Source organism: Mesorhizobium sp. Z1-4 (assembly GCF_004000235.1).
In the GTDB taxonomy this organism is placed as follows: Bacteria; Pseudomonadota; Alphaproteobacteria; order Rhizobiales; family Rhizobiaceae; genus RCIO01.
Genome location: NZ_RCIO01000006.1, coordinates 1 through 111,408, shown reverse-complemented (window position 1 = coordinate 111,408; position 111,408 = coordinate 1). Strand labels below are relative to the sequence as shown.

124 protein-coding genes (1 of these 124 only partly in view) are annotated in these 111,408 nt (G+C 61.0%); 50 read left to right on the top strand and 74 right to left on the bottom strand.

Translation table 11 applies throughout. The features are described 5' to 3' along the window. Positions 1–343, top strand: partial view of a hypothetical protein gene (locus tag EP165_RS17650; protein ID WP_127524164.1) — the 3' portion only. The gene continues 206 nt to the left of window position 1, outside the view; only the last 343 of its 549 coding nucleotides appear in the window; its start codon lies off the left edge, out of view; the stop codon is at positions 341–343. A 9-nt stretch (positions 344–352) separates the two neighbouring features. Here the strand turns inward: EP165_RS17650 and EP165_RS17645 are convergent, their stop codons facing one another. After that, positions 353–3,739 (bottom strand): AsmA-like C-terminal region-containing protein, encoded by a 3,387-nt coding sequence (locus tag EP165_RS17645; protein ID WP_127524163.1) that lies wholly within the window; start codon positions 3,737–3,739, stop codon positions 353–355. Positions 3,740–3,836: 97 nt separating this feature from the next. On the opposite strand from EP165_RS17645, the gene EP165_RS17640 reads away from it, so the two are divergent. Continuing rightward, a complete protein-coding gene (locus EP165_RS17640) occupies positions 3,837–4,313 on the top strand; it encodes a peroxiredoxin (RefSeq protein WP_127524162.1) in 477 nt (158 codons plus the stop codon). Positions 4,314–4,435: 122 nt separating this feature from the next. Continuing rightward, entirely contained in the window at positions 4,436–5,731 is a 1,296-nt protein-coding gene (locus EP165_RS17635; protein WP_127524161.1) for a M23 family metallopeptidase, read from the top strand. Positions 5,732–5,735: 4 nt separating this feature from the next. On the opposite strand, the gene prfB is transcribed toward EP165_RS17635, so the two are convergent. From prfB to EP165_RS17620, 3 genes are all read right to left on the bottom strand, one after another. Beyond that, positions 5,736–6,867, bottom strand: a protein-coding gene (gene prfB, locus EP165_RS17630) for a peptide chain release factor 2 (RefSeq protein ID WP_127524160.1) whose coding sequence is annotated in 2 segments (ribosomal slippage) — positions 5,736–6,800 and positions 6,802–6,867 — 1,131 coding nt in all. Because the reading frame shifts where the segments join, the coding sequence is not laid out codon by codon here. A 112-nt stretch (positions 6,868–6,979) separates the two neighbouring features. Continuing rightward, the gene (locus EP165_RS17625) at positions 6,980–9,436 is read right to left on the bottom strand and encodes a penicillin-binding protein 1A (RefSeq protein ID WP_127524159.1); all 2,457 of its coding nucleotides are present in this window, start codon (positions 9,434–9,436) and stop codon (positions 6,980–6,982) included. A gap of 183 nt (positions 9,437–9,619) precedes the next feature. Beyond that, positions 9,620–10,858: an N-acetylmuramoyl-L-alanine amidase gene (locus EP165_RS17620; RefSeq protein WP_127524158.1), complete on the bottom strand. Its 1,239-nt coding sequence runs from the start codon at positions 10,856–10,858 to the stop codon at positions 9,620–9,622. A 610-nt stretch (positions 10,859–11,468) separates the two neighbouring features. On the opposite strand from EP165_RS17620, the gene EP165_RS17615 reads away from it, so the two are divergent. Then, positions 11,469–14,261: an Rne/Rng family ribonuclease gene (locus EP165_RS17615; protein WP_127524157.1), complete on the top strand. Its 2,793-nt coding sequence runs from the start codon at positions 11,469–11,471 to the stop codon at positions 14,259–14,261. Between the two features lie 64 nt (positions 14,262–14,325). Here the strand turns inward: EP165_RS17615 and EP165_RS17610 are convergent, their stop codons facing one another. Beyond that, positions 14,326–15,474: a pyridoxal phosphate-dependent aminotransferase gene (locus EP165_RS17610; RefSeq protein ID WP_127524156.1), complete on the bottom strand. Its 1,149-nt coding sequence runs from the start codon at positions 15,472–15,474 to the stop codon at positions 14,326–14,328. A 120-nt stretch (positions 15,475–15,594) separates the two neighbouring features. On the opposite strand from EP165_RS17610, the gene EP165_RS17605 reads away from it, so the two are divergent. From EP165_RS17605 to aat, 6 genes are all read left to right on the top strand, one after another. After that, on the top strand, positions 15,595–16,986 hold the full coding sequence (locus EP165_RS17605) for a M48 family metalloprotease (protein ID WP_127524155.1): 1,392 nt from the start codon (positions 15,595–15,597) through the stop codon (positions 16,984–16,986). Between the two features lie 57 nt (positions 16,987–17,043). Next, positions 17,044–17,853, top strand: a complete 810-nt coding sequence (locus EP165_RS17600) for a DsbA family protein (protein ID WP_127524154.1) — start codon at positions 17,044–17,046, stop codon at positions 17,851–17,853. Between the two features lie 116 nt (positions 17,854–17,969). Continuing rightward, positions 17,970–18,407: a type II 3-dehydroquinate dehydratase gene (aroQ, locus tag EP165_RS17595; protein WP_127524153.1), complete on the top strand. Its 438-nt coding sequence runs from the start codon at positions 17,970–17,972 to the stop codon at positions 18,405–18,407. Positions 18,408–18,437: 30 nt separating this feature from the next. Further along, positions 18,438–18,914, top strand: a complete 477-nt coding sequence (accB, locus tag EP165_RS17590; protein WP_127524152.1) for an acetyl-CoA carboxylase biotin carboxyl carrier protein — start codon at positions 18,438–18,440, stop codon at positions 18,912–18,914. A 9-nt stretch (positions 18,915–18,923) separates the two neighbouring features. Further along, entirely contained in the window at positions 18,924–20,270 is a 1,347-nt protein-coding gene (accC, locus tag EP165_RS17585; protein WP_127524151.1) for an acetyl-CoA carboxylase biotin carboxylase subunit, read from the top strand. A gap of 78 nt (positions 20,271–20,348) precedes the next feature. Beyond that, a complete protein-coding gene (gene aat, locus EP165_RS17580; RefSeq protein ID WP_127524150.1) occupies positions 20,349–20,960 on the top strand; it encodes a leucyl/phenylalanyl-tRNA--protein transferase in 612 nt (203 codons plus the stop codon). Between the two features lie 3 nt (positions 20,961–20,963). On the opposite strand, the gene pyrG is transcribed toward aat, so the two are convergent. Beyond that, entirely contained in the window at positions 20,964–22,601 is a 1,638-nt protein-coding gene (gene pyrG / locus EP165_RS17575; RefSeq protein ID WP_127524149.1) for a CTP synthase, read from the bottom strand. Between the two features lie 158 nt (positions 22,602–22,759). On the opposite strand from pyrG, the gene EP165_RS17570 reads away from it, so the two are divergent. Then, positions 22,760–24,145 (top strand): MATE family efflux transporter, encoded by a 1,386-nt coding sequence (locus EP165_RS17570; protein WP_501981686.1) that lies wholly within the window; start codon positions 22,760–22,762, stop codon positions 24,143–24,145. Here the strand turns inward: EP165_RS17570 and EP165_RS17565 are convergent. Next, positions 24,142–24,624: a hypothetical protein gene (locus EP165_RS17565; protein ID WP_164743082.1), complete on the bottom strand. Its 483-nt coding sequence runs from the start codon at positions 24,622–24,624 to the stop codon at positions 24,142–24,144. The two genes, EP165_RS17570 and EP165_RS17565, sit on opposite strands and share 4 nt — an antisense overlap. 229 nt (positions 24,625–24,853) lie before the next feature. Here EP165_RS17565 and EP165_RS17560 point away from each other — a divergent pair, with 229 nt between their 5' ends. Next, positions 24,854–25,888 (top strand): DUF1176 domain-containing protein, encoded by a 1,035-nt coding sequence (locus EP165_RS17560; protein WP_127524148.1) that lies wholly within the window; start codon positions 24,854–24,856, stop codon positions 25,886–25,888. A gap of 3 nt (positions 25,889–25,891) precedes the next feature. Here EP165_RS17560 and EP165_RS17555 read toward each other — a convergent pair whose 3' ends face one another. Genes EP165_RS17555 through EP165_RS17520 form a run of 8 tightly spaced genes read right to left on the bottom strand, consistent with a single transcriptional unit; the run spans position 25,892 to position 32,572 of the window. Beyond that, a complete protein-coding gene (locus EP165_RS17555) occupies positions 25,892–26,305 on the bottom strand; it encodes a DUF1330 domain-containing protein (RefSeq protein WP_127524147.1) in 414 nt (137 codons plus the stop codon). A gap of 10 nt (positions 26,306–26,315) precedes the next feature. Continuing rightward, a complete protein-coding gene (locus EP165_RS17550) occupies positions 26,316–27,182 on the bottom strand; it encodes an alpha/beta hydrolase (protein WP_127524146.1) in 867 nt (288 codons plus the stop codon). 34 nt (positions 27,183–27,216) lie between these two features. Next, a complete protein-coding gene (locus EP165_RS17545) occupies positions 27,217–28,824 on the bottom strand; it encodes an NTP transferase domain-containing protein (protein ID WP_127524145.1) in 1,608 nt (535 codons plus the stop codon). Further along, positions 28,821–29,531, bottom strand: a complete 711-nt coding sequence (locus tag EP165_RS17540; RefSeq protein WP_127524144.1) for an XdhC family protein — start codon at positions 29,529–29,531, stop codon at positions 28,821–28,823. The genes EP165_RS17545 and EP165_RS17540 overlap by 4 nt, the downstream gene beginning before the upstream one ends. A 5-nt stretch (positions 29,532–29,536) precedes the next feature. Then, a complete protein-coding gene (locus EP165_RS17535) occupies positions 29,537–29,875 on the bottom strand; it encodes an XdhC family protein (RefSeq protein WP_127524143.1) in 339 nt (112 codons plus the stop codon). 17 nt (positions 29,876–29,892) lie between these two features. Further along, positions 29,893–31,143, bottom strand: a complete 1,251-nt coding sequence (locus tag EP165_RS17530) for a vWA domain-containing protein (protein WP_127524142.1) — start codon at positions 31,141–31,143, stop codon at positions 29,893–29,895. An 8-nt stretch (positions 31,144–31,151) separates the two neighbouring features. Continuing rightward, positions 31,152–32,069 (bottom strand): AAA family ATPase, encoded by a 918-nt coding sequence (locus tag EP165_RS17525; RefSeq protein WP_127524141.1) that lies wholly within the window; start codon positions 32,067–32,069, stop codon positions 31,152–31,154. 8 nt (positions 32,070–32,077) lie between these two features. Next, positions 32,078–32,572, bottom strand: a complete 495-nt coding sequence (locus EP165_RS17520) for a flavin reductase (RefSeq protein WP_127524140.1) — start codon at positions 32,570–32,572, stop codon at positions 32,078–32,080. Between the two features lie 178 nt (positions 32,573–32,750). Here EP165_RS17520 and EP165_RS17515 point away from each other — a divergent pair, with 178 nt between their 5' ends. The 7 genes from EP165_RS17515 to EP165_RS17485 are packed head-to-tail and all read left to right on the top strand — an operon-like array spanning position 32,751 to position 38,225. Further along, the gene (locus tag EP165_RS17515) at positions 32,751–33,821 is read left to right on the top strand and encodes a branched-chain amino acid ABC transporter substrate-binding protein (RefSeq protein WP_127524139.1); all 1,071 of its coding nucleotides are present in this window, start codon (positions 32,751–32,753) and stop codon (positions 33,819–33,821) included. 3 nt (positions 33,822–33,824) lie between these two features. Further along, on the top strand, positions 33,825–34,847 hold the full coding sequence (locus EP165_RS17510; protein WP_127524138.1) for a P1 family peptidase: 1,023 nt from the start codon (positions 33,825–33,827) through the stop codon (positions 34,845–34,847). Between the two features lie 25 nt (positions 34,848–34,872). Then, positions 34,873–35,604: a DUF2259 domain-containing protein gene (locus EP165_RS17505; protein ID WP_127524137.1), complete on the top strand. Its 732-nt coding sequence runs from the start codon at positions 34,873–34,875 to the stop codon at positions 35,602–35,604. Between the two features lie 6 nt (positions 35,605–35,610). Further along, complete coding sequence (locus EP165_RS17500; protein WP_245440206.1) at positions 35,611–36,126, top strand: hypothetical protein; 516 nt, start codon at positions 35,611–35,613, stop codon at positions 36,124–36,126. Between the two features lie 57 nt (positions 36,127–36,183). Continuing rightward, positions 36,184–37,491 (top strand): adenylosuccinate lyase, encoded by a 1,308-nt coding sequence (gene purB / locus EP165_RS17495; protein WP_127524135.1) that lies wholly within the window; start codon positions 36,184–36,186, stop codon positions 37,489–37,491. An 8-nt stretch (positions 37,492–37,499) separates the two neighbouring features. Then, positions 37,500–37,814, top strand: a complete 315-nt coding sequence (locus tag EP165_RS17490) for a type II toxin-antitoxin system Phd/YefM family antitoxin (protein ID WP_348629566.1) — start codon at positions 37,500–37,502, stop codon at positions 37,812–37,814. A 3-nt stretch (positions 37,815–37,817) separates the two neighbouring features. Beyond that, positions 37,818–38,225: a type II toxin-antitoxin system VapC family toxin gene (locus tag EP165_RS17485; protein ID WP_127524133.1), complete on the top strand. Its 408-nt coding sequence runs from the start codon at positions 37,818–37,820 to the stop codon at positions 38,223–38,225. 3 nt (positions 38,226–38,228) lie between these two features. Here the strand turns inward: EP165_RS17485 and EP165_RS17480 are convergent, their stop codons facing one another. Next, positions 38,229–39,035 (bottom strand): VOC family protein, encoded by an 807-nt coding sequence (locus EP165_RS17480; RefSeq protein ID WP_127524132.1) that lies wholly within the window; start codon positions 39,033–39,035, stop codon positions 38,229–38,231. Between the two features lie 159 nt (positions 39,036–39,194). Between EP165_RS17480 and EP165_RS17475 the strand changes: the two genes are divergently transcribed. After that, a complete protein-coding gene (locus EP165_RS17475) occupies positions 39,195–39,707 on the top strand; it encodes an RBBP9/YdeN family alpha/beta hydrolase (RefSeq protein ID WP_127524246.1) in 513 nt (170 codons plus the stop codon). Here the strand turns inward: EP165_RS17475 and EP165_RS17470 are convergent. Together EP165_RS17470 and EP165_RS17465 are read right to left on the bottom strand one after the other, a co-directional pair. Continuing rightward, positions 39,704–40,498: an HpcH/HpaI aldolase family protein gene (locus EP165_RS17470; RefSeq protein ID WP_127524131.1), complete on the bottom strand. Its 795-nt coding sequence runs from the start codon at positions 40,496–40,498 to the stop codon at positions 39,704–39,706. The two genes, EP165_RS17475 and EP165_RS17470, sit on opposite strands and share 4 nt — an antisense overlap. Before the next feature lie 23 nt (positions 40,499–40,521). After that, complete coding sequence (locus EP165_RS17465) at positions 40,522–40,842, bottom strand: DUF1476 domain-containing protein (protein WP_127524130.1); 321 nt, start codon at positions 40,840–40,842, stop codon at positions 40,522–40,524. A gap of 275 nt (positions 40,843–41,117) precedes the next feature. On the opposite strand from EP165_RS17465, the gene purC reads away from it, so the two are divergent. The 10 genes from purC (at position 41,118) to EP165_RS17415 (ending at position 48,421) form a co-directional block, all read left to right on the top strand. Continuing rightward, positions 41,118–41,912 (top strand): phosphoribosylaminoimidazolesuccinocarboxamide synthase, encoded by a 795-nt coding sequence (gene purC / locus EP165_RS17460; RefSeq protein ID WP_127524129.1) that lies wholly within the window; start codon positions 41,118–41,120, stop codon positions 41,910–41,912. A 22-nt stretch (positions 41,913–41,934) separates the two neighbouring features. Next, on the top strand, positions 41,935–42,177 hold the full coding sequence (gene purS, locus EP165_RS17455) for a phosphoribosylformylglycinamidine synthase subunit PurS (protein WP_127524245.1): 243 nt from the start codon (positions 41,935–41,937) through the stop codon (positions 42,175–42,177). Further along, positions 42,174–42,842 (top strand): phosphoribosylformylglycinamidine synthase subunit PurQ, encoded by a 669-nt coding sequence (gene purQ, locus EP165_RS17450; protein ID WP_127524128.1) that lies wholly within the window; start codon positions 42,174–42,176, stop codon positions 42,840–42,842. Before purS ends, purQ begins: the two co-directional genes overlap by 4 nt. 44 nt (positions 42,843–42,886) lie before the next feature. Continuing rightward, a complete protein-coding gene (locus EP165_RS17445) occupies positions 42,887–43,255 on the top strand; it encodes a hypothetical protein (RefSeq protein ID WP_127524244.1) in 369 nt (122 codons plus the stop codon). Beyond that, positions 43,252–43,893 carry a Pr6Pr family membrane protein gene (locus EP165_RS17440; protein ID WP_127524127.1) on the top strand — a complete coding sequence of 214 codons (642 nt, stop codon included), beginning with the start codon at positions 43,252–43,254 and terminating at the stop codon, positions 43,891–43,893. The genes EP165_RS17445 and EP165_RS17440 overlap by 4 nt, the downstream gene beginning before the upstream one ends. Next, complete coding sequence (purL, locus tag EP165_RS17435; RefSeq protein ID WP_127524126.1) at positions 43,890–46,100, top strand: phosphoribosylformylglycinamidine synthase subunit PurL; 2,211 nt, start codon at positions 43,890–43,892, stop codon at positions 46,098–46,100. Before EP165_RS17440 ends, purL begins: the two co-directional genes overlap by 4 nt. A 16-nt stretch (positions 46,101–46,116) precedes the next feature. After that, positions 46,117–46,350 carry a BolA/IbaG family iron-sulfur metabolism protein gene (locus EP165_RS17430; protein ID WP_127524125.1) on the top strand — a complete coding sequence of 78 codons (234 nt, stop codon included), beginning with the start codon at positions 46,117–46,119 and terminating at the stop codon, positions 46,348–46,350. Continuing rightward, positions 46,347–46,613 carry a hypothetical protein gene (locus tag EP165_RS17425; protein ID WP_127524124.1) on the top strand — a complete coding sequence of 89 codons (267 nt, stop codon included), beginning with the start codon at positions 46,347–46,349 and terminating at the stop codon, positions 46,611–46,613. Before EP165_RS17430 ends, EP165_RS17425 begins: the two co-directional genes overlap by 4 nt. 121 nt (positions 46,614–46,734) lie before the next feature. Then, on the top strand, positions 46,735–47,070 hold the full coding sequence (gene grxD / locus EP165_RS17420; RefSeq protein ID WP_127524123.1) for a Grx4 family monothiol glutaredoxin: 336 nt from the start codon (positions 46,735–46,737) through the stop codon (positions 47,068–47,070). A 100-nt stretch (positions 47,071–47,170) separates the two neighbouring features. Beyond that, the gene (locus EP165_RS17415; RefSeq protein WP_127524122.1) at positions 47,171–48,421 is read left to right on the top strand and encodes a multidrug effflux MFS transporter; all 1,251 of its coding nucleotides are present in this window, start codon (positions 47,171–47,173) and stop codon (positions 48,419–48,421) included. On the opposite strand, the gene ttcA is transcribed toward EP165_RS17415, so the two are convergent. The 6 genes from ttcA to EP165_RS17385 all read right to left on the bottom strand — a co-directional run bounded on the left by ttcA (position 48,418) and on the right by EP165_RS17385 (position 53,993). Further along, positions 48,418–49,275 (bottom strand): tRNA 2-thiocytidine(32) synthetase TtcA, encoded by an 858-nt coding sequence (ttcA, locus tag EP165_RS17410; protein WP_127524121.1) that lies wholly within the window; start codon positions 49,273–49,275, stop codon positions 48,418–48,420. The two genes, EP165_RS17415 and ttcA, sit on opposite strands and share 4 nt — an antisense overlap. Before the next feature lie 79 nt (positions 49,276–49,354). Next, entirely contained in the window at positions 49,355–49,972 is a 618-nt protein-coding gene (rpsD, locus tag EP165_RS17405; RefSeq protein WP_127524120.1) for a 30S ribosomal protein S4, read from the bottom strand. A 204-nt stretch (positions 49,973–50,176) separates the two neighbouring features. Then, positions 50,177–50,656 (bottom strand): GNAT family N-acetyltransferase, encoded by a 480-nt coding sequence (locus tag EP165_RS17400; protein WP_127524119.1) that lies wholly within the window; start codon positions 50,654–50,656, stop codon positions 50,177–50,179. Further along, positions 50,640–52,235 (bottom strand): ankyrin repeat domain-containing protein, encoded by a 1,596-nt coding sequence (locus tag EP165_RS17395; RefSeq protein WP_127524118.1) that lies wholly within the window; start codon positions 52,233–52,235, stop codon positions 50,640–50,642. The genes EP165_RS17400 and EP165_RS17395 overlap by 17 nt, the downstream gene beginning before the upstream one ends. A 167-nt stretch (positions 52,236–52,402) precedes the next feature. Then, positions 52,403–53,191, bottom strand: coding sequence for a glutamate racemase (murI, locus tag EP165_RS17390; protein WP_127524117.1), 789 nt, complete (start codon positions 53,189–53,191; stop codon positions 52,403–52,405). A 1-nt stretch (position 53,192) separates the two neighbouring features. Then, a complete protein-coding gene (locus EP165_RS17385) occupies positions 53,193–53,993 on the bottom strand; it encodes an RNA methyltransferase (protein WP_127524116.1) in 801 nt (266 codons plus the stop codon). 77 nt (positions 53,994–54,070) lie between these two features. Between EP165_RS17385 and EP165_RS17380 the strand changes: the two genes are divergently transcribed. Further along, positions 54,071–54,415, top strand: a complete 345-nt coding sequence (locus EP165_RS17380) for a TfoX/Sxy family protein (protein ID WP_127524115.1) — start codon at positions 54,071–54,073, stop codon at positions 54,413–54,415. On the opposite strand, the gene EP165_RS17375 is transcribed toward EP165_RS17380, so the two are convergent. Then, positions 54,412–55,323, bottom strand: coding sequence for an alpha/beta fold hydrolase (locus tag EP165_RS17375; RefSeq protein WP_127524114.1), 912 nt, complete (start codon positions 55,321–55,323; stop codon positions 54,412–54,414). The two genes, EP165_RS17380 and EP165_RS17375, sit on opposite strands and share 4 nt — an antisense overlap. Positions 55,324–55,445: 122 nt before the next feature. On the opposite strand from EP165_RS17375, the gene EP165_RS17370 reads away from it, so the two are divergent. From EP165_RS17370 to EP165_RS17345, 6 genes are all read left to right on the top strand, one after another. Then, a complete protein-coding gene (locus tag EP165_RS17370; protein WP_127524113.1) occupies positions 55,446–56,657 on the top strand; it encodes an NADP-dependent isocitrate dehydrogenase in 1,212 nt (403 codons plus the stop codon). An 8-nt stretch (positions 56,658–56,665) separates the two neighbouring features. Further along, positions 56,666–57,310: a glutathione S-transferase family protein gene (locus EP165_RS17365; protein WP_127524112.1), complete on the top strand. Its 645-nt coding sequence runs from the start codon at positions 56,666–56,668 to the stop codon at positions 57,308–57,310. A gap of 477 nt (positions 57,311–57,787) precedes the next feature. Next, positions 57,788–59,308: a DUF3422 family protein gene (locus EP165_RS17360; protein WP_164743080.1), complete on the top strand. Its 1,521-nt coding sequence runs from the start codon at positions 57,788–57,790 to the stop codon at positions 59,306–59,308. 142 nt (positions 59,309–59,450) lie between these two features. After that, complete coding sequence (locus EP165_RS17355; RefSeq protein WP_127524110.1) at positions 59,451–60,878, top strand: MFS transporter; 1,428 nt, start codon at positions 59,451–59,453, stop codon at positions 60,876–60,878. Next, a complete protein-coding gene (locus EP165_RS17350; protein ID WP_127524109.1) occupies positions 60,875–61,231 on the top strand; it encodes a hypothetical protein in 357 nt (118 codons plus the stop codon). Before EP165_RS17355 ends, EP165_RS17350 begins: the two co-directional genes overlap by 4 nt. Then, positions 61,228–61,833 (top strand): DedA family protein, encoded by a 606-nt coding sequence (locus EP165_RS17345; RefSeq protein ID WP_127524108.1) that lies wholly within the window; start codon positions 61,228–61,230, stop codon positions 61,831–61,833. The genes EP165_RS17350 and EP165_RS17345 overlap by 4 nt, the downstream gene beginning before the upstream one ends. On the opposite strand, the gene alaS is transcribed toward EP165_RS17345, so the two are convergent. Both alaS and recA read right to left on the bottom strand, forming a co-directional pair. Further along, the gene (gene alaS, locus EP165_RS17340) at positions 61,830–64,496 is read right to left on the bottom strand and encodes an alanine--tRNA ligase (protein ID WP_127524107.1); all 2,667 of its coding nucleotides are present in this window, start codon (positions 64,494–64,496) and stop codon (positions 61,830–61,832) included. The genes EP165_RS17345 and alaS overlap by 4 nt on opposite strands. Positions 64,497–64,721: 225 nt before the next feature. Further along, entirely contained in the window at positions 64,722–65,813 is a 1,092-nt protein-coding gene (recA, locus tag EP165_RS17335) for a recombinase RecA (protein ID WP_127524106.1), read from the bottom strand. Between the two features lie 199 nt (positions 65,814–66,012). On the opposite strand from recA, the gene EP165_RS17330 reads away from it, so the two are divergent. The 4 genes from EP165_RS17330 (at position 66,013) to EP165_RS17315 (ending at position 69,241) form a co-directional block, all read left to right on the top strand. Beyond that, on the top strand, positions 66,013–66,894 hold the full coding sequence (locus EP165_RS17330; RefSeq protein WP_127524105.1) for an IS1595 family transposase: 882 nt from the start codon (positions 66,013–66,015) through the stop codon (positions 66,892–66,894). A gap of 143 nt (positions 66,895–67,037) precedes the next feature. Then, positions 67,038–67,913 carry a DUF8453 domain-containing protein gene (locus EP165_RS17325; RefSeq protein WP_127524104.1) on the top strand — a complete coding sequence of 292 codons (876 nt, stop codon included), beginning with the start codon at positions 67,038–67,040 and terminating at the stop codon, positions 67,911–67,913. A 254-nt stretch (positions 67,914–68,167) separates the two neighbouring features. After that, the gene (locus EP165_RS17320) at positions 68,168–68,554 is read left to right on the top strand and encodes a MerR family transcriptional regulator (RefSeq protein WP_127524103.1); all 387 of its coding nucleotides are present in this window, start codon (positions 68,168–68,170) and stop codon (positions 68,552–68,554) included. A gap of 153 nt (positions 68,555–68,707) precedes the next feature. After that, positions 68,708–69,241, top strand: a complete 534-nt coding sequence (locus tag EP165_RS17315) for a hypothetical protein (protein ID WP_127524102.1) — start codon at positions 68,708–68,710, stop codon at positions 69,239–69,241. A gap of 21 nt (positions 69,242–69,262) precedes the next feature. Here EP165_RS17315 and EP165_RS17310 read toward each other — a convergent pair whose 3' ends face one another. Both EP165_RS17310 and EP165_RS17305 read right to left on the bottom strand, forming a co-directional pair. Then, positions 69,263–69,739 (bottom strand): methyltransferase family protein, encoded by a 477-nt coding sequence (locus EP165_RS17310; protein WP_127524101.1) that lies wholly within the window; start codon positions 69,737–69,739, stop codon positions 69,263–69,265. Continuing rightward, positions 69,736–70,716, bottom strand: a complete 981-nt coding sequence (locus tag EP165_RS17305; RefSeq protein ID WP_127524100.1) for a heparan-alpha-glucosaminide N-acetyltransferase — start codon at positions 70,714–70,716, stop codon at positions 69,736–69,738. Before EP165_RS17305 ends, EP165_RS17310 begins: the two co-directional genes overlap by 4 nt. Before the next feature lie 79 nt (positions 70,717–70,795). Between EP165_RS17305 and EP165_RS17300 the strand changes: the two genes are divergently transcribed. The 3 genes from EP165_RS17300 (at position 70,796) to EP165_RS17290 (ending at position 73,635) form a co-directional block, all read left to right on the top strand. Beyond that, on the top strand, positions 70,796–71,623 hold the full coding sequence (locus EP165_RS17300; protein ID WP_127524099.1) for an aldo/keto reductase: 828 nt from the start codon (positions 70,796–70,798) through the stop codon (positions 71,621–71,623). Between the two features lie 156 nt (positions 71,624–71,779). After that, positions 71,780–72,853, top strand: coding sequence for a GGDEF domain-containing protein (locus EP165_RS17295; protein WP_127524098.1), 1,074 nt, complete (start codon positions 71,780–71,782; stop codon positions 72,851–72,853). A gap of 128 nt (positions 72,854–72,981) precedes the next feature. Beyond that, positions 72,982–73,635 carry a YiaD family glycine zipper/OmpA-like lipoprotein gene (locus EP165_RS17290; RefSeq protein WP_127524097.1) on the top strand — a complete coding sequence of 218 codons (654 nt, stop codon included), beginning with the start codon at positions 72,982–72,984 and terminating at the stop codon, positions 73,633–73,635. Between the two features lie 3 nt (positions 73,636–73,638). Here the strand turns inward: EP165_RS17290 and mgtE are convergent, their stop codons facing one another. Further along, a complete protein-coding gene (gene mgtE / locus EP165_RS17285) occupies positions 73,639–75,060 on the bottom strand; it encodes a magnesium transporter (RefSeq protein WP_127524096.1) in 1,422 nt (473 codons plus the stop codon). 104 nt (positions 75,061–75,164) lie between these two features. Beyond that, positions 75,165–76,127 (bottom strand): lysylphosphatidylglycerol synthase transmembrane domain-containing protein, encoded by a 963-nt coding sequence (locus EP165_RS17280; RefSeq protein WP_164743079.1) that lies wholly within the window; start codon positions 76,125–76,127, stop codon positions 75,165–75,167. 230 nt (positions 76,128–76,357) lie between these two features. Here EP165_RS17280 and EP165_RS17275 point away from each other — a divergent pair, with 230 nt between their 5' ends. Then, positions 76,358–76,570: a hypothetical protein gene (locus EP165_RS17275; protein ID WP_127524094.1), complete on the top strand. Its 213-nt coding sequence runs from the start codon at positions 76,358–76,360 to the stop codon at positions 76,568–76,570. 514 nt (positions 76,571–77,084) lie between these two features. Here the strand turns inward: EP165_RS17275 and EP165_RS17270 are convergent. From EP165_RS17270 to EP165_RS17055, 43 genes are all read right to left on the bottom strand, one after another. Beyond that, positions 77,085–77,330: a hypothetical protein gene (locus EP165_RS17270; protein ID WP_127524093.1), complete on the bottom strand. Its 246-nt coding sequence runs from the start codon at positions 77,328–77,330 to the stop codon at positions 77,085–77,087. An 82-nt stretch (positions 77,331–77,412) separates the two neighbouring features. Then, positions 77,413–77,880 carry a hypothetical protein gene (locus tag EP165_RS17265; protein WP_127524092.1) on the bottom strand — a complete coding sequence of 156 codons (468 nt, stop codon included), beginning with the start codon at positions 77,878–77,880 and terminating at the stop codon, positions 77,413–77,415. A 2-nt stretch (positions 77,881–77,882) separates the two neighbouring features. Further along, positions 77,883–78,119, bottom strand: a complete 237-nt coding sequence (locus tag EP165_RS17260) for a hypothetical protein (protein WP_127524091.1) — start codon at positions 78,117–78,119, stop codon at positions 77,883–77,885. Between the two features lie 239 nt (positions 78,120–78,358). Further along, positions 78,359–78,643 (bottom strand): hypothetical protein, encoded by a 285-nt coding sequence (locus EP165_RS17255; protein ID WP_127524090.1) that lies wholly within the window; start codon positions 78,641–78,643, stop codon positions 78,359–78,361. Next, a complete protein-coding gene (locus EP165_RS17250) occupies positions 78,640–79,101 on the bottom strand; it encodes a hypothetical protein (protein WP_127524089.1) in 462 nt (153 codons plus the stop codon). The genes EP165_RS17255 and EP165_RS17250 overlap by 4 nt, the downstream gene beginning before the upstream one ends. Continuing rightward, entirely contained in the window at positions 79,101–79,343 is a 243-nt protein-coding gene (locus tag EP165_RS17245; protein ID WP_127524088.1) for a hypothetical protein, read from the bottom strand. Before EP165_RS17245 ends, EP165_RS17250 begins: the two co-directional genes overlap by 1 nt. 4 nt (positions 79,344–79,347) lie before the next feature. Beyond that, positions 79,348–80,169, bottom strand: coding sequence for a glycoside hydrolase family 19 protein (locus EP165_RS17240; RefSeq protein WP_127524087.1), 822 nt, complete (start codon positions 80,167–80,169; stop codon positions 79,348–79,350). Positions 80,170–80,279: 110 nt separating this feature from the next. Beyond that, positions 80,280–81,296, bottom strand: coding sequence for a hypothetical protein (locus tag EP165_RS17235; protein WP_127524086.1), 1,017 nt, complete (start codon positions 81,294–81,296; stop codon positions 80,280–80,282). 3 nt (positions 81,297–81,299) lie between these two features. After that, positions 81,300–81,713 (bottom strand): hypothetical protein, encoded by a 414-nt coding sequence (locus EP165_RS17230; protein ID WP_127524085.1) that lies wholly within the window; start codon positions 81,711–81,713, stop codon positions 81,300–81,302. Between the two features lie 5 nt (positions 81,714–81,718). Next, positions 81,719–82,627 (bottom strand): hypothetical protein, encoded by a 909-nt coding sequence (locus EP165_RS17225; protein WP_127524084.1) that lies wholly within the window; start codon positions 82,625–82,627, stop codon positions 81,719–81,721. 65 nt (positions 82,628–82,692) lie between these two features. After that, complete coding sequence (locus EP165_RS17220; protein WP_206075940.1) at positions 82,693–83,625, bottom strand: hypothetical protein; 933 nt, start codon at positions 83,623–83,625, stop codon at positions 82,693–82,695. A gap of 1,008 nt (positions 83,626–84,633) precedes the next feature. After that, positions 84,634–86,250 (bottom strand): hypothetical protein, encoded by a 1,617-nt coding sequence (locus EP165_RS17215; RefSeq protein ID WP_127524082.1) that lies wholly within the window; start codon positions 86,248–86,250, stop codon positions 84,634–84,636. Next, positions 86,251–87,336: a hypothetical protein gene (locus EP165_RS17210; protein WP_127524081.1), complete on the bottom strand. Its 1,086-nt coding sequence runs from the start codon at positions 87,334–87,336 to the stop codon at positions 86,251–86,253. 14 nt (positions 87,337–87,350) lie between these two features. After that, positions 87,351–88,106, bottom strand: a complete 756-nt coding sequence (locus EP165_RS17205) for a hypothetical protein (protein ID WP_127524080.1) — start codon at positions 88,104–88,106, stop codon at positions 87,351–87,353. After that, positions 88,103–88,495 carry a hypothetical protein gene (locus EP165_RS17200; protein ID WP_127524079.1) on the bottom strand — a complete coding sequence of 131 codons (393 nt, stop codon included), beginning with the start codon at positions 88,493–88,495 and terminating at the stop codon, positions 88,103–88,105. The genes EP165_RS17205 and EP165_RS17200 overlap by 4 nt, the downstream gene beginning before the upstream one ends. Beyond that, positions 88,485–88,862, bottom strand: a complete 378-nt coding sequence (locus EP165_RS17195) for a hypothetical protein (protein WP_127524078.1) — start codon at positions 88,860–88,862, stop codon at positions 88,485–88,487. The genes EP165_RS17200 and EP165_RS17195 overlap by 11 nt, the downstream gene beginning before the upstream one ends. Next, complete coding sequence (locus tag EP165_RS17190; protein ID WP_127524077.1) at positions 88,859–90,382, bottom strand: hypothetical protein; 1,524 nt, start codon at positions 90,380–90,382, stop codon at positions 88,859–88,861. Before EP165_RS17190 ends, EP165_RS17195 begins: the two co-directional genes overlap by 4 nt. Next, the gene (locus tag EP165_RS17185) at positions 90,382–91,020 is read right to left on the bottom strand and encodes a phage adaptor protein (RefSeq protein ID WP_127524076.1); all 639 of its coding nucleotides are present in this window, start codon (positions 91,018–91,020) and stop codon (positions 90,382–90,384) included. Before EP165_RS17185 ends, EP165_RS17190 begins: the two co-directional genes overlap by 1 nt. Continuing rightward, positions 91,020–91,361, bottom strand: a complete 342-nt coding sequence (locus tag EP165_RS20580) for a hypothetical protein (RefSeq protein ID WP_206075939.1) — start codon at positions 91,359–91,361, stop codon at positions 91,020–91,022. Before EP165_RS20580 ends, EP165_RS17185 begins: the two co-directional genes overlap by 1 nt. 3 nt (positions 91,362–91,364) lie before the next feature. After that, positions 91,365–91,703 (bottom strand): hypothetical protein, encoded by a 339-nt coding sequence (locus tag EP165_RS17175; RefSeq protein WP_127524074.1) that lies wholly within the window; start codon positions 91,701–91,703, stop codon positions 91,365–91,367. A gap of 53 nt (positions 91,704–91,756) precedes the next feature. Beyond that, positions 91,757–92,386 (bottom strand): hypothetical protein, encoded by a 630-nt coding sequence (locus EP165_RS17170; protein WP_127524073.1) that lies wholly within the window; start codon positions 92,384–92,386, stop codon positions 91,757–91,759. A gap of 150 nt (positions 92,387–92,536) precedes the next feature. Next, on the bottom strand, positions 92,537–92,968 hold the full coding sequence (locus EP165_RS17165; RefSeq protein ID WP_127524072.1) for a hypothetical protein: 432 nt from the start codon (positions 92,966–92,968) through the stop codon (positions 92,537–92,539). 66 nt (positions 92,969–93,034) lie between these two features. Further along, positions 93,035–94,012 (bottom strand): DUF5309 domain-containing protein, encoded by a 978-nt coding sequence (locus EP165_RS17160; protein ID WP_127524071.1) that lies wholly within the window; start codon positions 94,010–94,012, stop codon positions 93,035–93,037. 5 nt (positions 94,013–94,017) lie between these two features. Continuing rightward, positions 94,018–95,046: a hypothetical protein gene (locus EP165_RS20575; RefSeq protein ID WP_206075938.1), complete on the bottom strand. Its 1,029-nt coding sequence runs from the start codon at positions 95,044–95,046 to the stop codon at positions 94,018–94,020. Between the two features lie 56 nt (positions 95,047–95,102). Further along, entirely contained in the window at positions 95,103–95,348 is a 246-nt protein-coding gene (locus tag EP165_RS17145) for a hypothetical protein (RefSeq protein WP_127524068.1), read from the bottom strand. Then, positions 95,345–95,707: a hypothetical protein gene (locus tag EP165_RS17140; RefSeq protein ID WP_127524067.1), complete on the bottom strand. Its 363-nt coding sequence runs from the start codon at positions 95,705–95,707 to the stop codon at positions 95,345–95,347. Before EP165_RS17140 ends, EP165_RS17145 begins: the two co-directional genes overlap by 4 nt. A 12-nt stretch (positions 95,708–95,719) precedes the next feature. Beyond that, complete coding sequence (locus EP165_RS17135; RefSeq protein WP_127524066.1) at positions 95,720–97,918, bottom strand: portal protein; 2,199 nt, start codon at positions 97,916–97,918, stop codon at positions 95,720–95,722. Then, positions 97,919–99,256 carry a terminase large subunit gene (locus EP165_RS17130; protein WP_245440203.1) on the bottom strand — a complete coding sequence of 446 codons (1,338 nt, stop codon included), beginning with the start codon at positions 99,254–99,256 and terminating at the stop codon, positions 97,919–97,921. Positions 99,257–99,732: 476 nt separating this feature from the next. Beyond that, the gene (locus EP165_RS17120; protein WP_127524064.1) at positions 99,733–99,972 is read right to left on the bottom strand and encodes a hypothetical protein; all 240 of its coding nucleotides are present in this window, start codon (positions 99,970–99,972) and stop codon (positions 99,733–99,735) included. A 311-nt stretch (positions 99,973–100,283) separates the two neighbouring features. After that, positions 100,284–101,600 carry a vWA domain-containing protein gene (locus EP165_RS17115; protein WP_127524063.1) on the bottom strand — a complete coding sequence of 439 codons (1,317 nt, stop codon included), beginning with the start codon at positions 101,598–101,600 and terminating at the stop codon, positions 100,284–100,286. Positions 101,601–101,896: 296 nt separating this feature from the next. Beyond that, positions 101,897–102,415 (bottom strand): hypothetical protein, encoded by a 519-nt coding sequence (locus EP165_RS17110; RefSeq protein WP_127524062.1) that lies wholly within the window; start codon positions 102,413–102,415, stop codon positions 101,897–101,899. Next, positions 102,393–102,707, bottom strand: coding sequence for a hypothetical protein (locus tag EP165_RS17105; protein WP_127524061.1), 315 nt, complete (start codon positions 102,705–102,707; stop codon positions 102,393–102,395). The genes EP165_RS17110 and EP165_RS17105 overlap by 23 nt, the downstream gene beginning before the upstream one ends. Continuing rightward, positions 102,704–102,826, bottom strand: coding sequence for a hypothetical protein (locus EP165_RS20775; RefSeq protein WP_281040022.1), 123 nt, complete (start codon positions 102,824–102,826; stop codon positions 102,704–102,706). The genes EP165_RS17105 and EP165_RS20775 overlap by 4 nt, the downstream gene beginning before the upstream one ends. Continuing rightward, the gene (locus EP165_RS17100) at positions 102,823–103,341 is read right to left on the bottom strand and encodes a helix-turn-helix domain-containing protein (RefSeq protein WP_245440212.1); all 519 of its coding nucleotides are present in this window, start codon (positions 103,339–103,341) and stop codon (positions 102,823–102,825) included. Before EP165_RS17100 ends, EP165_RS20775 begins: the two co-directional genes overlap by 4 nt. A 5-nt stretch (positions 103,342–103,346) precedes the next feature. Continuing rightward, positions 103,347–103,823, bottom strand: coding sequence for a hypothetical protein (locus EP165_RS17095; RefSeq protein WP_127524059.1), 477 nt, complete (start codon positions 103,821–103,823; stop codon positions 103,347–103,349). After that, positions 103,820–104,095: an LvrA C-terminal domain-related protein gene (locus tag EP165_RS17090; protein WP_127524058.1), complete on the bottom strand. Its 276-nt coding sequence runs from the start codon at positions 104,093–104,095 to the stop codon at positions 103,820–103,822. Before EP165_RS17090 ends, EP165_RS17095 begins: the two co-directional genes overlap by 4 nt. Next, positions 104,092–104,457 carry a RusA family crossover junction endodeoxyribonuclease gene (locus EP165_RS17085; protein ID WP_127524057.1) on the bottom strand — a complete coding sequence of 122 codons (366 nt, stop codon included), beginning with the start codon at positions 104,455–104,457 and terminating at the stop codon, positions 104,092–104,094. Before EP165_RS17085 ends, EP165_RS17090 begins: the two co-directional genes overlap by 4 nt. Then, the gene (locus EP165_RS17080; RefSeq protein ID WP_127524056.1) at positions 104,454–104,663 is read right to left on the bottom strand and encodes a hypothetical protein; all 210 of its coding nucleotides are present in this window, start codon (positions 104,661–104,663) and stop codon (positions 104,454–104,456) included. Before EP165_RS17080 ends, EP165_RS17085 begins: the two co-directional genes overlap by 4 nt. Before the next feature lies 1 nt (position 104,664). After that, positions 104,665–105,063, bottom strand: a complete 399-nt coding sequence (locus tag EP165_RS17075; RefSeq protein ID WP_127524055.1) for a hypothetical protein — start codon at positions 105,061–105,063, stop codon at positions 104,665–104,667. A gap of 248 nt (positions 105,064–105,311) precedes the next feature. Further along, a complete protein-coding gene (locus EP165_RS17070) occupies positions 105,312–105,626 on the bottom strand; it encodes a hypothetical protein (protein WP_127524054.1) in 315 nt (104 codons plus the stop codon). A gap of 6 nt (positions 105,627–105,632) precedes the next feature. Beyond that, positions 105,633–105,986, bottom strand: a complete 354-nt coding sequence (locus EP165_RS17065; RefSeq protein ID WP_245440202.1) for a hypothetical protein — start codon at positions 105,984–105,986, stop codon at positions 105,633–105,635. 495 nt (positions 105,987–106,481) lie between these two features. Next, a complete protein-coding gene (locus EP165_RS17060) occupies positions 106,482–106,700 on the bottom strand; it encodes a hypothetical protein (protein WP_127524052.1) in 219 nt (72 codons plus the stop codon). 211 nt (positions 106,701–106,911) lie between these two features. Then, the gene (locus EP165_RS17055) at positions 106,912–107,463 is read right to left on the bottom strand and encodes a protein kinase family protein (protein ID WP_127524051.1); all 552 of its coding nucleotides are present in this window, start codon (positions 107,461–107,463) and stop codon (positions 106,912–106,914) included. Positions 107,464–107,690: 227 nt separating this feature from the next. Here EP165_RS17055 and EP165_RS20570 point away from each other — a divergent pair, with 227 nt between their 5' ends. From EP165_RS20570 to EP165_RS17030, 5 genes are all read left to right on the top strand, one after another. Then, the gene (locus EP165_RS20570; RefSeq protein ID WP_206075937.1) at positions 107,691–108,389 is read left to right on the top strand and encodes a S24 family peptidase; all 699 of its coding nucleotides are present in this window, start codon (positions 107,691–107,693) and stop codon (positions 108,387–108,389) included. Beyond that, complete coding sequence (locus EP165_RS17045; protein ID WP_127524050.1) at positions 108,386–108,733, top strand: hypothetical protein; 348 nt, start codon at positions 108,386–108,388, stop codon at positions 108,731–108,733. Before EP165_RS20570 ends, EP165_RS17045 begins: the two co-directional genes overlap by 4 nt. Before the next feature lie 404 nt (positions 108,734–109,137). Then, positions 109,138–110,562: a DUF6745 domain-containing protein gene (locus tag EP165_RS20710; protein WP_245440201.1), complete on the top strand. Its 1,425-nt coding sequence runs from the start codon at positions 109,138–109,140 to the stop codon at positions 110,560–110,562. A gap of 15 nt (positions 110,563–110,577) precedes the next feature. Beyond that, entirely contained in the window at positions 110,578–110,931 is a 354-nt protein-coding gene (locus EP165_RS17035; RefSeq protein ID WP_127524049.1) for a DUF8820 family protein, read from the top strand. A 58-nt stretch (positions 110,932–110,989) separates the two neighbouring features. Then, a partial coding sequence (locus EP165_RS17030) for a DUF7666 domain-containing protein (protein ID WP_501981685.1) occupies positions 110,990–111,408 on the top strand: 419 nt, incomplete at its 3' end.

The following is a 111,408-nucleotide window of genomic DNA, read 5'->3' as shown; positions in this document are numbered from 1 at the left end:
CGGCAAAGTCGGCATGGCGCTTGACGGCGGTTGCCGTGTGGGGCTGTTCACCCAGAAAATGTCGGCGGCGATCGAGAAATCCGGCCGCAGGGGTTATCGGGGCACGTTCATGGACGGTGCTGCCGGCAAAGGCCTCGATGTCGTCGGCGGCTCGGTGGCATCGAACCGCGTGGTCTTCAAACTCGCTCGCGCGTCGCTGGACGGTGCGATGCAGGCACGAATGGCCGACGAAGACACAATGAATGTGACGGTATCGGTGAAGGTCGAGGAGCAACTTGTTCCGGTTATCGGCATGAGCCTCAAGCGCCTTGACGGCGGGTCCGTGGGCGCGATCAACCAGTAATCCGTCCGGCTAGCGGTACTCGAATATCGACCTGAAAATGCCGGGCGCCACAATCGAAAGCGGATTCACCTGCAGCGTCGGCGCCTTAGCCGGCCCGGACAGCTTGTAGGTGACGCCCAGAAGACCGCCGCCGCGGCCATTGCCCAGCACCTGGCCGAGCAAGGGAATCTCACCGAAAATCCGATTGATGCCGTAAGCGGGCAAGAAGGTCCCGCTTATCGACATATTGCCGTCGGCGTCGAAGACCGTGCCGGCAAAAGTCGAACCGATGCTCGGACCGCTCACCACGCCGTCCTCTATCCGCATATAGTCGCTACCCATCTCGACGCGGGCCGAGCCGCGGCTGAAGCGGGCCCGCGATACGTCGACATCGCGCCGAAGCGCGTCGTTGAGCGAGCGCTCCTGCCCGCCGGGCGCTTCGGCGACCATCGATTGAAGCCTGGCTTCGTCGATGAGCGCAAAGTCCAGCATTTCCAGCCTTCCCTGCAACGGCCCGGAGGCGCCGGCAAGGCTGAGGGCTGCGCGCCCACCATCGAGCTTGTCGTATATGTCGAGAAACCGGAGCACGGCTCCCGCGTCATCCGCCTTCAATTCCACCTTGCGGGAGCCTCCGGCCGAAGCGTCGACCAATGTCGCGCGCGCACCCTGGGGTGTTGCGGCCGAAATGCGTATCCCCGGCACCTGGCCTGACGAATCCGCATAGGCGAAACGGGCTCCGGTCAGGGTCTCGCCATTATAGCCGATCAGCTGAGCGATCTCGGCGTTGATATTTGCCGAGGCCGAGCCGCCAGCCTCCACTGAACCGCCGCCGGGCAGCGCAGAACCAAACTCATCGATCAGAAACCGCGCGTCGAGCCTCTCGCCGGTAACCTTGACATCGTACCGGCCGCGGGACCGGTCCACCGCAACCGAGATATCGTCGCCCTGACCGAAAGCGACACCGTCGAGGCGGGCGCGGGCTAAGCCGTCCTCATCGACCGACAGTGTGCCGGATGCGCCAAAGCCCTTGCCGGCAATCCTGAAATCGTCGAGCTCGGCGTTCGCTTCGTCGCGCGACATGACGAAGTCGGCACTTGCCGCAACGCCGCTGGCTTTCTCCCAGCCGATCCAGGGCAGCTTGAGCGTGGCGCGAGCCAGATCGACATGGACTTTCTCGCGTCCTGGGCCAAGTTGCTCGACCTCAACGGTCATCGGTCCGGCAACAACCTCCGACAATCCAGGGAAGAGCTTTTCGGAATCGCCAGGCTCGAGGAAAAGCCGGGCATGCCGCTGGCGACCGCTCTTGTCATCCCCCATGGGCTCCGAAAGAGTCAGTTCGCCACGAATGCCGTTCAGCATGGTTTCGGCCACGACGTCGGCGCGTTCGCGGTCCGCCACGATCGTGCCCTTGGCATCTTCGATGCGCTGCCCCTCGTAAGGCTGGGCAAGCGTGAGACCCTCGTAGTTCAACTGCAGATGCCATTGGAGATCGCCGACCTCGATGTCGTCCTCCAGGGGAATGCTGGCAAGTATTCGGCCCTTGGCCGAGCCGCTCAGGTCCTCCGGCTCGATCGGAAGATAGTTGGTCAAATTGATGGGATCGTAGCTCGCAATTTCGGCAACGGCCGCCGCCGCGCCGTCAATTTCGATATCCACGTCGCCAATCAGCGGCTGCAGATGCGCGTCGGCAATCTTCAGCGATCCGTTTCGTGCATCGAGGGTGCGGCCGGCCCCGGTGAATACCGTTCCTGAATGGAGCGAAATGTCGACACTGGTGCCCGAAAAATCGATCGAACCGATCGCGTCCCGCATCGGCGGGATCGATCCAGCGACATCGAAACGCGCGCCGACCACTTCGAAATGACCCGATGCCTCTTCCGGCTCGAGGGGAATGCCATCGCCCATGCGGCCAGGGCCGATTTTCAGCAGCAGGCGTGAATTCTCGACCCAGCCGCCAAACACGTTCGAAAGTGCCCAGTTGCGCGCGCCGCCGGCGGCGAAAAACGGCCAGATGTTCTTGGCGTGGCTGACCGGCAACCGCCCCACGGCGATGGCCAACGATAGGCCCGGCGACTTGCCGGGAACGATTTCAACGGCACCTGACCCGAGCACTTCGCCCTGCCCCGTGGCCACATTGATTTCACTGGCGACGATGTTACGCCCGTTCGGCGAGATCCACCCGGCGACACGGGCGATCGCGGCAAGGGCCGGCTCGGGCGAACCGACCGGAGCCAGGTTGATCTTCGGCCCGATCATCTGAAATGCGTAGACGGGCCCATTTTCAGTGCCGGCCTCACCGGGTTGCGGTGTCACCGGACCAGAGAACTTGAAACTGGAGCGGGCAATGTTCAGGTCGAGATTGTCGATCCAGAACGATCCCGCGCCCTGGGTCAGCCGCAATGTCATTCCTGCGTTCGCGGCAAATTCGTCCTCTTCGCCAATCGTGACGTCGGAATTGGCCACCGCCGCGGTGACAACCAATTCCGATGCGGAGCCGCCGGCGCCCTGCCGGCCGTCGATTTCAATGCTGATTTCGCCCAGGCGAAGGGAGCCGCTCTCAGTCGGGTCTTCCCCCCCGAAGCCATGCACGATTCCGCTTTCGGCAACTGTAACCGTTGCGTCGAACTGCTTCTGCATTGCCGTGGTTTCGCCCTCTCCGACTATGTTGACGGCATAGTCGGCCGCAGTGACCTCGGCGCTGAGCCCGATTTCGCCTTTGCCTCCATGAGAGAGCAGAGCACGATCGACCTCAATCGAGATGGCTTCGCCGGAAGCCGCCGGGAGTTGAAGCCTAACATCGCGCAGCCTGATCGTTTCGATGCCGCCTGGAGCGACCCGTTCGCTGAGCAGATCGAACCCGGCGAAAACCGCCTGCAGCACGCTGTCGGGGTCGAGCAGCCCGGTTTCGCCGCTTTCACCCAGCTGTCCACCCGCCACAGGCGCCGTTGCGCTTGCCTCAGCCAGCGTGGCCGATGCAACCTCCACCTCACCGCGCAGCAGGGGCCAGAAGCGCACGCCGAGATCGAGCCTGGCAGCGCTAACGAGCGACACGCCGGTGGCCTTGCCGGTCAGTTCCAGTTCACGGATACCGATGGCGAGGAAGTGGCGCCGGTCCAGCGCCAGGGTCGTGCGTCCGATGCGCGCCTGCACATCCTCTCCGACGAGTTCGTCAACGGCCCGTTCGGCCTGCGCGCGCAGCCACTCGCTTTCGATGCCCGTCGATGGAACGACCGCCACGACGAGCATGGCGGCCAGAACCAGCGCTCCGAAACCAGCTCCCGCCCATTTCACCACCCGCGGCACAAGCCGCCGCCGGCCGGGGAGCGGCTCTCCCGCAGCCGACGGATAGCTGTGCCAGCCGGCAATCTCCTTGCGGCGGAAGCGTATCTTTTCGTGCGTTGGTGCCGGTACTTTCAATCGACTGTCGGGACGCTCGCGGTGGACGAATCTTGTGAAGACATTATATCTGCCTGGACGTTTCGACTGCTCAGTATTTTCCAACCGAGGCAAAGACATGACCAAGCTCGCGCCTGGCGATACCGCGCCGGATTTCACCCTGCCCCGAGACGGTGGCGGAACGCTGAAGCTCGCCGACCTGCGCGGCAAGGCGGTGGTGCTGTTTTTCTATCCGCGCGATGACACCTCCGGTTGCACGGCGGAAGCAATCGCGTTCAGCGGCCTGAAGGACGAATTCGCCAAGGCCGGCGCCGTCATTGTCGGCATGTCGGCCGATAGCCAGAAAAGCCATGACAAGTTCAAGGCCAAACACAATCTCAGCGTCGACCTCGTGGCGGACGAGGAAAAGCAGGCGCTCGAAGCCTATGGCGTGTGGGCGCAAAAAAGCATGTATGGCCGCAAGTTCATGGGCATCGTGCGCACCACGTTTCTGATCGATTCCGGGGGCAAGATCGCCGCGGTCTGGCCAAATGTGAAAGTTCCCAGGCATGCGGAAGCCGTGCTCGAGGCGGTTCGCAGCCTAGCAAAGAGCTGATCGGGCGCCGCGCCAACGAAAATCACCGCAAATACAGGTCAAACCTGCCTGCGTTCAAAGCTTTGTTAACCCTAACAAGGTGTAATCCCACCTGAAATAGCGGTAGCGTCAGGTGGCGTAGTTTGCAGCACAAAACACAGTCAGCCGTCTTCGGAAAACGCCGGGAACCGCACACGGTCATCATCGCGCGCGGAGACGAAATCCGTCACTTCACGATACGGCCATGGATCGCGGCGGCAGTCGGGTCGGTGTTCGTCGCCGTCGCAATCGGCTATCTTCTCGCCACATCCTACCTCGTGCTTCGCGATGACCTGATCGGCGCAAGTGTCGCGCGTCAGGCGAGGCTGCAGCAGTCCTATGAGGACAGGATTTCCGCGCTGCGAACGCAGCTCGATCGTGTCACCAGCCGGCAGTTGCTCGACCAGCGCCTGATGGAGACGAAAGTCTCGGAGCTGTTGCAGCGTCAGACCCAGCTCTATTCGCGCCATGGCCGCCTGCAGCCGATCCTTGACCGCGCCGAAGGCGGCGGCCTTGTGCCGGAGCTCGTTCCGGTACCCCAGCCGCGCCCTGCAGACCGCGCCGAAATCGACCCCGCGACGACGGCCAAAACCGCCCGGATTTCTGCAGCTGCCGCCGATCAAAACGCACCGGACGAGTTCGCACTCTGGAACACGCGGACGAGTTTCGCGCCAACAGCCTCAGCGGCCGACAAAGCCGACATGCTCTTTGCGGCGATCAACAAGTCGCTACGGCGCATCGAGGACGAACAGATCACCCGGCTTTCGGCGCTGGCGCAGGATGCCGACCGGGCCGCGGACCAGATATCCGAGGCGCTTGTCGATGCGGGGTTCGAGATCGACACCGAAGCTGACGATGACGGCGAGGCATCGGGCATTGGCGGACCGCTGGTCGCAATCGACGACAGGCGAGCATTTGAGACCCGGGTCGAAGCCCTCGACGAGGCTCTTACGCGGCTGGAACAGCTGAAGAAAAAGGCAACTCTGCTGCCGATACACAGCCCTGCCCCGGGTTATTCGGTGTCGTCGACCTTCGGCGTTCGGCGCGATCCGATCCTGAAGACGCCGGCCATGCATTCGGGGCTCGACTTCCGCGTGCCGTCGGGACGCAATGTCCGTTCAGCCGGTCAGGGGAAGGTGGTCGCGGCAGGCTGGAACGGTGGTTACGGGCGCATGGTCGAGATCGACCACGGCGACGGACTTACAACCCGCTACGCCCATATGTCGAAGATCCTGGTCAAGGAAGGCGATATCGTCGAGCGCGGCGCCGTGGTCGGCAAGGTGGGTTCGAGCGGTCGCTCCACCGGTGCGCATCTTCACTACGAAATCCGCCGCAACGGAACGGCTATCAATCCGCTGCGTTTCATCAAGGCCGGGCGCAAGATCGCCGAATTGCTCTAACCGGCTAGTCGATATCCTCGACCTCAGCGGCCGCACCGCCTTCGATACGGTGCGCGAGCGACGCTTCCATGAATTCGTCCAGATCCCCATCGAGCACGCCCTGCGGGTTGGTGTTCTCGACACCCGTGCGAAGGTCTTTGACGAGCTGATAGGGCTGCAGGACGTATGAACGTATCTGGTGGCCCCAGCCGATATCCGACTTCGAGGCTTCGGTCTCGCTGGCGGCTTCCTCGCGGCGCTTGAGTTCTTCCTCGTAAAGCCGCGAGCGCAACATCTCCCACGCCTTGGCGCGGTTCTTGTGCTGCGAGCGTTCGGCCTGACACGCCACCGCGATGCCGGTCGGAATATGGGTGATGCGCACCGCGGAGTCGGTCGTGTTGACGTGCTGGCCGCCGGCGCCCGACGAGCGGTAAGTGTCGATGCGCACTTCCGATTCGGGAATGTCGATTTCGATCGTATCGTCGATGACCGGGTAAACCCATGCGCTGGCGAACGACGTATGCCGGCGTGCGTTGCTGTCGTAGGGCGAAATCCGCACCAGGCGGTGCACGCCGGATTCGGTCTTCAGCCAGCCATAGGCGTTTTCACCCTTGATCAGCACCGTGGCCGATTTGATGCCGGCCTCCTCGCCGTCATGTATCTCGAGAACATCCACCTTCATGCCGCGGCGTTCGGCCCAGCGCGTGTACATGCGCAACAGCATCTGAGCCCAGTCCTGGCTCTCGGTGCCGCCTGCGCCGGCATGGATTTCGAGATAGGTGTCGTTGCCGTCGGCCTCGCCGGAAAGCAGCGTTTGTATCTGCCTTGCACGGATTTCGCCGGACAGCGAACGTATCGCCGCTTCAGCATCCTGAACGACGGACTGGTCTCCCTCTTCCTCACCCAGCGCAATGAGCTCTACATTGTCGTCAAGCGCCTGACCGAGGCCCTTGATGGCAACGATGTTGTCGTCGAGCATCTGACGCTCGCGCATCAGCTTCTGTGCTTCCTGAGGACTGTCCCACAGCGAGGGATCCTCAGCGCGACTGTTCAGGTAATCGAGCCTCTTGAGCGCCTGATCCCAGTCAAAGATGCCTCCTCAGCAGGTCGATCGCCTGCTTGATTTCGTCGACCATGGTCTCGGTGTCTGCGCGCATTGTCTCTCTTGCCGGAATGGGGATTCGGCGCGGAACATATGGACCGCACCCGATGCTGTAAAGCGCCCGGTGACGCTATACCGCCGAATGGCGTGGATGCCGGGCCGGCGATCTAATACAGACCGCCGCCGCCGGAGTTGATTGCCTGATTGGCTTGCGGCGAAATGGCGTTGGCGCGTTCTTCGCCTTCGAGCTCATCCATGCCGATTACCCAGTAGCTGTCGGCCGGCCCTGTGCCCGGCTTGAAATATTCGACGATGGCGCCGCCCTGCCCCGCCTCGGCGCGCATTCCGGTCTTGCGGTCGACCGCGATGCGCTTCATGCCGGCCGGCACCTCGAAATCGACGGGATTGGTGCCTTCGAGAGCGGCGGCCATGAACTCCTTGAAGATCGGCGCTGCAAGCCCGCCACCGGTCGCGCCGCGACCCATCGGCTTGGGCTGGTCGTAGCCCATATAGACGCCGACCACGAGGTTGGGCGTATAGCCGATGAACCAGGCGTCTTTTTCGTCGTTGGTGGTGCCGGTCTTGCCGGCGATGGGGAAACCAAGTTCGGAGACGGTAACGGCCGTGCCGCGCTGGACCACGCCCTGCATCATGGACGTGATCTGATAGGCGGTCATGGGATCGAGGACCTGCTCGGCATTGTCGACCAGCTCCGGCTCGGACTGGCTGTTCCATTCTTCAGCGACACAGCCCTCGCAGCTGCGCTCGTCATGTTTGAAGACGGTCTTGCCGTAGCGGTCCTGAATGCGATCGATCAGCGACGGCTTTATCTGCTTACCGCCATTGGCCATGACCGCATAGGCCGACACCATCCGCATCACGGTCGTTTCGCCGGAGCCAAGCGACATTGCGAGGACCGGGCTCATATCCTCGTAGATGCCGAACCGTTCGGCATATTCGGCGACAAGCGGCATGCCCATGTCGTTTGCCAGCCGCACGGTCATCAGATTGCGGGAGCGCTCGATACCGGCGCGCAGGGTGGAAGGCCCGGCAAACTGACCGCCGTAGTTCTTCGGCTCCCAGACCCGACCGCCCGAGACAATCCGGATCGGCCCGTCAAGCACCACGGATGCCGGCGTATAACCATTGTCGAGGGCAGCCGAATAAACGATCGGTTTGAAGGACGACCCGGGCTGGCGGTAAGCCTGCGTGGCACGGTTGAATTCCGAAGCGGCATAAGAAAATCCGCCAACCAGCGCCAGTACGCGGCCGGTATGGGGATCCATCGCCACCATGCCGCCGCCGATTTCGGGAACCTGGCGAAGGGCGTATGCGCCCTCCTCGCCCTCGACTGCTTCCACATAAACGACCTCACCCGGCTTCAACACATCCGCGGGCGAATTCGCTTTCACGCGCTTGCCGTCAACGACGTGGCGCATTGCCCAATCCATGTTGCCGAGCGACACGCGACCAATCCTGCGGTCGTCGCCAACTTCGCCGGATACCTGGGCTGCCGGCTTCAGACCGATATCGAGCCCCTCGTCGCCAGCAGCCAGGACGACAGCGACCTCCCATTCGGGAACATCGCCGAGCGACGGCACCTCGAAGAGTGCCGGACCCCAATCGTCGCCCGGGGCGATTGTCGTGATGGAGCCACGATATCCACGCAGCGTGTCGTATTTCATGAGGCCGTTCTGAAGCGATTTGCGGGCAATCAGCTGCAGTTCGGGATCAAGCGTCGTGCGTACCGAGAGGCCGCCTTCATAGAGCGCGTCCTCGCCGTAGCGCGCGATCAGCTGACGGCGCACTTCCTCGGTGAAATATTCGCCAGCGAACAGATAGGTGCCGCCGCGACGGGGCTGCACGCCTAGCGGCAGCGCCTTGGCCTTCTCGCCTTCGGCCGGGTCGACATAACCGTTTTCGACCATCTGGCCGATCACCCAGTTGCGGCGCTCGATGGCGCGGTCGGTGTTGCGGAAGGGATGGTAGTTCGAGGGGCCGCGCGGAAGCGCTGCCAGATACGCCGATTCGGCGACCGTCAGCTCGTTGACCGATTTGTCGAAATAGGTCAGCGCGGCGCCGGCGATGCCGTAGGCACCGAGCCCGAAGAAAATCTCGTTGAGATAGAGTTCGAGAATGCGGTCCTTGGAATAAGCCTGTTCGATGCGGAACGAGAGTATCATCTCGCGCACCTTGCGCTCGATGGTCTGGTCGCGGGTGAGCAGGAAGTTTTTCGCCACCTGCTGGGTGATGGTCGACGCGCCTACCGGCCGGCGCCCGCTGCCCATGTTCTGGACATTGGTGATGACGGCGCGCGCAAGGCCGGTCATATCGATACCCGGATGGGTGTAGAAATTCTTGTCCTCGGCCGACAGAAAGGCCGCCTTCACGCGGTCGGGCACTGCCTGGATCGGGAGGTAAAGGCGCCGCTCGCGCGCGAACTCGGCCATGAGCGCGCCATCGGAGGCGTGGACACGGGTCGTTACCGGCGGTTCATATTTTGCCAGCACCTCATAGTCGGGCAGGTCTTTGGAGACATCGCCGATATAGAGCGCAATGCCCGCAGCGACGAGCAGCGCCATCACAACGCCAATGCCAAAAAAGTAGCCTAACAGTCTAACCATGCCCGCTCCGGACCATCGGTGGCAACGCCCGCTTCACTTAGCGTGCAACCGCTTCATTGCAATCGGGAAACATCCCTTTACCGCGGTTGTGGGCAAATTGCGGCAGATTCGAAACTGGGCCGCGACTCGCCATGGATAATCAACGAATTGTGCTCTCGTTGCAACGCAACCGGGAGCGTGTCCCTACCCGCCGGATGCAGCCGTAGCGCCCGCAAAACTGCGTATCGCGCCCATCACGCTGGCGATCGCCCTGGCGCGCCACTCGGGGTCCAAGAGCTGCTTCTCGTCGTCCTTGTTGGACAAATATCCCAGTTCAAGCAGTACGGAAGGCACATCCGGCGCGCGCAACACCCTGAAGCCGGCATAGCGGTGCGGGTTCTTGATCAGTTCGACCTCATTGGACAGCGATCCAACGAGCGTTCGGGCAAAACGAACCGAGAAGGACTGGGTTTCACGCCGGATCAGGTCCATGAGGATGTCGGAAACCTCGTGATTTTCGTCCTCGATCGACAGGCCCGCCAGTTCATCGGACAGGTTTTCGCGGGCAGCAAGGGCCGCGGCCTCGGCGTCGGAGGCCTGGTCGGAAACGGTGTAGACCGTCGCGCCGCGCACGCCCTTGTAGCGGATCGTGTCCGCGTGCACCGAAATGAACAGGTTCGCACCATGCTGGCGGGCGACGCGGACGCGTTCGTCGAGGCGCAGGAAACTGTCATCGTCGCGCGTCATGCGCACGCGATAGATATCGAGGCCTTCGAGCGCTTCCTTCAGCTCTTTTGCGAAAGTCAGCGTCACATCCTTTTCGACGGCACCGCTTACGCCGCGCGCACCGCTGTCGATGCCGCCATGACCGGGGTCGATGACAATCGTGAACCGCCGATCCGCAATTTCGTTGCCTTTGACCACGCGGTCGCCTTTGGGGGTCGACCGGGTCGAGCCGGTGGTGGTCACCTGATCCGCCAGCGCCGCCTCGAACGCAGCCGCGCTCGTCGCGACTAGGTCAGCCACCATGCGGTATCCGGCGGAAGATGAATTTTCCAGAATATCGAATGCCTCGACGGCGAAGGGGCCGTTGAGCGACAGGATGAGGCGTCCCCGGCCGTCGGAGACGCCGCCGTAGCGGACATCCGTCACCAGCCCTCTGGCCGCGGCTGCCTCCGCGTCGATCGCGAACCTGGCGCCGGCGACGTCGATCACCAGGCGGTGCGGGCCGCGTAGCAGAAACCAGTTGGCGTCGGGCTCGCGGTCGAATTGCATAACCAGACGCACGCGGGTGTCGTCACCTGCCATCTTGAAGCCATGAGCAACGACGTCTCCCGCATGGGCCGCGCGCGCCAGACAGGCGAACAGAACCAACCAGAAAACGATAAGCCGCCCGGCTATGCCTGACGGTTGCATTGTCCGCTTCAGCGTTCGAATCGTCATGAAATCCGGCCCGGCCCGCGGTTTCGTGCGTCTGCGTGCTCTTTAACAGCAAGTAACCGGCTATGGTTAACCAAAACTTTCGCGGCCGAAGGTTTCGCTTTTGATTTCATTTGCGGAATCGGCCTTACTCATTTGAGGGTTGCCTTCACCCTTCCCAAATCATAAAAGCGGCACGGGACAACAGCAATGTCCTGTTCCTGTGCCGTAGACGGCTTCAGACATGAGTACATCATCGCGAAGCCCCACCTCGCGATGCAGGTCAGGACAGGTGTTCCACAGATTTCTTCGGGTGTAACCGCCTCAGCGGAACCCATGTGTGAGGAAAACGGCCGGGACGAGTAGCCCGCGCCGGCTCGTAAAGAGCAAAAAAGGTTGGTCCGGTTATCCGGGCTTGGTTCAGAAAAGGTTGTGCGCGGTCGGTTCATGGACAGCTCTAGTTCCATAGCGAATGCCGGTGGATACCGCCCAAGGGCGGGCACCGGAGCGCTTTTGCCGCTGGCCCTTCGACATACGCACCAAAAATTGTCCGGCAGGCCCGATTTCGCCCTGTCGGCCAGGCGCATTCGCGTCCGGCCGGCCCTGGCGCGCGCCGCCGGGGAGAAAATTTACAATGCCCAACAAAATGCTGATAGACGCCTCCCACCAGGAGGAGACACGCGTTGTCGTGGTTCGCGGCAACCGGATTGAAGAATTCGATTTCGAATCCCAGGACAAGAAGCAGCTCAAAGGAAATATCTATCTCGCCCGTGTGACGCGGGTTGAGCCTTCGCTGCAGGCAGCTTTCATCGAATATGGCGGCAATCGCCACGGCTTCCTGGCCTTCAACGAAATCCATCCCGACTACTACCAGATCCCGGTCGCCGACCGGCAGGAGCTCATCCGCGCCGAAGCCGAAGCCGCCGAGGCCGAAGGTGAGGACGAAGACGAGCAGCCGCAGGAAAAGCGCGGCCGCCGGCGCCGCAGAGGCCGCGGACGCGGCCGGGCCGACACACCGCTGGAGGCCGAGGCAGAAGCGGCCGAGCAGGAAGGCAGCCCGGCCAATGCCGACGAGGCAGAAGGCGCTCAGCAGACGATCGACACTGCAGCCGAAGACGAGAATTCGGAGGCTGCTGACGGCGACGAAAGCGGCAACGCGCCGGACGATGAAAAGGCAAGCCCGGCCGTTATTGCCGAGCAGGTAGCCGCCGACGTCATTTCGGAACCTGTCGAACAGGACAATGAAAGCGACGAGAGCAACGGTTCGGCCGCCGCCGGAGGCGACGTTGAATCAGTCGGCGCCGACGACGCGCTTGACGAGGTGCGCAGCCGCCGCAAGCCGCTGCGCCGCAATTACAAAATCCAGGAAGTCATCAAACGCCGCCAGATCCTGCTGGTTCAGGTGGTCAAGGAAGAGCGCGGCAACAAAGGCGCTGCTCTCACGACCTATCTGTCGCTGGCCGGCCGCTATTCCGTGCTCATGCCCAACACGGCGCGCGGCGGAGGCATCTCCCGCAAGATCACCAATGTTCAGGACCGCAAGCGCCTGAAGGACATGGTGAAGGAGCTCGAAGTTCCGACCGGCATGGGCGTGATCCTGCGCACTGCCGGCGAAAGCCGCACCAAGGCCGAGATCAAGCGCGACTACGAGTATCTGCTCAGACTGTGGGAGAATGTGCGCACCCTGACGCTGGAATCCAGCGCACCGGCCCTGGTCTATGAGGAAGGCTCTCTGATCAAGCGTTCCGTGCGCGATCTCTACAACAAGGACATCGACGAAATTCTGGTTGCCGGCGACGATGGCTATCGCGAGGCAAAAGATTTCATGCGCATGCTCATGCCGAGCCATGCGAAATCGGTACAGCCTTACAAGGATGCCGTGCCGCTTTTTGCGCGCTACGGCGTCGAGGCGCAGCTCGACCGCATGCTGCAGCCGCAAGTGACGCTGAAATCCGGCGGTTACATCATCATAAACCAGACCGAAGCCCTGGTTGCGATCGACGTGAATTCGGGCCGCTCCACAAAGGAACACTCGATCGAGGACACGGCGCTCCAGACCAATCTGGAGGCGGCGGAGGAAGTGGCGCGCCAGTTGAGACTGCGCGACCTTGCGGGCCTTATCGTCATCGACTTCATTGATATGGAGGAGAACCGCAACAACCGCTCCGTTGAAAAGCGGCTCAAAGAGTGCCTGAAGAACGACCGGGCGCGCATCCAGGTCGGCCGGATATCGCATTTCGGCCTGCTTGAGATGTCGCGGCAGCGCATTCGCGCTTCAGTACTGGAATCGACCACGCAGCCCTGCCCGCAATGCGGCGGAACCGGCCATATCCGCTCCGAATCGTCGGTTGCGCTGCTGGTCATCCGGGCGATCGAGGAAGCGCTTCTGAAGGATAATCGTCACCACATCACGGTGAAGACACCCTTCAACACCGCACTCTACATCCTCAATCACAAGCGTCAGAACCTTGCCGATCTCGAGGCACAGTTCGGGCTGACGATCACAGTCGAGGCCGACGACAGCGTCTCGGCACAGCATTATGCGATCGTCAAAGGCGCCCTTTCGGAACGCCCGGCCTCAGTTCCCGAGCTCGCGGCGATCGAGCCGCCGGCGCTGAGCGCTGACGAGGACGACGAAGACGGCGGCGAGAGACAGTACCAGTCGAGCGGCGATACCGACGACGGCGACGGCGACGGCCAGCGCAAACGCCGCAGGCGCCGCCGCAGGCGGGGCGGACGTGGACGCGGCAGCGACCAGAACCAGAATGGCGACGGCCAGCAGGACGGCAGCGCGCAACAGTCGCAGGGCGGCGATGAGACGGCGGACGCCCGGCCCGCTGATGCTGATGCGGATGCGGATGCAGGTTCCGACGATGACGCCGACCAGCCGCAGCGCAAGCGCCGGCGCGGCAAACGCGGCGGCCGGCGCAGCCGCGAGGGCGGCGAGGCACAGCTGGCCGAAGCCGAAGCAGAGGCCGTACATGACGCCGTAGCCGACGAAATCCCGGCAGAAACGCCTCCAGCGGAGGAAAGCACGCCAGAAGCGCATGCAGCCGAGGAGAGCCCGTCCGAAGCACAGCCGCAGGCGGCGGAAGTCGACGCAGAGGCAGAGGCAGAGGCAGAAGAAAAGCCGAAGCCGAAGCGCCGGCGTAAAGCCGCGGCCAAAAAGGACAGCGGCGACGCGGACGCGAAAGCCGAAGCCACCGAAGCCGCCGACACGGCGGAAGAAAAGCCGGAGAAGCCGAAGAAAGCCCGCAAACCCCGCGCTCCGCGCGGCAAGGCTGCGGCCGCAACCACCGAGCCCGTCATCAGCGTTGTTTCGGAAGGCACCGAAGAAACCGCTGAGAAAGCAGACGCGCCGGAAGCTGCAAACCAAGACGATCAGCCGCGGCGCAGCGGCTGGTGGCAGCGCAAAGGCTTCTTCTAACTGGTAGCGCACTTCTAAAATGAAAAACCGGGGCTTGCCCCGGTTTTTTAATGCTCAAGGCGAACTAGCGCAGCCAGCGTGCTATTCGGGCCAGTGCTTCTTCCATGTCAGCGCTGGAGCCGGCATAGGACAGTCTGACCGTGCGGTGACCCTCGGCCGGGTCGAAATCGCGACCCGGCGTGATCGCCACATGGCATTCGGCGAGCATGCGCCGGGCAAAATCCATGCTGTCGTTGCTGTGCCGCGAGACATCGCAATAGGCGTAAAACGCGCCATCAAGGGGTGCCTCGATCCGGAAACCAAGCTCCGGAAGCCCCTTCACCAGCAGCGCCCGATTGGCGCGGTAGCGCGCTTTCACCTTTTCGAGCTCCACATTTGCCGCAAATGCCTCGACTGCTGCGACCTGCGAAAGCGCGGGCGCGGAAATGTACAGGCTCTGCTGGAGGCATTCGACCCGACGAACCAGGCTCTCGGGCAGTACCATCCATCCGATGCGCCAGCCGGTCATGCAGTAATATTTCGAGAACGAATTGATCACCACCACGTGGGGATCGACTGCCAGCGCGGTGTGATCGGGGCCAACGAACGAAAGCCCGTGATAAATCTCGTCCGAAATCACCGAAATGCCGAGTTCCGAAGCAGTCTCGACCAATTCGCGCAATTCGTTTTCGGGAATGGCAGCCCCGGTCGGGTTTGCCGGACTGGCGAAAAGAACGCCATTAAGCGGTTTTTCGCGATGCGCCGCCTCCAGCTGCGCCGCCGTCAGGTAACCGGCCCCCTCATGGGCGATCTCGACCACGTCGAGACCGAGCGCTTTCATGATGTTGCGATAGGCCGGATATCCCGGAAGCACAGTGGCGACACGATCCCCGGCATCGAACATCGCCAGAAATGCCAGGTTGAATCCGGCAGACGAACCAGTGGTGACCGCGATCCGCGCTTCGGGAATTTCGATGTTGTACTTCGTACCGTAATGCCTGGAAATTGCGGCCCGCAGCGGCGCAATGCCCATCGCGTCGGTATACCCAATGACGCCCCTCTCCAACGCCACGCGCGCCGCGTCGCGGACAGGCTGCGGCGCCGGGTCCGCGGGCTGCCCCACGGCCAGCGACACGACGGGGTGCCCCTTCCCCGCAAGACGGTTCGCCTCGGCCAGCACGTCCATTGCGTGGAACGGTTCGGCTGCACCGCGGCGCGAAAGCGAAATCGGCATGGAATCTCCGGTCTCAGGCAGATGATGCCGCACAAATGCCCGAATGAAGTGAGCTTCACAAGTTGGCGAGGATCGCGGCTGCCGCTTTCCATCGAATCCGCCTTCAAGTACGGAAACCGCATGTTCGGGACCCCAGCCATTCGACCTGCCTCATGCACCGCGGCGATACGGAAGCTGGCCACGGTCCTGCTGGCCGGTCTGGTCGGGCTTGCCGTCCCGATTTCGGCGAAGGCGCAGCAGCGCTCCGTACCGATCGTAAGAGATGCCGAAATCGAAGCGCTCATGCGCGACTACGCCGAGCCAATCCTCGAGGTTGCGGGACTGGGCAAAAGCGGTATCGAGATCGTGCTGGTCAACGACAACCGCTTCAACGCCTTTGTCGCTGGCCGGCGAATCTTCTTTAACACCGGCGCCCTGGCGATCGCAGAGACACCCGGCGAGATCATTGGCGTGCTTGCACATGAGGCCGGGCATATTGCGGGCGGCCACCAGGAACGGCTCAGGCGCGAACTCGACCGCGCCAAGACGGTTGCGATCGTTGGTGCGCTCGTCGGACTGGGTGCCGGCATTGCCGGCGCCACCACCGGAGCGAAAGGACTGGCGCAGCTCGGAGCGGGCGTTGCGATGGGCGCACCTGAAATCGCGCGGCGCGGCATCCTCAGCTATCAGCGCGGCGAAGAAGCGATCGCCGACCAGCTCGGTGTGGAATATCTGGAAAAGACCGGCCAGTCGGCGCTCGGAATGCTACGGACCTTCGAACGATTTGCACAATCGGCGTCGCTGGCCGGAATTGCCGCAGACCCCTATCAGAGCAGCCACCCTGCGCCGCGCGACCGCATTGCCGCCCTCGAGCGCGTTGCCCGCGAAAGCCCGTATTTCGGCAAGGAGGCCGCCCCCCAGCAGCAACGGCGGCACGACATGATGCGGGCCAAAATCGCCGCTTACACGATGGGGAGCAGCGCCTTGAAACGCATGTTCCGCAAAGACCCGAACGGAATCGGCGCGCGGTATGGCGATGCGATCGCAACCTATCTGACCGGCAGCCCAGGCACCGCACTGAAGAAAACCGACGCGCTGCTGAAGAACCAGCCGAACAACCCGTATCTGCACGAGCTGCGCGGCGAAATACTGATCAAGGCCAACCGCCCGGACGACGCGGCCCGCGCATTCGCGCAAGCAGTAAAGCTCGAGCCCGGTCGCGGCGGCATATTGCGGGTTCTGCGCGGTCAGGCGCTGCTTGCGGCCGGCGCCGTAAACGACGCCATTTCGGAGCTCAAGCTCGGGCTCAGCCGTGATCCCGAATTCGTTACCGGCTACCGCCACCTCGCACAGGCCTATGGCCAGAAGGGTGAAATCGGGCTTGCCGAACTGGCGACGGCGGAAGGCCATTACCGGGCCGGCAACTACAAGGACGCCAAGATCTTTGCCGCCCGTGCGCAGCAGAAAATCAAGCGCGGCACACCTTCCTGGCTGCAAGCGCAAGACATCATCAACTTCAAACCGCCAAAATAAAGCCACGCAACCCGGCAAGACCGGGCAACGGCACTGAACGCCCAGCAGGAAAAACCAATGAACAAAGCAATCGTCGTCGGCTCACTCGGGATCGCACTGTCTTTCGCCATGCTGGCGTTCGGCTATCTGTCGGGCACCACCCCGGCAATCGGCGCGCGCGATCAGTCACCGCTGAGCGCATCAGCGGAGATGGACAGGGAGACGGTCGAGACGATTGTCCGCAACTACCTGCTCACCAATCCGGAAATCATGATCGAGGTTCAGGCGGCCCTGGAAGAAAAGCAGGACGCCGAGCGGCAGTTTGCCCAGACCGAGGCGATCAGAAGTTCCTCCGACCTCATCTTCAATGCCGATTATGACGGCCTTGTCGGCAACCCGGCCGGAACAACGACCATCGTCGAGTTCTTCGACTACAATTGCGGTTACTGCCGGCGCGCGCTTTCAGACATGCAGGAGCTGGTTGCGGCAGACCCGGAACTGCGCTTCGTCCTGAAGGAATTTCCGATCCTCGGACCGGATTCGCGCAAGGCACATGTGGTTTCCATGGCATTCCGGGCGCTCGCACCGGAACAATATGGCGAGTTCCATGAGGCGCTCCTCAATTTCCCCGGACGGGCGAACGAAGATACTGCAATGAAGATTGCCCTGTCGTTCGGTATCGGGGAAGAAGCGCTTCGCGACGCGATGAACGACACCGGCATCGAGGCCGCTTTCAACGAAACCTACGCTCTTGCCAGTGAGCTGGCGATCACCGGCACGCCCTCTTATGTGGTCGGGCAGGAAGTCATATTCGGGGCACAGGGGCGCGAACTTCTGGCCGAAAAGATCGAGAGCGCCCGCTCCTGCGCCGAGAGCGCCAGCTGTTGATCGGGCAAAGTGCGCCTGTGGACAGGCGCACTTGCTCCTTGCGCACTTTTCGCGGCACTCTATGCCCTCTATAGAAGGCGCCGAAGCGCCCGGTTGCTGCGCGCGAAAGAGTATCGATGACCAAAACAGTCTACGTCCTCAACGGGCCGAACCTGAATATGCTGGGCATGCGCGAGCCTGGCATTTACGGCGAAAAGACGCTCGAGGAAATCGGCGAGGACTGCCGCAACACCGCGAAGCCGCTCGGCCTCGCAGTGGATTTCCGGCAGTCCAATCACGAGGGCGAGCTTGTCGACTGGATTCAGGAGGCAGGCTCGAAGGCCGTTGGCATCATACTCAATCCGGGTGCATACGGGCATACTTCAATAGCAATGCACGACGCGATACGGGCGATTGCGCCGCTTCCGGTGGCGGAAGTGCATCTTTCCAATATTCATGCACGGGAACCATTTCGTCACCATTCAAAGATAGCTCCGGTGGCGACGGGAATGATCTGCGGGTTTGGGCCTCAGGGCTATATTATGGCGCTGCACGCGCTGGCCGCGCGGGTCTGACCTGATAATCCGGGCAAAGGCAGGGGTGGAATGTCGACCAGGAAGTCCGAAATAGACCAGCAGATGATCCGCGATCTCGCGGGCATCCTCAACGAAACCAAACTGACCGAGATCGAAGTCGAAATCGGCGACATGAAGGTGCGCGTATCGCGCCAGGCAGCAGGCGTGCAGGCGACCTATCAGGTACCAGCCGCACATGCAGAGGCGCCCGCACCCGCCGCTCAGGAGCAGAAGGCCGCGGAGCCGGCGCCGGGAGGCAAACCGTCGCCGTCCAAGAATGCCGTTACGTCGCCGATGGTCGGAACCGCCTATATGGCGCCCTCGCCCGGCGCCAAGGCGTTCATCGAGGTCGGCCAGTCGGTTCGCGAGGGACAGACGCTGCTCATCATCGAAGCGATGAAGACGATGAACCAGATACCGGCGCCCAGAGCCGGTACGGTGAGGGAAATTCTCTTTGAGGATATGCAGCCCGTCGAATTCGGCGAGCCGCTTGTCGTGATCGAATAGGCCGCCGGGATGTTCCACAAAATCCTGATCGCCAACCGCGGTGAGATCGCGCTGCGCGTTCTGCGCGCGGCGAAGGAGCTCGGCATCCAGACCGTCGCGGTGCATTCTACCGCCGACGCCGAGGCCATGCATGTGCGGCTTGCGGACGAAAGCGTTTGCATCGGGCCGCCGCCCTCGCGCGACAGCTATCTGAACATTCACCAGATCGTCGCCGCCTGCGAGATCACCGGCGCAGACGCAGTGCATCCGGGTTACGGATTTCTGTCGGAGAATGCCAAGTTCGCCGACATTCTGGACGCGCACAACATCACCTTCATCGGCCCGCGGGCGGATCATATCCGTGTCATGGGCGACAAGATCGAGGCCAAACGCACTGCCAAGCGGCTGGGCATTCCGGTCGTTCCGGGCTCGGACGGCGCGGTGACGGAGGATGCGGAGGCAAAGCGCATCGCAGCCGAGATCGGTTATCCCGTCATCATCAAGGCCTCGGCCGGCGGCGGCGGACGCGGCATGAAGGTCGCGCGCAACGAAGACGATATCGACGTCGCGCTGGCAACCGCGCGCTCCGAAGCCGGCGCCGCATTCGGCGATGACGCCGTCTACATCGAAAAATACCTCGAAAAGCCGCGCCACATCGAGGTTCAGGTGGTGGGCGATGGCGACGGCAGGGCTGTTCACCTGGGCGAACGCGACTGCTCGCTGCAGCGGCGCCACCAGAAAGTCTGGGAAGAGGCCAACTCTCCCGCACTTAACGCGGCCGACCGCTCGCGTATCGGCATGACGGTGGCCAACGCCATGGCGGACCTGAAATATGCCGGTGCTGGCACGATCGAGTTCCTCTACGAAAACGGCGAGTTCTATTTCATCGAAATGAACACGCGCCTGCAGGTCGAACACCCGGTGACGGAAGCGATCACGGGTATCGACCTTGTGCATGAGCAGATCAGAGTTGCATCGGGCGCCGGCCTTTCGGTCGAACAGAAAGACGTCCAGTTCAACGGACATGCGATCGAGTGCCGCATCAATGCCGAAGACCCGAAGACGTTTGCCCCTTCGCCGGGAACCGTCTCGCATTTCCACACGCCGGGCGGGCTCGGTGTCAGGGTCGATTCAGCCGTGTTCTCGGGCTACAAGATCCCGCCCTATTACGACAGCCTCATCGGCAAGCTGATCGTGCACGGCTCCAACCGGGTCGAGTGCATGATGCGGCTGAGGCGCGCGCTGGGCGAATTCGTGGTCGACGGCATCAAGACGACGCTGCCGCTGTTCCAGGACCTGGTGAACAGCCGCGACATCGCCAATGGCGACTATGACATTCACTGGCTGGAGAAATATCTCGCCAAGGCCGATACCTGACCTGCCGCCATTGTTGTCATTGAAAGTCTGCCGCGGCAGCGCGCATAATATCGCGATGCGACCTGGACAGTTTCACCGGTGAGCCGGCCTTTTGCGCCCGGACTGCGCATCCCGCCCGACCTGCTGCTTCGGGCCTATGCCACCGGCGTGTTTCCGATGGCCGAAGGAGCCGACGACCCGGAGGTATTCTGGGTACGTCCGGAGACGCGTGGAATTCTGCCTCTCGATGCGTTTCACGTGCCCAAGAGCCTCGCAAAACTCCTGCGGCAGGACCGGTTTGAGATCAGGCGCGACAGCGATTTCAGGGGCGTTATTGCAGGATGTGCGGAATCACGCCCCGGCAGGCAAAGCACCTGGATCAACAAACCTATCAGGGAAGCCTATTCCGCACTTTTCGAACAGGGGCACTGCCACACGGTGGAGGCGTGGCTCGAGGGCAAACTGGTCGGAGGCCTTTACGGCGTTACGCTCGGCGCGGCGTTTTTCGGCGAGAGCATGTTTTCACGTCAGCGAGATGCCTCAAAGGTCTGCCTGGCGCATCTGGTCGAGCATTTGCGCGTACGCGGCTTTCGGCTGCTCGACACGCAGTTCACGACTGAGCACCTGAAGCGCTTCGGCGCGCGCGACGTACCGCGCGCCGCCTATGAGCGTATGCTGGAGAACGCACTCAAAGCCGAGGCGACGTTCTAACCCTCAGACCAGCCGGCTCTGTTCCACAGCGGCGCCGATGAAGCTGGCGAAGAGCGGGTGCGGCTCGAAGGGCCGGCTCTTCAGTTCGGGGTGATACTGGACGCCGATGAACCAGGGATGATCGGGGTATTCGACCGTCTCGGGCAACACGCCGTCGGGCGACATGCCGGCGAAGACCAGCCCGCACTCTTCCAGCTTGGCCTTGTAGTCGACATTGACCTCGTATCGGTGGCGATGGCGCTCGGAAATCTGCGTACCGCCATAGATTTCGGCGATGCGGGTGCCCTCGCCCAGCGCCGCGGGATAGGCGCCAAGCCGCATCGTTCCGCCGAGATCGCCTGCCGCCTTGCGCTTCTCGAGCATGTTGCCGCGCAGCCATTCGGTCATCAGGCCGACCACCGGCTCCTTCGTGGAGCCGAACTCGGTCGAAGAGGCACCTTCGATGCCGGCCAGCGATCGCGCCGCCTCGATGCAGGCCATTTGCATGCCGAAGCAGATGCCGAAATAGGGAACCCTGCGCTCGCGCGCGAATTTTGCGGCCAGTATCTTGCCTTCCGAGCCACGCTCGCCGAAGCCGCCCGGAACAAGAATGCCGTGAACCTTTTCGAGCCAGGGTGACGGATCTTCCTTCTCGAATACTTCCGACTCGATCCAGTCGAGCTTGACCCGCACGCGGTTCGCCATGCCGCCATGCACCAGCGCTTCGCTCAGCGACTTATAGGCGTCCTTCAGGCCCGTATATTTGCCGACAATGGCGATTGTGACCTCGCCCTCGGGATTGTGAAGGCGTTCCGATACCTCCTGCCAGCGCTCCATGCGTGGCTTGGGCGCAGGGTCGATGCCGAAGGCGGAAAGCACTTCCTCATCGAGGCCTTCATTGTGGTAGGCCACAGGAACGTCATAGATGTTGGCGACATCCAGCGCCTGGATGACGGCGGATTCACGCACATTGCAAAATAGCGAAAGCTTCCTGCGCTCCTCGGCCGGGATTTCCCGGTCGGCGCGCACCAGCAGGATGTCTGGCGCGATACCGATCGAACGCAGTTCCTTGACCGAGTGCTGGGTCGGCTTGGTCTTCAGTTCGCCGGCCGCCGGAATCCAGGGCATCAGGGTCAGGTGAATGAACACGCACTGGCCGCGCGGCAGATCGTTGCCGAGCTGGCGGATCGCCTCCAGGAACGGCATCGCCTCGATGTCGCCGACCGTGCCGCCGATCTCGCAAAGCACGAAATCGACGTCGTCATTGCCGTCCAGAACGAAGTTCTTGATCTCGTCCGTGACGTGCGGAATGACCTGAACGGTGGCGCCGAGATAGTCGCCGCGCCGCTCCCGGTCGATGATGTTCTGATAGATGCGCCCGGTGGTGATGTTGTCGGCCTGCACGGCCGAACGCCCGGTGAAACGTTCATAGTGGCCGAGATCCAGATCGGTCTCGGCTCCATCGTCGGTCACGAAGACCTCACCGTGCTGGTAAGGCGACATCGTGCCCGGATCGACATTGAGATACGGATCGAGTTTCCGCAACCGGACCCGGTATCCGCGCGCCTGGAGCAGTGCGCCCAGAGCCGCCGATGCGATGCCTTTTCCGAGGGAGGAAACCACGCCGCCTGTGATGAATACATATCGCGCCATGGGATTCATGGCTTACCGGCGGCGAACTGATTCCGCCAGCAGAAATGTCGTTTGCAGCCATCTTTTTCGCGGCAGGCGGCAAACACCGCGAGAGCTGGACCAAATCAAGGTGCTTGAAAAGACGGTCCACATGGATAGAAGCCGATTCCTTGCAGGAGCAGATTCTCATGACCACCGCGGCGCCACATGCTGCACCATCAAGCAGCGGCTGGCTTGCGGAAGTGCGGGCCATGGCGGCGCTCGCCTTGCCGATGATCCTGACAAATCTCGCCCAGATGAGCATGACCACGACGGACGTGATCATGATGGGGCGGCTGGGCCCGCAATCGCTCGCGGCCGGCGCGCTGGGCGGCAACCTCTATTTCGGTCCCATGATGCTGGGGCTGGGGCTCATGCTTGCCACCTCGCCCATGATCGCCTCGGAGCTTGGCCGCAACCGGCACTCGGTGCGCGACGTGCGCCGAACGGTGCGCCAAGGGCTCTGGCTGGCTGTAGCCGCGTCGATACCGCTGTGGTTTTTCCTCTGGCATGGCGGCGCCGTGCTTGCCTGGATGGGGCAAGACCCGCAGCTTTCCGTTATGGCCGGTGCCTATATTCGCGCCATGTTGTGGGCGACCCTGCCGTTCTACGGCTACATCGTTCTGAGAAATTTCATCTCGGCACTGGAGCGCCCTGGCTGGGCCCTCGCAATCGTGCTTGTGGCGGTGTCGTTCAACGTGTTTGCCAACTGGTGCCTGATGTTCGGCAATCTCGGCTTTCCACGGCTGGAGCTGGTTGGCGCCGGCATTGCCACAACTACGTCGAACATCTTGATGTTCGCCGGCATGGCGCTGGTGGTCAGCCTGGAAAAGCAATTTCGGCGCTACCGCCTGTTCGGCCGCTTCTGGCGCCCGGACTGGCCGCGTTTCGTCCAGCTGTTCAAGCTCGGCGCGCCGATTGCCGGCATTCTCGCCTTCGAGGTGTCGATCTTCAATGCTGCCACCTTCCTGATGGGATTGATCGGGCCGGTGGCGCTTGCCGCGCATGCGATTGCCATTCAGATCGCATCGGTTTCCTTCATGGTGCCGATGAGTATCGGCCAGGCGGTGACGGTACGCGTCGGACGGGCCTATGGCGCGCGCAACCCAGATGCAGTGAGCCTCGCCGGCTGGACCGCATTTGTCATCGGCGTCAGCTTCATGGCACTGACCGCGCTGGTTATGCTGTTGCTGCCAAGGCTGCTGATCGCTGCCTTCATCGATACCGACGACGCAGCCAATGCGGCCGTTGTGGCAACGGCTGTGACCTTCCTTTCGCTGGCGGCACTTTTCCAGATCGTCGACGGCGCGCAAGCCGTGACGTCAGGCATGTTGCGCGGCTTGCACGACACGGCGAAACCCATGGTTCTGGCGGCGATCGGCTATTGGGGTCTTGGGCTGCCGCTCAGCTACATTCTTGCATTTCCTGCCGGGATGAACGGCGTCGGTGTCTGGCTGGGTCTGTTCTTCGGGCTGGCCGCTGTTGCGGTCATGCTGGTCGTGCGCTGGATGCGGCGCGACAGGCTGCTCAACTAGGAGCGTGCAAAAAAGCCGCCCTTGCGCTTCTTCTTCGCCTCGTCGATCAGCATGTTTGCCGTCTGCATGCGCACCATGGCCGCGTCGCGCAAATGCGGCGCCACCAGATCGGGGTGGTTGCGGGATGCGAACCGGCGACGCAGGCCGTCGAGATCAGGCGGAATGCGCCGTCCGTCGAGCCCAAGCTCGCGGGCGATCGATTCGCGATCGGTATTCAGGGCTTTAGGCGCAGGATCCAGCGGTGGTGCATCGACCACCGGCCGGCCGCCGGCGGCAGGTTTGCCCGCCGCGTTGTGCATGTCGTCCGCATAGCGCGCGGTCAGTTCCTCGGGCGAGAAGACAATCCTGCCCGAACACAGCTCATCCGCGATCGACAGCGGATCGAGCCGTACAGCCCGGGCCGGCGCATCATTTTCGTCCGCGGCGGCCTGAGCCATCAACTGATCAAGAACTGACGCAAAATCGCGGTTCTTGTGCATTCCAGATATGTCTCCCGCAGGATAGACTTACTCGCAATTGAGCCTAGCCGAAGCGGCTTAAGGATTTGCCCCACGGATATTCGGCATTTTAGCGAGCTGCGCCCGGAGGCCGCCGATGCCCGTGCCAAGGCGGCGCGAAGCAGCGGAAACGCTTGCGCTCACCAGGTCAAAAGCGCAGTCTCGCCGCATTTCCCGGCATGATCCGGTATTGAAGCGGCGGAGGAGAATCATGCGGCTTGCTCTGGTGATCACTTGCGGCATGGCGGTGGCGTGCAGCAGCGCGCTGGCCGAGGAAGCCTATCTCGACGACCGGTCAGACGCGGCATCGCTGGTCAAATCGCTCTACAACGCGGTCAACCGCAAGGAATATGCGCGCGCCTGGAGCTACTTCTCGGAACCGCCGGCGTCGTCACTGGAAGACTACGCCGAAGGCTTTTCAGGCACCGAAAGCGTGAAAGTCCGCACCGGCCGGGTGGCCGAGGAAGGTGCTGCGGGAAGCATCATGTTGCAGCTGCCGCTAGCCATCGAAGCGCATGCGAGCGATGGCAGTGTGCGGGTATTTTCCGGCTGCTACAGCCTGCGCATGGCAAATCCGGAAATCGCGACGGATGCCTTCACGCCGCTCAGCATTTCCAGCGGCCGGTTTTCAGCCTCCAGCGCCAAGCTGGATGAATCGGTGCCGGCGAATTGCGATGGCGGCGCGCCCCTGCCCGCGGCCGACCTGCTGCGCGACCGGGCAATCGCGCTTTGGGAAGACGCCTTCGCTCAGAGCTGCCAGCGCATGGAGGAATTGACGGCGGAAGAACGCACACCGGAGACCTACGATCTCAGCTTCCGCTACGCATATGAGACCGCCAGCGACCCGGAACACACAGCGAAGCTCTTCCGCTTCCCCTGCAATCGCGGCGCCTATAACGAATCCGAGGTCTACATTTACGGCGACGAGTTCAACGAGCTGCGCCTGCTTTCATTCGCCACGCCGCACCTGGACATCCGCTACCAGGACGACGACTTCGACAAGCCGGTCGATGCGATCTACGTGATCGGCTTCAAATCGGTTGGCGAACTCGTCAATTCCGAGTTCGATCCGGCTACAAACACGCTTCATTCATGGTCGAAATGGCGCGGCGTGGGCGACGCCTCTTCCCGCGGCGAATGGCTGTTTCGCAGTGGCGAATTCTCGCTGGTGCGTTTCGATGTCGATGCGTCCTATGACGGCGAAATCAACCCTCGCACAGTGGTGGACTACGCCTCGGGACCCTGAAGCCTACTCTCCGAAGCCAGAACCGGAATTGCGCGGCGCAAGCCTGATGAGGCGCGAATCCAGCACCGCCGCCTGCCGGTGGCGTACGGCCTTCTGGTAGTCGGGATCCTTGACCATTTCCACGAAAGCGGCGCCGCTCGGGTATTCCGCGATGAAGCACAAATCCCACCGCTCATCTTCCGGCCCGATCAGCATCAGCCTGAAATCGCCGGACCAGGCGATGCGGCCGCCGACGCGGCGGAAGATCGGCCCGCTCTCACGCCCGTAGGCCGCATAGGCCTCCGCGCCGGTGGCGGCGGTACCGTCCTCATACTCGGCTTTGTCGCGCAGGCGCACAAGATTGAGCATGTGGATCAGGCCCTCCTCGGAAAGCCCCCGGAACCTGCCGAACATTTCGCGTGTCGGGTCAACGAACATGAGAGCCTCCTTACTGCGCCAGCATCCAGTTGATGGTCTCGCGCCAGTCGGTCATGCGGATCGGCGTGCCATGGCTGCCCGTCTCAAACCGGACCATGCGGATGGGATAACCCGGCTTTGCTTTCCTCACCGAGCGGTAGAACGCCTCCATCTTCTCGATCGGAAATACGCTGTCGCGGCTGCCATGGCCGAGGAATACCGGCACCGAACCACGGAAAGCAGCGCTGCTCATGAATTCGCTGTCCCACAGCGAACCCAAAAGCATGAGCCCTCCCAGCCGCGGCGCGATGTCGGCGTCGCGGGCGAGGCGCCAGCACAGTGCGCCGCCCATCGAACCACAGGCAAAGACAACTTCCGCCTCGGGCGAGGCACGCAAGTAGATCGACAGCAGCGCCTTGATTTCGGCCGCACCCTTTTCGCCGAAATCGCTGAAATCGGGCGAGATATATAGCCCACGCGCATTGTGCACGAGGTTCTTGATGCGGTTGAAATTGCCGCCGAAGGTAAAGTCGTCGGCGCCCTGGCGGCGGCTGCCGCCCTGCCCGTGCAGATAGACGACGATCACGCTGGCGCGTCGCGAGGTGCCGACCGCGATGTGGCGCACCTTGCCGGCCGAGGTTTCGGCAATCAGATCATGTTGCTCTCGGCGCACGCCGGTCGAGACGTACTTGTTGTGTACCCGGCGCTCCGGCGTCTGGTCGCGGCCGTTGATGTCGCGCATTTCGTCGTAATCGACAACGCGGTAGCCGCCATCATCGTCCGCCGAAAGCAGGCCGGGATAAGCAAAGAGGTTGTCCTTGTGCGGCGGCAGCAGCTGCGCTGCCGCCAGGCCGGTCGAAAGGAGCAGGAACAGCGCTGGAAGGAACGTACGATTCATCGGCGCAAGGGTAAGCACTTCACCGTGCCGACGGCTAGTCCTCAATCACGCCACCGGCTGCCTTCAACGCATCGGGTGTATCCACGTCGATCCGCGCTGCCTCGCCAAGTTCGACGTCGATCACTTCAAGATCGCTGTTTTCGATGATGTGGCGCGCGCCGGTGTCACCCTGCAGCGCCTCGATCTCGGCAAACAGCGCACGCGGCAGAATGACCGGGTTGCCGCGCTGGCCCGACGCCGTCGCGCGGATGATGGCCTTGCCGCCATGAGCGCGAAACGCGTCGACAAGACTGCCGATATCATCCGATGACACCGCCGGCATATCAGCCAATACGATAATCGCCGCATCGACCTTGGCGCTCAGAGCACGGATGCCCGTTGCCAGCGAACTTGCGATGCCTGAGGCAAATTGCGGGTTTTCGACTGTGCGGATGCCGATGTCGGAAAGTGCTGCGCCGACCTCGCCCGCCTGATGGCCGAGCACAGCAACAACGTCACGCAGCCCGGCCTCAACCAGCGTGCGCGCGCTGCGATGGACCAGCGCCTCGCCATCGAAACGCGCCAGCAGTTTGTTATGCGCACCCATGCGGCTCGAGCGGCCCGCCGCGAGCAGAACGCCACCGATCTCGATTCGGCGCGCACCACGCGCCTCGCGCGGCTGAGGGCGGGATGGGATTTCGGCGAGAAGACCGCCCACCCCCATGCCGGCAATTTCGTCCGATGTCACATTCAACCCGGCCGCGATACGGTCCAGTACCCAGTCGAAACCGTTCTCCTTCGGGCTGCGGGCGCAGCCCGGCGCGCCGAGCACCGGTTTGCCGGCGAGTTCGCCGACGACCAGCAGATTTCCCGGATCGACCGGCATGCCGGTGCGTTCCACACGCCCGCCCGCCAGCCGGATCGCGGCGGGTATGACGTCATCCTCGTCGCTGACCGCGGATGCGCCAAATGCGATCAGCAGATCGTTTTCGCCGGCGAGCGGTTTGAGCGCTTCGGCAAGGGCTGCGGCCTCATGCGCGGTCCGCCGCTCGGATGTTATGCGGCTGCCCGAGCGTGCCAGCCGTGCGGCTGTCAGTTCGGCAGATTTCGCAAGCACCGACGCCTTGGATCCCGCCAGCTGGGTCTGCGCAAGCCCCACCCTGAGGCTCCGGAACTGGTGAACCGCAAGTGCCGCCCCCTCTCCTGCTTTCGCTTCCGCCGCCGCAACCAGTTCGCCGCCGACGGCATATGGAATGATCTTCACTGTCGCGACCATCTGGCCGGCCTCGACCGCCGAATAGTTGGCAAGGGTTGCAACCGTGATCGCAGGGTCGATTGCATTCAGCGCGTCGATCCGCGTCTTTTCGACGGTCAACAGACCAGCCGTGGCTGCATGGAGATTGATGCGGCCGGTCGACGCAGTGCGGATGTCCACGCCGTCGACGCGCATCGCCCGCGCGATACGGTCGGCGGCCTCGTTTTCCGCGACATCGCCCGCGTCGAGCCGGGCGACAGTGACAGTTGTCACACCGGCCGCGCCGAGCGTCTCGATGTCTTCACGCGTGAGCAGATGCGCCTTGCGCAGGCGTTTGCCGCCTAGCTGGATGGAATGCGCGAGGATCGTTCCTTCCGCGTCGGCGACCGGGCAAGGCCCGAATTTCATGCCGCCCTCATGCTGAGCCCGCCGGCAAGTTCACGCTTGCGCAGCGCCTCGATGATCTGCGCCAGCGTTGCGACGGCGATCTCAGCCGGGCTTGCCGCGGCGATGTCGAGGCCGATCGGGGCGTGGATGAGATCCAGCTCGGCGTCCGACAGGCCGCCTTCCTTCAACCGGTCAACGCGCTTGGCATGCGTCCTTCTGCTGCCCAGTGCGCCAACGTAGAAGCAGCCGGCTCTTAGCGCCGCCGCAAGCGGGTAATCGTCGATCTTGGGGTCGTGGGTAAGAGCTGCGAGCGCCGTGTAAGCGTCGAGCGGCTGGTTCTTCAGCACATCCTCCGGCCATTCGGCATGCAATGCGACCTCGGCAAACCGTTCCTCGGTGGCAAAGGCGGTGCGCGGGTCGATGACCATCATGTCGAAGCCGGCGATCTTTGCCATCGGCGCCAGCGCCTGGCTGATATGCACCGCACCGATGACCACCAGGCGCGGCGGCGGTACATGAACATTCAAGAATAGCTCGCGGCCCTCGATCTCGGCGAGGCCTGATTTGCCCGACCGGAACGCGCGGCCGATCGCTTCGCCGAGTGCGCCGGACATTTCGTCGCCCTCGCGCACCAGTTGGCCAGCACCATCCGCGGTGTCGGTGATGAGAATGGCGGCGCGGCGCGCAGCACGCTCGGCATTCAGTTCCTTGAGAAGCACAAGGTCCATCGCAATCAGCCCAGGCGCTCGACAAAAACCTTGATGCGGCCGCCGCAGGACAGACCAACGCGCCATGCCGTCTCGTCGGCGACGCCGAATTCAAGCATGCGCGGCTCGCCGGTTTCGATCACATCGACGGCTTCAGTGATCACCGCGCCTTCCACGCACCCGCCCGAGACCGAACCGTGGAAGTTGCCTGCGCTGTCGATGACGAGTTGGCTGCCGGTCGGTCGGGGCGCCGAGCCCCATGTTTCCATGACGGTGGCAATGGCGACATCGCGTCCGCCACTCTTCCATGTCTCGGCGACCTGCAGCGGGTCGAGATTGTCGGTGGTGGCTGAGCTGGCGTCCATGGCGTTCTCCCGAAACCTCAATATGGAGTGGCGGCCGCCCGGTTGCCAAGCCCCCGCCAGCGGCTCGGATCGGCGGAGCCATGCGCGTCCGACAGCGAGGCGCACAGGTCCGACAGCGCATCGAGCGAATGAACCGCCCGCAACTCGTCGACATGCGGCAGCATGGCCTGCACGCCGCGCGCACGCGGTTCGAAGCCGTCGAAACGCAGCAGCGGGTTCAGCCACACCAGCCGGCGGCAGGATTTGTGAAGCCGTTCCATTTCGGCATCCAGCCCTTCGGGATCATCGCGCTCCAGGCCGTCGGTGATGAGCAGCACCACCGCGCCTTGCGATAGAACGCGGCGCGACCAGACCCGGTTGAACTCGTGCAGCGTGTCGCCGATGCGCGTACCGCCCGACCAGTCCTCGACGGCGGCCGAGGCCTGCTCCAGTGCCTCGTCAGGATCACGATGACGAAGCTGGCGGGTCAGATTGGTGAGGCGCGTGCCGAAAACGAATGTGTGCACACGCCGCCGCTTCTCCGAAAGCGCATGCATGAAATGCAGGAAGATGCGGGTGTATTGGCTCATCGAGCCGGAAATATCGGCCAGCACGACCAGTGGCGGCTGCACGCTGCGCACAGAGCGGAACCGCGGAATGATCAGATCGCCACCGGTGCGCAGCGCGGAGCGCATCGTGGCGCGCGGATCGACACGCCTGCCCCGCGGGTCCGGCCGGAAGCGCCGCGTGCGTACCTTGTCGACAGGCAGGCTCAGCTCGGCGATGGCGCGCCGGGCATCTGCAAGTTCGTCCGCCGTCATCTGCGCAAAGTCTTTGCCACGCAGCACTTCTCTGCCCGACACGGTGAAGCGCGCATCGATGTCGATCTGCGGCACCTCGTCTTCGCGTCGGCTCTCCTGGCCGGCGAAAAGCGCATTGGCGACACGCGATTCGGCGGCGCGCTGCTTTTCCCGCTCGCGGGTATCCGGCGCGACCGGCGAAAACATCGCGAGCAGCTTTTCGATCAGTTCGCGCGAGCGCCAGAAGAGCCGGAACGCCTCATCAAAGACCGGGCGGTCCTCGCGGCGCTTCACCAGGACAGCATGCAGCGTCCAGTAGAAATCGTCGCGGGTGCCGATGCCGGCCGTCAAAACGGCATCGATCGCATCGACCACCGACGCGGGACCGACCCGCATACCCGCCTTGCGCAGCGTACGGGCGAAATAGACAATGTTGTCGGCAATGCGCCCATCTGGCTTCGCGGTATCGTGGGCAGCGATATCGGCCATGGCCCTGCCTACTGCGCGGCCGCCAGTTCGGCCTTCACGTCGTCGAGGATGCGGCGACCCTCGCCTTCGGAAATGCGGGCGATATCATCCTGATATTTCAGCAGCACGCCGATCGTGTCCGACACGGTTTCGGGGTCGAGTGCGATCTTGTCGAGTTCGGTGAGCGCGCCGGCCCAGTCGATCGTTTCGGCAACCCCAGGCGCCTTGAAGAGATCGAGTTCGCGCAGCTTCTGCACGAAATGCACCACTTCGCGCGAGAGCCGCTGGTTCGCCTGAGGCACTTTCAACGAGACAATCTCAAGCTCGCGCGCGGCGTCGGGATAATCGACCCAGTGATAGAGGCAACGGCGCTTCAGCGCGTCGTGGATTTCGCGGGTGCGGTTGGTGGTGACGATGACGATCGGCGGCTCCTTGGCCTTGATCGTGCCGAGCTCGGGGATCGTCACCTGAAAGTCGGACAGGATTTCAAGCAGGAAGGCTTCGAATGCCTCGTCGGTGCGGTCGAGCTCATCGATCAGGAACACCGGCGCACGACCGGGTTCGCCTTCAAGCGCTTCGAGCACCGGGCGCCTGATCAGGTATTTCTCCGAGAAGACGTTGCGTTCCATTTCGTTGCGATCAACGCCGCCCGTAGCCTCCTCCATGCGGATTTCGATCATCTGGGCGGCGTAGTTCCACTCATATACGGCGGAAGAGACGTCCAGGCCCTCGTAACATTGCAGGCGGATCAGCGGCCGGTCGAGCGCCGACGACAGAACCTTGGCAATCTCGGTCTTGCCGACACCGGCTTCGCCTTCCAGGAAAAGCGGTCGCGCCATTCGCAATGCCAGAAAGAGCACGGTCGCCAGGGACCGGTCGGCAACGTAGCCCGCGCCCTCCAGCATGGTGAGCGTGTCGTCAATCGTAGCCGGCAGCTGGTTCGCCATTTTGTCCTTCAAAGCAGGCGGTAGGCGCGGTTGTAGTAGATCAGCGGGCTGAGGCTATCACCTATACGGACCGCGCGCACACGGCCGAACAGCACGCGGTGCGTGGCAAGGTCCTTGGCGTCGACCAGTTCGCAGTCGAAAGCCGCTGCGGCATCTCTAAGCACAGGCGCGCCGGTGGAAACCGCGTCCCATGCTCCAACTGCAAACCGACCGTCCTGGGAAAGGCCAGTCAGTCCCGAAAACGCATCCGCTACCGGCTTCTGCGAGTCGGTGAGCGTGTTGAGCGCAAAGACCCCGTTGTCGCGGAAAACATCATTCGCCTCGTTTTCGCGGTTGAGGCAGACCAGAATCGTCGGCGGCGCGTCTGAAACCGAACATGCGGCGATGACCGTCACGCCGCGCCGGCCGGCCGCGCCGTCAGTCGTCACGACATGCACGGCACCGGCGAAGCGGGCCATGGCGTCGCGATAGATGCGCGGCTCGACCGCAGTATCCTTAAGCAATGCAAACCCCTGAAACGTCTAGCCCGCTATATAGTGCCGGCACAACCTGTCACAAGCACAGCTCACGGCAGGGCGGCAAGCCGTTCCGCCGACATTTCGGCATGGAGGGCCGAAATCGCGACAATCTGCGATTGCGTGTTCACTTTTCAGCGCATGCCCGTAGATTGCGGCCATGCGCATGCCCCTGCCCCTCGTTCCGTTTCTTACCCTTTCCGCTGCCGTCTTTGCCGCGCCGGTAGAGGCGCAGACGATTGGTATCGTCGCGCCGGTAACGGAATCGGCCGAACTTCTGGGCAACCAGTTGCGCAACGGGGCGGAAATCGCGGCCGCGGAACGGCGCATAGCGCCGGCCAATCTGCGCTTCGCCGATGACAGCTGCTCAGCCGAGGGCGGTAAACAGGCCGCCGAAGCCATGGTCGCCGGCGGGGTGCGCATCGTTGCCGGGTTCATCTGTACCGAGGCGATCGAGGCAGCATTGCCGATCCTGGACAAGGCAGGCATTCCGGTGATCACTCCCGGCGTGCGCACCAACAGTCTCACCGACCAGCGGCATAAGACCGGCTGGCCGGTCTACCGCATGGCACCTCGCGCCGACGGTGAACGCGAGGCCGTATCTGAAATCCTGGTGGAACAGTGGCAGGACAAGCTCTTTGCCATTGTCGATGATGGCACAATCTATGGCCGTGAACTGGTGGAGAGCTTTCGGCTTTCGGCCGAGCTTGCCGGCCTGCAGCCGATATTCGTCGACACCTACCGGCCGCAGCTGGAAAACCAGATCGGCCTCGTCGCACGGCTGAGACGCGCCGGCGCATCGCATGTTCTGGTCGGCGGCGACCGGGTGGACGTCGCGATCATGGGTCGCGATGCGTCCGAGCTCGGCTTCGACCTGGTGATCGCCGCCGGCGAAACCCTGCGCTCCGCGCCAGGTGATGTGCCGCTGGCAGCGGGCACGCTGATGGTCGGCCTGCCGGAGCCGTCCGACGATGCCGCCGAAGCCGTGCTCGAAGCGTTTCGCGAACGCGAGGTGCTTGCGGAAGGATACGCCATTCCGGGTTTTGCTGCCCTCGAGGTCGCCGTTGAAGCGCTCATCCGCGCCGAGACCAGCGGCCGAACGCTTACCGAGGTCCTGAACGCCGACACATTCGAAACCGCGATGGGACCGGTCAAATTCGACGACAAGGGCGATTTGACGCAAAACCCTTACCGGCTGTTCCGTTATGACGGTATGAAATTTGTCGCCGTGGAGTGAGCCTTGCCGCTGAAACCGGGACCTCTCAATCTTCTGACCGACGTCGCCGGGTTGCGCGTCGGCAATGCCGATGACGCGAAACTGAAATCGGGCGTAACCGCCGTCATTTGCGACGAACCAGCGGTGGCGTCCTTTCACGTGATGGGCGGCGCACCTGGCACGCGCGAGACGGATCTGCTGGAGCCGCACAACTCGGTCGAACGGATCAACGCGCTGGTGCTTTCCGGCGGTTCGGCATTCGGTCTCGATGCGGCGTCCGGCGCGCAGGCCGCGCTGCGAGAAGCCGGCATGGGATTTTCGGTGCGCGGCATCAACATTCCGATCGTGCCGAGCGCTATCCTGTTCGACATGACCAATGGCGGCGACAAGAACTGGGGCGCCTACCCGCCCTACCGCGAGCTCGGTCATGCGGCGGCGCTTGCCGCGAGCACCGAATTCCCGCTCGGCACCCACGGGGCCGGAAAAGGCGCGCTGACGGCCGGCTTGAAGGGCGGGCTCGGCTCGGCATCGGCGGTCCTGCGCAACGGCGTTACGGTGTCGGCCCTGGCGGCGGTCAACGCCGTGGGCTCAACGACCATGGGCGAGAGCCCGCATTTCTGGGCTGCCCCGTTCGAAATAGGCGATGAGTTTGGCGGCCTCGGGCTTCCCGCGGCGCTGCCCGCACGCAGCGCGGACGTGCTGCTCAAGTTCCGCGACCAGAATACGGCCGGCGCCAATACCACGCTCGGCATCATCGCGACCGATGCCGTGCTCACCAAGGCCGATGCCAAGCGGCTCGCGGTCGCCGCCCATGACGGTTTCGCCCGGGCGATCTGGCCGAGCCATACTCCGGCCGACGGCGACCTGGTTTTCTCGCTCGCGACAGGTACAAGCGGTATTACCCCCGGATTCGAAGATGCGATCGATCTCTATGCCGAGGCAGGTTCCGTGATGGCGCGAGCGATCGCACGCGGGGTTCATTCTGCCGTGGCCGAATCCGGTGATATCATGCCGGTGTGGACCGAGCGGCTCGCGGCGAGCCGCTAATGTCCGGCTACGAGGAGGAATGACCATGCTGGCATCGATTATACGAAAGACGGCCGCGGTGGCGGCCGCGCTTTGCATACCCGCAATCGCATATGCGGGCGACGCGGCCGAAGTGAATATTATCGGCTTCAGTGCGGACGGAAGCATATTCGCGTTCGAGGAATACGGCGTCCAGGACGGTTCCGGCTTCCCTTATGCCAATCGCTTCTACATCGACACTGCGACCGACAGTTTCGTTTCCGGCACGCCGATCCGGGTGAGGATCGAGGATGAAACCGCGTCGCTGAACGATGCGCGCGCTCAGGCACAAACGCAGGGCGAAGCGGTAATTGCCGATGCTGTTCTTGCCGAAAACCGCGGCTACACCGCCGGCTGGAACGCCATAACCGAACTTTCCGCCGACTTCTCGCGTATGGCAGTCAATCCGCGGCCGGTATTCGCGCCCATCGATGCGCCGGTCGAATTCCGGCTCGAAGACGTACCGCTCGTTGCGCCTACGATGTGCGAGGGTTTCGGCGCGATCATGGGCTACCGGCTGACGCGCCTCGGCACCACCGACGGCGACACCACAGAGCTCGTTCATGAAGACAACTCGATACCGGCCAGCCGCGGCTGCCCGCTCGGCTACGGCATCGGCGGATTGCAGATATTCTACCCGCCGTCGGGCGATCCGGTCTTCGCATTGATGATCGCAATGCGGCAGATCGGCTTTGAAGGCCCCGATCACCGCTGGCTCGCCGTCGCAGGGCGCCTGTAGGACCGGATGACGATATCTGACGCAAGGTCCGGGCTTCTTCACCGACTTCGCATGGCATTGCCCGGGCCAGCTTTCACCGCGCTTGGCACTGCATTATGGGCTGTGGCGATGGCGGCAAGTGCGGCGGTTTCGCTGCTTGCGGGCGGCCGGATCGAAGCCGCGCACAGCAGCACCGTTATCGTGATCTTCGCGCTGGGCGGGGTGCTATCATTCCCGGTCGCACTCTACCTCACACGCCTCGTTGTTCCCGGCGCGGGTGCGGAGCGCCGCTATGCGGCGGCGTTTCTTGCGCTCGGCATCTGTACCATTCTCGCCACCGCATTCGTGTTTTCAATGCACTACCGGGTCTATTTTGCCCAATGGCACGGCGATTTTCCGAGCGTTCAATGGGTTTTTCAGCTGCTTTTCACAGGTGCCAGCGCCGTCTACCAGTTTGCGGTGCTCGGGACGCGGCTGTTTTTCCCTCTGGGTATCGTGCTTCTTTTCGGCGCTAGCCTGTTGGTAGCCAGGCAGGCGCGTTGAGAAGTGCAGTGTGCTCTGTTAGGAGCACGGCGACTTCGTCGAAATACAGGAAACGCAATGATCCCGCGCTATTCGCGGCCCGAAATGGTCGCAATCTGGTCGCCCGAAACCCGATTCCGGATCTGGTTCGAAATCGAGGCGCATGCCTGCGACGCTCTGGCCGAGATCGGCGTGATCCCGAAAGAGGCCGCAAAGACGATCTGGGACAAGGGCGGCAGCGCGACATTTAACGTCGATCGCATCGACGAGATCGAGCGCGAGACCAAACATGACGTCATCGCCTTCCTGACACACCTTGCAGAGTTTGTCGGGCCGGACTCGCGGTTCATTCATCAGGGCATGACGTCGTCGGACGTGCTCGACACCTGCCTGGCCGTGCAATTGAAGCGGGCGAGCGATCTTCTGATCGCCGATCTCGACGCATTGCTGGCAGCGCTCAAGAAACGGGCATTCGAACACAAGGACACGGTGACAGTCGGCCGCAGCCACGGCATCCATGCCGAACCAACGACCTTCGGTGTCAAGCTGGCCTACGCCTATGCCGAGTTTTCACGGGCGCGCGAACGCCTCGTCGCGGCACGCGCCGAAGTCGCCACCTGCGCGATATCGGGCGCTGTCGGCACGTTCGCCAATGTCGATCCGCGGGTCGAAGCGCATGTGGCCGAAAAACTCGGCCTCACAGCCGAGCCCGTGTCCACGCAGGTGATCCCGCGCGACCGGCACGCCATGTTCTTCGCAACGCTGGGTGTGATCGCGTCGTCCGTCGAGCGGCTGGCGACGGAAATCCGTCACCTCCAGCGCTCCGAAGTTCTGGAAGCGGAGGAGTATTTCTCGCCCGGCCAGAAGGGTTCGTCGGCGATGCCGCACAAACGCAACCCGGTGTTGACGGAAAACCTCACCGGCCTTGCGCGCATGGTCCGCGCCTACGCCATGCCGGCGATGGAGAATGTCGCGCTCTGGCATGAACGCGATATCTCGCACTCTTCGGTCGAGCGCATGATCGGCCCTGACGCCACGGTGACGCTCGATTTCGCGCTGGCGCGGCTGACCGGCGTGATCGAAAAGCTGCTCGTCTACCCGGACAACATGCAGGCCAACATGAACCGCTATCGCGGCCTCATCCATTCACAGCGCGTGCTGCTTGCCCTCACCCAGGCCGGCGTCTCGCGCGAAGACGCCTATCGCCTCGTGCAGCGCAACGCGATGAAAACCTGGGAACACGGCAAGGACTTTCTGGAAGAGCTGCTGGCCGACATGGACGTTACGGCCGCGCTACCTGCCGACGAAATCCGCAGCCGGTTCGACCTCGGCTATCACACCAAACATGTCGAGACGATCTTCGAGCGGGTGTTCGGCAACGAGTAATTTCTTGAATTTCAGGCGAATTCCTCCTAACTAGTCATCAAACTAGTCAGGAGGATGACCCACTGCGCGCGTGGCACATTCAGGATGCGAAGGCCCGGTTCAGCGAGTTCCTCGAGGCCTGCGTGAAGGACGGTCCGCAGTTGGTGACCAAACGTGGCAAGGCACAAGCCGTGCTTGTGCCGTTGTCAGAATGGGCTCGTCTCACAAAAAACGCGCAGCCTTCGCTCAAGGAATTGCTCCTCACCGACCATACACGCGGCGACCTCAACATCCCGCCGCGCGGCAGCGCCCGCCGGCGACCAAATGTATTTGTCGAGCGCTAATCGATGTTTCTTCTCGACACGAATGTGGTTTCGGAGCTGCGCCGGCTACGCCCGCATGGCGCAGTCGTGGAATGGCTGACCGCTACGCCCGACGCCGACCTTGCGATATCGGCAGTCACGCTCGGCGAAATTCAGGCGGGGATCGAAATCACGCGCGAACAGGACGCACCGAAAGCCGCCGAGTTGGAAAGCTGGGCTGATCTTGTGGCTGGCACATACAATGTACTGCCGATGGACGCGCCCTGCTTTCGACTATGGGCGAAACTCATGCATCGAAAATCCGACACCCTCTACGAAGATGCGATGATCGCTGCCACTGCCCTCGTCCACGAACTGACGGTCGCCACACGCAATACCGGAGACTTCGAAGTCTTTGAGGTGAAGACTTTCAACCCGTTCGGTACCGCATGACCGTCAGGCTGCTAGCGTCCTGATCGCATTGCCCCAAGGGTCGGATTTCTCGTCCGTTCCCGTGGCAGTTTTCGAGGTCAATTCCACGAAATTGAGGCCGGTTCGGTCCATTGTGCGCGGGCCGGCGCCGGCGCTTTGCCAGGAGTTGGCGCCGATGTGATGGTGGTAGCCGCCGGTCGAGAGAAAGACGGCACTGTCGCCGTAACGTACGACGGTATCGAAACCCATCTCGCCGTTCCACCACTCCTCGGCAGCCCGGGTATCACCGACGCGCAAGTGAACGTGGCCGACAATGGTGTATTCGGGGATGCCTGACCAGCCGGCGTCGCCCTGCGGCAGCGATGCATGCAGCGCCCGGAGGTCCAGCCTTTCGGTCGCCATCTGCACCTGCCCGTCCCGGCTCGGCCATTCATGCGGCTGGCGGTCGCGGTAGATTTCGATGCCGTTGCCTTCGGGGTCGTAGATATAGATCGCCTCGCTGACCAGATGGTCGGATGCGCCTGAAATGCCGATCCGGTTTTCGGCCGCATGACCGACCCAGCGCGCGAGATCGTCGCGCGAGGGCAGCAGAAAAGCCGTGTGATAAAGGCCGGCGCTGCGCTCGTCGCCAAGTTGCAAGGACGGCGACCCTTCGATTTCGAGCAGTTCGCGCCCTCCAGCACCGAGGCCGATGGTCCCGTTGGCGCGGCGCAACTCCTCGAGCCCGAGCACCTTCCTGTAGTAATCTGCGAGGCCCTCGGCATCGCGTGCCTTCAGCCCGACACGGGCAACGCTGACCGGCGCATCGGCGGCAAACGGCAAATGTCCCATAGAAATCTCCACAAACGGCGGTCCGGCAAATCGATGCCGGCCCTTGTTGTGCTTCAAATCGCAATCGTAGCGCGGTTTCACAAGATGCGGGATGGGAGACAGGCTGTTCACCGAATGCACAAGCTTGCCTCGCGCGGCAGCCGTGGCTACATCGCGGCCATGAAGGTGAAAGACGCAGACATTCTGTTCATTCCAGGGGCCGTCGGCTTGGACGAGGGCCACTGGCTGTCGCGCTGGCAAGGCCGGCTTTCAACCGGCCGCTCCCTTGCATCGAAGGCAGGCGATGCGGCGGCACTGACCGCGTGCATCGCAGATGCCGTGAATAACGAAACCAAACCGACCGTTCTTGTTGCGCACGGGGACGGCGTCGCGGCCGCCGTTCAGGCCATCAGCCGGTTCAAGACGGCAGTAGCGGGAGCGTTTCTGGTCTCGCCATGGACGCCCGATGAACCGTTGCCAGCCGGCCCGCTGCCCTTCCCATCGATTCTGGTCGCGAGCCGCAACGACCCGAAATACTCGTTCGACCATGCAGAGCAGATGGCCGGCGACTGGGGTTCGCTGTTCATCGACGCGGGCGAGATCGGCGGCATCGATTCCGCTTCAGGCCACGGTCCGTGGCCTGAAGGTTCGATGACATTCGCGCGGTTCGTGTCGCGGCTGGCGCCGAACTAGCCTATCGAGGCTTTTGCCTTTGCGAGCAGCGATGCCGCACCAATGCTCATGAGCTGGGCTTCGGGCGCAAAACCGAAGAACTGGACACCCAGCTCGCGCATGCGTCCCGCATCTGCCATATCGACGAGGTAGAGACCGACATATTTGCCGGCAGCGCGGGCCTTTTTGACGACCTCTTCGACTGCTTCCGCCATGTCTTCAAGACGCGGGTCGACGGCCTTGCCATTGGTCCAGCCGATGGAGAAATCCGAAGGGCCGATGAAGACCGCATCGATTCCCGGCGTATCGAGTATGGCGTCGAGCACATCAAATGCTCTGCGCGTTTCGATCATTGCAAAGGCGAGTGCCTCACCATTGGCTTCACGCAGCCGTTTTGCATTGTCGGTCTGGCCGTCGCGCGCAGCCGCGATACTGACACCCCAGGACCGCTCCCCGAGCGGCGGGTATTTCATCGCCGCCGCAAACTGCCTGGCGTCATCTGCCGAATTGATCATCGGTGCGACGACCGCCTGAGCGCCATAGTCGAGAGCGCGGCTTGCCATGTCGAAGCGGCCGACGGGTATGCGCACTATTCCAGGCTTCCCGCGCGCAATAACCGGCGCGAGACAGCGCAAAACGCTTTCTTCGCTGTGGCCGCCATGCTGCATGTCGAGCAGCACTGAATCGAATCCGGTTGCGGCCAGAGCCTCAAGCGTCAGCGCGTCGGGAATACCCGACCAGGCGGCGAATACGGTTTCATCGTTCGCCAAGCGCGCGGCAAGCGATTTCGAGGTTCGACCCAATCCGCTCATCGGCTTTTCACCCTCGCCAGCGGTCAACCCGCCCGAACCTGTTCCACGGCCTCGGCGAGAAGGTCGATCATGCGCGTGCGTATCTGCTCGTCGGACTGGCTGACGCCGGCCGCATCAAGGTCCGCGCGGACCTTGCGGAACACATCATCGTCGCCAGCCTCTTCAAAGTCGGCAGCGACAACTTCCTTGGCGTAGGCCTCGGCCTCATCGCCTGTCTTGCCGATCAGATCGGCAGCCCACAGACCGAGAAGCTTGTTGCGGCGGGCATAAGCCCGAAACTTCAAGTCCTCGTCGTGAGCAAACTTGGCTTCAAAACCTTTCTCACGATCTTCGAAGCTGGCCATGAACTTTCCTCCGGTCGGTATGGGCACTAATGTGCATATGGGTGCTCCGGCAGAAACCAAAAGCCCGCGCCGCGGTCAATATGCAGACGACATGCAGGCCGCGACAAACGGTCTTTTCGGTGTGCCGGCGGCCCTGAAACGCCCGCAAAGCAGTTGAACACCGCGAAATGGCGATTGAGCACGGCAAGCAGTTGCGTTAGGACGCAGCGAGAAAATGCAGGCAGGCGAATCCACCGTCGGCCGGCGCGTTCCGTCGCCAAACATCAGAGATTGCCATGAACCGTCGGCGCCGCATCTACGAAGGCAAAGCAAAAATCCTCTATGAAGGGCCCGAACCCGGTACGCTGGTTCAGTTCTTCAAGGACGACGCGACCGCCTTCAACAAGAAGAAACACGAAATTGTCGACGGCAAGGGTGTGCTCAACAACCGAATCTCAGAGCACATTTTCTCGCATCTCAACCGCATAGGCATCCCGACCCACTTTATCCGCCGGCTCAATATGCGCGAGCAGCTGATCAAGGAAGTCGAGATCATTCCGCTTGAAGTTGTGGTGCGCAATGTTGCGGCGGGTTCTCTGGCCAAGCGCCTCGGGATCGAGGAAGGCACCTTGCTGCCGCGTTCGATCATCGAATTCTACTACAAGGCCGACGCGCTGGACGACCCGATGGTGACGGAAGAGCACATCACCGCCTTCGGTTGGGCAAGCCCGCAGGAAATCGACGACATCATGGCGCTTGCCATCCGCGTCAACGATTTTCTGACCGGCCTGTTTCTGGGCGTCGGTATCCAGCTCGTCGACTTCAAGATGGAGTGCGGCCGTCTGTGGGAAAACGAGATGATGCGGGTCGTCGTGGCAGACGAGATTTCGCCCGACTCCTGCCGGCTCTGGGACGTCGGCACGCAGGACAAGCTCGACAAGGACCGCTTCCGCCGCGACATGGGCGGGCTTGTGGAAGCCTATCAGGAAGTCGCGCGCCGGCTGGGCATCATGAACGAAAACGAGCCGCCGCGCCCCTCGGGCCCGGTGCTCGTCTCGACCAAGCCCGGCGACAAAGACAGCGTTCACTAAGACCACGGAGCAAAAATTGGCGATCAGGGCACGCGTGACAGTAACGCTCAAGAACGGCGTTCTGGACCCGCAGGGCAAGGCAATCGAAGGTGCGCTAGGCACGCTGGGGTTTGGCGGTGTGGGCCAGGTGCGCCAGGGCAAAGTGTTCGATGTTGAGCTGGACGGCGCAGATCGCTCGAAAGCCGAGGCCGATCTAAAGGCGATGTGCGAGAAGCTGCTCGCGAACACCGTGATCGAAGACTACGCGGTGGAGATTGCCGGGTGAAGACCGCCGTCGTCCTGCTTCCCGGCCTCAACCGCGACCGCGACATGATCGCGGCTCTGACCACCATAACCGGTCAGAGGCCGCACACGGTGTGGCAGACAGAGACCGAAATCCCGGATGTCGACCTGATCGTCATTCCCGGCGGGTTTTCCTATGGCGACTATCTGCGCTGCGGCGCCATCGGCGCGCGCATGCCGGTGATGCAGGCCGTAGCCGATAAGGCGCGGCAGGGCGTCATGGTCATGGGCGTGTGCAACGGCTTCCAGATCCTGCTCGAAGCGGGACTTCTGCCGGGTGCGCTGATGCGCAACGCAACGCTGAAATTCGTCTGCCGCGAAGTGAAGCTTGAAGTCGCCAATGCGAACACCGCATTCACTCGCGGCTATCAGGCCGGTCAGGTCATCCGCTGTCCGGTCGCGCACCACGACGGCAACTATTTCGCCGATGAGGAGACGCTGAAACGGCTCGAAGGCGAAGGTCAGGTCGTGTTCCGTTATGCCGAAGGCACAAATCCCAACGGCTCGGTGAACGATATCGCCGGCATTGTGAGCCACGAAGGCAATGTGCTCGGCATGATGCCGCACCCCGAGAACCTCGTCGAAGCAGCACATGGCGGCACTGACGGACGCGCGCTTTTTGCCGGCGCGCTGGGGCTCGCAGCGTGAGTGCAAGACGGCTGAGCGTCGGCTCGGCGTGTCTTGCCGCGCTTATGATTTCAGGTTGCCAAAGCGGCCCGGTCGCGGATGCCGGTGTGTCGGTGCCCGGCGACAATTCGGCTCTCTCGACCATGGAGCGCATCGCGGTTGCGTCCCAGAAGTGCTGGTTCAAGCCACAGAAAGAAGGGTTCGAGGGCCTGGCGCTCTCGCCCGAGCTGACCTCCTTTTCGGGGCGGCCGCGTATTCTGGCCGTGCCGCGCGGAAATGTCGGCGGGTTGCCCAAACTCGTGATCGAAGCCGCGGGCAAACCTGCCCGGATTTCCGCATACGGCCCGCTGATGGACGGCCCGCAAGGCCCGTCGATCGCAGCCGACGCCCAGCGCTGGGCAAGTGGCGACACCTCCTGTTCCGCAGCGGCATGACAATGTCACGAGCGCTGCAGATCATCGGCATTCTGATCGGCGTCACGGCCGTCGTGGTACAGTTCTTCCTTGCCGTCGACCGCTTCACCGGCGAAGGCATGAGCCTCGGCGGTTCGGTGGTGAAATTCTTCTCCTTCTTCACCATCCTGACCAACATCTTTGTGGTGCTTGTCCATGCTTCGGGCGTGCTGCAGCGCCGGCTGACATTCTTTGAGCGGCCGCGGGTGCAGACTACCGCCTTCATCGCAATCACGATTGTCGGCATTGTCTACCATGTGCTGCTGGCCGATCTTTGGGATCCGCAGGGCCTGCAGAAAATCACCGACATCATGCTCCATTATGCGGCGCCTATCGTCATGATCGTCTGGTGGCTCGGTTTTGGCCGCAGCGGCCGGTTGCGCTGGGGCGACATCCCGATTTTCCTGATCTATCCCTTCGCCTATCTCGGATATGTACTGTTGCGCGCGCCGATCGCCGACGAAGTTCCCTACCCGTTCCTCGATTTCTGGCAGAATGGCTGGCCCTCCGTGATCACGATGATTGCCGTCATTCTTGTCATGTTCATTGTCGTGGCCGCCCTGGCGGTCGCGGCGGACCGCTACCTCCCGACCTCCCCGCGAAAAGCATCCCGACCGTGACCATACCCAACGCCGTTCCCATTACCGACGACCTGATTGCCGCCCACGGGCTGAAGCCGGACGAGTATCAACGCATTCTCGACCTGATCGGCCGTGAACCGAGTTTTACCGAACTCGGCATCTTTTCCGCCATGTGGAACGAACACTGCTCTTACAAGAGCTCGAAGAAGTGGCTGCGCACACTTCCGACAAAGGGCGATCGCGTCATTCATGGGCCGGGCGAGAACGCCGGCGTTGTCGACATAGGCGACGGCGAATGCGTGGTCTTCAAGATGGAGAGCCACAACCACCCCTCCTATATCGAGCCCTATCAGGGTGCGGCGACCGGTGTCGGCGGCATTCTGCGCGATGTGTTCACCATGGGCGCACGGCCGGTGGCGGCAATGAACGCGCTGCGCTTCGGCGAACCGGACCATCCCAAAACGCGGCATCTGGTGGCCGGAGTCGTGTCGGGCGTCGGCGGCTATGGCAATGCATTCGGGGTGCCGACCGTCGGCGGCGAGGTGGAATTCGACGCCAGCTACAACGGCAACATCCTGGTGAATGCCTTCGCTGCGGGCATCGCCAGAACCGACGGGATTTTCCTCTCGCAGGCCAAGGGTGTCGGGCTTCCCGTGGTTTATCTCGGCGCAAAGACAGGCCGCGACGGTGTCGGCGGCGCTACCATGGCCTCCGCGGAATTCGATGACCAGATCGACGAGAAACGCCCGACGGTCCAGGTCGGCGACCCTTTCACCGAAAAATGCCTTCTGGAAGCCTGTCTGGAGCTGATGGCGTCCGGCGCGGTCATTGCCATTCAGGATATGGGTGCGGCCGGTCTCACCTGCTCGGCCGTCGAGATGGGGGCCAAGGGTGACCTCGGCATCGAGCTCGATCTCGACAAGGTGCCGGTGCGCGAAGAACGCATGTCGGCTTACGAAATGATGTTGTCGGAGAGCCAGGAGCGTATGCTCATGGTGCTCAAGCCGGAGATGGAAAAGGCCGCCGAAGCGATCTTCCGCAAATGGGGGCTCGACTTCGCCATTGTCGGCAAGACGACCGACGATCTCAGATTCCGCATTCTTCACCAGGGCGAGGAAGTTGCCAATCTGCCGATCAAGGAACTGGGCGACGAAGCCCCGGAATATGACCGGCCTTGGACGTCGCCGGCCGCTCCGAAAGCGCTCGACGGCGTGCCGGAAAGCGACGTCGCCAATGCGCTGTTGACGCTGCTCGGCTCCGCTAACCAGTCGAGCCGCCGCTGGGTGTGGGAACAGTACGATACGCTGATCCAGGGCAATTCGCTGCAGATACCGGGCGGTGACGCCGGTGTCGTGCGCGTCGACGGCCACTCGACCAAAGCCCTCGCATTCTCCTCCGACGTGACGCCGCGCTATTGCGAGGCAGATCCCTTCGAGGGCGGCAAACAGGCTGTTGCCGAATGCTGGCGCAACCTGACCGCGACCGGCGCACTGCCGCTTGCAGCGACCGACAATCTCAATTTCGGCAATCCGGAGCGGCCTGAAATCATGGGCCAGTTCGTGCGCGCCATCGAGGGCATCGGCGAGGCCTGCCGGGAACTCGGCTTCCCGATCGTTTCGGGCAATGTCTCGCTCTACAACGAGACCAACGGCAAAGGCATCTTGCCCACACCCACCATCGGCGGTGTCGGACTGATCGCAGACCGGTCGAGGATGGCACGCGTTGCGTTTGCGGCCGAGGACGAGGCTATCCTGCTCGTCGGCGCACCGCCCAGCTGGGGAGCGCACCTTGGACAATCGGCCTATCTGCGTGACATTCACGGCCGCAGCGAAGGCGCGCCTCCCCCCGTCGATCTCGCTCGCGAAAAACGGACTGGCGACATTGTGCGCAGCCTTATCGAAGAGGGCACCGTCACCGCCTGCCACGATCTTTCCGATGGCGGGCTGGCCGTCGCCGTGGCGGAAATGGCGATGGCGTCGGGCATCGGTGCAACGCTCGGCGTACCAGCCGGAGATTCACCCTCTGCCAGCTTCTTCGGCGAAGATCAGGCGCGCTACCTGATCACCGTGCCGAAGGCACAAGCCGGCAGGCTGCTCGGCGACCAGAGACCGGAGAGCGGCGTCACTCTGCAACAGGTAGGCACCACCGGCGGGCGGGAATTGAAACTCGGAAATGCGCGTGCGATACCGGTTGAGGAACTGCGCCGGGTTCATGAATCGTGGTTCCCGACCTATATGGACGGTTGAACGGAGCACACATTCCATGCCGATGACTGCAAGCGAAATCGAAAAGATGATCAAGGCTGCGATCCCGGACGCGACCGTGACCATTCGCGATCTCGCCGGCGACGGAGATCACTACGCGGCCGAGGTCGTGTCGGAGAGTTTTCGCGGCAAAAGTCGGGTGCAGCAGCACCAGATCGTCTACGAGGCGCTCAAGGGCAATATGGGAGGCGTGCTGCATGCGCTTGCCCTGCAGACGAGCGTGCCTGAATGAACTCGATCGTCGACGAAATTGTTGACGCAATCGCCAAGGGCGTTCTGAGCGAGCTTAAACGCAAAACCGGGAAACGCCGGCGGCGGCGCAGACGCCAGCTCACGCCGACCGAGCGACTCAGGAAAATTGAGGAACTGCTGAAGCCGGCGGCGCGAAAGAAAAAGAGCCGACGCAAGTCGACCCGTTCGCGCTCTACCGCGCACCGCAAACGCGTGAGCACCCGCAGCAGACGGCGCAAATCCACGAGACGCGCACGGCGCTGATGCATGGCAGCAGTGGCCGGTATGAGCCTGTCACCGACATTGCACCTGGCGCTTCGCTGCAATACATATGGCGCAAGTGATTTTCAGACAGGCCTTGAACCTGTCCACGAAAGGAAGACCCATGTCCGCTATCAACGAATTCATCGACAATGAAGTCAAAGTCAACGACGTGGTGCTGTTCATGAAAGGCACGCCCGGATTTCCGCAGTGCGGGTTCTCCGGCCAGGTTGTGCAGATTCTCGACTATCTCGGCGTCGACTATAAAGGCGTCAACGTGCTGGATTCGGACGAATTGCGGCAGGGCATCAAGACCTTTTCCAACTGGCCGACCATTCCGCAGCTCTATGTAAAGGGCGAATTCGTTGGCGGCTGCGATATTATTCGCGAAATGTTCCAGGCGGGCGAACTGCAGGGTTTCCTCTCCGAAAAAGGCGTGAGCGCCCGCGGCGCAGCCTGACAATTCCTCAGCTGGCCGGCTGATCCGGCCGCCATACCAGCCTTAGGGTCGCGGAACCGCGGCCCTTGCCCCGTTTCGCAATGGCCCGAAAGGCTGTCTCATGAACGCGCCCAACGCGCCGGCACCGACTGCCGGAAAGACATCCATTCCCAGGTGGGAGTTTATCGCGCTTGCCGCCGCTCTGATGGCGCTCAATGCGCTGGCCGTCGATATCATGCTGCCCGGGTTGCAACAGATCGGCGCGGCTCTCGGCGAAAACGACGAAAACAACCGGCAACTGGTGATCACCGCCTATCTGGGCGGGTTTGCACTGGCGCAACTGGTCTTCGGTCCGTTGTCGGACCGCTTCGGCCGACGGCCGCCGCTGCTGTTCGGGCTGGCGGTTTACGTTGTTACCGCGTTCGCCTGTGTGTTTGCTCCGAGCTTCGGCACAATGCTTGCGTTTCGTTTCGTGCAGGGGCTCGGTGCCGCCGCCACACGGGTCATCACCGTTTCGGTCGTAAGAGACAGCTTCGGCGGGCGCGCGATGGCCGAGGTCATGTCGCTTATCTTCATGGTTTTCATGGTTATTCCGGTGCTCGCGCCGGGCATAGGCCAGGCTATCATGATCATCTGGGCGTGGCCGGAAATATTCCTCTTCATGTCGCTGTTCGGGCTGGCGATTACGCTTTGGACTTTTGCACGGCTGCCGGAAACGCTGCATGAAGAATATCGCCGTCCGTTCAAATTCGCGACGATCGTCGATGGCTTCCGGATCGTGCTCACGAACCGCATATCGGTGGGCTATTCGGCAGCGCTTGCCGTGATCTTCGGCGCCCTGTTCGGCTTCATCAATTCGGCCCAGCAGATCTATGTCGACATCTACGACAAGGGCGACAGCTTTCCGCTGTACTTCGCCCTTGTCGCCGGAACCATGGCGCTCATGTCGTTCATCAATTCACGCATGGTGGGGCGCTTCGGCATGCGCCGCCTCGCGCATGCTGCCCTTGTCGGCTTCATGCTCACCAACGGCGTGGCATTCGCGCTCGCCATGTTCGGACCGATGCCGTTCTGGCTGTTCATCGCCGTTTTCATGGTTTCGATGGCACAATTCGCGCTCATCGGTTCGAACTTCAACGCACTGGCGATGGAACCGCTTGGCCATGTCGCTGGAACGGCCTCCTCCATTCTGGGGTTTGCCCAGACGGCCTGCGGCGCAGCACTTGGCGCTTTGGTCGGCCAGGCCTTCAACGGCACGATCGTGCCGCTCGCCGCCGGCTATTTCTTCTTCGCCTTGTCTGCGCTGGTTCTGGTGCTGATCGCGGAAGGCGGCGTGTTGTTCCGGCCGCAAAACGAGCCGCCGCGCAGCTAGCGTGACGGCTGCGGCTCCAGCGCCGCAAAGTCGAACAGTTTGCCGTCCATCAGGTGCGATGGCCGCACATTGGTTAGAGCGCGGATCATGGTGTCCTTGCGGCCCGGCATGCGCTTTTCGAGATCGTCCAGCATCGCCTTCATGGCGTTGCGCTGGAGGCCGTCCTGGCTGCCGCATAGATCGCACGGGATGATCGGAAAGCGCATCGCGGCGGCGAACTTCTCCAGATCGGCCTCGGCGCAGAATGCCAGCGGCCGCAGAACCTTCAGGTCGCCCTCGTCATTGACGAGCTTGGGCGGCATTGCGGCAAGCCGGCCGCCGTGGAACAGGTTCATGAAGAAGGTTTCGAGCGCGTCTTCACGATGATGACCAAGCACCAGCGCTGAACATCCCTCTTCGCGCGCGATGCGGTAGAGGTGGCCACGGCGCAGCCGCGAGCAGAGCGAACAATAAGTCCGGCCCTCGGGGATCTTGTCGGTTACCACCGTGTAGGTGTCCTGATATTCGATCCGATGCGGCACGCCGTGCGCGGTCAGGAATTCCGGCAGAATGTGCTTGGGAAAATTCGGCTGGCCCTGATCGAGATTGCAGGCGAGCAAATCGACCGGCAGCAATCCGCGCCATTTGAGATCGAGCAGCACGGCCAGAAGCCCGTAGGAATCCTTGCCCCCCGACAGCGCGACCAGCCAGCGCTCACCGGGCTTCACCATCGCGTAGGATTCGATCGCCTCGCGTGCGTGGCGCACAAGCCGCTTGCGCAGCTTGTTGAATTCGACCGAATTGGGCGCATCGCGGAACATGGACAGGCCGGTTCCGGGCTCGTCGAACTCAGATGGCGAAGGCGAAACGTTCATGATCTCCAGATAACCGGGTCCGGGCCAAAGAAAAAGGCCGCGCGATGCGCGGCCTTCGAAATCATGCTCTTTCGAGCGATTAACGCGAGTAGAACTCGACAACCAGGTTCGGTTCCATCTGCACCGCGTAGGGCACGTCGGCCAGGCCCGGAATCGCCTTGTAGGTTGCGGTCATCTTGTTGTGGTCGGCTTCGACATAATCCGGCACATCGCGCTCGGCGAGCTGCACGGCCTCAAGCACGATGGCGAGCTGCTTCGACTTCTCGCGCACCTCGATCACGTCGCCCGGCTGGCAACGGTAGGACGGAATGTTCACCCGCTTGCCGTTGACCTTGATATGGCCGTGGTTGACGAACTGGCGCGCCGCGAAGATCGTCGGCACGAACTTGGCGCGATAAACGACGGCGTCGAGGCGCGACTCCAGCAGGCCGATCAGGTTGTCCGGCGTATCGCCCTTGCGGCGGTTTGCCTCGTCATAGACCTTGCGGAACTGCTTTTCGGAGATATCGCCGTAATAGCCCTTCAGCTTCTGCTTGGCGCGCAGCTGGGTGCCGAAATCGGACAGCTTGCCCTTGCGGCGCTGACCGTGCTGGCCGGGGCCGTATTCACGACGGTTCACCGGGGACTTCGGACGGCCCCAGAGGTTTTCGCCCATACGGCGATCGAGTTTGTATTTTGCGGATTCGCGCTTGCTCATCGCATTTCCTCTCAAAAGGTTACGCCTGAAACTTAAAGCTTCAGGCGAAGGAAACGCGCCCTCCTCTGACCTCCGTTTTCGAGGTCTGACAGGACTTTCCACGCACGCTTTGCGGAAAAACCCACGGGACACGTAATGAAAATGCAGGGCCGAAACCCTGCGTGAGCGGGCGTTTAGGCCGGTTTTCGGGGAAAGTCAACCGCGCTAAGCCAGCCGCAGGACCTTGCTGATCCGGTCAACGGGCCGGCCATCCTTCAGCGGTACCGCGCGGTCGACACGGTAGTCTTCGAAACCCCGACTGGCATAATAGGCAAGTCCTGCCTCGTTGTCGGCGCGGATCGTCGCCTTGAGCGCGACGAGGCCCAACCTCACGGCCTCGGCGCGCGTACGCTCAAACAGAGCGGAGCCAACGCCGCCTCTGCCCGGCTGGCGCGTGAAAGTGCCGATATCGCCCCAGCCTTCAGGCAAATCGCCGTAACGCGAGACCGTCTGAAAACCGATCGCCCTACCCTCATGTTCGGCAAGGAGGCTGGTCAGCATAAGCGGGCCATCGATGAACCAATCGGCGAAGGTGACCTCGTCCAATGGCTCTTCCAGCGCACTGGTTCCAGTCTGTGCGACGACTTCGTTCAGCAACGCAGCCAATTCGGCGGCGTCGGCGTGCACACTAGGCCTGATCTTCATCCACGCCTCCGCGCGCATCCAGCGCCGATTCAACAAGCATCGTCACCTGCTCCGACCCCATCAGCAAGTCGCCCCGGTCGGGGTTTATCGATACTCCGGCGGCAATCAGCAGTTCTACCGTGCGTTCGTAATCGCCTCTGTCGGCTTCCTGACAATTCGTTGAACCATGGATTGCCGTGCCGAGCGCATTGGCACCATAGACATTTCGATGTTCCAGATCCTGCGGGAAACCCAGCAGGAACTCCACGTGATCGGCAAGGCCCCACCATGCGGCGCCATGAAGGGCTGTTATCTTTTCGTGCCGATCCTCGAACTGAGGGTCGAAGCCGGCCGCGATCAAGCCTTTCAGCGCCGCCAGCTTTCCGCGAACGCGCGCCAGCTCGACATGCATCGCCTGGTCTTCAGGATGAAGCGTCGCGATCAGGCCGGCAGCGCTGCCGGACAACGCATCGAGCGCTTGCGTGTCACCTTCGGCAGCCGCGGCCAACAGGTGCTCGGCATCGGAGAGCGGCGTTGCCAGGCCCCGCGCTTCAAGAACGCGCACTGCGCCCGCGTTACCGTTGATACGCGCTATCGCATAAGCGGTGTGGCCGAGATAAAGCGCCATCGGGTCGGCGCCGGCATCAAGCAGCAACTCGACAAAACGGCCGTCCCTGCCCCGGCGAATTGCGTGATGCAGCGCATTGCCGCGTTCGCTGCGGTGCGCCACCATCCATTGCGTCGGGCATTCGTTGGGGTCGGCACCGTGGTCCAGCATCAGTTTCGCGCCTTCGAGATTGTCGAAGTCGAGCATGCGAAAGAACGCGTTGGTGCCATCAATCTTGGCGCCGAATTCCATCATCAGCCGTACACCTTCGAGGTGGCCGAGTTCGGTTGCATGATAAAAGGATTCATTGTCGTCCGGGTTCGCACCGCGCTCCAGCAGATGTCGCGCCAGATGCAAATTGCCCGCGTGCCCCAACGCGCCGTAAAGCGCCGAAAGCCGATGGCCGGTCTCGGGATCATCGTCGGGATTTGCCAGAACGCCGTCATTGATATCGGCGCCTCGTTCCAGAAGCATGTCGGCAATCTTGGGCGCCTCGCCGGCGAGGTCAGGACGCAGGCGGTGGTAGCGCGAAAAGGTGAGATGCAGCAGCGGCCTGCGTCGTCCCACCGGCTTTGTTGCCGCGTCGGGGTCGGCGGCAAGCAGAGCCGACACCTCTTGTCCTCGGTAGAGCGCGGCGAGCAAGCCGATATGACCGTCCGCCAGCGTGGGGTCGGCGGCAAGCAAACGCTCGACCTGCGGTTGCCAACCTTCATACAGCGCGAGAGCGAGGCGCTGCTGCCGGCCGGTGCGGTCGAGCGCTGCCGTTTCGACGTCGAATTTCAACGCCGCCCAGCTGCCGTAGCCCGCCTCACCGGCGACAACATGCAGGCAGTCGGCGTGGCGCGCCTCGCCGCCCTTCGTTGTGGTAACGGCCGCCAATCGAGCGAGCGCCTGCGGGTCGCCAGCGCGGGCAGCACGCTTCAGCGCCTTGGCAGCCTTGCGGAAGCCGGCAAGCCGGCGCGATGCGGAATTGTCGTGAGAAGTGTCTGTCATCGGTCTTTCCCTGTCGTCCCGCGGCCCACTGGTCGGGAAAGGAAAGCCGTATGGTAATCGGCTGTCTTACGCAGGTGGCCGGGTCAGCCTTTCCGTGGGCCGGGTGGCGCCCTGCCGGCGCCTACCGGCATCCTAACCGCTGTCGGGCGCAAGGCAAGCAGGTGAAGTTAGTCCATCCGCAGACCGAAACCGTGCATCAGCCGCCTGATGGCTGCATCGGGCGCACCGGAGGTCAGGCGCGCGATGTCGCGCGTATCGTCCAGCGTGGTTGCTGCGGTACCGAGCGGATCGAGCAACGAGAGAGCGCGCCGGGCAATCGCCTCTGCCGGATCGATCCAGTCGACCGGCCAGGGCGCGGTCTTGCGCATTCGGTTGACCAGAAACGGATAGTGCGTGCAGGCAAGCACCACGATGTCGGTACGTGCACCACCCTGCTCCAGGAAACACGGCTCGATCTCAGCTCTCACCTGCGCTTCGTCGACGAACCCCGCCCGCATATAGGTTTCGGCAAGCTGCGCCAGGCGGTCGCTGCCCACCAGCCGGACATGACATTTGGTTGCCCATGAGGCGATCAGGTCGCGCGTATACTGCCTGGCGATCGTGCCCGGCGTTCCGAGCACGGAGACGAGACCGGAGCGCGTGCGTTCGGCCGCCGGCTTGATCGCAGGCACCGTGCCGACGAACTGCGTCTCGGGATAGGCAGCGCGCAAATCGGCAAGCACGATGGTCGACGCCGTGTTGCAGGAGATCACAACAATCTCGGGTTCGAATTCGGCCAATAGCGGTCCCATGAGACCCACCACACGGTCTGCCAGCGCGCGCTCTTCCCAGGCGCCATAAGGAAAACCCGCATCGTCGGCGACATAGACAAAGGGGCGGCCGGGCATCAGCACACGCGCCTCGCGCAGTACCGTCAGCCCGCCAATGCCTGAATCGAAGAAAAGCACCGGTTTCATTTCAGTCTTTGTCGCCCTCGCCGTCTGACGCAGATGCACCCCGCGGCTTGTCCGGCGTGAACCGGTCGAGCGACGCCACGATGCCACGCAGCACCCTGATCTCCGGCTCGGTGAACCCGGGCCGCGTCAGAACCGCCTGCAGACTGTCCAGCATTTTGGGCTTTTTCGAGGGCGGACGGAAATAGCCACGCGCGGAAAGTGCTGCATCCAGATGATCGACAAGGCCCTGAAGCTGGTGGCGCTCGGCCGGCGGGAACTCCGGTCCCTCGAACGCGGTCTGGCTGGCGTGATCAAGGCCCGATTTCATCCACTCATAGGCCATCAGCAGCACCGCCTGCGCGATGTTCAGAGAGGCATAGTCGGGGCTGACCGGAAAGGTGACGATGGCGTCGGCGCGGGCGATCTCTTCATTGTAGAGGCCGAAGCGTTCGCGCCCGAACATGATACCGGTTTTGTGGCTGCCGTCGAAGCGCCGGCGCAGCTCGGCAGTGGCATCAACAGGCCCAAGCACCGGCTTGAAGCCGTCGCGCTCACGCGCAGTCGTTGCCAGCACATAGTTGAGGTCTGCCACCGCCTCATCGAGTGTGTCGAAGAGTTTCGCCGCTTCCACCACATGATCGGCGCGGCTCGCCGCCGCGACAGCCTTCTCGTTCGGCCAGCCGTCGCGCGGGTTCACCAGGCGCAGTTCGCCAAGGCCGAAATTGGCCATGGCGCGGGCGACCATGCCAATGTTCTCGCCCAGTTGCGGTTCGACCAGAATGATGGCCGGGCCGCCGGGCCGTTCTTTTGCAGTACCTGTCATGAGCCACCGGCGCATTGATTGCGCGTTTTTACGGTCCCTGCCATATTCGTTCGCGCTTGAGAAGCTTGGGCCTTTCAATGGCTGATGAACTTGCTGACCGTATCCGCGCCGAAATCGGCGGCCTGCCCGGGCTCGGAGAAATCCGCATGATGGGCGGGCTTTGCTTCACGCTACACGGCAACATGCTCGTCGGCATCATGAAAGGCGGCGACCTGCTGGCGCGCGTCGGCGCGGATGGCTACGACGCCGCGCTTGAGCGGCCGGGCGCCGGACCGATGGAGTTTACCGGCCGTCCGATGAAGGGCTTCGTCAATGTCGATGCCGGCGTGCTTGACGACGCAACGCTCAAGGAATGGCTCTCCAGCTGTCTTGCCTTTGTCGGTCCCATGCCGCCGAAGGAGAAGAAGGCCAAGAAAACCTAGCCGCCTACAAACGCCGCAATCGCGGCGGCGACGTCATCCGGCTTTTCGTGCAGGATCCAGTGGCTGGCGCCGGGGATTTTCCTCACGGCCAGCTGCGGCGCAAAACGGTCCAACCCTTCCAGGCATGACGGCAGCAATGCGGTATCGGCCTCGCCCCATAAAACCAGATGCGGCATCGCGACCCTCATTGTCTCCGCCGACAAATCGAGCACGGAACGCCCGGGCGGCACCGGGGCTCCGGCTTCCGGCACGATGATCGGCGAAGCGCGGTACCAGTTGAGCATGGCAGTCAGCGCTCCGGGCTCGCCCCACGCAGCGCGGTATGCAGCCGCCTCCTCCTCATCCAGCCACGACGTTTCGGAGAAGCTTGCGAGCATCTGCATCAATCGCCGGTAGTCGTCTTCAGACAGCCCCTGCTCCGCCTTGGGCGAAATCAGATAGTGAAAATAGCGGCTCGCCTCGCGTTGAGCATCGTCCTCGAACAGCGCCCGCTGGAAACAGGCCGGATGTACGCCATTTGCGATGACCAGATGGCTCAGGCGTTCGGGATGGGCAAAGGCATAGGCATAGGCCACCGAAGCCCCCCAATCATGCCCGGCAAGGACGAAGGGCTTGCCGGGGCTGAGCGCGTCCGCCAATGCCGCAACATCTTCGGCGAGCGCTTTGGCACGGTAATGTTCCATGCCCTGCGGCTTTGACGAGCGGTTGTACCCGCGCTGATCCGGTGCGACGACGAAATAGCTGTCGGCAAGACGTTCCATGACGGCGCGCCAGCCGGCCCAATACTCGGGAAAGCCGTGCAGCATCAGGATCAGCGGCGCGTCTTTGCGGCCCATCGCGGCATAATTGATCGTCACGCCACCGGCGGTATTTTGGCCGAAGCGCAGCGCCGCACCATTCGCACCCATTATTCGTTCCTTCTGCTACAATCGCCCAACTTTGCCTTCTCAACATTGGGTGATATAGGGGCCGCAAATCCAGCAAGGTGGCGGGTACCCGTCCGGTTTTTCCAAACAACGAGGCATTTCACATGGCGAAGATCAAGGTGGCAAATCCCGTCGTCGAGCTCGATGGCGACGAGATGACCCGCATCATCTGGCAGTTCATCAAGGACAAGCTGATCCATCCCTATCTGGATATCGATCTCCGCTATTACGATCTGGGTATCGAGAAGCGCGACGAGACGGACGACCAGATCACCGTCGATGCCGCCAACGCCATCAAGGAACACGGCGTCGGCGTGAAATGCGCCACGATCACGCCGGACGAGGCGCGCGTCGAGGAGTTCGGGCTGAAGCGCATGTACCGTTCGCCCAACGGCACCATCCGCAACATTCTGGGCGGTGTCATCTTCCGCGAGCCGATCATCTGCCGCAACGTGCCGCGCCTTGTGCCGGGCTGGACGAAGCCGATCATCGTCGGCCGTCATGCGTTCGGCGACCAGTATCGCGCGACCGATTTCAGGTTCCCCGGCAAGGGCAAGCTCACCGTCAAGTTCGTCGGCGAAGACGGCACCGTGATCGAACATGAAGTGTTCGACGCGCCTGGTTCGGGCGTTTCGATGGCGATGTACAATCTCGACGACTCGATCCGCGATTTCGCACGCGCCTCGATGAATTACGGCCTTCAGCGCGGCTATCCGGTCTATCTGTCGACCAAGAACACGATCCTCAAGGCCTATGACGGCCGTTTCAAGGACATCTTCCAGGAGGTCTACGAGACCGAGTTCGAGGACAAGTTCAAGGAAGCCAAGATCACCTATGAGCACCGCCTCATTGACGACATGGTGGCGGCAAGCCTGAAATGGTCGGGCGGTTATGTCTGGGCCTGCAAGAACTATGACGGCGACGTGCAGTCCGACACGGTGGCGCAGGGCTTCGGTTCGCTCGGCCTGATGACCTCGGTGCTTTTGTCGCCCGACGGCAAGACGGTGGAAGCGGAAGCCGCGCACGGCACTGTGACCCGTCATTACCGCCAGCACCAGAAGGGCGAAGAAACCTCGACCAACTCGATCGCATCGATCTTCGCCTGGACGCGCGGCCTCGCGCACCGGGCCAAGCTGGACGACAATGCCGAGCTGAAGCGCTTCGCCGACACGCTGGAGAGAGTTTGCATCTCCACGGTCGAAGACGGCTCCATGACCAAGGATCTGGCGCTGCTGATCGGCCCCGACCAGCCCTGGCTCTCCACCACCGGCTTCCTCGACAAGGTGGATGAGAACCTGCAGAAGGCGATGGCCTGACGGCCACGGTGACCAGCAAGCCGCGCCTCTTCGGCGCCGATTACAGCGTCTATGTACGGATCGCGCGGCTTGCACTTGCCGAAAAGGATGTCGGCTACGAACTCGTTCCAGTCGACATCTTCGATCCGGCAGGTATTCCGGAATGGTATCCGGAACGCCATCCATTCAAACGCATTCCCGCATTCGAGCACGGCGATTTGCGGCTGTTCGAAACCTCAGCGATCTGCCGCTATGTCGACGAGGCTTTCGACGGGCCGCCGCTGCAGCCCGGTGACGCCGCCGGCCGGGCGACAATGAACCAGACTATCGGCCTGCTGGACGCCTATGCCTACCGGGCGATGGTTTGGGGCGTCTATGTGGAGCGTGCCGGCAAAGCGAGCCGCGGCGCAGCTTCGGATGATGACGTGATCGCTGCATCAATGGCCGTTGCCGAAACGTGCCTGGCGAGCCTCACCCGCCTCATGGGCTCCGCACCATGGCTTGCCGGCGAACGGCCGACGCTTGCCGACCTTCATGCCGCGCCTATTTTTGCCTACTTCACCCAGGCGCAAGAGGGAGCCGCGTTGCTCGACGCGCACCCACCTGTTGCGGCATGGTGGGACCGGATACAGGCGCGCTCAAGCTTCGAAGATACACGCCCGACCGCGAAATAAGTCAAATCGATCACGGAACGCTGGCAATCGCAGCGCCGCCTGCTTTACATCGACACCATACTAGTATCTCCGCTTTCTGCGAATTCCAGCAAAATTACCTAAATAATAGTATTAGATTTCCGCAAATATTATCCCTACGCTCAGCAACTCAATCAGTTGCAAAGGCGGGATGACATGCGAAGACTCGATAACTATTCCGGCGTTCACTCTCTTGCACATCGGCGCGGAGCCCCTCCGACAGGAGTTCCCGCGCTAACCAGGCTTTTAGTTCTTACCTGCGACAGAAAAGACTACGACGCATTTCTCGGACAGCAATCTCAGCCTGCAGCGAACCATCACCACCGGGCGTTCGACTTTCTGGAATTTCAAGCTCACGAGATCCAGAAGACCTTTGTATATATCTGCGAAAATCTGGAAATTCCCGAGGCTGCGATACGCTTCGAGCGATCGGCATATTCCATTTATGCCATCGGAGACATGTTTCTCACGATCGCCGTCGACCGGTACCGCGACTATCTTTCCGTCCAGTTCATTCTGGATATCAACCCGGACAAATCTTCCTCAAAATTCTACAGTGAGTTCTCCGTCAACGATACATTATTTCCGCTATTCTTCGAAAAGTACCGCGAAAATTCCGCCTCTCGGACAAACTCCAAAGTCCTGGAGTGCATCGAAATTCTCTCAGGGAACCGGAAAAGCGGGACAGACGATGCCAGACAATATCTATACGAGAAAATATGGAGCCTCATCGATGAGGTCATCTGCTTCGATTTTGACGAACAGAATCTGAAGCTTAAATGGATTACCGATTACCGGGGATGCGTTCTATCCGCCCGGACATCTTCGGCGATCCTCAACCATACACTTCCGGTTCCCGCAGCCGAAAGGCAATCGCAGGCCGCAGACCAATTCAAGAAGCAACCGTTTCGCACGCTCCGGCGACTGATCGGCGACACGCAAAGCCGACAGCGCGAAATCGTATGTTTCAGCATATTTCGCGGCTCCGCGATCTATATGAGCCATCTGGGCGCGCCCATGTCCAACACCACCGCGAATTCAGGCGGACTGGCCGACGCGGATTTCACGGCGTTTGCCGCGATAGCGCTTCCCGGGCGCCGCTGGCAGACCGGGCGACTTATCTACCGAATGAACCAGATCGGCGCTTTTCGCCTGATGGCGCTCAAGGACTATGACGAATTCCTGCACGCCGGCGAAGACGCCAAAGCCATATTGAGCGATCTCGAACGGCTGAGTGCGATCGAATATTCGGAGGACAAACTTTCGGCCAAGCTGACAAACCTGAAGGCGCTCAAGATACGGATCGACCGCCTGGGGCATGGCGGCATATACGAGCTGAAGTACAAGATCCGAAGGTCAAGAAACTCCACGGACAGGTTTCGCCAGACCGTCCAGACGATGGACCTGAACCGAATTGAAGGCTGGCAATCCTACGACGATTTTGTGATCAGAAGGCTGAACCCCGTTTTCCTGCACGTCGCCACGATCGACGACAGACTGAACCTGCTCCAGTCCTCCTATCACGCAACACTATCGGAACTGGACAACGAGCTGCAGAGGGAAAGCGGGCAACACCTGGTTCAGATCCAGGACGAAATCCTGACCTCGCATACATTCCAGCACAAAATCGAATCTATCGCCCTCGCCTATTACGGCGGCACGCTGGTGTATTATATCTCGTTCGGCGCGTGTGTATATTTCTACAAGAACCCGATATTCGACATCCCGATCTTCGACATAAAATACTTTGGGTCAGCCTATGTCGAAACGACCGAGAAGAACATGAAAACGCTGTCTTTCAGCACGATGACGATCTTTGCTTTTTTCTATTACAAATATCAGGAATGGAAGCATCACAAGAAGACCAAAGCGCGCAACGAGCGGCGAAAGGCGATCCGAAAGGGTGAAACGGTCGAAACGACGCCAGTGAGGCTCGGCATCTGGACTTATATCGGGGAAAAGGTCCTTCTGAGAGGCTAGGCGACGCTTCCATATCTGACATGAATCTTCACTGCTGGCTCTGCCATCTGGCGGTCTCTGACCTCTATCGAAAGTCTGGTTTTTCATTAGATCTTCCAGCACGCTATCGACATAGACGAACGAGGGTGCCAAGTGCCGGTTCATGACTGACGCTGTAAACGACGCCGGCTGGCGCCAACTTCTGACGGGCGGCAACGCCACGAAAATCGCCGTTGTTTCGCTCGGTGTGTGGCTGCACGCCGCCGACGGGCTTATGGTCGCCACCATGATCCCGGCGATCGTGACCGATATCGGTGGCGCGCCGCTGATCGGCTGGATATTCGCGCTCTACGAAATCGGCTCGATTGCCGCTGGCGCCTCGGCCGCTCATCTGCTGCGGCATGTCGGATTGCGCCAGGCGATGACGGCTGCCGCACTCATTTACCTCATCGGCTGCGCCATCAGCGCGATGGCACCGACCATGCCGGTCATGCTTGCCGGGCGGGTGCTTCAAGGGCTCGGCGGCGGCGGGCTGGTGGCGCTGTCCTTTATTGCCGTAGCCCGGCTGTTCCATGCCACGCTCATGCCACGCGTCATGGCCGCTGTTTCGGCGCTCTGGGGCATGTCGGCCTTCGTCGGTCCGCTGGTCGGCGGCGTTTTCGCCGGCGCCGGGGTCTGGCGCTGGGCATTCTGGGCCTTTGCCATTCAGGCGGCATTGCTTGCATTGTGGCTGTGGCGCACACGGGTGATCGAACTGCCGCCCGACGAAAAGGAGGCAATCAGGACACGTTTCCCGGCCTACCGGCTCGCGTTGCTTGCAGCGGGGGTCACCTCGATCGCCGCGGCGGGGCTGGCAGCGACGCTGCTGCTTTCGCTTTTCCTCGTTGGGCTCGGAGTGGCCTGCCTCGGCCTCTTCGCCCTGCGCGATTCCCAAGCCGGCGAAGGCCGCATGCTGCCGCCGCAGGTTTTCAACCCCCTCGCCACGCTTGGCGCGCCGCTGGTCATGATCATGTGTTTTGCCATCTCAACCATCGCGCTCGGCATCTACGGACCGGTGATCATGGTTACCGTACATGGCCTGACGCCGCTTGAGGCAGGCTACGTGATCGCGCTGGAATCGATCGGCTGGTCGGTGGCGGCCATCCTGATTGCCGGCATTCCGGAGCGCTGGGACCGCACAATGATCCTCGCCGGATTGCTGGTCATCACCGCGTCGGTCTTCGGCCTGGTCTACGCGCTGCCTAACGGTCCGGTATCGGCAATCGTGGCACTCGCGATCCTGCAGGGGGCCGGTTTCGGCGCGGCCTGGACATTCGTGCTGCGGCGCGCGACCAAACTGGCGCCGCCCAGCGAGCACAATCGGGTTGCGAGCGCCATCCCCACCCTGCACCGGCTCGGTTACGCCATCGGCGCCGCAGCCATCGGTATCGTAGCCAACGCAGCAGGTTTTGCCGACGGTATCGACGTTGAAAGCGCACGCAGCGTAGGCTTCTGGGCTGTCGTAGCCAGCCTGCCTTTCGCCTTGCTTGGGCTGTTCGCCGCTCTCAATTTCGTGCGCGAGCGAAAGGAACCGGCGCGAGTGGCAGGATGAAGCGCCTCGTCCGGCACCTGTGGCGAAACAACCGGCTGCTGCTGATAGCCTTTACCGTAGCGGCGGCACTGACATTGTTTTTTGCAATCCGCACGGCGGCGTTCTTCATCTACTGGTCGAACCACCAGAATGTCGAAATCGAAGGCTGGATGACGATTGGCTACGTTGCCCATTCCTACCGTCTGCCTCCCGAAGAGCTCCAGAAAGCGCTGGGCTATGATCCGCGCAAACCGGAGCGGCGGCCGCTCGGCCGCATCGCTCAGGAAACCGGCGAGCCTCTGCCTGAGCTGATTATGCGTGTCGAAGCCGCTATCGAAGTTGCGCGGCAGGAGCTGCAGGAACGCCGCCCGTGAGCGCGGAACTGCTCGAGTTCTTCACGGTCTACGGGTTGCCGGCAGTTGCAGCCATTCTGGCGACTGGCCAGTTCGGCGTGCCGCTGCCGACTTCGATCCTGCTGATGACAGTCGGCGCTCTGCTTGTGGAGGGCGACATCTCGCTTGCAGAGGCGTTTTTGTGGAGCCTTGGCGGAGCAGTTGCCGGCGACCAGCTCGGCTACGCGGTCGGGCGCTTCGGCGGCCAGGGCGTACGAAACTACGTTGCCGACAAGCCGCGCGTCGGGCAGCAACTTGCGAAAGCCGAGGCCTATTCGTCGCGCTGGGGCGCGATGGGTGTGTTCCTGACGCGCTGGCTCATCAGTCCGCTGGGGCCGATGGTCAATGTCGTGAGCGGCCTTGCACGCATGCGCTGGCTTACATTCCTGGCCTGGGACATTGCCGGCGAAACGATCTGGGTCAGCGGTTACCTGGCGCTCGGCTACCTGTTCAGCAGCTCGATCTCGGCGATCGCCGACCTCATATCGAACGCGGCCTGGCTGCTGGCCGCCGCCATTGTCACGCTGTTCCTCGGGTGGCGTCTTCTCAAGGCAGCGCGCAAACAGCCGGTCGGCGCCGCCTAACCGGCAAGCGCAGCTCGCACGGCCGACACCGCGTCATTTGCCTTCGCGGCATCCGGCCCGCCTGCCTGGGCCATATCCGGCCGGCCGCCGCCGCCCTTGCCGCCAAGCGCCTGCGAAGCGACGCGCACCAGATCCACAGCGCTGAAGCGCTGTGTCAGGTCTTCGGTGACGCCGACCACAACACTCGCCTTGCCGTCATCCGAAGTGCCGACGAACACGGTTACACCCGAACCGAGTGACTTTTTGCCTTCGTCGGCCAACGATTTCAGGTCCTTGGGCGCAACACCGCTGACGACCCGGCCGAGGAAACCGACGCCGCCGACATCTTCTTTCTCCGACGTGCCGCCCGCAGAGGACACACCGCCGCCAAGCGCAAGCTGCTTGCGTGCCTCGGCCAATTCACGCTCCATCCGGCGGCGCTCTTCCAGAACGGCATCGAGGCGGCCCGGCGCATCCTGCGGCGAAACCTTCAGCGCTGCAGCCATCTGGCGCAGGCGCCGATCCTGCTCGGCAAGATGATCGCGCGCGGCGGCTCCTGTCAGCGCCTCAAGCCGTCGCACGCCGGATGACACCGCGCCTTCCGACACCACGCGCACGAGACCTATGTCTCCCGTCGCGTTCACATGCGTGCCGCCGCACAGCTCGACCGAATAAGGCTTGCCCGCCTTACCGCCGCGAAGTGCGGTGCCCATGGTGACGACCCGTACCTCGTCGCCGTATTTTTCGCCGAAGAGCGCCATTGCGCCGGACTCGATCGCTTCATCGACCGCCATAAGGCGCGTCGAGACGGCACTGTTTTGCAGCACGATCTCATTGGCGATCGCTTCGATTTCGGAAAGTTCGGCATCACCGATCGGCTTGGGGTGCGAGAAGTCGAACCGGAGCCGCTCAGGCGCCACCAGCGACCCCTTCTGCGCCACATGGCCGCCAAGCACTTCGCGCAAAGCCTCGTGCAGGAGATGCGTGGCCGAATGGTTGGCGCGGATCTGGCTGCGGCGGCGATGATCGACTTCAAGTTCGGCCGCCGCGCCCGGTTTCACCTCGCCCGACATGACCTTGCCATAATGCACAAAAAGGCCATCGCCCTTCTTCTGCGTGTCGGACACGGCAATCTCGAAATCGTCGCCACGGATCACGCCGGTGTCGCCGACCTGGCCGCCGGACTCACCGTAAAACGGTGTCTGGTTGAGGATCACGGCAACGTCGTCACCCTTTTTGGCCGCGGGCACTTCCGCGCCGTCGTGCACCAGGGCGCTGATCACGCCTTCGGCGGCTTCGCTGGAATAACCCAGAAACTCGGTGGCCCCGAGCTTCTCACGCAGCTGGAACCAGATCGCTTCCGCGGCGGCCTCGCCAGAGCCGGCCCAGCTTGCGCGCGCCTCTGCCTTCTGGCGCTCCATCGCGGTGTTGAAACCGCCGGTGTCGACGCCGATGCCGCGCTGGCGCAGCGCATCCTGCGTCAGGTCGAGCGGGAAACCATATGTATCGTAAAGCTTGAAGGCGGTCTCGCCGTCGAGCGTGTCGCCGCTGCCGAACGACTGCGTTGCTTCCTCCAAAAGGCCGAGGCCGCGTGCCAGCGTCTTGCGGAAGCGCTTTTCCTCGAGCTGAAGCGTTTCGGTGATGAGCGGCTGGCCGCGAACGAGTTCCGGATAGGCCTGGCCCATTTCCTGAACCAGCGCCGGCACAAGCCGCCACATGAGCGGCTCGGAGGCGCCGAGAAGCTGTGCGTGACGCATGGCGCGGCGCATGATGCGGCGTAGCACGTAACCCCTGCCCTCGTTGGAGGGCAAAACGCCATCGGCGATCAGAAAGCTTGATGCGCGCAGATGGTCGGCGATAACGCGGTGGCTGGCCCTGGCAGCGCCCTCCGCCTTCACGCCGGTCGCCTCAACCGAGGCTTTAATCAACGCCTGGAACAGGTCGATATCGTAATTGTCGTGCTTGCCCTGCATGACCGCCGCGATACGCTCCAGGCCCATGCCGGTGTCGATCGACGGACGCGGCAGATCGATGCGCTCGTCAGGCGTGACCTGCTCGAACTGCATGAAAACCAGGTTCCAGATTTCGATGAAACGATCGCCATCCTCGTCCGGGCTTCCGGGCGGACCGCCTGGAATGTGCTCGCCATGGTCGTAGAATATCTCCGAACAGGGACCGCAGGGGCCTGTATCGCCCATCGCCCAGAAATTATCGTGTGTCGCAATGCGGATGATGCGGTCGTCCGGCAGGCCGGCGATCTTTTTCCAGAAGGCGGCGGCATCGTCGTCGGTGTGGTAGACGGTGACCAGCAGCTTCGAGGGATCGAGACCGAATTCGCGGGTGATGAGGTTCCAGGCGAGTTCGATGGCGACATCCTTGAAATAGTCGCCGAAAGAGAAATTGCCCAGCATCTCGAAGAACGTGTGATGGCGCGCGGTGTAGCCGACATTGTCGAGATCGTTGTGTTTGCCGCCGGCGCGCACGCATTTCTGCGCCGTGACCGCGCGCGCGTAGTCGCGCTTCTCCAGCCCGGTGAAGACGTTCTTGAACTGGACCATGCCGGCATTGGTGAACATCAGCGTGGGATCGTTGCGCGGCACCAATGGACTGGAGGCAACGATCTCGTGACCGTTGGAACCGAAATAGTCGAGAAAAGCCGACCGGATGCCGTTAACGCCGCTCATAACCCAAGCCTTTTCGTGAAACGCCGCAGCCAAGCAGCGATTGGAACAGGGCTTTTAGACCAAGTTCGGTGCAGTTTGAAACAGTTCTGTTTGACCCGGCCGCACCATGCCTGCGCAGATGAGCCGGACAGGCATCGGCACGCCATCCGGCGACCCGCTGCCCGCGCCACAAACAAAAACGCCGCCGGTACGAAGCGGCGGCGTTTCACTCAACTCAGATAAGGGTCAGGCTTCGGCCGATTCACCGCCGGCTTCAAGGTCGTCCGGACCGCCCTCCTCAAGGAAACGCTCGGCGATCAGCCCGGCGTTCTGCCGCAACGCCTGCTCGATCTCGTTTGCCATTTCGGGATTGTCGCGCATGAACTGCTTGGCGTTTTCACGCCCCTGCCCGATGCGCTGCGAGTTGTAGGAGAACCAGGAACCCGACTTTTCGACCACACCGGCCTTCACGCCAAGATCGATCAGTTCACCGGTCTTGGAGACACCCTCGCCGTACATGATGTCGAACTCGACCTGCTTGAAGGGCGGCGCAAGCTTGTTCTTGACCACCTTGACGCGGGTCTGGTTGCCCACCACCTCGTCACGGTCCTTCACGGCACCGATGCGGCGGATATCGAGACGCACGGACGCATAGAACTTCAGCGCATTGCCACCGGTGGTGGTCTCGGGCGAACCGAACATGACGCCGATCTTCATACGGATCTGGTTGATGAAGATGACCATGGTGTTGGAGCGCGAAATCGAGGCGGTCAGCTTGCGCAGCGCCTGGCTCATCAGCCTGGCCTGAAGGCCGGGCAGCGAATCGCCCATCTCGCCCTCGATCTCGGCGCGCGGCGTAAGGGCGGCAACCGAATCGACCACCAGAACGTCGATCGCGCCGGAGCGCACCAGCGTGTCGCAGATCTCCAGCGCCTGCTCGCCAGTGTCGGGCTGCGAGATCAGCAGATTTTCGAGATCGACGCCAAGCTTGCGGGCATAGACGGGGTCAAGCGCATGTTCGGCGTCGACAAAGGCACAGATGCCGCCCTTCTTCTGCGCCTCGGCGACCGTGTGCAGCGCCAGCGTCGTCTTGCCCGAACTTTCCGGGCCATAGATCTCGATGATACGCCCCTTGGGAAGACCGCCGACACCGAGCGCGATATCGAGACCGAGCGAACCGGTGGGGACGGTTTCGATTTCGACGACCTGCTCATTGGCGCCGAGGCGCATGATCGAGCCCTTGCCGAAGGCGCGCTCGATCTGCGACAGGGCCGCATCCAGAGCCTTTGATTTGTCCACTGAACTTTCCTCTACGAGCCGCAATGAATTTTGCGCCATCTTATCACCCCTTGGTCGTCATCGAAGACCGGACAATCCGGTGTCCCTGACTTTTTTGTACACTTTTTGTTCCATTTTTGCAAGGGCCTCAACATATTGATCGAAATGCACTTTCCGAGATGTTCCATCTGTGTTCCGCCTGGAATGCACCGGGATGTATCCCCTTGAAACATGTAGGGTGATTTGCTATATGTAGGACATGAGCAAAACACCGAAACTTCCGACCGTCCGCGAGTTCCTAGAACGCTTCCCCGACGATGATTCGTGCTTGGATCATCTGATGGAAACTCGTTACGGAAAGCGCCACGAATGCGCAAAATGCGGCAAGCCGGCGAACTACCACCGCGTGAAAGCCCGCCGTTGCTACGAATGCGATTTCTGCGGCTATCAGGTCTATCCGACCGCAGGGACGCCATTTGAGAACACCCGCACGTCTCTGCGTGACTGGTTCCACGTGATGTTCATGTTCACCACGTCCCGCAACGGCGTATCGGCCAAGGAAGTCCAGCGCACTATCGGCGTGACTTACAAAACCGCTTGGCGCATGTGCAATCTCATTCGCCAGTACATGGGCTATGTCGATGGCGACAACAGCCTAGGCGGCAAAGGTGGCGGCATCGTTGAGGCCGATAAGGCATTCATTGGCGGACGCGACAAGCTCGGACAAGACGACAAGGCGGTTGTGCTCGGCATCATTGAGCGCGGCGGGGAAGTCGTTACTCGCGTCATTCCATCCAAACGCGCCAACCATGTGATTCCCGCGATCTTCAAATGGGTGCGTCCTGGTTCGCGTATCGCGACCGATGAGGCTGGCGCATTTCGTGAGCTATCCGAACACGGTTATCGCCACGGGACCGTCAATCACAGCGCGAAAGAGTACGTTTCAGGTGAAGTCCACACGAACAACATTGAGGCGTTCTGGTCGCATGTGAAGCGGTCGATTAACGGGACTTACGTGACCGTTTCGAAGAAGTGGCTCCAGACTTACCTTTGGGAGTTCGAGTTCCGTCAGAACCTGCGGAAGCAGCCGCACCTGATGTTTGACCTGCTTTTGCAGTCTTTCCCGCGTCCTGCTCGCTAAACGGCGGGCGGGCTATCATGGCCCTCAAGAGCTTGTCGAAGCGGGTGTTAGTGGGCATTTCGGCCATTCATGTTCCTTAGTTGCTGTAACGGCGATTCTACCCGATAGTCACGTGTGGGGCGAGGGGTTCTAGTGCCATTCCGATGACTGACCGCGAGCAGTTTGCATTAGTTGCACCTTGGATTGCCGTGTTTGTCGGATTGGTTCTGGTTGGTGCATTCGCTTACCTGTGGTCACTAGATCGACATCAAGACGAATACGAGAAATATCGCGCCGCCGAATATGCTGCCCGCGCTGAGCAGGAGATAGAGCGCACCTGTGCCGGGATGGATGCTGCCGCCTATTCGAAATGTTCGTATAAGATAATAGAAGCCACCAACGAGCATCAGCGCGCCGAGCGCGACCTTACCGCCCAACAGGATATGGCGATCTATGCGCTGTTGATGGCGGTAATATCCGTCATAACGGCTGTTATCACGCTGATCGGTATCTTGTTTGTCTACCAAACTCTGGGAGAGACCAGACGGGCTTTCTTCTTCGATCAGCGCCCATGGTTGGATTTCACTGTCTCCGAATACCGGATCAGTAGAATTAAAGGGGCTGCGCTGATAACCTGCGAGATTAGGGTCCGCAATATCGGAAAGAGTCCAGCGTTTGGCGTCAGGGCGGGAAGTGATTCTATCCCCGATGGTGGCGACTTGCTTGCCACTGCCTTCGGCGCGATTGCGAACGTCGAGGGGAATTCCAACGAAGCCCCTATCGTATTGATGGACGGCGATGACACGATCTATCACCAGGTTTTCATCGCAGATGAAAACATGGTTCTTGTGCAGGAAGATGTATTCAAAGCGATGCACATCGCAATCGCTATTGTCTACAGATCGACGTCCACCGGCACAGAGCACGTTACCCTCAAGACGTTTGTCCTGCGGGATGAAGCTCAGTACCCCACCACACACCTCTCGTTTGGTCAGCAGACTTTCCTTCGCGAGCAGCGCGGATATCGCGACTACACATAGGATGGCGGCTAGCGTAACCACCCCACAAAATTGCAATACATGCTTGACGGGGATACATCCCAATGCACCCGCCCAGCATTTCAGCTTCGCCTGCGGCGGGCGCACCAGACGCCGTGGTTGCCGCCTCGAAGACACGACGGATTCGCCATGACAGGCGGCACGGCCCGTTCGTCCGTATTGCCTCCCAGGATATTTGACTTTTACGTAAACGCCATGTCACACAGGCTGCCTCAAAAACAGCCACGGTTGACCAGGTGCGCGATTATTATTCCATCACGGAACTGACCCGCGAGTTCGGGATTTCTACGCGCACGCTGCGCTTCTACGAAGACGAGGGTCTGATCCACCCGGCGCGGCGCGGCCGCACAAGGCTGTTTCGGCCGTCGGACCGCCATCTGGTGCGGCAGATCATTCGCGGCCGCCGGCTTGGATTCTCGATCAACGAAATCCGCGAGATTATCCAGATATACAAGGAGCCGCCCGGCGAAGTCGGCCAGCTGAAGCTGATGATCGAGCGCATCGACGAAAAGCGGGACATGCTGCGTCAGAAACGCCGCGACCTGGAAGAAACGATCGAAGAACTCGACAATGCCGAAGAGGCCTGCGTCGAGCGACTTGTGGAGCTTGGCGTCTCGACCTGAAACAGGCCTACAGCGCCAAGATTAGCCGCAGATCCCGGCAGCTAAACTGCAAGATCATTTGCGCGAACTCATCACAGCCTTACATTCCGTTGCGTAAGCAGCACTGCCACTTATAATCCCGATGCAACAAACAAGCTGACGGGGGATATCGCGGTGGTATATGTCGCTACTTTACTGGCAATCATCTTGCTGCTTGCGCTTGGGGTTTATGTGCTCAAGAACCTGCCGGGCGGCAACGCACCCGGCCGGGAGCCGGAAGACAACGGCAATAACAGCGATTCTGGCGTCGTCTACGAGGTCAGCGACGTTTGCTTCAAGCTCAAGCAGAGCCTTCCTTCCGGGCAACCTTCCGCCGATTACGACACCTACGTGCTTGAGGATCCCAACCAGTTCAAACTCTACACGATCACCAATCTGACGGTGCGCGGCCTGCCGCCCGGCGATACCGTCCGGCTCACCTACGATCATTCGAAACACAGCCAGGGCAGCGTGCGCAAAATCGTTTCGCAAATCGATCTCGCCAACGGGCAGTCAAGCTCGGAGTTCAATGGCGCAGTGGCCAACCTGCCGCAAATATCGAACCGCGGAGACGTCATCCGCTGGGAAGGCGTGGTCAAGACTTCGGGCACGCTCGACAAGCTGCCGCGCAGCATCGAAGTCTGCATGGACATGCGGCACGAGAGCTAACTTCCGCCAGCCGAGGGCGCGTCAAAGCCAGCGCCGGACCTTCTTCTGGTAGTCGCGGTAGCGCTTGCCGAACCGCTCGGCCAGATGCCGCTCCTCCTGCCTGATCGCCAGAAACGTGGTCGCGATGGCAGCCAGCGGCGCAAGCAGTAAGAACCAGAGGCTGCCGGCGATAAAGCCTATCGCAACCATGAGTGTGGTGTTGCCCAGATAGATCGGGTTGCGGCTGAGCGCGAAAGGCCCGCCCGTAACCAGGTGATCGGCTGCCCGGTGGGGCAGGATCGTCGTTCGCGCCTTGCGCATTGTCCGCATCGCACCGAAATCGAGCGCGAGCGCCGCCAGAACCATCAGCCAGCCCAGAGCGAACAGCAGGTCGGCAAGTGGCGGGCCGATCCAGGGCAGCGGCCAAAGCCATTGCGCGACGATAGCCAGAGCCACCGCCGCGACATAGATCATCGGCGGCCAGGGCAGACGGCTGGGCGGGGCGGAATGCTCGCTCATTCGGTTGCCTCGCCCTCCCCCATATCCTGCTGCGCGTTGAAGGTGCACATGGACGCCACCTCGTTCAGCATCGCGATCTGCTCTGCATCTTGCTCGCTTGCAAAGACCGCGTCCAGTGCGCCGGCGGCAGCCAGCCTGTCGTAGACGCAGCCGCAATAGCGGGCACAGAAGTCCGCGTCATGCGTTTGCGCGCATGTGGCCTCGCAGGCAAGGCCGAACTGCTCGGCATCGGATCGAAGGGCGGGCGGAGCCACCTGGGAGAAAAGCCAGACGATTGCAATCAGCAGCGGCTGGTGGGCCAGATAGACGACCAGGCTGTGGCGCCCCAGAAAGCGAAACGGCGACGACCAGCGCCCCAGCGCAAACCGCGCCCGCTCCACTAGGCCGGTACGGCTCGCAAGGCTTGTAACCGCAATGCCGGCCAACACCGCACCGAACCAGGGGAAAAGCGGGACATAGTCGTTGGAAACCGGGTCGGAACTCGACAGTCCGATCCACCAAAAGACGGGCGCGTCGAACATAGTCGAGCGCAGATACCAGGGCGCGGCTATGAAGACGGCCGCGGATGCGGCGCTCACGAACCAGGGCAGGTTGAGGAAAAAGAGGCCAAGCACCGAGGCGAGCGCGATCTGGTGCAGAATACCGAAGAAGATGAAGCCGCCCGGTACCGCAAACCAGGTCACGAGCGAAATCGCGAGTGCGGCGCCCGCCACCATCGCCAGGCGCCGCAGATAGGGGCCCGACCGGACGCCGCCGGAATGGGCCAGATAGAGGCTGATGCCGACGATGAAGAGAAATGACGACGCAATGCTGCGCGCAAAGAGCTTCCAGCCGCCCACCGCCGTCATGCCCGGCTCGGCATAACCGAAAAACTCCAGGTCCCATGCGAAATGGTAGACGGCCATCGCAACCAGAGCGGTGCCGCGTGCAAGGTCGAGCAGTTCGATACGCGATTTGCCTGCCGGCCTGTCGTACATTAGGTCATCTCCGCGATGCAGAATCCGCATACGCCGCGATAGCACGTAAATCACCTCACCGCTCAACCGGAGAACGGACTTGCATTCTGTCGATGCCAACGGTGCGCACATTCCTTCAATCGGCCTTGGAACCTGGACCTTGCGGGGCGACCAGTGCGCCGATCTCGTCCAGGCGGCGATCGAAACCGGCTACCGCCACATCGATACGGCAGCAATGTACAAGAACGAGGACGATGTGGGCCGCGGCATCGCCCGCGCCGGCGTGCCGCGCGACGAACTGTTCGTTACCACAAAGGTCTGGCCGACCGACCTAGCGGCGGCCGATTTCCGGCGCTCGGCGGAACAGAGCCTCGATCGCCTCGGCCTCGAACAGGTCGATCTGCTTCTCATCCATTGGCCGAACCCGGCCATTCGGCTGAGCGAGACCATCGGCGCTCTTGAGGCGGCGCTGAAGGACGGGCTCACCCGCAATATCGGCGTTTCCAACTTTCCGACCGCGCTGCTCGCCGATGCCATGTCACTGGCCGGCCATTCGCTTTCGGCCAATCAGGTCGAATACCATCCGAAGCTCGACCAGTCGAAGGTGCTGGCGGCGTGCCGGGCAGCGGGAATGGCCATGGTCTCCTACTGCCCCCTCGGACGCGGGCTCGATATCCTGCACGAACCGGCCGTCGCCGAGGCGGCAGCGAAACACGGCCGGACGCCGGGGCAAATCGTCCTGCGGTGGCATGTTCAGCAGCCTGGCGTGATCGCCATTCCACGCACCACGCGACGCGAACGGCTGGCCGAGAATCTCGATGTCTTCGGTTTCGAGCTCACTGAAGCGGAAATGCACGCAATCTCGGCTCTGCAGGCAGCCAACAATCGAATCTGCGACTTCGAATTCTCACCGGTCTGGGACGGCTGATACAATTGTGTCGGCGGTTACACGCAATTAACCGTGCGTTAGCTGCGCGCTGCTAGCGTTCCCGTGGTTGCAATTCGCGCGCAGCTTTCATGAGCCTGCGCGGCAGTTCAGCCACATGCGCATAAAATGCACTGTGGCTGTTTCGGAGTGGGGCACATGCAGGCGTCGATGGCCATATCGGAAGGCGTCAAGGACACCGCTCAGTCCGTCGTGGAAGTCATGAGCAAAGCCGGCGTCATCGGCCTGCCCCGCAACTATGAACTCTATTACGAAGCCTATGCGGGCTCCAACGAAGCGCTGCGAGTGGCGCTTTCCAAGCTCGGACCGCGCCCGACCCAGTTGGATCTCGACCAGCTGTCGCGCGATTTTTTCGCTCTGAACAACCGCGAGGGCATCGTCGAAAGCGCGCATGACCAGATCACCGAAAAGATCGAAGAGGTGATGAGGCTGTTGATGCGCGAGCGCAATTCGCTCGAGAAATACGGGACGATACTGGACCGCACTTCGGCCGGGTTGAGCGGGCACCGAGCACTCAACGTCGACATTTTGCGCAAGATTGTCGGCATCATGGCCGTTGCAACCGATTCCACGATCGAACAGGGCCGCCAGATTGCGTCGTCGATCGCCGACCGGTCCGCCGAACTGGAGGACGTGAAGACCAAACTGGTCGAATACAAGAAACTCGCCGACACCGACCCGCTCACACAGTTGGACAACCGCAGAGCCTTCGATCGGGCGATGGCTGCGATCTACCAGGATGAAAAAGGGCGTCTTTTCAACGCGCTCATTGTTGCCGATGTCGACCGTTTCAAGGAAGTGAACGACCGCTACGGCCATCCTACGGGAGACCACGTATTGCAGCAGCTGTCGCACATCCTGCGCACCTGCGCTGCAGACAACATGCCGGTTGCGCGCACCGGCGGCGAAGAATTCGGCATCATTGTCGAAGGCCTGAGCGAAGAGGCGACCTTGCGAGTCGGAGAAGACATTCGCAGGGCAATCGAAAAGGCTTCGTTCCGGGACAATTCAGGGCTCGCCCTCGATGAAACGATCACCGTTTCGGTCGGCGTATGCATGGCATCCGAGGCCACCAGCGCGGACGACCTCTACGCCAAGGCAGATCAGGCACTCTATGCGTCGAAAAACGGCGGCCGCAACCGGGTGACGAAGTTCCCGGTTGCCGACAAACCGCCGGCGCGCAAAAGCTGGCTGATCTACCGCACGGACTGATCCCGCGGGCAGCAGCCGGACGCCGGCCGCAGATTTTCAACCCAGAATTGGCCGCATTTCGACTTCAAACACGTCATTGTGCCGCGCATTTCTGCCTGTTAGGTAGCGGGTGGAGAGGATTCCAAGTCATGTTGAAAAGAAATACCGCCATTGTATTTGCCGCAGCCGTGTTTGCAGCCGGCTGCACGACCGACCCGTTTACCGGTGAGCGAAAGCTCAGCAACACGGCCGGTGGTGCGCTGATCGGCGCCGGTGTCGGCACCGTTGCCGGACTCGTGATCGGCGGCGGCGGAAACCGCAACGCAGCGCTTATCGGTGCAGGCATCGGCGCGCTCGCCGGCGGCGGCATCGGCGCCTATATGGACAGCCAGGAAGCCGAATTGCGGGCGCAGCTCGCAGGCACCGGCGTAAGCGTGACGCGCGTTGGCGAAAACATCATCCTCAACATGCCGTCCAACATCACCTTCCCGACCGATCAGGACACGGTGAGCACGGGCTTCTATCCGACGCTCAACGCCGTGGCCGTTGTGCTGGCGAAGTTCAACCGTACGCTGGTCGACGTTTACGGGCATACCGACGCAACGGGCGACGAAGGCTACAATATCGACCTTTCGCAGCGCCGCGCGCTTTCAGTTGCGACCTATCTGAATGCGCAGGGCATCGACAGCCGGCGCTTCTTTATTCAGGGCTATGGCGAATCGCGACCGGTCGCAACCAACGCAACGCCTGAAGGCCGCGCGCTCAACCGGCGGGTCGAGATCCAGCTCTCGCCGCTGAAATAGGCATCAACCGAAGCCGAACCACCAACTGGCCAGGCCCAGGAAGGCGAAGAAGCCGACCACGTCCGTTACCGTTGTGACGAAGACCGATGAAGCGATGGCCGGGTCGATGCCGAACCGGTCGAGCAGAAGCGGTATCAATATGCCGGCCAGCGCTGCAGCCAGCATGTTGATCACCATGGCGGTTCCGATGATGACGCCAAGTGTGATGTCGTCGAACCAAAGGGACGCCACCACGCCCATCACGATTGCGAAGACGACGCCATTGAGAATGCCGACGACCGTTTCGCGGCGAATGATGCGGCCGGCATTGTAGATATCGAGATCGCGGGTCGCGAGTGCCCTCACCGTGACCGTCATTGTCTGCGTTGCGGCATTGCCGCCCATCGAAGCGACGATTGGCATCAAGATGGCGAGCGCCACCATTTGCTGAATCGTTGCATCGAAAAGGCCAATCACCAGCGAGGCGACAATCGCAGTTGCCAGGTTGACCAGCAGCCACGGCACACGCGAGCGCGTCGTTGCGGCCACAGTGTCGGACAGTTCCTCGTCGCCCACGCCGCCCATGCGCAGCAGGTCTTCCTCCGCCTCCTGCTGAATGACGTCGACCACGTCGTCGATGGTCAGAACGCCGACGAGGCGCTCGTTCTCGTCCACCACTGCGGCCGAGAGAAGGTCGTATTGCTCGAAAATCTGGGCCGCTTCTTCCTGATCCATCTGGGCAGGCACGGCATGGCGCGTCTCGTGCATCACCTCGTCGATCTTGACGCCGCGCTTGGTGCGCAGAATGCGGTCGAGATCGACAGCGCCGAGAAGATGGAACGTCGGGTCGATAACGAAAATCTGGCTGAAACTCTCGGGGAGGTCCTGTTCCTCGCGCATGTAGTCGATCGTCTGGCCGACCGTCCAGAACGGCGGAACGGCGACGAACTCGGTCTGCATGCGACGCCCGGCGGACTCTTCGGGATAGGCCAGTGAGCGGCGCAGGCGCACCCGTTCCGTGAAGGGCAGCTTGGCGAGAATCTCGTCCTGATCGGCCTGGTCGAGATCTTCCAGAATGTAGACCGCGTCATCGGAATCGAGTTCCGCCATGGCGCGAGCGATCTGCTCGTTCGGCAGCGCATCGACGATCTGCGCGCGGATCGCATCGTCGACCTCGGTCAGGGCGGAAAAATCGAAATCGTTGCCAAGCAGGTCGATCAGAGCGCGGCGCTGCTCCGGTATCAGCGCCTCAAGAAGATCGCCTACCTCCGACTGGTGAAGCGAGCCCACGTCCTGTCGCAGTGCGAGGATGTCGCGATCGCCGATGGCAGCGCCGACATGAGCCAGAAACTCGGGCAGGATCGCGCCGTCTTCACCGTAGATGTCGGAGCGGTCGTCGCCGTCCCATTCCTCATTCGAAGGGACGTCATGTTGCTGATTTTCCAACAGGCCCTCCTCGTTCGAATGCGGCGACACCAATTGGTCTAGCGCGCCATTGAAGCGAACTCAAAAGGAATTCTGCCCGGCTGCAGCGGATAGCGCTGCTAGCCTCACGGCGGCGGCCGGCTATCCACATCCGCGCTGCGGCCAGGCAAACGGCGGTACGGCAACAGCATCCAGACCAAAGCGCCGATCAGACCAATGACTGCCAGTACAAGCCCCATCAGCGCCGACGCCGCGATCGCAGCCGGCAGGGGATGCCCCATTGCATTGAGCAGAAACGCCGACGTGCCTTCGCGCACCCCCCAGCCGCCTATCGATATCGGGACCATCGCGGTCAAGGCGCCGCCCTCGATCACGATCGTCATGTCGGCAAGGCTTGCGTCCAGGCCCAGGCTCATCGCGGCCATCCAGGCGCTGGCGCCAATCAGGAGATTGGCGACGGCAAGCAACGGCACGATTGCAGTCCAGAAGCGGCGCGCGTGCACGACACCGGCATATGTTCGCAGGAACTCGGTGATGCGCCCGGCCCAGCCGCGGCGCGAATCCGGAATGAACTTGGTCCCCCAGGCGACAGCCAGACCACCCGCAACAACGACAACTGCGCCCGCAGCCAATATCTGCCATCCCGGCACAAGTGTGAGTGCGGTCGAAAACGCCGCGGCAACCGCGACTGCCGCCGCAAGCCCCCACAGGCCGAATGCGCGGTCGATCAACCCACATTCGGCGGCACGCCTTGCCGTCAAACCGTGGTCATATGCGCGGTAGGCACGAACGACATCGCCGCCCACGCCCGTCGGCAGGAACAGGTTGAAGAACATTCCCTCGAATGTCCCCCATACCGCCACACTGCGCGGCAGCTGCGTTCCAAGCACATCGAACACCGCGCGCCACCGCAGCGCATTAACGACGACCACAAGAACGAAGCAGGCGACCGAAGCAGCCGCATAGACCGGCTGCGCGGTTTTCAGAACCGCCCAAACCTCACGCAGACCGGCATTACGCACGAGCAGATAGATCAGGCCCGCACCGACCGCCAACTTGGCTGTGATGACAAGATATCGAAGCTGCACGGGCTCCCCTTCCGCAACGAAGGCGTCCTTTCGCCAAGCGCGAAGGACAGCCTGATTCGGATAGTGAAGGAAGGGAATGGTGCGGTCGAGAAGTGTGGCATAATCGTGAGATATCAAGGTGTTGCGAAACCAATTGCCCAAAGGGCGCCCCTTGATTCTGTTAGAGAACTCGCCCCGTGCCCCAATTCCAAGCCCCATTCCCTATAGCTTGTGTAACGTGAGGAAGGACTATGGATACGAAAACCATCAAATGGGCGGAGCGCCGTTTGGGCCGTAAGCTAAACGTGTATCGGTCAGGAAATCGCGACTTCGTCAGCCTCACCGACCCTGAAATTCGCAAACTTACGGCAGGGCCACGACCGTTGCGCATGTTCCTGTTCTTGTTCGCAGGATTTGCCTTCGCGCGGCTAGTCATATTTTTGGCAGAGACTTACGGCAGCTAGCCCACCCCACCACATAGAAGGAGATTGAGGCCAATGAGCGAGATGGTGCAATTCCCCGGCATCGTCGTCAAAACTGATCCGCCACGACGCTTACCCGTTGAATGCGGTAACTGCGGCTGGACTGGGTGGCGGAAGCCCGGCAAGCTTGTCTGGTGCCCTAAATGCGGATCGTGCGCAGGGTTTCAACCCACGAACGATGTCTGACCTCCGCCGCTTCAATCGCACATTCTACCTGGTGCTTGCCATCTTCATAATCATGATAGCACTGGAAGGGGTGAAGTACGTGCTTTGGGGTTTGAGTATTATCGCTGGAGAGTGAGAAGCGAGGCGACCGGGAAACCCCAATCCTTGGCTATCCTTGCGGACCTCGCTGAAATCGCGCCGTATGCATCCGACGACTTCGCGGAAAAAGGATATTCTGGACGCCTGAACGCCAGTTGCCTCAAGAGCCGCGCTCTCTCCCGACTATTTCAAGCCGAGTGCCATTTTAGACTACCCCAAACACCCCGGAAGTTCAACGATTCCGCTCCGGCCATCCATCGGCCCGTGAGGGCGGCGAAGCGATGACCGCGTTGGCCTTCTCCCCACATTTCGAACAGCGCAGCTTGGGCAAGAGCGCGTCCCTCAGTGCCGAGTGATCGCCGCCAAGCCGGTCGGCCAGCGCTACCAGATCGATCGCCTTGTTATGCCCGTTTGGGCAATAGGCCCTGATCGTATAGCCGTTGTCGATGCATTCCTGAATCGTGCCGTTGACGCGCATCGCATAACGGTATCAGGCGACTTCTTTGCAGAAAACGCAAAAAAGCCCGGCAGCCGAAGCCACTGGGCGGGAGATAAAAAGATCAGCGGGTAATTCGGAACACGTTGCTGGTGATGCGCAACTCCTTGGTCGGGAATATCGCCGGCTCGATTGTCCACAGTGTGCGCAACTGATAGGTGCCAACCGGCAGCACGCACCGCGTCGGCCATGTCCACCAGTTCAGATCGATGATGTCGGGAAACTGCGCCTCGGGCGAATAATCGTTCTCTCCGTTCGCAGTGCAGAAAGTGTAGAAGCCGTTCCCGCTCTTTCGCATGACGGTGGCAACCCAATGCCCGCGGAACGGCCTCTTGATGGTGCGATCGACGTCCATCAGCGGCGTTGAGCCTTCAACGGCATCATGTACATGGACCCGCTCGACATCGAACCAGAACGAGGCCGGCGGGAGTGCGAGCACGGCGACAAGCGAACCAAAGACGGCCAGAAACCAGACAAACCGCCACCAGGTCTCACGGGCTCCGTATTGAACGCTCTGCACCATGGTTGCCATGATCACCGTCCTTTTGTCTTGTGCCTGAATACCGCCCTGGCGAGCTCCATGACGTAAATGCCGAAGGCGCCAACGACGAATGATGCCCCGGAATACTGATGGCCGGGATCGACATTGAGCCAGCCGAGGACGGCCGCGATTGCGGGATAGAGCACCGGCGTTGCAAAGGCAGCGCAGAGCGTCCCCACCCCGACATGCTGGACAAAACGCCAAGGCTTAGACCAGTCCGCGGCAGCCATCGCAGCCGCGCCTGCTATACCCGCTATGGCGGGCCAAACCTTGTCACTTTGAATGATCTCCCAAAGCGTCATTCTCGCCCTCGCTCATCCGGGGTTGGCAGTAATTCGGAAACGAATGGCGGCTACGCTTTGACACAGCCATATCGCGATCCGGCAATGATCGTGTGTGGTCAGGGTCGGCTTGCCGCTCCAACGGCATTCCGGCCCGCTACTTCGCTTGCTCCCCAGCGCGCGATGTTTCAGGTGCCCTTATCCATCTTGGACTGCCTGCCTGATGCAACCATGCAGGCGACATCGCCCGAGACCGCGATCACAGTCCATGTGCCGGAATCGGCGCGCGTGACGATAACGCGCTGCCCCGGCTGCGTTCCCTGCCCAGCAAAGATCGGGAACTCGTTGTATTCTTGCGCGAGCCATTGCATCAGGTGCGCAATCGGCGCGCATGACTGGTTTTGCGCAAATGCGACCAGCGTCATGCCGAGCACGAGCAGGCCCGCGACAATGATGGTGAAGCGCCAGCTCATTTGCGTTTGCCCGTCAGCCAACCAGCAACGCCGGCGGCGCCGACCGCCCCAGGCGGACCCATGGGATCAAACAGCCACTCCATCGCCATGTTGGCCCAAATCTGCATGGAGGGCGGATAGGCGGCGATCTGCCATGCCTGCGGCCAGATCCCGTTTTCCCACCAGAAGATGTTGTAGAGCGTGACCGACCAGAACAGCGTTGCCGGTGCGCCGATGGTCAGCGCAATCACCGCTACGAACACCGGCACGTTGAATTTCATGCCCTGCCGTTCAGTGCTCTTGTCGGCGTGCTTGGTGTAGATGACCTTCTTGGTCTCAGCGTCGATCTCTGCCAGCCGAACATTACCGTCCTGCGTGCGGTTGAACACGCCGATGGCTTCCCGCACGACGCTTGACCCGGCTATCGACATCACCTTGCCGAGCAGCCACGAACCCGCCGTTACGAGGAACGTCACCATCAGACGTTCTCCCCGTTGAACTCGCTGTCCGCTTCCTTCCCCAATTCGGGGTCACGCCTACGACGCGCCCATTCGGTCAGGATGCCATTGACCAGCACGTAGATGGCGAATGCCTTGGGCGTCAGAAGCGGTTCGATCAGCGCCGGATCGACATAAGCTGTGATCGTGGCGAGAAAGCCCATGAAGGCATTGAGCCGGGCAATCAGCAGCGTCTCGCTGTCGCGGAACCATTTCTTGAGCATCGGACTAGCCTCCGCAGAAATTCGAGATGATCGGGATTGAGCACGCAAAGCTCGCAATAGCCGCACCAGCAGCCACCACGGCAGCAGCGATCAGAGCGACAATGCTTGTCTTGCCGTCAGATTTGCCCGTGGGCGCGGGTTCCGGCCCCGTCGCTTCGCTCGCTTCGACTTCGGGGTAGGTCTCATATTCGACCGACTTACTGGATGACACGGAGAGGCCCCGCTTCAACCCGCGCGACCATGCGGCCTTCACCTCGGCCAATCCATGTCGCCCGCCATTCCATTTCTCGCGCGAAGCAGTCACCCGGCTCTTGTCGGCCAGTTCGTTCATGCCCCATTTCTGCCAAAGGATCAGCGTGCCCTTCATGCCCATGTCTGGATCGCGCATGAGATCGGGCTGCTTGGTGAACGGAATGCCTGTCTCGTTTTCAACCTTCAGGAAGTTGTCGTAGCCAGTCACCTGTCCCGGCCCTGACCCGCGATAGAGCCAGCCGGCATTTGGCCGGCCCTTATTGCCGAGACGGCTGCCATAGACATAGTTCGCCAGCGCCTGCGGGTTGCCGGCGTACTTTCGCGCCACGGCATCAGTCTTGAAGCGCGATGGCCAGACTTGCCGCAGCCGGGAAGCCGAATAATTCAGGTTCTCGTCCATGCGACGGAAGCCGCCTGTCTCGACGCTGATATGAGCGAGACAGAGCGCAATCCGCTGGCGCGTCGTCACGCCATAGGCAGCGGCGTATTTGTTGAACGCCGCGAGGATCGCCTTTGTCGTAGCCGAGTTCGACCGCACACCTGAAATAGCGTGCAAGTCAGCAAGAGTGACCATAGCCGTGCTCCTTCCGCCGTTTACCGGCAGAGTGATTGATTGGATTGCGAAAAGTGGAAGGGCTTGAAGCCGCTAGGCCTGCGTAATTGCTGCAAGTGCCATATTCGGGTTTACTCCGGCATTTCTCGCCAGTGCAGGCTCACGGTAGCGCCCGCGCCTGCCGTATGGACAACGACATTCACGCCAGCGCTTGCGCCCGGAATAAACCCAACCAGCGGCCATTTAAGTTCAATAACCAAGTTCTGATTTGCCTTGGCGCGATAGAGGTCGTGCTGCGAGCCGACAACAACAGCGCTCGTGTAGTGATACGCATTGCATTTGGGCGGGGTCGGCGTTGGGCCGAACCATGCATTGCATTTCTGCAAAGAGATCATACCGCTGACAGTCCCGCCCGAACCGATCGAAACAAGCGCATCTTCGGTCGGACAAATGATCACTTTGTCGAGGACACCCACAATGCCTGAACCCGCTGGCGCGTTCAGAAACACATGTAGATATTCACCCGACACGCCGGCAATATCACCCGCCGCTGCCGCCAGTTGATTGTTGAAAAGCAAGTCGTCGTAACTGAATGCGGAAACCGCGCTACCACTGTCAAATTCTTCGAGAGTGTCAGCTACCTCAAGCTTGATCAATGTGGCCGTGGCGGGCGTGCCATAGGACGAATACCCGGAGACGACATCGACGCCGTTGCCGCTTCCGCCTAGTCCTGATTTGTACCCCCCCGCAAACTCCGCAGCGCTCAGACCGTCTTCATAGGCATATCCCATATGAACACCGGGCGGTGGGTCAAAATCATAACGGTAGACGACGCGATCCCCGGCCACAGTTGACAACTGGATCGGGTCACCTTGAAATGTCGTACCAGCGGCGAACAGCTGCGATGTGCCAGCGCCGCCAAACAACACCTGGCCGCTTTTGCCGGACTGGAAGTCGAAATCCCCGGACTGTGCCTTGACGCCGATATAGGCGCTCGTCAGTCGCAATGGCCCGTCGCTACCAGCTATCCATGTCGGGCGAATGTAATTGCCTCCGTGCGCCATCGCAGGAAGCGTGAAAGCGTACTGATACTGGCCTGTCGATCCGTACTGCGACGGAAGCGTCCGGCTATAAACTGTCGTCGGCATTGGCTACTCCCTCGATTCCCCTACGGCCTGTGTCCAAACCCTGTCGAACAGCGACGGCGTAAGCCCGGCTGCTGCCAGAATTTCGTCCTTGAATATTGCGCTTTTGCGGGCAAAGAGGGTGGCGTGACGCCAATCGTTCATGGTCAACGCACTGGTCTTTTCCGCCTTGCGAATTGCGCGGTAGATTAACCTGTCGGGATCATGAACCCCCGCCTCGGTGATAAGTGCCGCACACAAACTGTGCTTGGACACGGTTATATCCAAAGCCGGGTTGTAAGTGGCCAGGAATGCTCTGATTTCATCGAGCGTCGGCTTCGACGTTTTTTCGTCGCGCCAATCCAGTCCAGAATAGTCGGTCCCTGATAGATACCACGAAGAGCTGGGGCGGAGATGCCTCAGAGCGGCTGGAATATCCATGGCGCTCACCCGCTGATTTCAATTGCGGTGATCGTTGAAGCTGCTCGAAACCCGTAGGAAACATCAGAATCCAGCTTGGTGCTGTTGAGCTGTACCGTTACGTTGTAAGCGCTGCCGGCTGTCGCTTCGACGCCGTAGGTTACGGCACTCGTGGTCGATGGCGAATCCAGATGCTGCATGACGATGTTTTGCGCGTCATGATCATATGGTGTTGCCGCTGGCCGGGTGCCCGCGCCAACGCCGAGACGGTTGCTCGAAGCCGTACCCACACCGATTGCGGTCGATCCTCGTACAAGACGGGTCATGACCGAGCCGCCACCAGACTGCGACACGTTCACAGATGCAATCACCCAGATTTTTGATGTCGTTCTCTTGGGTGTTATCGAAACCGTCATGCCTGAAAAGGCGGTGAAATTGTCGGTGCTGGCCGACGAAAAAGTGGCCACGTCAACTTTGGTGGTGCTCTGTACATCAAGAATGCGACCGGCCGGACCATCCGCTGCGAGCATATAGTTTAAGCACCGCCAGTTTCCCGATCCTAGCGATTCCACAATCGCCGCATCGCCAGCTGCGGTTGAAATGTTTGCGCCACCCGGCAGAATGAGCGACGTTCCGTTGTGCGTCAGGGTTAGAGCGCCCGAGAATGTCAGAAACTTGATGGTTCCCGCCTTGACAGTGCCTAGCCCGGTGATCGTGGTCGTGCCCGTGACGGTGATGGCCTGCGCTGGCTTTGTGCTCAGATCGGTTGTCGTCGCAGACGCAATCGTATCCGCCGCGAACTGGCGCCCCAGCATCCCGAAAGTGACACGCATCACATCATCGATGTTTGCGGTGTTCAGATTGTCGGTAATGCTGAATCCGCCAGCTGACGTATTGGATGCATCAGTGCCGGAAAGATCGGTGATTTCTGTCATGCTTCACCCATGAAAAAAGCCGCCCCGAAGGACGGCCTGCTGGATTTCCGTGATGTGTGGTTTGGCTACTTCTTGCCGCTGGACTTGCCGCGCGAACCGGCGTCGTAACTGCCCGGAGCCATCGTGTAGGTGACGCCGGTTTCATTGTTCGTGCGGCTTACGAAGCCGTTGCCAAGAGACCGGAACGAGATATTCGGATTGGACTGAGAGTAGGCCGTCGCACCACCTGGCGCATTAAACACCGAACCGATTGCGCCATACCCGGATCCAACGCCAAATGCTGGCGTCGAGAAATCGGGCGTGGACAGCATGCCGCCAAGCAGTCCGTCGCCGCCGAAGTTGAACATGCCGCGATAGGCGTCTTTCAGACCGTTGAAGATCGGCACGCGGTCCATGCCCATCATGTTCGACTTGATGTTGCCGATTACCTTGTCTTTTGCCGGGCCAAGAGCCGCGCCGATCAGTGCACCCAGCGGCCCGCCACGCAGACCGCCCATCAATGCACCTTTGGCGGCTGACACACGCGCATCACGACCGGGGACCGATGGCGGCGCCGGGAAGCCCACAGTGGGCGGTGCCGGTACTGTCTCGTCAAAGCCTGCCATCGGGCTAACAGAACCAATGCCGCGAGCGCCAACAGAAGGTGCGCCGCGTCCCGTCGCATGCACAGTGACCGGATCAATCGCAACAGGGGTGGTGTAGTCCTGCAATCCGCTGGCAGCTCGTGCGCCAAAGGCCGGTGAGGCTGGCCTGCTGCGTGGAATGGCAGCGGCAGGACCGAAATAATCCTCTGCGCGCGAAAGCGTCGGCGGTGCTGGAACACTGGCAGGTAGTGCAGGCTGCAATGCAGCAGCGCGACTGGCGCCGTATTCCGAATAATCCTTGGCGCGGGCTATGTCCTGTATTGAGGGCAGCGGGGCGCGTTCAACGACGCCAGCGGGGGCGGCATAGGTCATCGGCGGGCGCGCGGTGGGCACTGGCGGAACCGATGCACGCATACCAGGCTCTAACGGCGCTGCGTAGCCGGTCATCGACCGAGCGCCAATAGCGCCCCACGCCGGCTGATCTGATCCCCTAAGATCGATTTGGCCGCTTCTATCGACTCGCCCGATGCGATTGCCATCACGATCAAACACGCGCGCCGAAGTGTTGCCTTCGACCTCGTGCATCGCAGCCATAACGTCTGCGCGCTTTGACGCAGGAATATCCGACATCTTGGTACTAAGCGGGATGCCGGACAGCGCAGAAACCCGGCGCTGATAACTGCTAGTATCGTTCTCGAATGCGGGGGCGTATTTCGAGATTGCTTGCGCAAGCGTGAGATTGCGATAGTTCCGGTTCTCGAATATCAGGTCGGCTTGCGCATTGAGGCCTGCTTGCCTCGTAGGAAACACAGCAAACCGATTGTCGGTCCCCAGCGCACCCTTTGATCGCGTGAAATTGCCGTATTCGATATTACCGGGGTTGTTGTTGCGCATCGCACGGTCACCACGAACCGTAACAATACGCCCATCGACCAACTGCACTTGTGTCCAACCAGGGCCGCCAGCGACGACGCGCGAATATTCAAGAGACGCCATTGTCAAGCCTTATTTGGATCACTATTTTGAAGCGATGCGATATCTACTGATCTTCGCGCTTGCGTTTTCCCCGTCAGTCGCTCTTGCGGCAGACGACGCATTGATTGATCGCTACTACGAACTTCGAGCCGACTGCCGTGTTGGCGACGATGTTTCGGAAGCGGAGAGTGATGCTGCATGCGCGGAAATCACCGAAATCGGCGCAAAACTCGCTGCTGTGGGGTACTGTTGGTACAAGCCTGAGCAAGAGTGGCGACACTGCGATTGACCGACCCCGACGACAAAGAGCCGTCCGGCAGTCACTCGCTTTCGGTCATACCCTTCCTCGGAATCGGCATCGCTGCCGTTATCACTGCTCGAGGCTTTCCATCGCTGGACTGGCTGGACTGGACACTCGTTATCCTGTTCGTCCCGTTCCTCGGGTGGCTATTGAGCGAACGACATGCTTCCAAACTTGACGCCAGCAGCCATGAGGGCGCGCGCAAGAGCCTCGCGTTTCGACTTGGCAAGAAGCTGAACCACGTTCTGAACCTGCTGCGGCGGAATCCCACCGTTCGCGATTAGATCGACCAGCTCATTCACCGAGCGCTTTGCCAGCGCATCCGCTGTTTTCTGAGCGGTGTAGCCAACGGCAGCGCCCGCCGCCTGTAGCGGAAGCGATGTACCGCCAGTACCAAGCGCGGTCGCGCCGTGAATACTGGCAAGAAGCCGTCCGCGCGGCATCAGCCCGCCGACCGCATGAGCAACACGCTGGCCCGGCGAATAGCCAGCAGCAGAGCCGAGCGCCTTCATTTCAGCGGGCGTGAACCCGCGTGTTTTGGCCTCGCTCTGCAATGTGCGCTTCAGCTGGCCCATTGTCGTGCGACCAACGTCTCCGCTGACCTGAGATGCGGCATTCTGCTCGCCGCGCGTGATCGCCTTTTCCACGGTCTCGAGCTTGCGGGCACGAGACCAAAGCGAGCGCGCTTTCAGGATAGCGTTTTGGGCATCCTTCGGATTGTTGCCCATCAGCACGACAGACCTATCGCGCGAAGCCGTATTCACAAGCTCGTCTATCCGGTCGATGATCTGCGAAAGTGCGGCATTGTTAGATCTGTTTCCGGGAATGAACCCATTGGACGCCACCTTGCGCAGCGTATCCAGGCCCTCGAAAGTAAGGTTCTGACCGCTCAATGCCTGCAATCTTTTCAGCACCGGTACAACGCCGGGTTCATTCGCAGGATCGAAGGCGCGAGATGTCAAATCATCCACGACATTGCGCTGAAGCTGGTTCACACCCTTGGCGTTGAACACCACCCCGGCCTGTTCTGCCTGCCGGTATGCGTCTCGCGCAGATTTTTCGATATCGCTTACAGTCGCGCGCGGCACCTTCGGATTGAACTTGGATGCTACCTTGCTGATGCCGGCTGAAATACCCTCAGCCGCGACGTTACCGAGCGCGCCGCCCGCAGCACCAAGCGCGGCACCGGTGCCGATGTCCTGATCGTTGCCCGCCGCTGTCAATGCGCCATAACCCGCGCCCTCGGCGGCCATAAGGCCGGTGCGAGCGGCCAGACCTTTAGCGCCAGTCATGCCAGCCGTACCCATACGGCCAGCCAAGGTTACGCCATTGCGGGCCAAGCCCATGGGCGTAGCTACAGCGCCCGTCAATTCTGCGGCAAGACCAGCCCCACCGGCCCGATTGCGGGCGCCCTGTGTCTCACTGCGCTGGTCCTGAACATTGTTGCCCTCCAGCAGGGCTGCAATCTTGTCGGCATAACCGAACGTCATGCCGTTTGCCATGAGCCGGATAGTATCGTCGGCGGCCTGCAATGGCTTCTGCCATGCGGGCATTGTATCGTACTGGCCGCGTGCCGGATTTTGTGTCGCCATGCTGGCGAAGTCGCGAAATTCTCGCGATGCATCGCTTTCCAGCTGAACTTCCGGGGCATTGCCCAGCGAACGCGCGATCTCTTCCACGGTCGCGTTTTGCTCTTCCGGCGATAGGCTCAGGAAAGAGTCGTCAACCTTGACCCTCTTCCCCTCAATATTGAGTGTCGGCATCTATTCGACGCTCCATTGGACACCGGAAAACGTGCGGTTGCCACCTTGGCGGCGCGTCTGTTCAAAAATTGCGTCGCCTACTTCTCTGCCGTGAATAGTGCGCAACAGAGTCCGCTCATAATCCTCAAGGTCACGGATGAACGTCGGGCTATTGGGGTCGAGTGCGCCCGACTTGTCCTGAAGCAACTTCAGTTCTTTCTCGGTGACGTTACCGAGCGCGCCGCCCGTTGGAGACGATTGGCGCATTGCATTCAGGTTTTCCGCCGCCGCCAACGATTTCAGGACATCGGTTTGACGGACCACCTCGGCGCTATCTGTGAGCGGGCCGACAATGGGAATTTTGGCAACTGCTGTCGTGCCGCCTGATCCGAAGTTTTGATTGCCGACCGCAGTACGCGCGCGTTGCGCCGCTTGCGTAACGGTATCGGAAGCGGTCATTGCCGCATCCATGCGGGCGTTCGATTGGCCCTCAGCCGCCTCGACCTCTGCCGCCGCTGGCCCGCCGGGGATCAGCACCATCTGCACAACACGGCCCTGTTCATCGTACTCAGCGCGATATCCAGGCGGGACAGTTCCCATCTGCCGCGCATCAACGGTTGTCGCACCAGCCTTGCGCATTTCGGTCATGTACTGCGTGAATGAACCCTGATAGCCCTGTCCGATTGCGTACTGGTATTCCTTCAGATCGTCGGTCAGATCGGTCTTGCCAGATGCCCGAATCGCATTGAATGCATCGACCGGGGAAATCGCGCCAGCCTCAAGCCATGGCAGCAGTTCAGGATTCGACTTGCGCAGCAATTCTGCGGTCTTGTTTCGCCGCGTCGTTTCTTCGCGTTCCTGGCGCTTCTGCCCAAAGCCCAGACCGGCCATTTGCAGGGCGCCACCGAATGACTGCTGCGGGGTTTCGCCCATGAACATGGCACCAGCCATCGGCAATGCGATTTCAGGGGCGAGAATGTCCTTCAGGCGCATGGCGCGATCACTCTGGCCCATATTACCCAGAAGCGCGCTCAGGCCGGATTGCTGCGGCTGTGCGGCCATCGGCTGAGCCGGACCAAGCAGGTACGGAGAAAGCAAGGAAGCCATTCAAACGGTCCCCTTTATGCCAGCAGGGAGGCAAGCGTCAGCGCTCCGCCTCCCGCGATACCGGCCCAATTAGTGGGCTTCTGCGTCGTACTGCCGACCGTGCCCGACAAATCGCCCTTTGTGGTGGCTGACCCGTAAGGCTCGGCTGCACCCAGAATTGCCATAAGTGCGGCAAGATTGTTGGCCTGCTGATTTGCCTGCGCCTCGAGGTCTGCCTCGAATGCACGGCCCACCTCAATGCGTGCCTGACCCGGCATCATCGTGGCTGCAAAGGCCGAAGGCAGTGCACCGGCAGCGGCCATCTGCCTGCCGCGCTCATCCTGCAAATGCCGATAGCCAAAATCGGCTTCCAGATTGCCAAGCTCGCGAGCAAGCGTGCCCTGATGGAAATCGGAGCCATAGCGGCCGCGCGAACCGGCCATCATGTTCACGCCGGTCGTTGCGCGTTCAGATGCACTGTCCAGAATCTTGCGGTAATTCTCATCCTGGTAGGGATCGGTGTATTTGCCGGACGCAAAGTCGCTGTAGGCATTGAAGGCGTTGTTGAGCCCGCCAGCCCCGGCCTGCGCTGCCGTATCCATCTGGTTCAAGCCCGAGACGGTGCGCTCATCCATGCCGACATAAGGCGCAAGCTTGTTGCTGTTGTACATGCTGAGCGCATCGCCCAGCCCCTTGTTCAGCGCTGCCTCGCCCGGCCCATATGGAGCGCGAACGACAGACTGCGTTGAGGTCTGGTTTTGCGTCTGTTTCTGCTCTTCTTTTCCACTCATGGCCTGATCTCGTATGTCTGGCTTAACAGCCGTGCTTTCGGATAGATCGACTTCAACCCCACCCTGCCCTCGTCAATGAAGCGCTCGGCGCGGTTGTCCTTCACCATCTGCCTGACCACATCGACCATTTGAGGCCACCACGTCTTGCGGTCCTCGCCGCACAGCGCCAGGCCCCTCAGGGTCTTTCCGTAGTCCTCGAATTGCAGAACCGCCGCACCGCAGATTTTCGCGCCGTCATGAGCGATCAGCAGATGGGCATTGCCCGACCGGCATTGCTGCCAGATGTAACCGGCTCGCATGTTGCCGCCCTTGCATGACCTGACTATCCCGTCCCGGATATGCGGCCAGATGCCGTCGATCTGGGCCAGTGAAGCCAGTTCAATTTGCATTGGCTTGCGGTGCATCCAGAACGGCAAAAACCGTTACAACGAGGTAGTTTGCGTTTTCAGCTTGAGCGACGATCTTCTGTGCCGGTTCGTTGCCTTCGCTGGCCAGTCCGAGACGGATCGGCGCCTCGATATCGACTGTGGCACCAGCCCCGATCTGCCCCTCGTAAAACTGCTTGTTGCTCGATCCGTCATACCAGTGCAGATCAACCCGACAGGTATTGCCAGTGTCCACATTCGCGACCTTGATCAGCGCGATCTTGTAGACGCCCTTGCCGGTCGGCGTAAAAACGTCTGTGGCATTTGTCGTGCTCAGTGCCGTGGTTACGGGCGGCTGAAGAATGCCCCTTTGATCGAAAGAAACCGTCATGTGCGGCCCGTCCTGACAAACCGGCTCTCAGCGTCGTCAACGCCAGCAGCAGACTCCCACGACGCACCAGCCGGGATATTCAGCCTCAGCCGATGATAACGGGCATCCACAAGCGTCTTGAACAGGCCGGAGCCGTCCGTTTCGCATGAGACAACGCTACCCCACGACAGCCCCGCTCCACGGCGTTCCTCAGATCCGATCTGTATCGTCACGTCCTCGGCGTCGAAATCGCCCACAAGCCCCACTTCCTGAAGCAATGAGCGATAGCCGGGCGATAGTTGGACTGTCGGCGTTTCCAGCGTTGCTGCGCGGTTCTGGCCGGAGAAATACGCCAGCTTGTGATCCGTGGTGAACGCACCGATGACCGGCTTTCCGCCCTGGAAAATACGGGCGCCAACGGCAATTCCCGCTGCATCGGCCAGCGTAGTGTAACCAAGCGCCGCCATGCCGCCGACAGTCACGCCAGCGGTGGCAATGGTGACGATTTCCTCAACGTTGTTATCCAGCAGGAACCAGCGGCCCGGCCTGCCATCCATACCGGCCAGCTGGTAATTCAGGCCAATCAGGCCATAAGACCCGCCAGACTTCTTCGGATATTGGACGAAAATCGCCTTGCGGAACGGATCGAGGAATGCCCTGACCTCGGTCAGATTGTCCTTGTCCACTTCTGACACAAAATCTTCGGAATCGCCGCCCAGAAACCAGCGATCGACGCGCTCAAGGCCGACCGGCTCGTCCGTTTGCCCGTTAAAGATGTAAAAGCCATCCTCGGCCAAATAGAAGTAGCGATTATAGCCTATGGGAACGATGGAAAGCGGTGCAATCGCCCCTCTGGCCGGGTTCAGAATCGTCAGATTGAAGCCAGCAGCGTCGAATGACGATGTGGCAAGCCTGATGCGGTTGCGCTGGAACACAACAGCGCCGTTTTCAATCGGGAATACGCCGGTGACCTCGCCGCCGTCCGGCAATTCCTGCCGCGATGCCCCGCCCACGCCACGCGTCCATGCCTCGATATCGCCATAAGCCGAACACTGAATGTAATTCGGCAGGTTCGCCAGATGACCGAGCAGCAGGCTTTCGCCCATCATGCAGGAATATTTGGCTTTCGGCGGCGATCCCGACAATGCCGCGAAATTGGTCCCCGAAACAAGGTCGATATACTGGATATCGTCGGCGATCTGGTGCGAGACCAGCGTGTTGCCGATGACGGTGTTTGTCCACCTGTCGCCTGTGGGTACGTTATAGTCGCCGCCTGACGAGCGGGTGACTTCATCCCACGAATAATCGGTCGTGTTGAGTTTGTAGAGCTTGGTTTGCGTCCCGGCCCATGTTGACCATGTACCAGTCAGGTCACGGGCCGACACCGCACCCAGGCAGCGGGTCGGCAGGGCGTCTGAAACGTCCTCCAGCGTCGGCATCGGTCCCCAGCCATCGGCTACGGGGAACACGTTCTGAATGGCCGACGATGCCTGTGGCGAATAGGCGGAACGATCCGGCGCAAACTCAGGGAACGGGATCATCAGGGCGTCGAGCCCTTGATGCTCAAGCCAGCGCGTGCGTAATTCGCGGTCATGTCTGCCGCGTTCATACCCGCCACCATCGACCGGGTTAGTGCGGTTTCCTTCGCAATCGCTCCATCGTCATTGCGATAGATGGCAGCGAACATCAGGCAGGCGCGCAAATAGACCTGCGGGTTCTTGGTCAGGAGCCAGTTAGTCGTGTTCCCGCTCGTGAGGTTCGGGATTTCCTGATAGTGCGTCAGCTCAACATCGTTCGACACCAGCGGCAGCGTGTAGAGGCTTGAGCCGATAATGGTGAAATTCAGCCCCGGTCCCGAGTAACGAGACGGATAAAGAACCTCTGCCTGATCCGGCGTAATGAACCTCAACTCACGGCGTGGCGAGGATTTTTCCACCACGCGCCGATATTGCAGATAATCGGACGGCAGGGTGCACACGCCGCTTGATGGCGTGAGGTCGCTCACCGCTTCCATATCGCGGGTGCGCAAGGGCGGATCGGTGTCGGGATCGCCGCCAAAATTGAAATACTCGGTAGCGAAGCGAATGAAGTCATCCACCACGGCGTCCGTCGCCAGCGACGACACCTTGGAATGCGTGCCGATGGCTGTTTTCAGCGAAGCATAATCGGTGATCGCCATCAGACTTTGCCCCGCGATGTACGAAAGCGCGAATGATCGGAATCGTTCAGGATTTTCGACAGGTAGCGGCGGTCGCCAGCGTCTACGGCATCGCCCAGGCCTGTCTTTTCGAAGAACGTGAGAGGCACGGAAGCAACGCGGTTGTAATCACCGAAGCGTTGGCCTTCGGTTGCCTTTCTGGCTTCCGCATTGGCATCCAGAACTGCGTCAATTTCCTGCTCGACGTGGGCAGCACGAAACTTGCCCTTTTCGTCGTAACCCAGCCAGACCTTACGCCCTATTTCCCGATCATCGTCAAAAAGCAGCCAGTTTAGGCCGTGGGCCGAAGGCAGCGGCGGCATACCCTACTCCGCATCGGGGATTTCGGTGGGGCGGGCAGGACGGGCTGCGCCCGCTTCGTACCAGCGGAACGCCATTTCTTCCGGCACCTTGATCACTTCACCGGCGAAATGCTTCTGCTGGGAAGTCGGCCAGGCGCCCTTGAGAAGATAAATCCAGGTGTCTGACTTGGAGATGACTTCCTGATCGGCGCGGTCGGCCGCATCGAACTGTGCTTCGACAACCTTCTCCGCCAATGTCTCGACAGACCAGCGGTTGTCCACTTCAAGCCCTAATTCGCGGGCCTGCTTGCGCAATGTCTGCTTGGCCTGCGCTTTGGCCGTGACTTCACCGATGTCGGTCATGTGTACCTCTGGAAAAGAGAATGGCGAGGCCGAAGCCCCCCGCCAGTTGCTGATTAGCTGAAGACCGGTGCCTCAGCGGAGATCACCGTGCCGGAGACGTACCAAAAGCTACCGTCTGAAATCATACGGATGCAGGTGCCGCCCTGTGGGAGATTGACTTGCAGTTGATCGTCGTCAGACTGGTCAGCCGCCACAAGGGCAACCGTCGCCGGGCCTGCATCGGTATCAACCGAAAGAAGCCCGCCATAAAACAGGTCGGAAGTGTCCCCTGCGACAAATATCCAGTCGTGGCCGTCAGCCGCGCCGACAGCTGCCATGAACACGTATTCAAGCCCCGCTGCCGCAGCAGGAAGCGTGATGGTGCGATCCGCCGATACGTTGGCGATGACGTGCGTCTTGCCGCTGTTGGCCGCCAGCACGGCATAATCTGCGTCCGCAATGGCTACATACCGCCCGCTCACATCGGCGGCGCCGTTGATTTCTGCGGCGGTGGCTGTCACGCCGTCCAAGATGTTGAGTTCAGCCGCGCTCGACGTGATGCCTGCCTGCTGAAGCGTGTTGGCTGCATCGCCATATTTGAGCGTGTAGTCGTCAGACGCATCGAGAAAGAGCATGATGTCGGAAGACGTAGCCGTGCCGATGTCTTCCATCTTGTCGGCAATAGCCTGGTTCAGCTTGGTCAAGATGCGCGAATTCGGGATGGCGTTTTTCGAGCCGCCGAGATTAAGTGCCATGGTGTTTCATCCTGTGGTTTAGGGCGAGGGAGCGCCCGTCAAAAGCAAGAGGGGCCACCGAAGCAGCCCCTCCATGATTCAGATTTGTCCCGGGTTACCTTACTGGTCGGCAAAAGCAGCCGCAGCAGCCGAAGCCGATACGACCATGCCATTGACATACCAATTGGAGCCGTTGCTGTGCAGCTTCAGAACCGTGCCGGAAGCGGGCGTGAGGACGGTCAGCTGCGAATTGGAATTGCCATCCGAATAGACGGATGCAACTTCCGCGTCTGCCGCGTCCTCGTCCATATGAACGACGCCGCCGATAAAATAGACGCTATTGTCGGAGCCGGTCTTGATAATCCAGTCCTGCGCATCGGCGGCAGCGCCGCCGTACCAGAACTCATAGGTCAGGCCGTCTTCGGGCGTCGGGAGGGTAACCGTGATGTCCGCCGTAAGGTCGGGGAAGATGTGGAGAACACCGGAATTGTAAGCCTTGACGCTGTACGTGGTGGCGTCGGTGACGATCACCGGATTGAAACGAAGTCCCATTGTCCTAGTCCTTTTAGTTGGGGTTGAGATGGGGAGGCTGGGGCCGAAACCCCAGCCTTTGTCCGGTTAGGTCGAGGCCGTCAGGCCGTAGACGTCAGCGATCACACCGTGAGCCGCCTCGTTGGTGACCTTCAGGCAGCCTTCATGGATGAGAACGCCGTTTTCAGCGTCACCCGTCTTGGCAACCTTGTCTTCCTGGATTGCGCGAAGGGTCATCCACTTGATGCGGCCCGGATCGAGGGCGAAGACGCGGCGAGCGTACGCCGCACCGGTGCCCATGACGCGGTTGGCAACAACCTTCACCGGTCCCCACGGAGATTCGTAAATATCCGCCGTACCGATAATGGTGTTGGTGCCGCGCCCTGCCGCGTAACGGAACTCCGCCACGTTGGCATCGGACATGAAGGTCGCAAACACGCCCTTGTTATAGGACGAGCAGACCACAGTCGTGACATCGCCGCCTGCATCGTAAATCGACTGCAAGACGGTATCGGTCAGGGCCTTGGTCCATGCACGCTGTGTGCCGGTGCTCTCAACGGTGGTGACGCCATTGGAGAAACCGCCTTCGGTGCCGCCGTTGCGCGAGTCGTTGGTGGTCAACCAGGTCGGAAGACCGCCAGACCGGCGCGGGTCGGTGTTGGTGGAGGCGGTATTGGCAAGGATCGAAAGCTCGATGTCCTTGCGCAGCGCTTTGCCTTTCTTCATCAATTCGTGGGCGCGCTTTTCGGCGTTGCCCGCGTTGTCCACCGCCTGCTGAGTGCCAGAGAAGCGGAAGGTCTTGGTGTAGATCTGGCAGTAGTTGCCCACACGGGTCGGCGCGGTAACGGCGTCGAAGCTGTATTCGTTGCCTTCCGGCTGGGCATTGTCGGCGGGCGTGTCGAGGTCTTCATATTCCCACTCAGGGTGTTTTGAAGAGGCCTTTTCCTTGCCCGCAAGGGAGTAGATCGGCGTGTCGGTCGGGGTGATCATGTCCACCATATCGGACAGTTCTTCCCGATTACCGACAGCCGCCGTGGTCAACACGGTATTGGCTACGGTTGCCATGATGGCTATCCTTTCGAAGCGAGATAGGCACGCGCCGCATCTTCGACGGTGCCCGTTTCCTTGAGACGATGGATGGCATCATTGGCCCGGCGTGCTTTCTGCGCGTCGGAGGAAAGGCGCTTGCCGCCCTTGTTCACGGGAGGCTTGCCCTTCATCTTTTCCTGCGCTTTCGGCTTGCTGGCCTGAAGCTTGTCCCATTTGGCTGCCTTGCGCAGCACCAGGGCCATGCGGTGATCATAGGGAACGTGCTCGGCTATCTCCTGCGGGCTGTATCCGGCGTTCAGTGCGGCAGAACGAATGTCCTGCGCGAACACCTTCAACTTGGCCTCATCGCGAAGTTCCGGCAGCTTTTCCTGTAGAGCTTCCCACTCGGAAGTTTCCTTGCGCTTCCTGTCCTCGGCGGTCTTGTGTTCGACCTCCTGCTTGGAGGCCTCCGCCTGCTGGCTCAGGTAGTGAAGGTGCGCCTGCCAACGCTCGTAATTGTCCTTCTGCTGATGGTATCCGACAAAGTCTTCCTCCATCATCTTCGGGTCCGGTGGTTGCGGCGCTATGCTCTCAAGCAAGCGGACCATGTATTCCCGCTGCTCGTTCACCTGCTTCTCAGATGCCTGAAAGGCTGAAGATTTTTCCTCGAACGTGCGCCGCTGCTCGGCGAGGTCCATTGTCTTCTGCCTGTAATCCCGGTCTCGGAGGTTCCCTTGAATGAGATCGCCAACGGTGGCCGTGGTTCCGTCCGGCAGTTTCACGCGGCCATTACTGGCTACGAAACGTCCGCCTTCGGTTTCCGGCTCGTCTTCGTCCTCACCCTCTTCGGGTTGACCTTCTTCCTCGTCGGGGTCGCCGTCCTCGTCCTCAACTTCTTCCTCGTCGGATTCCGTCAGGTCTTCGTCGGCATTTTCGTCCGCGTCCAACTCCTGCAAATCATCCTCGGATTGGCCGGTTTTGGCTTCCTTGGTGTTTGCCTTGGCGAAAGCGGCTGCTGCCTGTTCAATAGACAGCTCTTCGCCACCGGTCAGGGTGTCGTCGGTCTCCATAACAATGTCCTTGGGTTGCCAGTTCCCGTTAGGGTTGACTGGCGGATTGACGGGGATCAGACGATCCCGGCGGCCTTCCTGGGCTGACCGTCGCGTATCGCCGCTTCGATCAGATCAAGAAATTCATCTGCGACTTTCACCTTGGTCTGGCGGTCGCGAATTGTGTCCGTGTCGGTGGCTGGCGTCGAAACCAGCCCCTCAAGAGCATCCGAACGGATGGATGCCAGCGCCCACTGAAACGCTTCGTTGTCCATTAGCCTCGCGGCTTCCGCTGCCAGACGATCACGCTCTTCAGGCGTCATGGGGCGGAAAAGCCCTGCGCATTGACAAGCACGTCGCCGGTCACGCCCGTAAGGGTAACGACCTCAAGCAATGTGTTGAGCGAGCCGACCAGAGGCGTCGAGAAGTGCACGCCGATGTTTTCGTTGGCGCCGGTTGCAAGGGTCATGCGCCAAAGCACCGTCCCGCCAGCCCCATCCCTCACCGCAAGTTCGGTCGCTGCGCCCAGTGTGGCATGACTGACTTGAATATCGGTGATGTAGTTGCGCGTGCCAGCGCCCGCCGCCGCCTTGATGGTCACTGCGGTCATGCTGTTGTCGATCCCGCCCGATGCTGCGGCATAGGACCACGCAGTGGCGTTTGCGTTATACTCTCGCTGCATCTGTCAGTCCTTTCAGCCGGGGTCGCCGCCCATATGGACGCCCGATGTCTTACTGCTGGCCACCTGGGCCTTGGTGTCGGCGTTGTAAAAGCCAAGCTCGCGCTTCATTTCCATCTCGCGCACCGCAAGGCGTTCTTTCAGCGCAAGTTCGGCGTCGAGCTGGGCCGTCTTCAACTGGAATTCGCGGTCCATCTGGTATTGCTTGAGCGCGAATTCCTTATCCATGCGCTGCGTTTCAAGGCGTTCGTTGGCCTCGGCTTCCATCTGCTTGACGCGAGCCTGTACCGCTGCCTTCTGGTCCTCAAGCGCCATTTGCGCCTTGCCCTTCTCGGCATCGGCTGCAATCTGCATCTGCGCTTTCTGAAGCTCTGGCGGGGGCTGCTGACTGCGTTCCGCTGCTATCTGTTTCAACTGCTGAACCTTTTCATCCGTGTATTCCGGGTAATAATCCTCCGGGTTTCGGATGCCAGCACTCTCCGCCATCTTGGTCATCGTGCGGATGATCTTCGGCAGCATGTCCACTGCCTCATCAAAAGCGCCGGTCTGCATGAAACGGTCGGCAAGCCCGATCTGGGTGTCGAGAATGCGGCCAAGCATCAGAAGGTCGCGATCACGCGAACCAGTGCCAAGGCCGACATTGATCGTGACGTCCATATCCGCATTCCAGTGACGCGGATCGATATCGACAGCCTTGCCGTTCACCATCAGCGAACGCGGGCCTTGATGCTTGATCATCAGGCGCAGAAGCTTGCGAAAGACCTTTTTCCAGCCCCATTCCGCCATATTGCGAGCGATCTGCTCGACCTGGCTGTAGGATGCGTCATGTTGTTGACGGGAAGCTGTGGCCGTCTGGTTCTGTAGCGTCTCAGGATCAAGCGCCATGCCCTGCCGCGAAACACCCGTGCGGCGTTGCACAACCTCGTCCTGATAGGCAATCGCCTCGAATGCGTGATTGGCAACGAAGGGCACCGTCAGGTCTGTGACCTCCGCGCCCGTTTCGCCTATAACCACACCGCCAAACGTTGGCGATAGCAGCTCGTCCATGTTCTTGATCTTGCCCTTGGCGAAGCGCTGCGGGTTGTTCGTCGCATAGACGTTGTTGAGGGCCTGGCGGATCAGAACGGTCTTGATGTCCTGCACGTCCTGCGTCTCATCGAAGACCGAACGTGCATTCCAGCGGTGCGGAATCGGCTCGCATGGAATGTCGTCAAATGGGTTTTCATCCTCCCACACTTCCCAATGCAAAAGCTTGCCAGTGTCTCCGCCGGCGTAGCAGGCGCGCACCAGTTCTGCCTCGCCATCGTCATCCGCATCGATTTGCAGAAAGCACTCGTAATAATCGACAAGCTCTGTCGATGTGTCGGCCGAATCGGTCGGCGCCATGGCCGCGCGGCGACTGGCTTCCTCTGGCGTCTCGTTACGAGTTGCCATGGGGATTTCCAGCACCGTCTTGCGGTCGTAGCCCATCTGAATAAGCTCAGACCGGCTCTTGCGCTCCCAATGGGCGGTAAACGCGGCGTCTTCGGTCGTTATGGCGTCTTCATCGATCAGGAAGCGCTCAGGCGGAATGGCTTCGATGACAAACACGCCATCGGCCTTCTTGCGCTTTATCTTGACCTCATAGCTCTCGGCTTGAACGGTCATCCCCGTTTCCGGATCCGTCTCAATCACGATTTCAGATGACTGGGCCAGAACCTCCGGTGCTTCGCCGGTGCTATCCTCCATCAATAGCGCTGCAAGCTGGTCCTCGCTCAATCCACTATGAAATGACGTGGTGTAGACCGGCGTATCGTCGTACCATGTCTTGACAACGCCATTGCCCGTCAGCAGCGCATCCCAGGTGGCGTTATAGACGACCTGATAACCGCGATTGTCCTTCCAGAAGACATAATTCATGCCGTCTGTGGCCTGCTGTGCGAATTCGATGTCTTCCTGACCGACCGGCTCTGCCTCAGCCATGCGGTCGGATGCAGTAAACACACGCATGATGCCCGGAAGCATCCAGCCAATCGTGTCTGCGGTATCGCGGCTGACTACCTTTGAGCGGTTTTGTTCTGGCGGAATATACTTCGCCATCGACTCAGCCGTGCCCAGGAAGTAATCGAGCGCTTTGGAGCGGTCCTCCTCGCGTTCGCGGCTGTCATGCGACTTGGCAAGCTGTATCTGGGCCGAGACGATAGCGCCCAGCCTGGTATCGTCCAGTGCTGCCATTCAAACAACCCAATCCATCTTGCGCTCAGGCATCTTCACCGGTGGCGCCACCGGCTCCGCGAACGTCAAAGCCACAGCGTCCCACTCGTCCGGGGATTTCATGCCTCGGCGGCGAATGTCGTCTTTGCTTTCGAGAACCAGCCTTGTGAGGCTGTCATATTTGTAGCCAGGCGCGCAGGCGTCTGCGTGAAGCGCATCGGAATCCGGGATATCGACCCCGCCCGGCTCTTCAAGCCACTCGCGGGACTTGCCCCACATTTCCGCGCGTCTGTTTAGAAATCCGCCCTTGGGCCTGCCGCTTTCGTCCTCGGGCTGCGGCTCCAGTGGCGCTGAGCCGAAGTTAATGGCGGTCACGATGTCCTCGTAACCCATCTCCATCAGCCGGTCGTAAACACCGGCGCCAACTCCGCCCACGTCGATGAACATTCGCGCAGGCTTTTCCTTGTCGATCACTTGTTTGGCCCAGCCTGCGGCCTGCATGGTGTCAAGCTTGCCCCGGCTTTCGACCTTCAACACCTTGCGACCGCGCCGGAAGGCCATCGAATGGCGATCCTCGCCCTTCCATGCCGGATCGAACCCGATAACCAGCGGGCCGCTTGTCTCACTGCTATTCTTGCGCGCCTTCAGGACCAGCTCGGGCGAAATGTAGCTGTCATGTCCAGAAAGCTGGAATGCCTCTGCCGCATTGGCCGGGTATTCCTGCTTGAACAACAGCGGGTCTTTCAATTCGGCAATCTTGGCACGGCGCCAGACAATCTGTTCTAGCGTCAGCCCGTAGGCTTCCATGTACGAGCGTTCTTCGTCGGTCGGCTCAAATCCCGCAGGAACAGGCCTGCGATACTCTTCCTGCCAGAACCACGGAATGAAGATGGCGATATAATCGCCCTCGCCCCGCTCCGCCTGCTGCCAGCGCTCATGAAACTCGCCGCCCATGCCGTTGGCGGTCGATTCCAGAACGATTTCTGTTCCCTCGATATCGGGGATAGCCTGGACAACACCAGCGAAATGCAATGACGCATTGGGCCAGAATGCGACTTCCGAACCGTGGAACAGCTGAACGGTCTGGGAGCGGCCCACGGCTTTTGTCCCCGCCGTGCCGACCGCATAGCCGCTGTCCAGCTTGTCGAAATACAGTTCCTTGGCGTTTGATGCGCCTGTGGATGGCTTCACCGGCGCCGGGCAATTGTCGTGGTAACGATCAACCATGCCGAAAAGGTTGTCGGTCGCGTCCTGCTCATGCGTGAGAATGAAGCACCTGACACCCCGGCTATGCGTAACTCGGTGATAGAAGCGCCCGCCGATGTAGGTCGAAATGCCCTGCTGTCTTCCCTTCAGCACTAAGGCCCTGACGCGGCCTGTCCTGGCGCGCTGTTCCTCAAGCTTCTCATGGAGGTATTCTTGAGCCCGATTTAGAGAAAAGGGCTTGTTGCCTTCCCTTGGGTCTTTCGGCCTGATCTTGAGGCAACGAGACGCATAATGCGCGAAATCGTCCTTGAGCCGTTGCCTTACCGCAATCTCGCGGTCACTCAAGCTCGCCAAGAGCGTCCTCGTGCGAGACGTTCACGCTCGCATTCATTTCGACCGACGATAGCTTTGGGTGTACGTAGGGTGCCGCAGCTTTGGCGGCATCTAACCGCTCTGACGGTTCCCGCAATTCATCGCGCATCACATCAAGTAGGTAGTCGAGAGGCGTCTTACCCTCCGCCAATGCACGCTCGGCAACTTCTCTGGTTCGCTTCGTGACAGCACCAGCCGGTCGGCCAGCGCCCTCGCGCTTACCGCCACGGGCCATTTTGATTTCCTTTGATTGAATTCTATCTGGCAGCCAAGTTCTGCACGAACCAGTGCTTGGCCATTTCGCAGACTGCGATGTTGCCGTGATCGCCCAGATGATCGCCCCAACCAAATATCATCGGCCAGTCGCCTGTCTGGGGAATGATGAGCAATACGCTATTGGCTTCCACTTCGTTGGCTTCGATCCGGTCTGCCATCTGGCGCAACTGGCCGGGAATGTCCGTAACCGTTGGCCCTGTGTGAAGCGGTACGACCTTCACCACACCCGCTCACAGTCTGTGGCATCGAACCAGCCATCGCCAGACTGGCCGCCGTTCCTGATGCGAATGAGAAGCCGTCCGGATTCAGATGTGCTGCCATACCGTGCGCACGTAGTCAAGTCATTTCGGAGGCGGAATGAACTGGCTATTGGGGAATGCCGGAGCGCAACCAGCACTCTACAGCCGCGGCCACCGGGCCGGGAACGTTGTCGTTCGTGACGTAGCGCCAAATCTGCGTCCTATCGACGCCCAAATGTGAAGCAAGCGCAGATTGCCACCCGCGCTCGCCAAATAGCTGAATGCCAGCCTGTTTAAGCTGCTCGCCTGTCATCCGCATTCTCGATCTGGGTGATGAACCGGATCACGGCTTCCGAGAACCCGTCGATATGCGTCCAGCGGCCATAACCGACGCCGTTTTGGTTTGATGCGACGTTGATCATGTAGGCGTGCTTTGCGCCGGGATCAGGCACGCGATCTGCCGACTGTTCATCGGTGATCACGATCAGGCGGTCGTGCTGCACCTGCGCGTTGATCGCCTGCACCGCAGCGCCTAGATAGGTGCCGTGATGCGTCTGTGAATTGATAACCGCATCGACACCAGCCATGCCGCGACGGGGCGGAACCTCCACAACCTGATCGGAAAACGTGAAGGCGCGCACGTCACCATTCAGGACCGATGCCAACGCAGCGGCGGCATCCATTCGGGTCATGTCAGAGCGCTGAGACAGCGGCGCGACCATCGAATAAGACACGTCCACTAGCACAACCGTCTTGCCCGACAAACGCGGCCCGGACGCGATTGCTTCGCAAAGTGCCTGATCGATCACCGGCTCTAGTTGCGGAACCGCGCGCGCAGCCGCGACATAACGGAACGGCCAGACCAGATCGGCACCCTTGCGAGTGATGATCGCCTCCTTGACCAATTCCATATCGCACCCAGCTTCCACCATATTGCGCAGATTGCGCAGCAGGGCGAGATAGCCGAGCTTGCCTTCGCGAATCAGACGCTCGAAAGTCTTCTTCTTGTCGGCGCCGCCAGACAGGCCGACCTCCCACGTATCCGGGGTTGCAAGCTGACGTTCGGCGATTCGCTTATATAGCGCTTCACGGTCAGCATTGCCCGGCTTAGGATGCGCCATGAACAACGCGTCGCGCAGCTTCACCGGCCCGTCGCGGTCATACTTGGCGAACTGGTATTCCGAGAACTTCTCGAATGCCTTGCCAAGCCCGGTACGCATCTGGCGCGGCAGCATCTTGCGGCCATCTCGCCAGTAAAGCGCGACCAATTCGCCAAGTTCGTCGGCGCGGCGCACGGTGTCTGCAATGGCATCGGCCACGCCGGGCCCGCCACGGCGGATCAGGTCGAGCAGAAGCATCAACGGCGCATGGCGAAGTCCGTGTACGTTGCGGGCCTCTACGGCCAGTGCTGCGACGGTTTCCTTCGATACCTGGGCGGCGCTTTCGGTGATGCGGTCGGCAATCGACTTGCCGTCCTCATAGAACTCCTTTTCCCACAGAAGGCAGGACAGCACGGAGCGGCGCAAAGCCTGCTCCGGGTTGATGCGCTTTGCCGGCGCACCCTCATGGGTATGAAAGCGGGGAATTGCGGAAGCAGTATTCAGGCGCATAGGTCTATCTCCTTAATGCGCCGGGGAGGAATGAAAACCGCAGGCGGCAACAGGCGCCTAGAGTGACGTTACGCGCTCTACCCCTGAGCTACATCCGGGGCAACCCCGGATGACTGGATTCGAACCAGTGACCTTCGTCCTTCGGAGGGAAGTAACTCTCGACTACAGCACGCCTGCGGTTTCAAACCATCCGGCAACAAGCGATGACGGTCTTTTCATTCAGCAAGAAGTAACCGTCACCTTCAGCACGGAAGGCAATTGTGTTCTGCCATAGAACGTTGCATATTGCAACAGGCTTATGCCCGTTTTTTGACAGTTGAATAGCCCCAATGGGCCGCAAGTACATCGAGATAAGCGCGCAGGTTGTCGGTCATCGTATCCCGCTGCCGTCTAGTTTCGGCAAGCTCGCGGATGGTGCGCCCTTCCCCGCAGATGTAGCCCACAAGGCGCCACGCATAGAGTCCGTGAGATGTCACAAGCGCATGGTGCGCACTTGCCAGCTTCTTGCCTGCATCGATTGCTTTCTGACCGATAGGCTCAGGGAACGTGCCGCCATCGACAAATTCACGGGTAGTGTCCAAGCCTTTTGCCCCGCTGGCGCCCATGGCCTCGAATAGCGTGCGAAACTTCTCCGCAGCTGCGTGCTGGCTGGCCGTGATAGCGTTATTTGCCAGCAGCGCCGATATGGAGCTTTCACGGATATTGACCGCTGCCGTGACATAGCGCGGGAATGCCTTCTCGCCATCCCTGTCCGGTCGCCAGTCGGGATTAAGCACCGGCTGCAGGACAGGCTCAGCCCGAATGTTGCCAAGCATCGGCTTTTCCTTCGGCCTGGATTTCCGCTTCGCCATTGTCTGCCCTCATGAAATACTGTTCGGCTCTTTCGCGTGCATCATCCCGGCTTCCGCCTCGCCAAAACGCCGGTTTGGAATTGAGTGCTTCGACAAGTGCTGTTGCTGCTGCAATTGCCGCATCCGATGGATGAGAAAACGGTATCGGCTCTCCATCGCTGTCCCTGACAATGCGATGGCCCGACCAATGGGCCAGACGGTATTCTGCTCTATACCCCATGCCGTCTCTGACATATCGGAATGCGAATTGGTTCACAGGATGCCGCCTGTCAGTTTCCCGAGCATCGACTGGTCAGACAGCTTCTTTGCCAGCGTTGGCCCAGATGCCACCGCGCCAGCTCCTATGCCGAAGAATCCACGTCTGCTGAGTTTCATCGCAACAGCCTCAATGTTCGCCCCATTGCCGCGCGTTTTTCGGGGTAGACTGTTACCCCGTGAATGATAGATGAATGGTCCCGTCCGCCTGTCAGTCTGGCAATGACCGGGTATGATAGATCGGTAAGCCGCCGCGACCAGTACATGATGGCCTGCCGGGCGAACGCAGTTTTTCTGGTCCGCCGATTGCTTCGAACGTCAGCAACCTCGACCTTCAGGGCCCGGCAGATGCGCATCTCGATAATGGCAACTCGCTGTCCGCCCTTAACATCGCAATTGACCCCGTACCGCTCTTCTGTCTCGCGCGTCCAAGCCAGCATTCGATTGAGGCGCATGGACATTTCGACCAGCTCGGCTTTTAGCCTCTTAATCTCCCGGTCGCGGGGACCTGGACCGACAAGCCTGACAACCGGCTTCGGCGGTGGAGGCGCTGCCTTTCGCCTCAAATCAATGCCGGTATCCTCCACGATCTGCCGATAGCCCTTGGCCGTGTTGTGTGCTGACAATAAGTACATCTCTGTCACTCCGCTTCATTGCCGGGCATTGGTTGCAGGCCGGCTCGTTTCATGATTTCTGCCGCGCGTCTTGCGCGCTCTTCTGCTGGCGGCCGATTGGCAAGGAATTCCTCGTGTTGCCGTCGCTCACGCTGTTGCTCGGCGTCCCGGTGTCTTGCCCTCTGAAGCATGGCCTCTTCATCGCGATGCCGTTGGGCCTCAGCAGCCAGTCGTGCCGAGGTCGGGAATCTGTCCAGGTTCTGCCCTTCTGCCCGTCCGCTAATGAAAGCATTGACAGCCCGTTCAATTGCCCATTCCGGCAGACCGTCCAGTGCTTCCCGATAGACTGCAATCTTGGCCTGTGCGTATTCCTTGGCGTGGCTTGCCGAGCGGTCCACATACGGATCGAAGGCCAGCACGAGCTTTCCAAGTGGGCGGGATATGTCGTCTGTTGCCGCCCGTCTTAGCGGCAGGTTTTGGATCTGTTGTGCAGGGAGGTTCAATGCGCTCTCCCCGCCATTATCGCATCCAGCATCACATGGCCGGTGGATACTTGCGGCGCTTCCCATTCGTCATCCCACCGCTCCTGATTGAGCCATGTCGAAGGGTGACAGAAATCCTGATAGCCGGGCTTGTGAAGCTTGTAGGCTTCGATGGCATCCAGCATGGTTTGGATATCGGTCTTGCGGATTGCCTTCATAAAGGCAGACCGAGCGGCGCCTTTGCCAACGCGGCGAGGATATGCGCGCCAGAACGTTTCGAATGCGTCTGTCATGCGGCCATCTCCGCGAAATGCTCCTGAACGATGACGACACACGGTGGGCCGGAGGGCATCCACTCGGCATTCACACGCTCGACAAGGCTGTCGTCCTCAATCACGCCCATCGCGACCAGGATATCTTCGACCGGCTTGATGAGATTCGAGATATCGCGCTTGCGCTTGTCTGGCTTCACTGCTCCAATGTAGATGGAGACTGGCCCGGTAATGCGCTTTCTGCCCTGTGCGTTGATGAGGTTCCCGGCGTCCTTCTGCCACTGCTTGTAGCGAACAGACTTCGCCCTGCCCTTGCCCGTATTGAAGAACAGGTTGTTGGCAGCTGGCGGGAACGGCAGATCGTATCTGATGGCGCTGGTCATGCGATCTCGACCTCGCGCCGCTTGCGCGTTACCTCTGCGCTTTGTGCGCCGCGCCTAGAATTGCTCAGGAGCGGGGTCAGTCGATGGTTCGGAGACATCATCGTCACCGCGTAATCGCCGGGATTCAGTGGGTATCCCGGCACCATGCGCCAGCCGCGATTGTGGAAGTCGCTAAACTCCGACAGCGAGACTAGTTCTATGGTCATCTCAGAACCCCTTCGATCCGACCATCAGGCAGATAAGCCGGGCCTGTGGAGACAGGCAGCCGTGCTCGGTCCCGTCTGGCGTGTTACGGATTTTCGGTGAGCTGTAGGGGACGACTTCCCGGAATGGTTCGTCTTTGACGAACGGATGCTGCCCCGGTAAAATCGTTACCTCATAGCCACTTGGCCCTGCTTTGATGGCTCCTGGCGGCAAGGGCGCACAATCCTTGTCGGAACAGCAACTGGCGGGATATTTCCAGCCAAGTGGCTCATGCTGGATCGAGGTGGCTTCGTGCGGCCAAGCCGTCCCGCCAATCGTCAACAGGATGATGACCACATAGGCGACAAGAAACACCGCACCGATGCCACCTATTATCCTTGCTCGCTGATATGGTCTGTCCATTGTTCCCCGTTCCTCGTGTTGGGGGTTTGGAAAACGCAGTGGGTTACCCGTCAAGCCATCTCGCCAATCGAGGCGAGTAGACAGCAACGGCCATGACGGAGAAGCCGACAAAAGCCAGCGACGCCCAAACTTGCAGGAGCCAGTGGCTACTCCAAACACTGTCACCGACTCCAAGTGCATCACCGAGCGAATCCAGCGCAGCAGCCGTGCACGCCAAGCACCAAGAAAAGTTTGTTACTCGCACCGCCTCACTCTCCTTCTTTGGTGGGGTGGTCGAACACTTCGGAAAGATCGACGCCGACGATTTTCGCAACTTGCTTTAGCAGCGCGACTTTCTCGTCCATTTCGCAGTCAGGCTCGCCGTTGCGTTCGTCGTATTCCTTGGCGCGGATCAGCAAAGCCTTCATTTCCTCGACCTCCCGTTTCAGGGCGTCGAACTCGGCTCTTGTCGGGTGGTCTACAGGCCGCGCGCCCGGATGAAGCGGATCGCGGGGAATCCACTGGTATTCGAGCTTGCGAAACTTGTCGGAGTAGTGGTCGCCAATCATCGAGACGGTGCACATCAGTCCTCACTCCTCAGTTCCGGGGCGATAAACAGCGCGAGCCATCGCGCGGATCGCAGCAACGAACGGGCGATGAAAATCCGCATCGGGGCCGTCCAAGAGGCTATCCGCCCGCACAATGAGTTCTTCGACTGTTGCGAGTTCTTGTCGGCCATAGCGAAGCCCTGTTGTTTCCTCGATCTTGCGCAGCTCATCCGCGCTGATGTTGATCCTGTCCGCGTACCAGGCGGCGCGTGTGCGGCTGTAACCCCAACCAAGGCGGCGCGAAGCTACCCGGATACGATCACTGACATTTACTCCCGCGCCGGGCGGCGCTACGTGGCAGCGCAACGCGCCCTGCACGAACTCAACGCTCGACATTTCGGATTTCTCCGCTCGATTTTCTGACATTTACGACAATCCTCATGGTTTGCTTCTGCTCATGGAAAGCAGGAGCAACACAGAAGGATTCGAGACTATCGGAGCGGTCGCTGACCGCGTGATCGCGCAACTGGCCGGCAAGCTGTATGCGCGAGGAAATGCAGTGTCGGGCGCTGCTCAATGGCCCGAACGAATTGGTTGCGGATGGGTGGCCGGGTCGGGTCCATCGGTTCCCACCCACCCGCTGACGCGGAATACGGAACCGTGCCGAAAGATCGTGCGAACAATCACACTCCGCGTGTCTGGAATGCGCTGTTGTCTGCCAGCGCTCAGGGGAGAGCCAAACCCCCTCGTTGAAAGTAGGCTCTCCCCTGCTCAGGTCCTGGCCGCGAATGATAATCATGCTGCCGCCTCCATAGACTGGAGTATGGCGTGACCGATTATTTCCGGGATTTGCGCCGATACCGGAAAACAGATCAAGGACGCGCAGTTTCTTCACTTCGCGACCCTCCGAACGGAGCCGCGATGATCGTAGTCAGCTGGCAAGCCCTTTTCCCAGGAACGGGCAACCCATATGAGCTTGGAAGCACGAGCCTCGGAAATGCCGAAACGCTTTGCGACCTGCATTGTGTCCTTGCCCTTGCGGAAATATGCGAGGCAAGACTTGGCCAGGCTGGCCTGATCATGGTTGGAGGCTATAGCTACCGTATTCACACCGCCCTCCATGGCTCGGAGTGCTGCACGGTCCACGGTGTGTATGTGCGGATGGAGTTGGCCGGGGAACGCCCGAGGGAGGAGTGGCGAGCGCCCCCGGCCTTCGCGTCAACGAGGCAGTGCCGACCCCGGAGCGAACTGCAAGAAAGAGCCCCGCAGGAAAGCGGGGGGTGAGCGGCGGAATTGCCACTCGGGAGGGAACTTGATCGGGTCATGAAGCAAGCCGATCTGGCGATGGGATGAAATCCCTTGGCCACTCAATTGAAAGGCCGCGCCTGACAGCGGTGACAGCGAGCGCTGCTAAAAATCTGCGGTTGCCTTCCGGCGCACGCTCCAACAGTCGGCGATACGATTGGGTTGTAACCCCCGCCTCCTTTTCGAGGTCTCGGAAACTAATCCGATGGCGCTGCATGAAATCGAGCGGACGAAGCAGTTTGAACTGCACGTCCCCCGGCACTTCCTTGATTGGAAACGGCAAGCGCCCAGTCGTCTTTACGTGATCAACAATCCGAGTGAGTTCGTCACTTTTCGCAAAATACTCGCCAGTGACTCTCGTGGCCCGCAACCACATGTGGACGAAGAATTCGTAAAACATGTCGCCGGGTGCGCTGCATACAAAACGCAGCCTGAACGGCGTGTTCATACGAACCGATCCAAGGCGCTTTCCGGGTTCATGCGAGAGGCCGATCTTCACAACACCCAAGTCGTAGCCGTCCAGCGCGTGGCAGCTGGCGAAATAGACGTAGGAGCCAGAAACGATCATGCTACTTCACCCTGGCGCGCATCCGGGCGCGCCACAGAATCAGGCCACTTTGCATTGTCCGGCCAATTCGCAGAGAACCACGCCAAAGAAGCGTTAAACCGTCCAAGCGTGATGTCTGCCCCGCTCCGAAGCGCGGATAGTTTCTTGCTGTCGCTAAACACACGAGCGCTTACCGTAACGTCCTCGATCCCGAGGGCGCTTTTGTATGCGTCTGCAACACGAAGCAGTTGGTTGATATCACTCATGCCAACCACTATCGGTTATTTTACCGCTGCGGTCAACGGTTTTCTTACCGCTCGCGACTTCCGATAGCTGGCGGTAATTTTCACCGCATGTTGGATATGACGGAAACCCTCCGGTTAATTGACGAACGGGTGAAGGCACTAGACACCACTGATGCCGCCGTTTCATTCGAAGCGACGGGCAGCAAAGACACGATTAGAAACTGGCGCCGAGCTGTTCGAGAAGGCCGTAAAGCCGGCGCGAACACCGGGAAGCTTCAAGCCATCGGCAAAGTGCTGGGCATCGATCTTGCTTTTGCCACGCGGTCAGTCGTTCCACTTGTAGGCTACGTGGGCGCTGGTGCTACGGCGCATTTTTACGCTTCAGCCGACAGCCCCGACGAGTGGGTGGATGCACCAGATGGCGCTACCGCAAACACCGTAGCTGTCCAGATACGCGGTGACAGTCTAGGCGCGCTGTTCGATCAATGGATCGTCTACTACGATGAGATCCGCGCCCCGGTTACGCCAGACTTGATAGGGCGGTTGTGCGTCGTTGGGCTACTGGACGATCAGGTACTAGTGAAGCGCATCCGACGCGCAAAGACACCAGGTTTTTATCATCTGGAATCGAATACCCAAGAAACGATCTTCGACGTAGAAATTGCATGGGCAGCGCGAGTGAAAAGCATGGTCCCACGATGATCGATCCCGATGATGACGAACTCGCGCCGCCAGCGCGAGACCCGTGGGACGAATACGCCCTGGACAAAATCAGGGCGCAACTAGCTGATGACGAGTTCTATTTCGAGGACGCAAACGGAAGTTTCTCTGTTTGGGGAATAGCGGCGCTGGTTGCGTTCGGTATTTGCCTGGCTCGCATCGCAATGTCCGACAGTCCTTCATCATTGTGGGACGCGGCCACTGTTGTAGTTACTCTCGCCCTAGCCTTTTCCTGTTTGGTCCTCCGTATTCATGGAGCCATTCTCTTGAAACGGGTTAGGCGGAGGCAAAAGTGGATTGAACGCCACGGTCTAAAATATCTCTGACTATTTAGTTTATCCGTGATCTGCTGGCAGGTGAGGGAGGGTTCCGGGCAAAAGACACCCCTACCCTACCGGACACAGGTCCGCTAAGGTCGGGGGTATCCACTGCGCGTCCTGCTGGCCGGAGCCGGGATGGGACACTGCGCAACGACTCCCTCTCGGGTAGTCGGTCCTCGCTTTCAGGCGGCACGGTAGGACTTCCGACACCCGCGCCCGCCGCTTCACCTGCACCGGAGTTGCACCGGGTCGCGGCTGATTTTCCACTCATCAGTAAAATCTCGTACCCGGGTGCAGTCAACCCAACATTGTCGGTTATTTTACCGCTTCCTGTTGACGGCGGTAATTTTACCTATTATGTTTCTCCCCATACACCACGGGCAACAGCCCAACCGAAAGGGGAGAGACCTGTGCCTCAAATCATCAGACGCAAGGATTTTGCAGGCGGCGGCATTACGCCGGAAGAGCGCCTTCGCATGGACGAACACGCGAAGCTCTGGATATCACGAGCGTTCCGCACCGATCCGATTGAGCCCGACAAAATCATTCCGGCAATCGAAGGGTTGTACGCCGTTGCAGGTCTGAAGAAGCCGCGCGTAGTCATCGTCCCGTCGCCGCTCGTAATGGCTTTCGCTTTTGGCGCGTCTACTGCTATCTGGCATCGAAAAAAGAATGGCGCTACCGATGGCGCTACCCGTGGCGCTACCCGTGCCGCTACCTATGGCGCTACCCGTGCCGCTACCGATGGCGCTACCCGTGGCGCTACCGATGACGCTACCCGTGGCGCTACCCGTGCCGCTACCTATGGCGCTACCCGTGGCGCTACCGATGACGCTACCGATGGCGCTACCCGTGCCGCTACCTATGACGCTACCCGTGGCGCTACCGATGACGCTACCGATGGCGCTACCGATGGCGCTACCTATGACGCTACCCGTGGCGCTACCCGTGGCGCTACCGATGACGCTACCCGTGGCGCTACCCGTGACGCTACCTATGGCGCTACCCGTGGCGCTACCGATGGCGCTACCCGTGGCGCTACCCGTGACGCTACCGATGGCGCTACCCGTGGCGCTACCGATGGCGCTACCTATGACGCTACCGATGGCGCTACCGATGGCGCTGAATCAGGAGCCGCTCAGGCGTGCGGCGATCTCGCTGGGCAGTTCGGTATCGAATGCGCACGACGCTGGTGGAATGCGTACCAAGGCGGCAATATGTGGGCCGGCTACGACTGCTATCTTACCGCCTGTCGCGATATTCTTGGCCTCGAACTGCGAGAGCATGAAGGTTATCGCTTTTGGGAGCAGGCCTCAATTCACGGCGGCTTTCGCGTTATGCACGAGGAATTTTGCCTCGTGTCGGATTTTCCAGAAGCCATCCGCATTGATGATGAAAACCGCCCACATTGCGAGGACGGCCCGTCGCATCGTTGGCGAGACGGTTGGGCGCTTTATCACTGGCACGGCACTCGCATTCCTGCCGAGTGGATTGAGGACCGCGACAGTCTAACGCCAGCGATGGCGCTGACCTGGGAGAACGTAGATCAGCGCGCCGCCGCCTGCGAAATCCTGGGCTGGCACAAGATCATCGACATGCAGATCAGCGCCGGCAAGGGCCGACTGATCGATGAAGATGATGACCCGCAGATAGGGCGCCTTGTCGAAATCGACCTCCCCGATCACGGACCCCAAAAGTTCATTCACGCCAAGTGCGGTACGGGCCGTGACATCGCCGTCATGGCCGACGCGAAGGCTCGCACCGTGATGGAGGCGCAAGCGGCATCCTACGGGCTGAGCGCCAATGATTTCCTAAAACCAGAAGTCCGAACCTAAAGGAGAAACCCGGACATGAAAACCTTCGAAAAATGCGCAGCGCAGGGCGACGTTCTGTTCGTAAAGGTTGATGCCATCCCTGACGGCCTGACCGAGCAGAAGCCCAATGACCGCAATGAACTGGTCATCACGCACTCCGAAACCGGCCATGACCATGTGATGGTTTTGGATCGCGCGCCGGAACCGGCTGTCCAGATGTTCAATGGCGACAATCCGCTGATCAGCTGGCTCAAGGTCAATCGCCCGACCAGTCTCGACCACAAGCGTCAGCACCACACGCACGAGAGCATCCAGTTCCAGCCCGGCATGTACGAAATCCGCCGTCAGCAGGAACAGACGCCCGAGGGTTGGCGGCGTGTGGCTGACTGAGCCTTCCGGTTTCGGCCCTTCGGGGCCGTTTCCCGAACGCTCCGAAAGGATGAATACAATGGCAAAGAAGCCAACGAAATCGAAGCAGCTGGAAGTCGTGAAGGCCATCAAGGGCTTCGACGCCGATCTGAAATGCCGAGACTACCAGTACGAAATCGGCAAGAACTATGAACACAAAGGTAGAGTTGTCATTTGCGCGTCAGGCTTCCATGCCTGCGATGGTTCCCCTTTTGATGTATGGGGTTATTACGGCCCGGTTGATGCTGATGGCAGGCTGGCGCGATATGCCGATGTTTCGTTGAGCGGCGTTCTTCGTGATGGCGATCAGAATGACAGCAAAATCGTCGCTGCCAAGATTACCATAGACGCCGAAATCAACCTACCGGATTTCATCCGCCGCGCCGTTTCGTGGGTGATCAGCGCCACGAAAGGTAAGGGCGATGACCCCAGCGGCTACTACGCGCAGATCGGTTCCAG

Coding starts and splice junctions, on each gene's coding strand:
- EP165_RS17640 (WP_127524162.1), top strand. CDS start 3,837: ATGACCAAGCTCGCGCCTGGCGATACCGCGCCGGATTTCACCCTGCCC.
- EP165_RS17625 (WP_127524159.1), bottom strand. CDS start 9,436: ATGGTTAGACTGTTAGGCTACTTTTTTGGCATTGGCGTTGTGATGGCG.
- EP165_RS17620 (WP_127524158.1), bottom strand. CDS start 10,858: ATGACGATTCGAACGCTGAAGCGGACAATGCAACCGTCAGGCATAGCC.
- EP165_RS17615 (WP_127524157.1), top strand. CDS start 11,469: ATGCCCAACAAAATGCTGATAGACGCCTCCCACCAGGAGGAGACACGC.
- EP165_RS17610 (WP_127524156.1), bottom strand. CDS start 15,474: ATGCCGATTTCGCTTTCGCGCCGCGGTGCAGCCGAACCGTTCCACGCA.
- EP165_RS17605 (WP_127524155.1), top strand. CDS start 15,595: ATGTTCGGGACCCCAGCCATTCGACCTGCCTCATGCACCGCGGCGATA.
- EP165_RS17600 (WP_127524154.1), top strand. CDS start 17,044: ATGAACAAAGCAATCGTCGTCGGCTCACTCGGGATCGCACTGTCTTTC.
- aroQ (WP_127524153.1), top strand. CDS start 17,970: ATGACCAAAACAGTCTACGTCCTCAACGGGCCGAACCTGAATATGCTG.
- accB (WP_127524152.1), top strand. CDS start 18,438: ATGTCGACCAGGAAGTCCGAAATAGACCAGCAGATGATCCGCGATCTC.
- accC (WP_127524151.1), top strand. CDS start 18,924: ATGTTCCACAAAATCCTGATCGCCAACCGCGGTGAGATCGCGCTGCGC.
- pyrG (WP_127524149.1), bottom strand. CDS start 22,601: ATGAATCCCATGGCGCGATATGTATTCATCACAGGCGGCGTGGTTTCC.
- EP165_RS17570 (WP_501981686.1), top strand. CDS start 22,760: ATGACCACCGCGGCGCCACATGCTGCACCATCAAGCAGCGGCTGGCTT.
- EP165_RS17565 (WP_164743082.1), bottom strand. CDS start 24,624: ATGCACAAGAACCGCGATTTTGCGTCAGTTCTTGATCAGTTGATGGCT.
- EP165_RS17560 (WP_127524148.1), top strand. CDS start 24,854: ATGCGGCTTGCTCTGGTGATCACTTGCGGCATGGCGGTGGCGTGCAGC.
- EP165_RS17555 (WP_127524147.1), bottom strand. CDS start 26,305: ATGTTCGTTGACCCGACACGCGAAATGTTCGGCAGGTTCCGGGGGCTT.
- EP165_RS17550 (WP_127524146.1), bottom strand. CDS start 27,182: ATGAATCGTACGTTCCTTCCAGCGCTGTTCCTGCTCCTTTCGACCGGC.
- EP165_RS17545 (WP_127524145.1), bottom strand. CDS start 28,824: ATGAAATTCGGGCCTTGCCCGGTCGCCGACGCGGAAGGAACGATCCTC.
- EP165_RS17540 (WP_127524144.1), bottom strand. CDS start 29,531: ATGGACCTTGTGCTTCTCAAGGAACTGAATGCCGAGCGTGCTGCGCGC.
- EP165_RS17535 (WP_127524143.1), bottom strand. CDS start 29,875: ATGGACGCCAGCTCAGCCACCACCGACAATCTCGACCCGCTGCAGGTC.
- EP165_RS17530 (WP_127524142.1), bottom strand. CDS start 31,143: ATGGCCGATATCGCTGCCCACGATACCGCGAAGCCAGATGGGCGCATT.
- EP165_RS17525 (WP_127524141.1), bottom strand. CDS start 32,069: ATGGCGAACCAGCTGCCGGCTACGATTGACGACACGCTCACCATGCTG.
- EP165_RS17515 (WP_127524139.1), top strand. CDS start 32,751: ATGCCCCTGCCCCTCGTTCCGTTTCTTACCCTTTCCGCTGCCGTCTTT.
- EP165_RS17505 (WP_127524137.1), top strand. CDS start 34,873: ATGCTGGCATCGATTATACGAAAGACGGCCGCGGTGGCGGCCGCGCTT.
- EP165_RS17500 (WP_245440206.1), top strand. CDS start 35,611: ATGACGATATCTGACGCAAGGTCCGGGCTTCTTCACCGACTTCGCATG.
- purB (WP_127524135.1), top strand. CDS start 36,184: ATGATCCCGCGCTATTCGCGGCCCGAAATGGTCGCAATCTGGTCGCCC.
- EP165_RS17485 (WP_127524133.1), top strand. CDS start 37,818: ATGTTTCTTCTCGACACGAATGTGGTTTCGGAGCTGCGCCGGCTACGC.
- EP165_RS17480 (WP_127524132.1), bottom strand. CDS start 39,035: ATGGGACATTTGCCGTTTGCCGCCGATGCGCCGGTCAGCGTTGCCCGT.
- EP165_RS17475 (WP_127524246.1), top strand. CDS start 39,195: ATGAAGGTGAAAGACGCAGACATTCTGTTCATTCCAGGGGCCGTCGGC.
- EP165_RS17470 (WP_127524131.1), bottom strand. CDS start 40,498: ATGAGCGGATTGGGTCGAACCTCGAAATCGCTTGCCGCGCGCTTGGCG.
- EP165_RS17465 (WP_127524130.1), bottom strand. CDS start 40,842: ATGGCCAGCTTCGAAGATCGTGAGAAAGGTTTTGAAGCCAAGTTTGCT.
- purC (WP_127524129.1), top strand. CDS start 41,118: ATGAACCGTCGGCGCCGCATCTACGAAGGCAAAGCAAAAATCCTCTAT.
- EP165_RS17445 (WP_127524244.1), top strand. CDS start 42,887: ATGATTTCAGGTTGCCAAAGCGGCCCGGTCGCGGATGCCGGTGTGTCG.
- EP165_RS17440 (WP_127524127.1), top strand. CDS start 43,252: ATGACAATGTCACGAGCGCTGCAGATCATCGGCATTCTGATCGGCGTC.
- EP165_RS17430 (WP_127524125.1), top strand. CDS start 46,117: ATGCCGATGACTGCAAGCGAAATCGAAAAGATGATCAAGGCTGCGATC.
- EP165_RS17425 (WP_127524124.1), top strand. CDS start 46,347: ATGAACTCGATCGTCGACGAAATTGTTGACGCAATCGCCAAGGGCGTT.
- grxD (WP_127524123.1), top strand. CDS start 46,735: ATGTCCGCTATCAACGAATTCATCGACAATGAAGTCAAAGTCAACGAC.
- EP165_RS17415 (WP_127524122.1), top strand. CDS start 47,171: ATGAACGCGCCCAACGCGCCGGCACCGACTGCCGGAAAGACATCCATT.
- ttcA (WP_127524121.1), bottom strand. CDS start 49,275: ATGAACGTTTCGCCTTCGCCATCTGAGTTCGACGAGCCCGGAACCGGC.
- rpsD (WP_127524120.1), bottom strand. CDS start 49,972: ATGAGCAAGCGCGAATCCGCAAAATACAAACTCGATCGCCGTATGGGC.
- EP165_RS17400 (WP_127524119.1), bottom strand. CDS start 50,656: ATGAAGATCAGGCCTAGTGTGCACGCCGACGCCGCCGAATTGGCTGCG.
- EP165_RS17395 (WP_127524118.1), bottom strand. CDS start 52,235: ATGACAGACACTTCTCACGACAATTCCGCATCGCGCCGGCTTGCCGGC.
- murI (WP_127524117.1), bottom strand. CDS start 53,191: ATGAAACCGGTGCTTTTCTTCGATTCAGGCATTGGCGGGCTGACGGTA.
- EP165_RS17385 (WP_127524116.1), bottom strand. CDS start 53,993: ATGACAGGTACTGCAAAAGAACGGCCCGGCGGCCCGGCCATCATTCTG.
- EP165_RS17380 (WP_127524115.1), top strand. CDS start 54,071: ATGGCTGATGAACTTGCTGACCGTATCCGCGCCGAAATCGGCGGCCTG.
- EP165_RS17375 (WP_127524114.1), bottom strand. CDS start 55,323: ATGGGTGCGAATGGTGCGGCGCTGCGCTTCGGCCAAAATACCGCCGGT.
- EP165_RS17370 (WP_127524113.1), top strand. CDS start 55,446: ATGGCGAAGATCAAGGTGGCAAATCCCGTCGTCGAGCTCGATGGCGAC.
- EP165_RS17360 (WP_164743080.1), top strand. CDS start 57,788: ATGTTTCTCACGATCGCCGTCGACCGGTACCGCGACTATCTTTCCGTC.
- EP165_RS17355 (WP_127524110.1), top strand. CDS start 59,451: ATGACTGACGCTGTAAACGACGCCGGCTGGCGCCAACTTCTGACGGGC.
- EP165_RS17350 (WP_127524109.1), top strand. CDS start 60,875: ATGAAGCGCCTCGTCCGGCACCTGTGGCGAAACAACCGGCTGCTGCTG.
- alaS (WP_127524107.1), bottom strand. CDS start 64,496: ATGAGCGGCGTTAACGGCATCCGGTCGGCTTTTCTCGACTATTTCGGT.
- recA (WP_127524106.1), bottom strand. CDS start 65,813: ATGGCGCAAAATTCATTGCGGCTCGTAGAGGAAAGTTCAGTGGACAAA.
- EP165_RS17330 (WP_127524105.1), top strand. CDS start 66,013: ATGAGCAAAACACCGAAACTTCCGACCGTCCGCGAGTTCCTAGAACGC.
- EP165_RS17325 (WP_127524104.1), top strand. CDS start 67,038: ATGACTGACCGCGAGCAGTTTGCATTAGTTGCACCTTGGATTGCCGTG.
- EP165_RS17310 (WP_127524101.1), bottom strand. CDS start 69,739: ATGAGCGAGCATTCCGCCCCGCCCAGCCGTCTGCCCTGGCCGCCGATG.
- EP165_RS17305 (WP_127524100.1), bottom strand. CDS start 70,716: ATGTACGACAGGCCGGCAGGCAAATCGCGTATCGAACTGCTCGACCTT.
- EP165_RS17295 (WP_127524098.1), top strand. CDS start 71,780: ATGCAGGCGTCGATGGCCATATCGGAAGGCGTCAAGGACACCGCTCAG.
- EP165_RS17290 (WP_127524097.1), top strand. CDS start 72,982: ATGTTGAAAAGAAATACCGCCATTGTATTTGCCGCAGCCGTGTTTGCA.
- EP165_RS17275 (WP_127524094.1), top strand. CDS start 76,358: ATGGATACGAAAACCATCAAATGGGCGGAGCGCCGTTTGGGCCGTAAG.
- EP165_RS17270 (WP_127524093.1), bottom strand. CDS start 77,330: ATGCGCGTCAACGGCACGATTCAGGAATGCATCGACAACGGCTATACG.
- EP165_RS17265 (WP_127524092.1), bottom strand. CDS start 77,880: ATGGCAACCATGGTGCAGAGCGTTCAATACGGAGCCCGTGAGACCTGG.
- EP165_RS17260 (WP_127524091.1), bottom strand. CDS start 78,119: ATGGCTGCCGCGGACTGGTCTAAGCCTTGGCGTTTTGTCCAGCATGTC.
- EP165_RS17255 (WP_127524090.1), bottom strand. CDS start 78,643: ATGAGCTGGCGCTTCACCATCATTGTCGCGGGCCTGCTCGTGCTCGGC.
- EP165_RS17250 (WP_127524089.1), bottom strand. CDS start 79,101: ATGGTGACGTTCCTCGTAACGGCGGGTTCGTGGCTGCTCGGCAAGGTG.
- EP165_RS17245 (WP_127524088.1), bottom strand. CDS start 79,343: ATGCTCAAGAAATGGTTCCGCGACAGCGAGACGCTGCTGATTGCCCGG.
- EP165_RS17240 (WP_127524087.1), bottom strand. CDS start 80,169: ATGGTCACTCTTGCTGACTTGCACGCTATTTCAGGTGTGCGGTCGAAC.
- EP165_RS17235 (WP_127524086.1), bottom strand. CDS start 81,296: ATGCCGACGACAGTTTATAGCCGGACGCTTCCGTCGCAGTACGGATCG.
- EP165_RS17230 (WP_127524085.1), bottom strand. CDS start 81,713: ATGGATATTCCAGCCGCTCTGAGGCATCTCCGCCCCAGCTCTTCGTGG.
- EP165_RS17225 (WP_127524084.1), bottom strand. CDS start 82,627: ATGACAGAAATCACCGATCTTTCCGGCACTGATGCATCCAATACGTCA.
- EP165_RS17220 (WP_206075940.1), bottom strand. CDS start 83,625: ATGCGTGCATCGGTTCCGCCAGTGCCCACCGCGCGCCCGCCGATGACC.
- EP165_RS17215 (WP_127524082.1), bottom strand. CDS start 86,250: ATGCCGACACTCAATATTGAGGGGAAGAGGGTCAAGGTTGACGACTCT.
- EP165_RS17210 (WP_127524081.1), bottom strand. CDS start 87,336: ATGGCTTCCTTGCTTTCTCCGTACCTGCTTGGTCCGGCTCAGCCGATG.
- EP165_RS17205 (WP_127524080.1), bottom strand. CDS start 88,106: ATGAGTGGAAAAGAAGAGCAGAAACAGACGCAAAACCAGACCTCAACG.
- EP165_RS17200 (WP_127524079.1), bottom strand. CDS start 88,495: ATGCAAATTGAACTGGCTTCACTGGCCCAGATCGACGGCATCTGGCCG.
- EP165_RS17195 (WP_127524078.1), bottom strand. CDS start 88,862: ATGACGGTTTCTTTCGATCAAAGGGGCATTCTTCAGCCGCCCGTAACC.
- EP165_RS17190 (WP_127524077.1), bottom strand. CDS start 90,382: ATGATCCCGTTCCCTGAGTTTGCGCCGGATCGTTCCGCCTATTCGCCA.
- EP165_RS17185 (WP_127524076.1), bottom strand. CDS start 91,020: ATGGCGATCACCGATTATGCTTCGCTGAAAACAGCCATCGGCACGCAT.
- EP165_RS20580 (WP_206075939.1), bottom strand. CDS start 91,361: ATGCCGCCGCTGCCTTCGGCCCACGGCCTAAACTGGCTGCTTTTTGAC.
- EP165_RS17175 (WP_127524074.1), bottom strand. CDS start 91,703: ATGACCGACATCGGTGAAGTCACGGCCAAAGCGCAGGCCAAGCAGACA.
- EP165_RS17165 (WP_127524072.1), bottom strand. CDS start 92,968: ATGGGACTTCGTTTCAATCCGGTGATCGTCACCGACGCCACCACGTAC.
- EP165_RS17160 (WP_127524071.1), bottom strand. CDS start 94,012: ATGGCAACCGTAGCCAATACCGTGTTGACCACGGCGGCTGTCGGTAAT.
- EP165_RS20575 (WP_206075938.1), bottom strand. CDS start 95,046: ATGGAGACCGACGACACCCTGACCGGTGGCGAAGAGCTGTCTATTGAA.
- EP165_RS17145 (WP_127524068.1), bottom strand. CDS start 95,348: ATGACGCCTGAAGAGCGTGATCGTCTGGCAGCGGAAGCCGCGAGGCTA.
- EP165_RS17140 (WP_127524067.1), bottom strand. CDS start 95,707: ATGCAGCGAGAGTATAACGCAAACGCCACTGCGTGGTCCTATGCCGCA.
- EP165_RS17135 (WP_127524066.1), bottom strand. CDS start 97,918: ATGGCAGCACTGGACGATACCAGGCTGGGCGCTATCGTCTCGGCCCAG.
- EP165_RS17115 (WP_127524063.1), bottom strand. CDS start 101,600: ATGCGCCTGAATACTGCTTCCGCAATTCCCCGCTTTCATACCCATGAG.
- EP165_RS17110 (WP_127524062.1), bottom strand. CDS start 102,415: ATGCTTGGCAACATTCGGGCTGAGCCTGTCCTGCAGCCGGTGCTTAAT.
- EP165_RS20775 (WP_281040022.1), bottom strand. CDS start 102,826: ATGAAACTCAGCAGACGTGGATTCTTCGGCATAGGAGCTGGCGCGGTG.
- EP165_RS17100 (WP_245440212.1), bottom strand. CDS start 103,341: ATGTACTTATTGTCAGCACACAACACGGCCAAGGGCTATCGGCAGATC.
- EP165_RS17090 (WP_127524058.1), bottom strand. CDS start 104,095: ATGACAGACGCATTCGAAACGTTCTGGCGCGCATATCCTCGCCGCGTT.
- EP165_RS17085 (WP_127524057.1), bottom strand. CDS start 104,457: ATGACCAGCGCCATCAGATACGATCTGCCGTTCCCGCCAGCTGCCAAC.
- EP165_RS17080 (WP_127524056.1), bottom strand. CDS start 104,663: ATGACCATAGAACTAGTCTCGCTGTCGGAGTTTAGCGACTTCCACAAT.
- EP165_RS17075 (WP_127524055.1), bottom strand. CDS start 105,063: ATGGACAGACCATATCAGCGAGCAAGGATAATAGGTGGCATCGGTGCG.
- EP165_RS17070 (WP_127524054.1), bottom strand. CDS start 105,626: ATGTGCACCGTCTCGATGATTGGCGACCACTACTCCGACAAGTTTCGC.
- EP165_RS17065 (WP_245440202.1), bottom strand. CDS start 105,986: ATGTCGAGCGTTGAGTTCGTGCAGGGCGCGTTGCGCTGCCACGTAGCG.
- EP165_RS17055 (WP_127524051.1), bottom strand. CDS start 107,463: ATGATCGTTTCTGGCTCCTACGTCTATTTCGCCAGCTGCCACGCGCTG.
- EP165_RS17045 (WP_127524050.1), top strand. CDS start 108,386: ATGATCGATCCCGATGATGACGAACTCGCGCCGCCAGCGCGAGACCCG.
- EP165_RS17035 (WP_127524049.1), top strand. CDS start 110,578: ATGAAAACCTTCGAAAAATGCGCAGCGCAGGGCGACGTTCTGTTCGTA.